Genomic DNA, 111,837 nt, shown 5'->3' with positions numbered 1-111,837 from the left:
GATGTCACCGACGACCATCTCGACGATGTCCTCGTGCGAGGCCAGGCCGTCCGTGCCGCCATACTCGTCGATCACAAGCGCCATCTGCGTGCGGTTGACCTGCATGCGGCGCAGGAGGTCAGAGGCCAGCATGGATGGCGGGACGAACAGGATTTTGCGGATGATGCCGGCCTCGGCCAGCGTCTTCTGCAGATCGACCCGCGACAGATCGAAATTCGGTTTGGCCGAGCGTGGCGCCTTTTCGGCGGCAGTCGCACCCGTCGCCGCGGCGTTAGCTGTCTTGGCACTGCCGGCGCGCCGCTTGTTGCGGGCCTGTTTGGCGACATAGGACAGGAGGTCGCGGATATGCACCATGCCCCGCGGATCGTCCAGCGTTTCGGCATAGACGGGCATACGCGAACGGCCGCTTTCCTCGAACAGGATCATCAGCTCGCCGATGGTGATGTTCTGATCCACCGCCTCGATATCGGCGCGCGGCACCATGACGTCTTCGACGCGAACTTCGCGGAAGCGCAGGATGTTGTGCAGCATCGCCCGCTCATCGGGCGAAAAGGCGTCGTCATCGGCCGCATTGGTCATCAACGCGTCGGCGAGATCCTCACGCAAACGCGCGGCGCCCTGCGCCGGGCGGAGAATGCGCGCTGCACGCGCCCAGAATGAAGATTGAGATCGCTTGCCGTTGCTACTACTGCCTGCCTCATCGGAGGAGGCTGCATCGGCTCCGTCTTTGGCCTCGGGGGCCGGTCTTGTCGTAAAGTCGCTCATTGTTCCTGGTCAGACAGGGTTCAGATCAAATGGGGTCTTGTCCCGCATAGGGATCAGATAGGCCAAGACCAGCCAAAATGCGAGTCTCCAGCCCCTCCATTCTTTCGGCTTCGCTATTATTCATATGGTCGTAGCCGAAGAGATGCAAGAAACCATGCACCATCAAATGGGTCAAATGGTCGTCAAAGCTCTTCTCGAGATCCATGGCTTCGCGCTCCACCGTCTCCCGGGCGATGATGATATCGCCGAGCATCGGACCGGGCTTACCGCCAGGCTCGAGCGGAAAGGCTGGGAAGGAAAGTACGTTCGTCGCCTTGTCCTGCGAGCGCCATTCCGCATTGATCTCGCGGATCGAGGCGTCGTCGGTGAAGACCAGCGACAATTCGGGCGCCATTTTCGGGAAAGGCTGCTTTTCGTGTTTCTTGAGATAAGTGGCAGCCTCACCCAGCACGCGCTCGGCGAGCGACTGCAACTGCTCTTCGGAGGGCCAATCGCCCTCCTCCACGCTGATCTGTATATCGAGTTCTGCCATTGATGTCGCGCCGCGGATCAGATCTGCGGATTGCTTTCCTCGGCCTGGGTCGCATAGGTCGAGTCATAGGCACGGACGATGCGTGCCACCAACGCATGGCGGACGACGTCGGTATCCTTGAAGCGGACGGTGGTAATGCCCTCCACGCCATCAAGCAGCTGCAGCGCCTCGACCAGGCCGGACTTGACGCCGCGCGGCAAGTCGATCTGGCTCGGATCGCCCGTGATGATCATCCGCGAATTCTCGCCGAGACGCGTCAGGAACATCTTCATCTGCATGGATGTCGTGTTCTGTGCCTCGTCGAGGATGACGGCGGCGTTGGCGAGCGTGCGACCGCGCATGAAGGCGAGCGGCGCGATCTCGATGACGCCAGCGGTGATGGCGCGCTCGACCTTGTCGCCCGGCATCATGTCGTATAGTGCGTCATAGAGCGGACGCAGATAGGGATCGACCTTTTCCTTCATGTCACCGGGCAGGAAGCCCAGACGCTCGCCGGCTTCGACGGCCGGGCGCGACAGGATGATCTTTTCCACGGCGCCGCGCTCCAGAAGTTGGGCGGCGTGCGCGACGGCGAGATAGGTCTTGCCGGTGCCGGCAGGACCGACGCCGAAAACCATTTCGGACCGTTCCAGCGCCCGCATATAGGCATCCTGCGTCGGCGTGCGCGCAATGATGGTCTTCTTGCGCGTCGAAATCTGCGCCATCGTCAACTTCGCTTTTCTCTCCATGGTCGGCAGCGTCAATTGATCGTCGGCAGCAACCGCCATGCGGATTGCGCCTTCTACGTCGGAACGCTCTACATTGCCGCCTTTTTGCAGTTTGTCATAGAGATAATCGAGCGTCCGGCGTGCCTGATTGGTGGCCGGCACATCGCCTGTTATGACGACGGAATTGCCGCGCGCCCGGGCATCGATGCCGAGACGCTCCTCAAGCAGCTTCAAGTTCTGATCGAACTGACCGAAGAGCTCACTGGCGAACCGATTGTTCTCGAACGTCAGGATGAAGTGATTGGCGTCGCTCGCGGTGCGGGGCTGGCGCGATGAAGAAGAAACCAATTCCTGTCCGTTCAAGCGGTGTGGCTCCTTGTGCCGTCCGGAACCTAGAGCAAATCAGCAAACAGGCTGTTGGTGCTGGTCCCGGTGATTCGTACGTTAATAATGTCACCGATTTGCGATGCTTTTGCATCAACATTCACAGATTGAAGCCAGGGAGAACGTCCGATTAATTGGCCCGGCATCCGGCCCGGCTTTTCCAGAAGGATATCCACAACCTTACCCACGCAGGTCTCGGCAAACACGTGCTGCTGCTTCAGCAACAAAGCCTGCAACCGCTCCAACCGTTCGGTCTTGACCTCTTCGGGCACCTGGTCCTTCAAGTCGGCGCCGGGCGTTCCCGGCCGGGTGGAATATTTGAACGAGAAGGCCTGTGCATAATTCACCTGCTCGATCAGCCTGAGTGTATCCTCAAAATCCCGATCTGTCTCCCCCGGGAAGCCGACGATAAAATCGCCGGAAAGGGCGATATCCGGCCGTGCGACGCGGATTTTCTCGATCAGCGCGAGGTATTCGGCCGCCGTGTGCCGGCGGTTCATCGCCTTGAGGATACGGTCGGAACCTGCCTGGACCGGCAGGTGCAGATAGGGCATCAGCGTGCGCAGGTCACGGTGCGCGCCGATCAGGCGGTCGTCCATGTCGCGAGGGTGGCTGGTGGTGTAGCGCAGGCGGGCAAGACCCGGGATCTCGGCCAGGCGATAAAGGAGGTCACCCAGGCTCCAGGCTTGGCCCGTGGGGCCGGCGCCGTGCCAGGCGTTGACATTCTGGCCGAGCAGCGTGATTTCGCGCACTCCGCCATCAACAAGTTTTTCAGCCTCTTCGACGATCTGGGCGACCGGGCGGGAGACTTCGGAGCCGCGCGTATAGGGGACGACACAGAAAGTGCAGAACTTGTCGCATCCTTCCTGCACAGTCAGGAAGGCGGTGACGCCGCGCGCGCGGATCTTCGTCTTCTCGGCAATCGGCAGATGCTCGAACTTGTCCTCGATCGCATATTCGGTATCGACGACACGCTGGCCTTCCTTGGCGCGGCGAAGCGCATCCGGCAGGCGATGGTAGGTCTGCGGGCCGATGACGACATCGACGGCAGGCGCGCGACGAAGAATCTCCTCGCCTTCCGCCTGGGCGACGCAGCCGGTAACGCCGATCATCATCTCGCGGCCGTCGGCTGCCTTGCGCTTCTTCATGTCGCGCAGGCGCCCCAGCGCGGAATAAACCTTTTCCGCCGCCTTTTCACGGATATGACAGGTATTCAGCAGGACGAGATCGGCCTCTTCCATATCCTCGGTCGGCTCGTAGCCGTCGCGGGCGAGAGCATCGCTCATCCGCGTCGAGTCATAGACGTTCATCTGACAGCCGTAGGTCTTGATGAAAACCTTGCGGCTGTTGGAGCCATCGCGGGGGCCGAGTTGCAAAGCGTCGGTCGCCGGGGCGTCGAGGGTCAGGCTGTCCTTGGTCATGCGCCGCTATGTAGTGGCTTTTGCCTTCGGAGAAAATGAAAAAGTTGAAACCACCTGGAAATCAGGCGATCTCACGCCCGAGCAGGCGGCTGGCAAGCATGGTGCGAATGCGCCGCGCGACGGTGGCGCTGACTTCCTTGCGGTTTGTGCCGGCGCGATAATCGACTGCCTCGCCGAAACAGACATCGACATCGATAGCGCCGCATTGGACGATACCCTTCAGATGGGGCACCAACTCGATATCGCCGGGCCATGCCGTCAGCGGGCGATAATAGCGGCCCATGGGCGTGCCGTGAACGCGGGTATAGGCGACTGCGACCGGCTGAACGTGAACCACGGCATCCGCAGCCTTCGGCAGGGCCGCCGCAGCCGCGCCGAACAGCGAGGACTTGACCTCCAGAAGCCGGTTGCCATCGGAGGTGGTTCCTTCCGGAAACAGCACCATGATCTCGCCATCGGCCATGCGGTCGGCGATCTCGTTCACCTGCTCGCCCGTCTTGCGCTTCTGCTCGCGCTCGACGAAGACGCTCTTCTGCCATTGCGCGAACTGACCAAAAATCGGCCAATTCCGCACTTCCGACTTGGCGATGAAGGAGACATCGGCCACTGCCGAGAGCACGAGGATATCGAGCCAGGACGAGTGGTTCGAAGCCAGCATCAACGGCCGGCTCGTTTCCATCTTGCCGACGACATGGATGCGCACGCCAAGCCAGTAGCAGACGATGCGATGCCAGTAGCGTGGCAAATAGCGCCGGAGCTTCCAGTCGAACCGCAGGCAGAGGATCTGCAGCGGCAACATCACGGCGCTGACGGCACAAATGACCACGGCAGCACAGCCAATGCGCAGCCAGGTCATCAAATCATTCGCTCCTGCATGAAAGGCTTCACGTTCAAACTTCGTCCTTCTTCAGCGGGATGCCGTAAAGCTCCAGCCGGTGATCGACGAGTTTGAAGCCGTGTTCGCGGGCGATGCGCTCCTGCAGCGCCTCGATCTCCGGTGAGTGAAATTCGATAACTTCGCCACTTTTCAGGTCGATCAAATGATCGTGATGCTCTTCCGGCACGGTTTCGTAACGGGAACGGCCGTCGCGGAAATCATGGCGGGCAAGAAGGCCGGCATCCTCGAACAGCTTGACCGTGCGGTAGACGGTCGAGATCGAAATCTTCGCATCCACCTGCACGGAGCGACGATAAAGCTCCTCGACGTCAGGATGATCCTCGGAACTTTCGATAATGCGCGCAATGATCCGGCGCTGCTCGGTCATGCGCATTCCGCGCTCGGCGCAAAGCTCCTCGAGGGATTTTACGGCGTCATCCATCAATTACTGTCTTCGGTCTATTTCGACTGTGACAACGGATAGAGCGCCGAATTGCCGCTCAATCTATTTGTTTTGCCGCATTTAAGCGACGCCAAGTGATGCCACATGGCTGTAAAATGCTCTAGCGAAGAACACGCCGCATGACAAGCGCCGTCGACTTCGCGCCGTTATCGCTGACATAATAGGCCTTGCGCTCGCCGACCTTCTCGAAACCCAGCTTTCTGTAGAGGCCAAGCGCGGGTTGATTGCCGCCGTCGACCTCCAGGAATATGGCCTCGCCGCCGCGATCGCGAGTCTCGCGAAGGGCTGCCTGCATCAGCCGCCAGCCGAGACCGCAACGGCCGAGCTTGGCATTGACGGCAATCGTCAGGATTTCGCCTTCGCCTGCCACATACCTTGCCAGCACGAAGCCGGGGAGCGCCTTTTTCAGGATGGCATTGGTCTGGCGGGCAACGAAGCCGAACGTCGTCTCCTGCGAGAGAAGATCCTGAAACTCGGACTCGTCCCAAACCCGCGGGAACCGCTCGCCATGCAGGAGCGCCACTTCGGCGCAATCCTTCAGCTCCATCGGGATGATTTCATATTCAGCTTTGAGAGTGAGATAGGATTCGAGCATGTCTATTGCCTGGCAACTGCGTATCCGGCCTGCGGTCTGGCATCGGGTCCGCGAAGATAAAGCGGCTTCGGCTTTTCGCCGGCAGGCTTGCCGGCGCCCAGCCGGGCGACGATGGCAATCGGAAATGCGTCTGGCCGCTCCGCCGGCGGCGCGTCGCTCAACCGGGCGACGGCCGTTCCGGTGACGATGCCGTCGAAAGCAGAGGCAATTGCCCGCGCTTCGTCGATCGTCACGGCCCGAGCCTCGTCCAGCGGGTTGCCATCGGCATCGAAGCTCTGGAGATAAATCTCCTCGCGCTTGGCATCGATGGCAGCCAGAACCGACTTGCCCGGATTCTGTGTGCGTGCCGTTGCCGCCATGACTTCAAGGGTCGTGACGCCAACTGCGGGAACATTGAGGGAGAGTGCGAAACCGCGCGCGGCTGCAACGCCGATGCGGATGCCGGTGAAGGAACCGGGGCCGACGCTCACGACGACACGCTCGATCGCCGAGAGCGCCGTATTGGCCTTCGCCAGCGCCTCGTCGACGACGTGCATCAAATGTTCGGCGTGCCCCCGTCCGATCGTTTCCGTGACCTCCCCCATCACAGAATCACTGCCGCTATCATACACAGCGGCAGCGCAATCCACACCTGCCGTGTCGAGCGCCAGTACGATCATGTCAACTATTCCGAAAAGCCGCGCTTGGAACGCGGATAACTTTATCTTCGAACGCCCTCAGGCTCCAGCGCCAGCCTTGGTATGATCCCATCCAAAACAGCTGGACGCCTCCTGGGATCATGCTCAGACGGCTTCGACTTCCTGCACTTCCGGAACGAAGTGGCGCAGGAGGTTCTGCACGCCATGCTTCAGCGTTGCCGTCGAAGACGGGCAGCCAGCGCAGGATCCCTTCATGTTGAGATAGACCTTGCCGTCGCGGAAGCCGCGGAAGGTAATGTCGCCGCCATCCTGGGCAACGGCAGGACGAACGCGGGTATCGAGCAGTTCCTTGATGGTCAGCACGATCGATTCATCGCCTGCATCGAAGAACTCGCCGCCGGCATCCTGCACTTCGGACAGAACCGAGGCTGAGCCCATGACGGGCTTGCCGGACATGAAGTGCTCCATGATCGAGCCGAGGATGGCGGGCTTCAGGTGCTGCCACTCCTGGCTTTCCTTGGAAACGGAGATGAAGTCGTAGCCGAAATAGACGCCCGTGACGCCCTGGATCTCGAAAAGGCGGGCAGCAAGCGGCGAAGCCTCGGCGTCTTCGGCGTTGCGGAATTCGGCCGTGCCGCTTTCCATCACCACTTTGCCCGGCAGGAACTTCAAGGTCGCGGGGTTCGGTGTCGCTTCGGTCTGAATGAACATCTTGATCTCCATGCGGCGGGCACAAACCCGGTCCCAACTTTAGAATATTTCAAAAGAGATAGGCCTTTTGGCCCCTCAATTCAAGAGAGTGTTTCTCAAGAAATGGTCGCTCTGCACTAGCTGAGCGCGTCGATTTCCTCGTTCGTCAGCGTATCCGGCAGCACCGTGACCGGGATGGGAAACGCAGCCGCGCGGCCGGCGATCGAAGAGACCAGCGGCCCCGGCCCTTCCTTGGCAGAACCGGCAGCGAGAACGAGGAGCGCGATGTCCCGGTCCTCTTCGATGACAGCGTGGATCTGCTCAGCAGACGATCCCTCGCGAATGACGATTTCCGGATCGATGCCGACATTCTCGCGGACGCTCTGGGCTGCCTTGGCGGTTGCCGCCTCGGCCTCTTCGCGCGCTTCCGCCCGCATGATCTCCTCGACGCCGAGCCATTGCTGGAAATCGCCTTCCGGGATCACGTAAAGCAGCACAAGGCCGCCATTGGAATTCTTGGCGCGCCGACCCGCATAATGGACGGCGCGCTGGCATTCAGGTGTGCCATCGATGACGGCCATGAACTTGCGGCGATGGCCTTCGAGCCGTGAAAGTCGTGTGGATACCATGGAGCGACTCTGACACCCGAAAACGGCGTTTTGCAAGCCCCCGCTTTCACGCGGGAGCCATGCATTACGACATCATCAATAGAGAAAGCCGATAATGTCGCGAACCTGCTTCATCGTCACGTCGGCGCGAGCGCGGGCGCGGGCGCTGCCATCGCGCAGCACAGCGTCGATGTGGCCGGGATCGGCCATCAGGCGGCGCATCTCCGTCGTGATCGGCGAGAGCGTATGCACGGCAAGATCGACCAGCGCCGGCTTGAAGACGGAGAATTGCTGGCCGCCGAATTCGGAAAGGACATCGGCCTTCGACTTGTCGGCAAGCGCTGCGTAGATGCCGACCAGATTGTCGGCCTCCGGGCGGCCGGCAAGACCGGCGATTTCGCTCGGCAAGCCATCCGGATCGGTCTTTGCCTTGCGGATCTTCTTGGAAATGTTTTCCTCATCATCGAGCAGGTTGATGCGCGACAGGTCGGAAGCGTCCGATTTCGACATCTTCTTCGTGCCGTCGCGCAGCGACATGACGCGCGGCGCCGGACCATCGATCAGCGGCTCGACCATCGGGAAATAGGCATGCACCGGCTCGTCGCCGACGGTGATGTCAATGCCGTAGCCCGTGCGGCGAATATGCTCCATGTAGTCCAGATTGAACTTCATGGCGATGTCGCGGGTCAGTTCCAGATGCTGCTTCTGGTCGTCGCCGACAGGAACATGCGTGGCGCGATAGAGCAGAATGTCGGCGGCCATCAGGCTCGGATAGGCGTAAAGGCCGAGCGAGGCCTGCTCGCGGTCCTTGCCGGCCTTGTCCTTGAACTGCGTCATGCGGTTCATCCAGCCGATGCGGGCAACGCAGTTGAAAATCCAGGCGAGCTCGGCATGCCCCGGCACGGCCGACTGATTGAAGACGATATGCTTTTCCGGGTCGATGCCGGCGGCAAGAAAAGCTGCGGTGATCGAACGCGTCTGGTTCGGCATGTCCTCATGTACGAGCTGAGCCGTCAGCGCATGCATGTCGACGACGCAATAGATGCAGTCGTTGTTGGCCTGCAGGGCCACGAACTTGCGGATCGCGCCGAGATAGTTGCCGAGATGGAGATTGCCGGTAGGCTGAACGCCGGAGAATACGAGCGGCTTGAATTCGGTCATGTCGTCCTCAAAAGGCTTGTGGAGGGCCCGGGCGAGCGGCGCTCGACCCTTGGTTCGAGCGGCTTATGCACGCGGTATCGATAGCGATCAAGAGGCTATGTGCCAGAGTCTTAGGAAGAATGCTGGATCAGGTCCCAGGTATTGCCATAGGGGTCGGCGAAGACCGCGACGGTGCCGTAGACCTCATGGCGCGGCTCTTCCCGGAATTTCACGCCCTTGGCAAGCATCGCCGCATGATCGCGTACGAAATCGTCAGTCTTGAGGAAAAAACCGACGCGGCCGCCGGTCTGGTTGCCGATCGCGGCGCGCTGGCTATCGCTTGCGGCTTGGGCGAGCAGCAGCGCTGCCCCTTCCCCGCCCTTCGGCCTGATTACGACCCAACGCTTGCCCCCTGGCTGCACCTCGTCCTGCAGGCAATCAAAGCCCAGGACATCGCAATAGAAAGCCTTGGCGCGATCATAATCGTCCACGACCAGTGCGACGAGGAAGACGGATTGAGACATGGGAGACTCCACAGGTGATGAAACCATCTCTATCAGACCGGGTCTAGCGACTTACACAGTTCCGGCGCCGATCCAAAATCCGTCTCGACCATACCAATCGGACGATAGCCGGCGGCCTCATAGAAAAGACGCGCCCTCTCATTTGCGATGACGTGCATCCGAACCGTGCCAAGCGCCGCCGCATGGGCCTCCGCCGCTCTCAGCAGCTGTGCTCCGAAGCCCTTTCGCCAAAACGAGGGAGCAACAAAAAGGTCTTCCAGTTCAGCTTGCTCGGGATCGTCTCCGGGAAGAACCGTCACGAACCCGGCGATGCTTCCGTCCAGCTCGGCGACGGTGATGTGCGGGAGAAGCTCGGGTGAGACATGCCGGGCCTCCGGCAGATTCTGCAGCTCCGCGACAAAATCCCCCCACGCCACGGACGAGCAGAACTTCAGCTCGCCAAGCTCGACCAAATCGGCCTCGCATGCCTTACGCAGATGTATCTGCATTTCCATGTGAAGGCACATTCCACCCTGTTCCAACCCACCTCAAGACGCGCACAGGCCTGCCTACTCGCCATTCGCCGCCTTCGCATCCGGCGCAGCTGCCGCCGCCGGCTTGCGCTTCAATTTGCGGCGTATCATGCCCAAATCCACGCCGCCGATCAGGAAGGCGACAACGAAATACACCACCATCGCAATCAATATGAGCAAGCCCAGGACGCCGGTTTTGGTGAGCAGCGACGAGCTTCCCCCCAGAAGCGGCTCCCAGCGATCAGACAAATATACGATAACGCCGCCCATGACGGCGGAGGAGATGAGCAGCATCACAGTGCGGCGCGCCAGCGACCACTCCCAGGAAAGATGTCCCCGGCGATAAAGCGTGACAAAGAGCTGTACAGCGTTCAGCCAACCGGCAACCGCTTCGGCGAACGCAATGCCTCGTTCGGCCAGCACCGGGAAAAGCAGGATCGACAGCGCCGAATTGACGGCGACAGCGACCGCCGTGTAGCGCATCGGCGATTTCGTATCTTCGCGGGCATAAAAGCCGGGCTGCAGTGCCTTGATCAGCACGAAAGCCGGCAGGCCAAGGCCGAAGATGGCGAGGATGGAGCCAACCAGCTTTGTATTTTCCGCGTTAAAGGCGCCGCGCTCGTAAAGCACGCGGATGATATCGTCAGAGAGAAGCCAGAGGGCAACAGCGGCCGGCAGGGTCAGGAACAGCACGAATTCGATCGAGCGGTTCTGGATATTGGCGGCTTCCTCGATATGGCCTGACTTCAGCGAGCGAGCCAGTTCCGGCAGAAGCACGATTCCAACCGCGACACCGACGACGCCGAGCGGCAGCTGGTAGATGCGGTCTGCATATTGCAGGGCGGCGATCGCGCCTTCCTTGCCCGAGGCGATCGCCTGGCCGATTACCAGGTTGATCTGGGTGACGCCGCCGGTGATGGCTGCCGGGATGGCAAGAAGCAGGAGCCGTTTGACGTTGGGCGTGAAGCGCGGAAAACGCAGGCCGATATTGATGCCGGCATGGCGCACGCCGATATAGACGACGGCCAGCTGCAGCACACCTGCCACCAGCACCGACCAGGACAGGTACCACGCAGTGGTCAGCGGGTCGGCGCCGTAATAGATTGCGTAAAACAGGGCGCTGATCATCACCAGGTTGAGGAAGATCGGAGCCACGGCGGCGGCGAAGAAATGATGCAGCGAATTCAGCATGCCGCTCATCATCGCCGTCAGCGACATCGACATCAGATAGGGGAACATGACGGCAGCCAACCGGACCGTCAGGTCGAATTTCTCGGCATCGTCGGCGAAGCCGGGCGCGATGACCCAACGCACGAGGAGCGGCATGGCCAGTTCCATGACGATGGTGATCAGCAGCAGGACCGAGAAAAGAACGCCGAACACCTCTTCCGAGAAGCGTTTCGCGCCCTCGATACCGTTCGCCTCGATCTCCTTGGCAAAGAGCGGCACGAAGGCTGCATTGAACGCGCCCTCGGCAAACAGGCGGCGGAAGAGGTTGGGAAAGCGGAAGGCGGCGTAGAAAACGTCGGCCATGGGTCCGGTGCCGAGGGCTGCTGCCATCAGCGTTTCGCGGGCAAAGCCGAAGATGCGGCTACCCAGCGTCGCGCCGCCGACCGTGATGAATTTCTTGACTAGGCTCATGCGGCTGAACCGGCTTTCTTTTCGATATCTGGATTTTCGACGGCACTGCCGCGCGTGGCGGCGGGCGCAATGATGCCGGACGGCATGCGTTCCCGCATTTCGTCCTCCTCACCCGCCATCACAGCCTTGAGGCGCGCGGTAATGTTGGCCCGCTTGTTTTCGTTGGCAATCTTCTGTCCGACGAGATCGGTAACGTAGAAGGTATCGATGACCTTCTCACCGAAGGTGGTGATGCGCGCCGACTGAATATCGAGCGACAGATCGGAGAGGACGGCCGTTATTTCCGACAGGAGGCCGGTCCGGTCGAGGCACTCGACCTCGATGACCGTGAACTTGTTTGAGAGGCTGTTGGAGATGATCACCGACGGCGGAATGACGAAAGCCTTGTTCTTGCGGCGGTTCTTCGAACGCGTGGCGATGACCTCAGGCAGTCGCTTGCGGCCGGCGAGCACGTCTTCGATCATCTTGCCTATCGTGCCTGCGCGGCGCAGCTCGTCGGCATCGTCGGCGAATTCGCGGCTGACATGGATGGTATCGAGCGCGCGGCCATCGGCCGTGGTGAAGATCTGCGCATCGGCGATATTGGCTCCCGCTGCCGCACAAGCCCCGGCGATCACGGTCAAGAGACGCGGATGGTCAGGCGAGAGCACGGTGATCTCGGTGATGGCATGGAAACTGTCGGTGCGCACCATGGTGGCGAGCACCTTGCCGGACTTGTCGGTCTGGCGGATGAACTTCGTGTGGCGGATCTGATCTTCGAGCGGCACGGAGAGAAGATAGGGCTGATAGTGCAGCTTGACGTAAGCGTTGCGATCCTTCTGGCTCCAGTCCGAAAGCGCCTCGTCGAGCGCCAGGGCGGCGGCCTCGGCGCGCTCCTTGCGCGACACTTCCGAGAAACCGCCGGCCAGCAACAACTCGGTCTCATAGTAAAGTGTGCGCAGCAACTGGCCCTTCCAGCCGTTCCACACGCCCGGGCCGACGGCACGGATATCGCAGACCGTCAGGATCAGCAGCATCTTCAGCCGGTCCAGCGACTGCACGCGGTCGGCGAAATCGATGATCGTTTTGCGGTCCGTCAGGTCGCGCGTCTGGGCGACCATCGACATTGTGAGATGCTCGGCGATCAGCCAGACCACAAGCTCCGTCTGCTTCGGCGAAAGGCCAAAGCGCGGGCAGAGCTTGCGTGCGACCTTGGCACCGGCTTCCGAGTGATCTTCCTCGCGCCCCTTGGCGATATCGTGCAGAAGCACGGCAACGTAGAGCGCATCGCGATCTTCGATGCCGGGCATCAGCTTGTTGGTCAGCGGATGGATATCCTCGGCCTTGCCCTTATCGATCTCCGACAGTACCTCGACGGCACGGATCAGGTGCTCATCCACCGTATAGTGATGATACATGTTGAACTGCATCATCGAGACGATCTTGCCGAATTCCGGGATGAAGCGGCCGAGCACGCCGGCCTCGTTCATGCGGCGCAGGATCAGGGCCGGATCGCGCTTCGACGTCAGGATGGAGAGGAAAAGCCGGTTCGCCTCCTCGTTCTCGCGCAGATCGTTGTCGATCAGGTTCAGCGAGCGCGTGACGCGCTTCAGCGCATCCGGATGGAATTCCAGCCCGTTGATATCGGCGACGAAAAACAGCCTGATGAGGCTCACAGGATCGCGCTTGAAGACATCGGGATTGGCAAGCGCAATGCGGCCGCGATCTTCGACGAACTCGACGGTGCCGGGGATCTTGCGCGAGCGATTGGCGAAACGGCTGATGACGCCGGTCAGCCCCGGCGTTGCCTTTGCCTGCTGATCCTCGAGCGCCGCACAGAGGATGCGGGTGAGATCGCCGACATCCTTGGCGACAAGGAAGTAGTGTTTCATGAAGCGCTCGACGGCTGATAGCCCTGGGCGCGCATGATAGTCGAGCGCTGCCGCGATATCGCGCTGGATGTCGAAGGAAAGCCGCTCTTCCGCCTTGCCGGTCAGGAAATGCATGTGGCAGCGCACGGCCCAGAGGAAATCCTCTGCCTTCTCGAAGAGGCGGTATTCCTGCTTCGACAGCACGCCAAGCTTTACCAATTCGACAGGATCGCGGACGTGATAATAGTACTTCGAGATCCAGAACAGCGTGTGCAGATCGCGCAGGCCGCCCTTGCCTTCCTTGACGTTCGGCTCGACCAGATAACGGGTATCGCCCGCCTTGCGATGGCGCTCGTCACGCTCGGCAAGCTTGGCGGCGATGAATTCCGGGCCGGTGTTGGTGACGATTTCCTTGTCGAAGCGCGCCTGCAGCTCCCGCGTCAACGGCTCGTTGCCACAGATATAGCGGGTTTCGAGAACAGCGGTTCTCACCGTCATATCGGACTTGGCCTGCCGGATGCATTCCTCGACCGTGCGGGTGGCGTGGCCGACTTTGAAGCCCATGTCCCAGAGCATGTAGAGAATGAACTCGACTGCCTTGTGGGTCTCGCTGTCCGGCTTCGGGTGGAAGAGGAAGAGAAGATCGATATCCGAACCCGGCGCCAGCGTATCGCGGCCATAGCCGCCGACGGCGGTCACGGAGAAGCTTCCAGCCTGCTTCGGGTAGACGTGATGGACGGTAAAATCGTAGAGAGCCGTGATGATCTGGTCCTGCAGCCAGGATATGCGATGCGCGCAATCCAGGCCGCCGCCCTGAGCCGCCAGCAAACGCCGCGCCTCTTCGCGCCCTTCCTGGCTCGCCTTTTTCAGAAGGGCAAGCAGGGCCGACCGTTCGTCGTTCTTGTCCAGATGGCGTTTGGCAAGTGCCTCGCATTCCGCCCTTAGCGCGGAAACGTCGAGAATAGCCGGAAAATCGATGTCATGCATTTCCATGCTCTGCCGACCGGATTCCTGTTCTTTGACGGCGGGCCACCGCCGGCGCGCCTGTCTTGTCGTCTGCATGCGCTATAGCCTCTTTGCCCGGCGAATGACACAGGCAATCTGCGCCCGCATTCATCATCCGGCCTGAAGCAAACCCTGCGGCACCGACGATCTCGGTATTTCTATCGGGTCAAGGTTGACGAAGCGTGACGGCAATCGACGCAGAAATCGGCAGTTTTAGGGCCTGGGCATCTCGAGCGACCGCCTGAGCTCGTTCAGGCTATGCAGTATGTTGCGCGATTGGGCACCGATCTGCGTCACCATTTCGCGCTCGCACTCCCAATAACCGGCCCTGGCGATACTGGAACAGATGTCGGAAATGCGGCTGCACGACAAAGTAATATTGAGAAGGCCACGATCGGATTCGCAATCCGGCGGCTCGCCCTCACCGCAGATCTTACCGCGGGCGGCGATCGGCGAAAAGCGCTCGGCCAGGATGCGGACTTCGGCAAGAAGATTTTCGAGATGCATGCTTTTGTCCTTGGAAGTCGCCTTCGATCAGCCGGCTTTGTTCAGAGTTTTCTTCAGCTCGTAGAGCACATCGAGGGCGGCCCGCGGCGTAAGGTCATCGAGGTCGAGTGTCTTCAACCTCTCTTCGACCTTGGACGGCTCGCGCCGTCCCACGGCCTCCTCGCGGCGAACCGCGACCTGGAAGAGAGGCAGATCATCGATGAGCTGGCTTGCCGGATTCTTGCGGTCCGCATCTTCAAGCCGCGTCAGAACGTCGCGGGCGCGCGCGACCACCGAAGCCGGCAGGCCGGCAAGACGCGCCACCTGGATGCCATAAGAACGGTCGGCAGCCCCCGGCCCGACCTCGTGCAGGAAGATCACATCGCCATCCCATTCCTTGACGCGCATGGTGGCGTTGGAAAGCCGGCCGAGCTTTTCCGACAAGACAGTCAGCTCATGAAAATGCGTGGCGAAGAGACCACGGCATCGATTGGCCTCATGCAGATGCTCGACGGCAGCCCAGGCGATGGAAAGGCCGTCGAAAGTCGCAGTGCCTCGACCGATCTCGTCGAGGATGACGAGAGAGCGTTCGGTCGCCTGATTGAGGATCGCCGCCGTCTCGACCATCTCGACCATGAAGGTCGAACGTCCCCGCGCCAGATCGTCGGACGCGCCGACGCGCGAGAACAGCCGGTCGACGATGCCGATATGAGCGGATGCCGCCGGAACGAAGGCGCCCATCTGCGCGAGAATGGCGATCAGCGCATTCTGGCGCAGGAAGGTCGATTTACCGCCCATGTTCGGGCCGGTCAGAAGCCAGATGGCGCCATCCTTGCCATCGGACTTCGGCGAGAGATCGCAATTGTTGGCAACGAAGGGTCCACCCGCCTGACGGCGCAGGGCCTGTTCCACCACAGGATGACGGCCACCTTCGATGGCGAACATGCGGCTGCCATCGACGACGGGTCGGCAATAGGCCTGCTCTTCGGCCAGCAGCGCAAGCCCCGCCGCGACATCGATCACCGACAACGCGCGGGCGCCGGCCTTGATCGCTTCGGCATCGGCCACGACAGCAGCTACCATACGATCGAAGGCCTCGAGCTCGATCGCGAGCGCCTTGTCGGCGGCGTTGGCGATGCGGCTCTCCAAATCGGCAAGCTCGGTCGTGGTGAAGCGCATGGCATTCGCCATGGTCTGGCGATGGATGAAGCGTGCCTTGGCCTCGCTGGTATCCGTCATCGGACCGGCGTTGCCGGCCGTCACCTCGATGAAGTAACCAAGCACGTTGTTATGCTTGATCTTCAGCGACTTGATGCCGGTTTCATCGGCATATTGCAGCTGCAGCCCGGCGATGACGCGGCGCGACTGGTCGCGGAGTGCCCGCACCTCGTCCAATTCGGCATTCGCCCCTTCCCGCAGGAAACCACCATCCCGCTTCAAGAGGGGCAGCTCATCTGCAAGCGTCGCGGTAAGCAGCGCTTCGAGACCGGCAGGCAAGGCAACGAGGCCGGCCAATGCCGCTTTCAATTCCTCCGGCAGGAGGGCCGTGCCAAGCATGCGCGCGATATCGCCAGCAGCACCAAGCCCCTGACGGATCGCCCAGAGATCACGCGGCCCGCCTCGGTCAAGCGCAAGGCGCGACAAGGCGCGCGGCATATCGGGTACATGCTTCAGCGCAGCGCGCAGGTCACCCGACAGCGAAGGTTCCTCGGCCAGAAATCCGATCGAATCCAGGCGTTCGTTGATGCGCTGGGGATCGGTCAGCGGCGACATCAGCCGTTCTGCGAGAAGACGGGCACCACCGCCGGTCACGGTGCGATCGATCGCCTTCAGCAGCGAGCCGTTGCGATCGCCGGAGAGCGTACGCACCAGTTCGAGATTGGCTCGGGTGGCCGGGTCGATAAAAAGAGTGGAGGCACCGCTTTCGCGCTCCGGCAGGCCCAGCGGCGGACGCTCGGCAAGCTGGGTCTTTTCGACATAGGCGACGGCGGCTGCAGCGGCGGCCAGTTCGGCGCGGCTGAAGGTGCCGAAACCATCGAGCGTCGATACGCCGAAATAGCGGGTAATCCGCCCCTCCGCGCTGGCGCTGTCGAACAACACGGCCGGCTGCGGGACGGCGGTGCGGCCGAGGATGTCGAAAACCGGTTTCAACTCCGGATCATGGAACATCGTGTCCGGCAGGATCAGCTCTCTCGGATCGATGCGCAGGATATCTGCGAGCAGCCGCGAGGCTTCCGTCTCGGCGAGGCGGAAGACGCCGGTGGAAATATCGATCCAGGCGAGCGCAAGCTGCGGCTCGGCGCCGCCGCGAATGCGCGTCAGCGTCATCAGATAGTTGGATTCCGAAGGTGAAAGCAGCTTTTCTTCGGTGATCGTGCCCGGCGTTACCAGGCGCACGACATCGCGGCGCACCACGGACTTGCCGCCGCGCTTCTTCGCTTCGGCGGGATCTTCCACCTGCTCGCAGACGGCAACGCGGAAACCCAGAGAAATCAGCTTTTGCAGATAATCGTCGGCAGCATGAACCGGCACGCCGCACATCGGGATGTCCTGCCCCATGTGCTGGCCGCGCTTGGTCAGCGTGATGCCGAGCGCACGCGAGGCATCGATGGCGTCCTCGAAGAACAACTCATAGAAATCGCCCATGCGATAGAACAGGAGCGAACCGGGATTGTTCGCCTTGATCTCGATATATTGCTCCATCATCGGAGTTGCCGAAGCGCGGCTTTCCTCCGAGGCAAGCTCGGCGGCCGAGAAAGCATCGATATTGGTGGCTATACGTTCGTTCACGGAGGTGCAGTTTTTCCAAAAAATGAGGTGTCACCCTATCCGTGCGCCGGTATAGAAGACAACAGCTATCGGGCAAGAGGGACCGGTCGCCCACAGGAGGTTTGGAGGAACAATGGCTGACAGCAAGAGCAAATCGCGTCCGGGAACGGGGATCACGGATCAGGAAGCACTGGACTTCCACAAGCAAGGCCGCCCCGGCAAGCTTGAGATCAACCCAACCAAGCCCATGGCGACGCAACGCGATCTTTCCCTTGCCTACTCACCCGGCGTTGCCGTTCCGGTGAAGGCGATCGCGGCCGATCCCGCCACGGCTTACGACTACACGTCGCGTGGAAACATGGTCGCTGTCATCTCGAACGGCACGGCCATTCTCGGCCTCGGCAATCTCGGCGCTCTGGCTTCCAAGCCGGTCATGGAAGGCAAGGCCGTTCTCTTCAAGCGCTTTGCCGACGTCGATTCGATCGATCTCGAAATCGACACGGAAAATGTCGACGAATTCATCAACTGCGTGCGCTATCTCGGCCCCTCCTTCGGCGGCATCAATCTTGAGGATATCAAAGCGCCGGACTGTTTCATCATCGAACAGCGGCTGCGCGAGCTCATGGATATCCCGGTCTTCCATGACGACCAGCATGGCACGGCGATCATCGCGGCTGCAGGCCTCATCAACGCGCTCGAACTGACGGGCCGCGACCTCAAGACCACCAAGCTCGTGTGCAACGGTGCGGGTGCCGCGGCCATCGCCTGCGTCGAGCTGATCAAGGCGATGGGCTTCAACCCGGAAAACATCATTCTCTGCGACACCAAGGGCGTGATCTATCAGGGCCGCAGCGAAGGCATGAACCAATGGAAGTCGGCACACGCTGTCAAGACCGACAGGCGCACGCTGGCCGAAGCGATGAAGGGCGCCGATGTCGTGTTCGGCCTGTCGCAGAAGGATGCCTTCTCGGAAGATATGATTCGTTCGATGGCGGACAAGCCGATCATCTTCGCCATGGCCAATCCCGACCCGGAAATCACGCCTGAGGAAGTCGCCCGCATCCGCGACGATGCGATCATGGCGACGGGGCGCTCGGACTATCCGAACCAGGTCAACAACGTCCTTGGCTTCCCCTATATCTTCCGCGGTGCACTCGACGTGCGCGCCACCACCATTAACGACGAGATGAAGATTGCCGCCGTCAACGCACTGGCGAGTCTTGCCCGCGAAGACGTGCCTGATGATGTGGTCGCCGCCTATCAAGGCGCGCGCCCGCGTTTCGGCCCGCAATACATCATCCCCGTGCCATTCGACCCGCGCCTCATCTCGGCCATTCCGGTAGCCGTCGCCAAGGCCGCGATCGAAAGCGGCGTCGCCCAGCGCGAAATGCCTGACATGGACGCCTATGCCCGCGAGCTTTCAGCCCGGCGCGATCCGATCGCCTCGACGCTGTCGCAGCTTTACGAGCGTGTGCGCCGTCATCAGAAGCGCATCGTCTTCGCCGAGGCGGAAGAAGAGCAAGTCATGCGCGCCGCCCTTTCCTATGCCAATCAGGGCCTCGGCACTGCGATCCTGCTCGGCCGCGAGGACTTGATCCATTCCACCGCCGAGCGCGCCGGCATCGATCTCAATCGCCCCGGCCTCGAAATCGTCAACGCCCGCATTTCCAAGCGGGTCGACACCTATATCGACTATCTCTATGCCCGGCTGCAACGCCAGGGCTATCTGCACCGCGACGTCACGCGCCTGATCCACAACGACCGCAATCACTTCGCCGCCTGCATGGTCGCCTTGGGAGACGCCGACGGCATGGTGACGGGCGTGACGCGCAACTATTCGACAGCGCTCGAAGATGTGCGCCGCTGCATCGACGCCAAGCCGGGGCATCGGGTCATCGGCGTATCGATCGTGCTTGCCCGCGGCCGTACAGTCTTTGTCGCGGACACCGCCGTGCATGACATGCCGACGGCCGAGGAGTTGGCGGAGATCGCGGAAGAGGCAGCCGGCTTCGCCCGTCGCATGGGTTACGAGCCGCGCGTCGCCATGCTTGCCTACTCCACCTTCGGCCATCCCTCGGGCGAGCGTTCGGAGCGGGTGCGCGAGGCAGTCGGCATCCTCGACAAGCGCCATGTGAACTTCGAGTTCGACGGCGAAATGTCGGCTGACGTAGCGCTGAACCGCAAGATCATGGAGAGTCTCTATCCATTCTCGCGGCTTTCCGGGCCAGCTAACGTGCTCATCATGCCGGCATTCCACTCGGCGGCGATCTCCACCAAGATGCTACAGGAGCTTGGCGGCTCCACGGTCATCGGGCCGCTTCTCGTCGGCCTCGACAAGCCGGTGCAGATCACGTCGATGGGCGCCAAGGATTCCGATATCGTCAACATGGCTGCCATTGCCGCCTATGGTGCCGGTGCCTAACCCCCGCTGGAGAGCCGGCGGCCGAATAAAGATGATGGCTGCCTTGTGAAATAGGTGTAGGATGGGGGTATGAGTGAAGCTCAGCCCCTGTTCACAGCGCTGCGCCATTCTGCGCAGCCTGAAATAGCCGACGCAATCGAGCGGTTGGTGCTGGAGGCACCGGACCGCAAGCTTAATCGTGTGAATGCGCTCGCCTTTGCCGCCGAGCACGGTTTCGACGAAGAGCAAACCATCAGCGCTTTCCTGCATACCGCACGCCTGGGCTTATTCGAGATGTCCTGGAATGTGTTGTGTCCGGGATGCGGCGGCGTGCTGGATGCCAATACGTCGCTGCGAACCGTCCAGAGCGAGACTTACAATTGTACTTTGTGCGCGGCCGGTTACGAGCCGACGCTCGACGAGATGGTCGAGGTCACCTTCACGATCAGCCCGCGAATACGCCATATCTGCGCCCACAACCCACATGACCTGACGCCTTTGGAATATTTTCGCCAGGTCTACTGGAGTTCGGGCGTCGATCTTCCCGACGAAGGCTATCAGGAAAAAGTCGACCAGTTCATCATAGAAACGCTGGAACTGCCGGCGGGCGAAAAAGCCGTCGTGTCGCTGCAGCTGCCGGCCGAATTCGTCATCATCTTCGAACCGGTGACCCATAGTGCGCAGTTCATCGATGTGAAGGGCGAACCGTCGAAAGAGCGACAGAACCTGTCACTCGTATTCGATCGCCTGCATCGGCTCAGCGATGCGGTGGAGCTCAAACCCGGCCCGTTGCGCATCGTCATAGAAAACCACACCGAAGTTCGCACCCTGCCTTCCGTGTGCATCGCCAATGACGCGCTTCATACGTTGCTCAGTCGCCGCAGGCCATTTCTGACCGCCAAGCGACTGCTCTCCAACCAGACCTTCCGCGACATATATCGAACCGACACGATCGCCATCAATCAAAGGCTTAAGATCGCCAGCCTCACCTTTCTGTTCACCGATCTGCGCGGTTCGACGGAGCTATACGAGAGGGTCGGTGACCTCGCGGCCTTCGACCTCGTCAAAACCCACTTCAGTATCCTGCATGAAATCGTCGGGGCGGAAGCTGGCGCGGTCGTCAAAACCATCGGTGACGCCGTGATGGCCACGTTCCCCACCCCGGACCGGGCGCTGGCCGCAGCGATGCGGATGCGCGATGCCATGTCGACCCTCAACAAGGAGCGCGGCAACGACGATCTCCTTCTGAAAATCGGCATCCACGAAGGACCGTGCATCGCGGTCAGCCTCAACGAGCGACAGGACTATTTCGGGCAAACGGTCAATATCGCCTCGCGCGTCCAGCATCTGGCGACCTCAAGCGAGATATTCGCAACAAGTTCGGTGTTGGAAAATATCCGCGCCGCCGAACTGTTGACGATACGGGGCCTGAAGCCGCAATCGCATCATGTCTCGCTGCGCGGCATCACCAACGCGATCGATATTTTTGCGATTCCCTGAGACGTCGTAACGCCTTAGCGACCTCAGCTTGCGAAGCGACCCGCGTCCGCGCCGTAATAATTGACGTAGCGATCGGAAATGCTGGCGATCGGCAGGACGATCAGGACGTCGGTCGTGTTGAATGCCTGATCGACGACGGCAGTGGAACCGACCATGGCGCCGAGTCGCAGATAGCCCTTGATCAGCGGCGGCAGCGCCATCAACGCCTTCTTCGGGTTGACCGCTTCGACCGGCATCAGATCCATGGTGCGGGCGAGCGACGGCAGAGCGCCGACGGCCCACTCATCCTTGGCGACGACATTGTGATAGAGGAAAGACAAGGCCAGCGCATGCTGTTCCGGTAGAACGCCGGGGAACGAGGCGCAGCCGAACATGGCGCTCATGCCATGCTTCAGCGCATAGGCCCAATTGCCCTGCCACAGCAGCTCGACGGTGCGCTTGTTGCGATAGTCCGGCAGCACGCAGGAGCGGCCGAGCTCCATGAAGCGCTTTTCGGGATGACGCGCCAACAGCGCATCGATGTCGAATTCCGAGGAGGAATAGAAGCCGCCATTTGCCATGGCCACTTCCTGACGCAGCAGGCGATAGGTGCCGACGATCTGGTCTTCCGGATCGCCCTCGAGCGAACGGTCCAAGACCAGAAGGTGATCGCAAATCGCGTCCCAGCTATCGATATCACGCTGCCGACGCATGGCGTCGGCCGGAAGCTGCGCGTTCATCTCTTCGACGAAAACACGATAGCGAACTGCCTGAGCGGCATCGATTTCGCGCGCCGTGCGGGCAAGGCGCGTTTCTAGATTTCCGATGCGTCCAAGCACATCGCTGGCAACCGGTTCGACCGTTGCCTTTGAAGACTGAACCATTTCGCCCTGAGCTTCGCGATTCAAGATTTCGATGGACATGGCGACTCTCCCCCTGCGGGCCGATATAGCGCCATAAACCAAATTCGTGCGACAGGAAAGTGACACGCGGCTTGGCTAAAAGCAAGAAGCGTGCCCGTTGCAAACTTTCGAATGAACGAACCGTCCCCAGTTTAGCGTTGCGATAGCCACTGGTTGAACGTGATGCGGGCTCACCATCAAGCGTTGGTGAGCCCGCATCGCAATCTCGACACGAAAATGGAAGAGCCTCTACACGGCGCGTTCGAAAGCAAGCCGGGACAGGTTCTGGACGGTCGTCATCAACCGCTCGGGATCGACTGGTTTGACGATGACGGCATCGGCTCCCGCAAGCAGTGCCTGCCGGCGGATCGAATCTCGGCTGTCGGCGGTCAACACGATGATCGGCAGCGCCGGTAGTCCCTGTCGGCGTTCCTGTGCACGCAATTGCGCAAGTACGGCAGCGCCGGTGCCGCCTGGCATGTTGAAATCAGTAACGATCACATTCGGCCTGGCTTCTGCATTCTGCGCGCGGGTGCGAAGCCCATCGAAATCCTCGACCAGACGAACCCGGTGACCGGCCTTGGCAAGCATGGCGCGAACCAGCATGCCGTTCACCGGATCGTCCTCGCCCAGCAGGATCTCAAGCACGGGATCGTCTGCCTCGGGCGTCGTAATGCCGATCTCAGAGACGCCGTCGAGCATCATATCGCGCTTTTCCATGCCCCGCATACGACCGCTCAGTACATCGATCAGCGATTGCTCCCGCAGCGGCCGTATGAGCCAGGCATCGAAGAGATCGAGAGGATGCGTATTGCGCTCTTCAGGATTGACGAGGAAAACCTTGCGCAATGTCGATATCGCCAGTTCATGCCCTTCTCGGAAGTAGAGCGGCGCCATGCGATGATCGACGATAAGATCGGTCCACGGTCTAACCGCGCCGTCCTCGGAGGATTGCATCAGGACATGGATGTCGTCGGCACCGATCAGACGGCAATTGCCACCAAGTGTGCCAATGGTCTGGGCGATCGCCGTGCTTGCCGGCCCCTCCGGCGCCAGCAGCAGCACATGCGCACCCTTGAGCATGGTTTCGCGCCGGCTGGCTCCAGCCTCATCGTCAACCAGACCGATAGGAAAGCTGATGGTGAACTCGGTGCCCTTGCCGCGTTCGCTGGCAACCTTGAGCCGGCCACCGAACTCGCGCAATATGCGCGCGGAGATCGCGAGCCCGAGCCCGGTACCCGCACTTCTTTCGACGATGGTGCCGGCCTGCTCGAACTCACCGAAAACGCGAGCCTGCTCCTCTTCCGTCATGCCCGGGCCGGTATCCTGAACGGATATCGACAGGTCGCTTCCCTGTAGGCCGGCGCGAACGAGTACGCCGCCGGTCTGGGTGAACTTCACCGCATTGCCGAGGACATTGAACAGGACCTGGCGCAGCCGCGCAGGATCGAATTCCATCGCTTCGGGCACATCGGCTGCGACGGTCGCGGCAATTTCGATGCCCTTTTCATGGGCGCGATGCGCAAGCATCTCGACGACACCTTCGAGCAGCGGTCGTAACGCTTCCTTGCGCGGATGCAGCTGGAAGCGGCCCACTTCGATCGTGGAAAAATCGAGGAGATCTTCGACCAATTGCACCAGCGCGTGGCCCGATTGGCGGATGCCCGTGAGGTAATTGGCCTGCTCCAGCGTCAATGGCGTCTGGGCAAGCAGGTGATTCATGCCGAGAATGCCCGAGAGAGGCGTGCGGATCTCATGGCTGACGGTCGCCAGCAGCCTGGATTTCGCGGCGCTGTTATATTCGGCCTTCAGCCTGGCATCTTCGCGATTGCGGGCCGTCTGTCGCTCTTCCGTGACGTCGCGAGCGACGCTTTGTATGCACAGCTGGCCGCTCGACGGATCGCGGAATATGACATCGTGCCAGGCAAAGATGCGGCGGCCCTCTGGCGTCTCGATCTCCGCGTCCTGATGCTTGGCATCGGTGACGGCGCGGAAGACGAGGCCGGTCTCTTCCAGCGTCAAACCCTCGGGATTGGATTTTCCCGTCAGCTTGCGGAAGGTGGCATTGGCATCGAGAATCTGTCGATCGATGCTGCGGATGACAGTGATGTCGCCCAGCGCATCATGAATGGTGGCAAGCAGAATATTGCTTTCCCGGCGCTCCCAAAGACGATCGTGATCGCTCTCGCTGAGATCGGTAACAACAGCGTCAGGTTCGGCAGCCGTCTTCCATGCCGCGAGAAAGCCGCCGACTGCCAGTGCAAACGCCACGAGGCCGAGAACTCCAGCCAGCATGAGCGGACCTCCGGCAAATCCTATCGCAAGAAGCACGATACCGGCAATCAGACCGCCGCCATTCAGCCAATGGCGCTCCAACCAGCGCGCCTGCGCCGGGCGCCGTTCGGCCTCATGCGGCGCGCCCGCAAGGGGATGTCCGTTCGCGGTCAGCCCCTCGATCGATGTCGTTTCGCCACCTGTTACGCCAGTGGCAGGCTTTTCCTGCATGTTTGCCAGAGTGCTCATGCAATCTGGCTAGCATGGGCACCGTTCCCGATGCCTTCAGGGATTCGCTAGAATTTTAAGCTTTGGCCTTTTTCGGCATCAGAAGCTCATCGAGAATGACGCAAGCCGCGCCCACGGTGATGAAACTGTCCGCGAGGTTGAACACCGCGAAAGACCAGGTCTGCGTGTGAAAGAGGATGTAGTCGATCACATGACCGTAGAGGAAGCGGTCGATCAGGTTTCCGAGCGCCCCGGCGATGATCAGCGCGAAGCCCAGATGGGCCAGCCACCGATAATTTGGGGTATGCCGCCAGAGCCAAAGCACGAAGGCGACGATGATGAGGCGCATGCCAACGATGAACCATCCATCCATGCCCGACAGCATCGAGAAGGCGACGCCGAGATTGTAGGTGCGATAAAGCGCCAGCATCGGAGCGACCGGCACCATCTCCTGCAACGGCAACCAATGGTCCACCGCGATCTTGACGGCCTGATCGAGAACGACGGCGATGACGATGAAGATCAGGATCGGCAAGGGCCGGGAAAACAGGGCCGCTTTTGCAGGCGGCTGCGGGTTGGTCTGGCTCTCGGTCATCGGCTCTCGCTAAGGGTCAGGATATGGCGGCGGGCTTCGAACAGCATGACTGCCGTCGCAACTGCCAGATTGAGGCTGTCGGCGCGGCCGGCCTGTGGAATGCGGGCAAGCGCATCGGCTTCCTTCGCCAGGACATCAGGCAGGCCGGATTGCTCGTTGCCCATCAGGATGACGACAGGCTTCCTCTTGTAATCGATGGTGCGGTAGTCGACGGCGCCGGCCAGATGCGTGGCGACGACGGAGACATCGGCCTTCTTCTTCCAGGCGAGAAACTCTTCCGGCGTCGCCTTGACGACAGGCATGGCAAATACCGAGCCCATGGTGGCACGCACGGTTTCCAGGGAAAACGGGTCGGTGGTTTCTCCGACGAGGATAACGCCGGAAGCACCTGCCGCATCGGCGGTGCGGATGATCGTGCCGAGATTGCCGGGATCGCGCACGCGGTCGAGCGCCACCCAGGTCTCACCCGTCTTCGGCTTGACGTCTTTAAGCTGCCGCCAGCGCTGTTCGAAGACGCCGACCACCATCTGCGGATTGTCGCGACGGGTGATCGAGCCGATGACCTTTTCGCTGACCTCGAGCACCAGTCCGCCGGCGGCGACCGTCTTAGCGGCGACCTGCTCGACAAGCGGCTTGCCCTTGGCGGCCTTGGCGTAAACCAGCGTGCGGATCGTCCATCCGAGCTCGAGCGCATCGATGACGAGCTTCAGCCCTTCGGCGAGAAAGGCACCGCTTTCCTCGCGGGACTTCTTGACCGTCAGCGCCTTGATATCCTTGACGATCGGATTGGCAAGCGAGGTGACCTCCTTGACCTGTCCGACCTTGCGCGGGCCGTCACTACGGAAATCCTGGTTCATTTCGGCACCCAGCGGCTGAAGAGAGAAGTGGAAAGCGCCCGGCCTGGCGTGCGCCCGTCGAGGCCGGCCTCGCGGATGACCAGTTCGCCGGATTCGACGACGCCGCCGGCCCCGCGCATCGTCTCGCGCATCAGCTCATGGATCGAGTAGAAGCTGGCGCGGATGGAATAGGCGGTCAGCACGAGACCAAGCGCCTTCGGCGACAGGATTTCGCGGCAGATATCGAGCATAAGCGGCAGGTGCTCGAACAGATGCCAGACCTCGCCATTCGGGCCGCGGCCGAATTTCGGTGGGTCGGTGAGGATGATATCGTATTTGTTGCCGCGCCGCTCCTCGCGCAGGATGAACTTCATGGCATCCTCGCAGATCCAGCGGATCGGCAGCTTCTCCATGCGGCCCAGCGCCTGATTTTCGCGCGCCCAGCCGATCGCCTTCTTGGAGGCGTCGACATGCGTCACTTCCGCGCCGGCAGCGGCTGCCACCAGCGAAGCGACGCCGGTGTAACCGAAGAGGTTGAGGACCTTGAGCGGCCTTTTTGCCGTCTCGACCTGTTCCTTCATCCAGGCCCAATGGACGATCTGCTCGGGAAAGACGCCGACATGGCGAAACGCGGTGAAGCGGCCGAGAAAATCGACGCCAAGCAGCTGCAACGGCCAGGTCTCACCCAGCGCTTCGCGGGGGAAGCGCCAGCGGCCCATGCCGTCCTCGTCCGTGTCGCCGGTGAAGATCGCCTCGGCATTGTCCCACACATGCGAGGCAAGCGTCGGCGGCCACAGCGCCTGCGCTTCCGGGCGGACGATCCGATACGGTCCGTATTGCTCAAGCTTCAGGCCATTGCCGCTGTCGATGAGGTGAAAATCTCCGGCGCCGAGCGACTCGAGGATAACCGGCACGCGCTCAGGCGGCCGCTCACCGTTTCTGACGATCAGCGGACGCTCGGGCGCCGCGGCTGCAGGCGCAGCGACGCGCGGCTCGGCTGTTCGCTCGCTATGATCGCGTGAAGGCTTGGCCGGCCTTGAGGCATGCGCGGGCTTCGCCGGCGGCTTGCCGGGCATGTCACGCCGGGGTTTTGCCCCGAGACCGCCCGCGGCTTTCTGGCCGGGCCGGCTTTCCCTATGTTTCACCATGCTTGTCTCGAAATTGATATGTGCGTGCAAATAGCATCTGGCCGCCACTTGGCAAAGCGCTTTCCGATCTGCGATGATCCATGCACAAAATGTCACATTGGGAGGATTGCGCATGGATATGACCGGCGAAGAGCGGATCGCAGCACCCAGGGACGCCGTGTGGGCGGCATTGAACGATCCCGAGATCCTCAAGCAATGCATTCCCGGCTGTCAAAGCCTGGAGAGGGTTTCTCCGACGGAATTGACCGCAACCGTCAAGCTCAAGATCGGCCCGGTATCCGCGTCCTTCAACGGTGAGGTCAAGCTTTCCAACATCAACGCGCCGGAAAGCTACACGATATCGGGCGAGGGAAAGGGCGGCATTGCCGGCTTTGCCAAGGGCGGCGCAGATGTCGTGCTGAGGGAGGATGGCGACGAAACGATCCTGCAATATGAAGCCAAGGCGCAGGTGGGCGGCAAGATCGCGCAGCTCGGTTCGCGGCTGGTCGATTCCAGCGCGAAAAAGCTCGCACAGCAGTTTTTTGCCGATTTCACCGCCGCGATAAACGGCCAGGCCAACGCCTGATTGCCGCAACGGCGTTTCGCGTCCATATTGAGAATCATGACATCGAAATCTGACATCTGGTCCATCCGGCCAGCACGCGAAGAGGATATGCAGCGCCTTGCGGAGATTTATCTCGGCGTTCGGCGCGAAACGTTCTTCTGGGTCGATCCCGACCACTTCACCCTTGAGGATTTCGCCGTTCACAGCAATGGAGAGCGCCTGCTCGTCTGCGAAGATGAGCACGGCGTTATCGCGGGATTTGCGGCAGTCTGGGAGCCGGACGACTTCATTCACATGCTGTATATTCTGCCGGCCTTTCAGGGGCACGGCGCAGGCAAGGCGCTGCTTGCTGCCCTGCCCGATTGGCCGACACGTCGCTACAGGCTGAAATGTCTGGTCAGAAATGCGCGCGCGATATCCTTTTATCAGACGCTCGGCTTCGAGATCATCGGCAACGGCGCTTCGCCGGAGGGCGATTACAAAGAGATGCGGCTCGCCGAATTCAGCTCACTTTGACGGGAGCTGGCCGGCGATCTGTTCGGCGCGGGTTCGGTGCTTGTCGGCCTCCGCCTGCCAGCGCACGGCTTCCTGCGTCTGATTGCGGGCACGCTTGCGATGCTTTCCCTGGTTGAACCAGGTCACAGCCGCTCCGACGACCATGCCGAGGATCAGCGCCACGAACACCAATACGAACAGCGGCGCGTTCAGCGACAGCACCTGATCGTCCGGCTTGAAAGGATTGAGCGCGAGTGTCACTGATTGCCGGTTGGCAACGCAGAATATGATCAGAACGATGCCGAGCGGCAGCAATATCAGCAGATTGACGATCTTCTTGGCCATTGCGCAGCTCCTTATATTCGCGAGCACGCTTGCGCCTGCAAACGTGCCGTCCTCAGCCGCAGAATAGAAAAGAGGCTGATGAATTCAAGTGCCACTGCGTCGCGGCACAATCGTGTCGAAGGGCATGGGCATGTCCGAAGGGGCATGGCTGGAAAATTTGGGCCGCGCCGACCGATCAATTGTCGTCTTCTTCCTCATCGCCGGCGCCTGGATTCAGCCGCTCGCGCAGCTCCTTGCCGGTTTTGAAGAAGGGGACCCATTTTTCCTCGACAAACACCGTGTCGCCCGTACGAGGGTTGCGGCCAGATCGCGAAGGCCGGTTCTTGACGGAGAAGGCACCGAAGCCGCGAAGTTCGACCCGGTTTCCGGCTGCGAGCGCATCGGTGATCTCATCGAGGACAGCGTTGACGATATTTTCGACGTCGCGGTGATAGAGATGCGGGTTGCGGGCGGCAACAATCTGCACCAATTCCGATTTGATCACGGCTACCCCCTTTAAATCATTGATTTATTAATCGGCTGCACCCTGCCAAACAGAAAGCAGGCCGTCAAGAAACAACTTTTCTGTCATGATCTTCTGGAGAGCGTCTCCTTTTATAAAAGGATCATAACCGAGCATGTTTAGCAACCGGGAAGCAGCAGCCGGCCAAAAGAAGGATGAGCTCCTGTCCTCGGGCTTCCAATCGACGATCGGCAGGTCCTTCTTGACCTTGCGCGTTTCGAGGTATGTGCGGATTTCGTCTTCGCCGCCGAGGGTGTCGATCAACTTGTCTTGAAGCGCCTGCCGGCCCGTAAATATGCTGCCATCGGCGAGCTTAAGCACCTGTTCGCGCGGCAGTTTGCGGCGATCCGCGACGAGGTCGACAAACCAGCCATAGCTGTCCATGACCATGTTGCGGATCATGTTCTTGGCGTCTTCGCTGGCCGGATGGAAGGGCGACGGTTCGGCCTTGAGCGGTGCCGACTTGATCTCGTCGAGGGAAACGCCGACCTTGTCGAGCAGATCCTTCACCTGCGGGTACTGAAAGATGACGCCGATCGATCCGGTGATCGACGTATCCCCCGCGACAATATCATCGCCGGCGGCTGCGATCATGTAACCGGCCGAAGCGGCGACCGTACGGATGTCGGAAACGACAGGCTTGTTGGCCGCGACGGCGCGGATCGCCTTGAAGATGCGCTCGCCGCCATACGTCGTGCCGCCGGTCGACGAGATGGAAACGATCAGCGCCTTAACCTGGTCGTTGTCGCGGATCTTCTTCAGCCGCTCGAGAAGTTCGGGGTCGTCCTGGATGAGCCCGGAAATCGTAACGCGGGCGATTTGCGGCCCGCGCGTATCCGGCAGGTCGCTCGCAAAGAACCGATAGAGCGCAAAACCAAGCCCCACGAGCAGCAAAACTGCAATAATGCGCCAGAAACCCAGCTTGCGGCGTAATTGTCGCCGATCCGCGATTGCAGAACTGTCCATCACGCCTTATTTCTCCCTGAAACAAACTGAATGCGATACCAACAGGACCATAACACCTTGAAACCGGCACAATCCTTAGACAAAAGCTGTCCCCGTCTTCGATGTCGCCGAAGGGACGTCGCTCTGTTGGTTCATCAGATAGGGTATCGCCCCGTCGGATGAAACCGATTTATGGCATATTTTCCTGCCAAATTTCCCGGGTTGCTGAAAAAAATCCATATTGGCAAGCCAGCGCAATAATGCGAAACGATCCGATGGGCTTTTGACACAGCCTCGAATGGCGTGAATGCGGTTCTCCGGATCAGATAAAGACGGACCTTGTTGCATGCTCAATACGATCGAGACCCCCGGCGAGGCCATTCGCTCATTGCCGGAGCGCAACGCATATAGAGACGCGACCTTCCACTCCTCGCGCGTGAGAAGGCTCAGGGTATTATTGCCGTTGGCCGCCGTGATCGTCACGCTCATCTTCGTTGCCGTATCCGTCATCCGCGCCTATCTGCCCGCAGAGATCCAGATCGAGGGCGCCAAGATCGAGGATGGCAAGGTGGTCATGGAACGTCCCGCCATCGCCGGCCGCAACAAGGATGGCATCAATTATTCCATGCTGGCGGAAAAGGCGCTGCAGGATATCAAGAACCCGAATATGATCACGCTGAAGACCATCAAGGCTTCGATGCCTGTCAATACCGATGTGATCGCCCATGTGACCGCTCAAAGTGCGGACTTCGACCGCCAGGCCGACACGCTGAAACTGACCGAACCTTTCACCATCGTGATGGACAACGGCTTGCGCGCCGAGTTCAAGACCGCGTTCCTGGATGTCAAGAAAGGCGACCTGTCCAGCCAGGATCAAGTTGCTATCTCCAGAGACGGCATGTCGGTTGTTGCGCGTTCGCTCAAGATGACGGATAAGGGAAGCGTAATCCTATTCGACGGACAGGTTCAAATGCATATCGAACCGTCCGCTCTCCACAATTCATCTAGCGAACAGAAGCCGGGCGGTTCATGATAAATCATTGGCAAAATTCAATTTTCCATTCCAGCTTTCGCAAGGCCAGCCTTCTCTGTGCCTTCGGCGCGCTTACGTTCTTCGCCGCAGCCGAAGCAGGAGCACAGACAACGACAAGCACGATGCCGGGCCTTGCCCTTTCCAAGGACCAGCCGATCCAGATCGAAAGCGACAAGCTGGAGATCCACGATCAGGAAAGCCAGGCCGTCTTCACCGGCAACGTCAAGGTCGTTCAGGGCACCACGACGATGCAGTCCGGCAAGATGACTGTCTTCTACAAGAAGAAGCAGCCTACCGACGCCAACAAGCAGCCTGACAATCCGGTCGCCAAGGCCGCCAAGGAGCAGAATGAATCCCTGGTGTCGGGCAATGCGAACATCGACCACATTCTGGTCACCGATAAAGTCTACCTCGTTTCCGGAACGCAGACGGCAACCGCCGAAGACGGCTCCTTCGACATGACCAACCAGCTTGCCATTCTCAAAGGCAAGAAGGTTGTGCTGACGGACGGACCGAACGTCTTCACCGGTTGCCAGCTCACCGTGCACATGGCGACAGGCGAAGCTCAGCTGGATTCCTGTGGGGGCCGTGTCCAGATCCAGCTCGATCCGAAGTCGCAGCAAGTGCAGCAGCAACAAAAGAAAAACTGATACTGGCGCCCTCGTGACCACATCCACAACCTCCACCCTACCCGGCATGCCCGGACCGTCTTCTGCGACATCCGGCACGCCGGCCGCGGATAAAGCACGCTATCAGGGCACCCTGATCGCGCGCGGCCTCACCAAGACCTACCGCACACGGCGCGTCGTCAACGGCGTTTCGCTGGTGGTGCGGCGCGGCGAGGCGGTTGGCCTACTCGGACCGAACGGTGCGGGCAAGACCACCTGCTTCTATATGATAACCGGGCTGGTGCCGGTGGATGAAGGTACGATCGAGATCGACGGCAACAACGTCACCTCGATGCCGATGTATCGGCGCGCGCGTCTCGGCGTCGGCTATCTGCCGCAGGAAGCGTCGATCTTTCGCGGACTGACGGTGGAGGAGAACATCCGCGCCGTGCTTGAAGTTCACGAGAAGGACAAGACGAAGCGCGAGCGCAAGATCGACGAGCTGCTGGAAGAATTCCATATTCGCAATCTGCGCACGGTGCCGGCAATCGCCCTCTCGGGCGGCGAACGGCGACGTCTTGAAATCGCCCGTGCGCTCGCGACCGATCCGACCTTCATGCTGCTCGACGAACCATTCGCCGGCGTCGATCCGATTTCGGTCGCCGACATCCAGAACCTTGTTCATCATCTGACGGCACGCGGCATCGGGGTGCTGATCACCGACCACAACGTTCGCGAAACGCTTGGCCTGATCGACCGCGCCTACATCATCCATGCGGGCGAAGTGCTGACCCATGGCAGGGCCAACGATATCGTCAGCAACCCTGAAGTTCGCAAACTCTATCTCGGCGACAATTTCAGCCTTTGATTGGCCGATATTAGACCGGTTCGCCCGCTAATATTACCGAGATCCGCCATGGTGCCGAAATCTATTTTCGGCTGCATAGTTCCGCTTGACCAAAACTTATAAAAAAGCAATTTTTGGGCCAGTTGGAATTTCGCAAAGATCTTGGAGACGAAGACCGCGAATTCCCTACAGCATCGGCCCGAAAATCTGACACGATTTTCGGAAAGCCTGATGTGCAGAGTAAAGAGATAGAGCGGCCTTTGTGCTTCCATAAGGAAGCACGGCGCCCTAGGAATTCAAGGGAGTCCTGCGTCCGCCATGGCATTATCGGCCAATCTTTTCCTGCGCCAAAGCCAAAGCCTGGTGATGACACCGCAACTGATGCAATCCATCCAGTTGCTGCAGATGACTCACGTTGAGCTGACCCAATTCATCGCACAGGAAGTCGAAAAAAATCCGCTGCTGGAATTTGCGTCAAATGACGAGGATTTGGGCGGCCATGGCGAGCGCGAGGCAAAGGACGACCACTTCGAGACGGCGGGCGAAACGGGCAATGACGACTTCGGCGCCAGCACGGACAACCTCGCCAGCGACTGGTACGAGAGCGACAATACCGGCCATGCCGACAGGCTGAGCAACGAGCTCGACAGCAATTTCGGCAACGTCTTTTCCGACGATGCAAGTCCGCAGCGCGCGGATGCGCCTGAGCTTTTGAGCCAATGGAAATCCATGCCCGGCGGCGAGGCAGGCGAAAGCTACGATCTGGACGACTTCGTTGCCGGTCAGATATCGCTGCGCGATCATCTAAACCAACAGATCCCTTTCACGCTTCCCGCCATCGGCGACCGGTTGATCGCCCAGCATCTCGTCGACCAACTGGACGAGAGCGGCTATCTCCGCGCCGATCTCGACGAAACTGCCGAGCGCCTCGGCTCGACCGTCGGAGAGGTGGAGCGTGTGCTGAGCGTCTTGCAGCTGCTGGATCCTCCGGGCGTTTTTGCCCGTTCCCTCAGCGAGTGTCTGGCAATCCAGCTTCGGCAGAAGGATCGCTTCGATCCCGCCATGGAGCGGCTGATCGAGAATCTGGAGCTGCTTGCCCGGCGCGATTTCGCGACGCTGAAGCGGCTCTGCGGCGTCGACGAGGAAGATCTTCTCGACATGATGGCCGAAATCCGCCAGCTCAATCCGAAGCCCGGCAGCGGCTTCGAAACCGGCATATCCGAGTCCATTATGCCCGATATCGTGGTGCGCCCGTCTGCGGACGGCAGCTGGCTGGTGGAGCTCAATCCCGATGCCCTGCCGCGCGTATTGGTCAGCCAGTCCTATTTCGCCTCGGTATCGAAGACCAGTCAAGATCACGCCTTCCTCTCGGAATGCCTGCAGAACGCCAACTGGCTGACCCGCAGCCTCGACCAGCGCGCTAAAACGATCATGAAGGTCGCCAGCGAGATCGTTCGGCAACAGGACGCCTTTCTGATCCACGGCGTCGATCATCTGCGCCCGCTCAATCTGAAGACCGTGGCGGATGCCATCAAGATGCATGAGTCGACCGTCAGCCGCGTAACCTCGAACAAATACATGTTGACGCCGCGCGGGCTGTTTGAGCTCAAATATTTCTTCACGGTTTCGATCAACGCCGTCGAGGGCGGCGATGGCCATTCCGCCGAAGCCGTGCGCCACAAGATCCGCCTGCTAATATCGAATGAGAGCCCCGATGCGGTGCTTTCCGACGACGATATCGTCGATACGCTGAAAAAGGGCGGCATCGAGCTTGCTCGCCGCACGGTTGCAAAATACCGCGAAGCCATGAACATCCCCTCGTCCGTGCAGCGACGTCGAGAGAAGCGAGCGCTGGCAAAAGTCGGCAGTTTCTGACGATTGACGATGTTCAATCGTAGATTGTCCATCTCCTAACAGTCCGTTAAGATGCAGTTGACTTTCCAATGCGGCAGGGCTAGAAGCCCGCCGCAATCGCTGCAAGACAGCATGACCATGAAACTTATCCCCATCATCCCGAAGGCGGCCGATATACGCAATTTGTCTTTGACCGCGTGAAGTGCTTGGATGAGCTTGAGGCTTGGCGTAAACTGGTACGCGCAATAACCACTACAAGAAGGGAAACTCCATGAGTGTGCGTGTCTCCGGTAAACATATGGAAATTGGTGACTCCTTCCGTCAGCGGATCGAGGACCAGATCGGTATGGCCGTGACGAAATACTTCGACGGGGGGTATTCGGGTCAGGTAACTGTGCACAAGTCCAGCTCGCGCTTTGCGGCCGATTGCAAGCTTCACCTCGACAGCGGTGTCGTATTGCATGCAGCCGGCGAAGCCATGGACCCGCAGCTTGCCTTTGACGCAGCGTCCGAGCGTATCGAAAAGCGTCTGCGACGCTACAAGCGCAAACTCAAGGACCACCAGGCCGGCAATCATTCGAACGGTCAGGCAGAAGTTGCCTACACCGTCATGGACGGCGTCCCGGATGACGACGATGAGGTTCCCGCCGATTTCGCTCCGGCGATCGTCGCCGAAAGCACGAAGAAATTGATGACAATGTCGGTCGCGACCGCCGTGATGGCGCTCGACATGACCGACGAACCGTTGCTGCTCTTCCGCAGCCCCGGCAAGGAACACCTCAACATCGTCTACCGTCGACAGGACGGTAACATTGGCTGGATAGACGCGGCCAATATCAAAGGCTGAGAATAGAAGATGAGCGGCGACTGAGCGTAAAGTCAGCCGGCCGCCGCTCCCCCGTTTACCGGTTCTCGGCGACACGAAGGATAAAGAGAATGGCATTGGCAGATTTGCTACACCAAGATGCGATCATCCCCGCCTTGAAGGCAAATTCCAAAAAACAACTGCTTCAGGAGCTGGCAGCCAAGGCCTCCAAACTGACCGGACTGCCCGAGCGCGAGATATTCGACGTCGTGCTGCAGCGCGAGCGCCTCGGATCTACCGGTGTCGGCAACGGCATCGCCATTCCGCACGGCAAGCTTGCCAGCATCAAGTCCATCGCAGGGATCTTCGCGCGCCTGGAAGCACCGGTCGATTTCGAAGCGCTGGACGACCAGCCCGTCGATCTCGTCTTCCTGCTGCTCGCGCCTGAAGGCGCAGGTGCAGACCACCTCAAGGCACTCTCCCGCATTGCCCGCGTTTTGCGAGACCAGGATCTGGTCGCAAAGCTGCGCGCCACCGATTCCGCTTCGGCGATCTATGCTTTCCTCAACGAGGAACAGGCCTCCAACGCTGCTTAACGGCTGGATCGCATCGGACCAAGGCAAAAATAAGAGCCGGGTGATCTGAAATCATCCGGCTCTTATTTTTTGATGCCCATGGCGGCACTGCGCTTCCTGGAAGCTGCGAGCCGCACTTGTGCTTTTAGGCGGCGGTGCAAGGCAGGCGTCTTGCGCCCTCCGTGATTGCTTCGCCCAAAGGATCAGGCGTCTTTTTCATCGAGCGGGCTATTGCCGCCCTGCTCGGCATTCTCGACGATCTTCGGACCACCCTTGGCGACACCGACCATGGCCGGGCGCAGGACGCGGTCGCCGATGACGAAGCCGGCCTGCACGACCTGTACGACCGTGTTGTTCGGCACTTCCGGATTCGGTACTTCGAACATCGCCTGATGGAAATTAGGATCGAACTTCTGGCCGATCGGCTCAAGCTGGCGCACGCCATGGCGCTCCAGGGCCGAGAGCATCGAACGCTCGGTCATCTCGACGCCTTCGATCAAGGTCGTCAAGCCGGCATCGCCGCCAGCGCGCGCTTCAGCCGGAATGGCGTCCAGCGTGCGGCGCAGGTTATCCGCCACCGCCAGCATGTCGCGGGCGAAGCTTGCCACGGAGTAGGACTTTGCGTCCTTCACCTCGCGCTCGGTGCGCCGGCGTAGATTGTCCATCTCGGCGGCGAGGCGAAGGTAGCGATCACGCAGTTCGCCGTTCTCGGCCTTCAGCAGCTCAACCGGATCAGGCTGAGACGGTTCCACCGCATCAACGGTTTCCACAGTGTCCTGCGCGAAATCCGCTGAAGTATCGGCCACCGTGGCGTCAGGTCCGGTTTTCGTTGTTTCGTCGGTCATGACGGTCTCCGAATTGCTTTGTCTTTTAGATGTGCCCGATATCGAGGTTTAGCCGGAAAAAATCAAGGCTTTGTCGAGAAGATCGGGCAAATCTCGGCTTTGCGCGGACCGCGGACGGTTGCGAGCGACAATGTCCTGACTTTACATGCCCGGCCGTGACAGCCTCGAAATCAGCTGTGCGGTATAATCGACCATGGGCACGATCCGGGCATAGTTGAGCCGTGTCGGGCCAATGACGCCGACCGCACCGACGATCCGGTCATCATCGTCGCGATATGGCGCGACGATGAGCGAGGAGCCGGACAACGAGAAAAGCTTGTTTTCCGAGCCGATAAAGATGCGCACGCCCGGTCCGCTTTCGGCAAGGTTGAGGATCTCGATGAGACTGTCCTTCTTTTCGAGGTCGTCGAAGAGCAGACGCAGGCGATCCAGATCCTCGGCGCCGCCGACTTCTGCCAGCAAATTGGCGTGGCCTCGCACGATGAGCTGCGTCGGCTTGCTTTCGTCATCATCGCCCGACAGCACGGCGATGCCGCGCTCGACCAGCTCATGCGAGAGACTGTCCAGCTCGCGTCGGACGCTGTCTTTCAGATTTTGCAGCTGGCGGCGCAACTCCGGGAGGGTCTGGCCCGTCATATGGGCATTGAGGAAATTGGCGGCTTCCGTAAGCTGCGACGAGGTGACGCCAGCCGGCAGTTCGATAATGCGGTTTTCGACCTGATCGTGATCGCCGACGAGTACGGCGAGCGCCTTGGTCGCCTCCAGGCGAATGAACTCGACATGCTTCAACACGGGATCGTTCTTGGAGGTGATCACAAGGCCGGCGCCGCGCGAGATGCCCGAGAGCATGCGGCTGGCTTCCGTCATGACCGATTCCATCGGTTGATCGCGATTGCCGCCGCGCACCTGGCGATCGATGCTGGCGCGGTCCTCGGCGGAGAGATCGCCGACCTGCATGAAGGCGTCGACGAAGAAGCGCAAGCCGATCTGGGTGGGGAGGCGACCGGCGCTGATATGGGGCGAATAGATCAGGCCCAGCTCTTCCAGGTCGCTCATGACATTGCGCACGGATGCCGGCGAAAGCGACATCGGCAGCAGCCTCGAGAGATTGCGCGAACCGAGCGGCTCGCCATTCTCCAGGTAGCCTTCGACGATACGGCGGAATATTTCCTTGGAGCGTTCGTCAAGCGCAGCAATGACATCCGAAACCGACGATGTCGTGAATACCATTTCGCTGCCAAATCCGTTCCGTTGAGCCTTAGCGAAAATATAATCATTCGGTTAGCAATCGCAAAAGGGAAAAATGCGGCGCCTGCCGAACCAAGGCTTTTCCACCTGCTTTTCCTTTGCAAAACCCGCCTGTGGGTCGTAGAAGCGGTCAACGAACTTTCAGGAGAGTGGAATGAGACCTTCAGGCAGAAAAACCGACCAGATGCGCAAGGTGTCGTTCGAGCGTAATTTTTCCAAGCATGCGGAAGGCTCCTGCCTGGTGAAATTCGGCGACACGCATGTGCTCTGCACGGCCAGCCTGGAAGACAAGACGCCGCCATGGCTGCGCAACAGCGGCAAGGGTTGGGTCACCGCCGAATACGGCATGCTGCCGCGCGCCACCGGCGAGCGCATGAAGCGTGAAGCTGCAACCGGCAAGCAGGGCGGCCGCACGCAGGAAATCCAGCGCCTTATCGGCCGGTCGCTCCGCGCGGTCGTCGACCTGAAGGAATTGGGCGAACGGCAGATCACCGTCGACTGCGACGTCATCCAGGCGGACGGCGGTACGCGCACGGCTTCCATCACCGGTGGCTGGATCGCGCTTTACGACTGCCTGAAGTGGATGGAGAGCCGCAACATGATCAAGGTCGATCGCGTGTTGAAGGATCACATCGCCGCCATATCCTGCGGCATCTTCGCGAACCAGCCGGTGATCGATCTCGATTATCTCGAGGATTCCTCGGCTGAAACCGACGCCAACTTCGTCATGACGGGCAAGGGCGGCATCGTGGAGATCCAGGGAACGGCCGAAGGCGCACCCTTCAGCGAAGAGGAATTCGCCACGCTCATGGGTCTTGCCAAGAACGGCATTGCCGAACTGGTGGAACTGCAGAAGCAGGCAATCGCCTAAGGACCTCTCGCCATGACGGACGCGGCTATCGGAAGCATCCTGGAAACAGCCCTGTATGCCGACGATCTCGATGCCGCCGAAGCCTTCTATGGCGGCATTCTGGGGCTGGAGAAAATCTCGCGCGGCGGCGACCGTCACGTCTTCTATCGTTGCGGACCGGGCGTGCTTTTGATCTTCAATGGCGAGGAAACCGTAAAGCCGCACGAACCGGGTGCCCTGCCCGTACCCCCGCATGGCACGAAGGGACCAGGCCATGTCTGTTTCCGTGTCGGCGGCGACGAAATCGAGGCCATGGCGCAGAGACTGAAAACTGCCGGCATTGCCATCGAAGCCGATTTTCACTGGCCGAATGGCGGCCGTTCGATTTATTTCCGCGATCCGGCCGGCAACAGCCTGGAATGCGCCGAACCCCGCATCTGGGGCCTATGACGGGACAAGACATGCGCAAGCTCGATACCAAAACCATCGTTGTCGCCAGCCACAACGCCGGCAAGATCCGCGAGATACAGGATCTGATCGGCCCCTTCGGCTTTACCGCCAAATCGGCTGCCGAGCTCAACTTCATCGAGCCGGACGAAACCGGCACGACATTCGAGGAAAACGCCACCATCAAGGCGCTTGCCTCGGCCCAGTCCTCCGGCCTGCCGGCCCTGTCGGACGATTCTGGGCTGGTGATTGACGCACTGGGCGGCGACCCCGGCGTCTACACCGCCAATTGGGCTGAAACGGCCGACGGAACCCGCGATTTCGCGATGGCGATGCAGAAGGTCGAAACCGCACTTGAGAAGGCTGGAGCAACCTCGGCGGAAAGTCGGACTGCCCGCTTCGTCAGCGTGCTTTGCCTTGCATGGCCTGATGGCCATACCGAGCTTTTCCGGGGCGAAGTCGAAGGCACTGTCGTGTGGCCGCCGCGCGGCTCGCAGGGCTTCGGCTACGATCCGGTTTTCCAGCCGGAGGGCTATCAGACCACTTTCGGCGAAATGAGCGCCGAACAGAAGCATGGCTGGAAGCCGGGCGATCCGCAGGCGCTGTCGCATCGTGCCCGCGCTTTCAAACTTTTTGTCGAAACATGCCTGGAGGCATAAGCTTACTTCGTGGAAATCGTAGATACGCAGGACTTGATGCGCGGGGCGCAATTGCTACCTGATACCGGTGAACCCGGTTTCGGCGTCTATGTGCATTGGCCATTTTGCGCGGCCAAGTGTCCCTATTGCGATTTCAATAGCCATGTCCGCCACCAGCCGGTCGATCAAGAGCGCTTCGCTGCCGCCTTTCTGAAGGAGATGGCGACGATGCGGATGCTTAGCGGCGCGAAGACTGTGACCAGCGTCTTCCTCGGCGGCGGCACACCCTCCCTGATGAAACCGGAAACCGTCGGCGCGATCCTCGATGGCATTGCCAAGACCTGGCATATGCCTGATGGCATCGAAATCACCATGGAAGCCAATCCCTCGAGCGTCGAGGCAGAGCGCTTCCGCGGCTATCGTGCGGCTGGCGTCAACCGCGTGTCGATGGGCGTGCAGGCGCTGAACGACCGCGACCTGAAATTCCTCGGGCGTCTGCACAATGTCGAGGATGCGCTGAAGGCGATCAAGCTGGCGCGCGAGATCTTCCCGCGCATGTCCTTCGACCTCATCTATGCCCGCCCCAACCAGACCGTCGAGGAATGGGAGCGCGAGCTCAGGCAAGCAATCTCCTATGCGGTCGATCACCTCTCGCTCTATCAGCTGACGATCGAGGAGGGTACGCCCTTCTACGGCCTCCACAAGGCGGGTAAATTGATCGTGCCCGACGGCGATCAATCGGCACTGCTCTATGAGGCAACGCAGGAGATCACCGAGCGCGAGGGTATGCCGGCCTACGAGGTTTCCAACCATGCGCGTCCTGGCGCCGAGAGCCGGCACAATCTCACCTATTGGCGCTACGGCGATTATGCCGGTATTGGCCCAGGCGCCCACGGTCGCTTGACCCACGGCCCGCAGAAGCTGGCAACCGCAACAGAGCGCAAGCCGGAAAGCTGGCTCGAGATGGTCGAGCGCGACGGCCATGGCATGCTCGACCAGGAAATGCTTGGCTTCGACGAACAGGCTGACGAATTGCTGCTGATGGGGCTGCGGCTCCGCGAGGGGGTCGATCTCGCCCGCTGGCAGCAACTTTCGGGCCGCGACCCCGATCCGCAGCGCGAGGCGTTTTTACTGGAACACGGTTTCATAGAGCGCATCGGCAATTCCCGCCTGCGCTGCACGCCAGCGGGAATGCTGGTTCTCGACTCCGTCGTCGCCGATCTCGCCTGTTAAGCACCCCTCTTACGGGGATAGTCGCCGCACGGCGGTGGGGGTGTGATCTCCGAAAGCACAATCGAGACTTCGGTTCCAGACAACATCGCGCCGCCCCGGCACTATGTGCCGACCCTTCCCCTTGAGTGAAGGGTGAGCAATCTTCCGTCGATGGCCGCAAGGCCGAGTGCGATCATCGCCATGCCAATGAAATGTTTTGGCTGCAGGCTCTCGCCAAGGACAAGCGCACCTAGAAGAATGGCGCTGACGGGAATGAGGAAGGTTACCAGCATCAGGTTCGTGGCGCCCGCCGTCGCCAGGATGCGGAAGAACAGCACGTAGGCGACGGCTGTCGAAAGGATCGCCAGGCCGGCAAGCGCAAGCCATGTCTCCGCCGACGGCGTTGTGAGCGTCCAAGGGTGATCGACAAGGAGCGCGATCGGCAGAAGCAATAAGGCCGAACCCGTGACCTGACCGGCGGCCGGAATGATGGGGGCGAGCCCCATGCGGCTGAAGCGACGGCCGAATATGCCGGCCAGCGAGTAGCTGAAGGCCGCACCCAGAACCGCCACTTGCGCAAGCAGATTAGAGCCGAGGCTGGCGAGTACCGACGGTCCGATCATCAACGCTACGCCAGCGAAACCGACAATAACGCCGATCAGGCGATTTCCGGTCATCTTTTCGTCCGTCGTCAGGAAATGAGCAACGACCACCGCAAAGAGCGGCGTGGTGGCGTTAAGGATAGAAGCAAGACCGCTGGCGATGTGGGTCTGCCCCCAAACGATGAGCAGAAAGGGAATGACGTTGTTGAGGAAGCCCATCCCGAAAAAGGCAAGCCAGGCCTGACGATCCCTTGGCATGGAATGGCCGGTCAGCCGCACGATGATGTGCAAGGCGACTGCCGCCAGCCCCACGCGGGCAGTGACGATGGTGAAGGGTGGAAGTTCACGCACAAGAATGCCGTTGAAGAGGAAGGAGCCACCCCAAAGAATGGACAGGCCCACCAACATGCTCCACTCGACTGCACCCATTGATTTTTGCGGCATGACGAAACTCCGATATCATTCGATTGAGTTCAACTTATCGACGGACTGGCTGCGTTCACTTGTCATCGAGAGAAATCATGCTGATAATCATGCGATATCTACCGACTGACAAACGAGTCTTTCTCTGTTTTCGATTTAGGAAAACTCAATCGTAATGGATCAATTGCCCTCTCTTTCGGCGCTGCGCGCCTTTGAGGCTTCCGCCCGGCACCTCAGCATGACGCTGGCGGCGAGCGAGTTGCATGTGACGCCTGGCGCCATCAGCCTGCAGATCCGCGATCTCGAAAGCTCGCTTGGCGTGCGGCTCTTCGAGCGGAGGCCACGCAGCCTGGCCTTGACGGTGGATGGCGCCGAATATTTCGCGACGATGCGGACAGCCTTCCGCCTCATTCGCGAGGCGACCGCAGCGCTTGCGATGCGGGCGAAGGACACGGTCGTGACCATCACCTGCACCGCTGGCTTTGCCACGCATTGGCTGGTGCCGCGACTGAGGCGCTTCGAGGAGGCCCATCCCGACATCGATCTTCGCATCAGCGCTTCGCATCGGATGATGGACTTCCAGCGGGACGGAATAGACATCGCCATTCGCCATGGCCTTGGCGGCTATGAGGGGTTGGCGAGCGAAAGGCTGCTCGATGACGAATATGTGCCGATGTGCACGCCTGAGATGGCTGCGACGCTCGGCACCTCGCCTGCCGTTGACGCTCTCGCAAATCTCACGCTGATCCATGACGTCTATCGGCGAGATTGGGAGCTTTGGCTACAGGCGGCCGGCGCGACCCGCGTGGATGCCACACATGGACCGGTCTTCACAGACGGTATGGGCGCCTATCACGCGATGAAGGCGGGGCTCGGGGTTGCACTGATGCGCCGCTCCTTCGTGGAGCAGGATTTGGCTGAAGGAGCACTCGTCGCCCCCTTCCCGATCGGGCTTGCAAGCGCCTTCGCTTATCATCTCGTCTATCCCCCCGGCGCATTGGAGAGACCAGCAATTGCGACCCTGCGTGCCTGGCTGCTTTCCGAGGTTTCGCGCGCGGCACCGCCAGCTTGAGCGCCAAGCGCTCCAAGTGCGACAACGCATCGGGCGAGCGGCCGCGCCCAATAGCCGGCTAACGGCACTCAAAAAGAAACGGCCGGCTTTTGGGCCGACCGTCGAGCATCATAGAATATCGATCGCGAGCCTTATTCGTTGATGAGGCGCTTCAGCAGCTCGATCTCATGCGAAAGCTTGCTATCGCCGGAGATCAGTTCCTCGATCTTGCGCACGGCATGCAAAACCGTGGTGTGATCACGACCGCCGAAACGACGGCCGATTTCCGGGAAAGAACGCGGCGTCAGGGTCTTCGACAGATACATGGCGATCTGGCGCGGCTTGACGATGACGCGCGTGCGGCGGTTCGAGACCAGTTCCTGACGCGAGACGTTGTAGTGACGTGCGACGATACGCTGGATGTCTTCGATGCGCACGCGGCGCGGCTCACCGGAGCCAACCAGATGAGCGAGAAGCTCGTCGACACGCTCGACCGTCAGGTTCGGCTCGAAAGAGCGACGGAAGATGAGCTGGTTGAAGGCGCCTTCTAGTTCGCGGCCGCTTGCCGTGACATTGCGGGCAACGTGCGACAGAAGCTCGGCCGGGATTTCCAGCGACGGATCGTCCTGACGGGCAGCATCGAGGCGGCGCTTGAGGATTTCAAGGCGCATTTCATAGTCAGGCGCCTCGACCTCGATCGCCACACCGCCTTGAAGGCGCGAACGAACGCGCGGATCGAGCGATTCCAGCTCCCAAGGGGCGCGGTCGGCGGCAACGACAACCTGCTTGGCGCTGTCGAGCAGCATGTTGAGCAGATGGCAGAACTCGTGCTGGATCATCTTGCCCTGCAGGAACTGCATGTCGTCGATGATGAGCAGATCGATGTTGCGCAGCGAATCCTTCAGCGTCAGCGCGTCATTGTCGCGGATCGCGGTTGCAAAGCGCCACATGAAGTATTCAGCTGTCAGATAGACCACGCGCAGGCCGCGCGGGTTCTGGACGGCCGCATTGGCGATCGCCTGCAGCAGGTGCGTCTTGCCGAGGCCGACCGTCGCGTGGACGAAGAGCGGATTGAAGCGCACGGCGCCGGAACCTGCCTCTGCGATGGTCTTTGCGGCGGCAAGGCTCACGCGGTTCGAGCCGCCCTCGACGAAGGTGTCGAAGGTAAAGCGAGAATCGAGCGGCGAGCCGAACAGCGGCGAACCCGATGTCGACGGCCGGGCAGCAGCGGCCGCACTGACGGCTTGAGCGGCTGCATGACCGGCCGGCTGGGCGACGGCGCGACGGATCGGCGCAACGGCAGCCTGATCCGGCACGACGGCCTGCTCTTCAGCAGATGGCTTTGTGCTCTGCCGCGCTGCGGTGCGCACCAGAATTTCGACTTTCAGGACCTCTGCATCTTCAGCCTGGAAAAGGCTGGTGATCAGGTCGAGATAACGATTGTTGATCCACGACTTCAAAAAGGTCGTCGGAACGGTGAGACGAACGACGCTCTTGGATACCGAGTGGAGCTTGAGCCGCGCAAACCAGCTGGCATAAACATCGGGACCAACCTGAGCCTTCAAGCGCGCGCTGACGCGCTCGAACAAAACATTCTGCGCCACGTCGCCCTTATCCCCCGCCGCTTCTAAGCAAACCGCGCCGAACGCCTGTGCATTGTCCCCTTTTTCCAACGCACCCGCCGTCCTCGTATGTATCTGCATGTAGTGCCGCCTTCCACAGTCTCTTGCAGGGCGAGGCAGCATAGCGCCGTCGCCCCTGGATCTTCGCCAAGGCATGGTGGTCGCGCTCGTTGTCCAAGCAGCGCCGCATACCGGTTCATCAGCCGAGCCCAGCCAATGGGCTTTACAGACGCACTGTGGCGAAAACCGTTCTTCAAAACGGCCGCCGTCCTGGCGTCTGTAGTTGGAACATCAGTCGGCCCTCGTATTCCGACCGGCTGCCCCAACGGCTGTCAACTTTTCTCCCCTCCCCGCAGCCGTGTCATCGACCAGGGCCACAAAGGACAGACAAGCTACCTCGTTCCGCAAGCGTTGCCGCTTCCGGCTTTAACTCGTCAACTGTTTGAAAAAACGGAACTGAACCGCTCCGTCACAAGAGACAAAATCACCCACGCCGCCGTTAGTGACGGTGTTCGCAAAAGCCGTTTAAGGTGAGATCCGCGCCCCTTGTTGAAAAGCATTTAGGCAGGATCGTGGGCAGATATCAACGATGAATTTTACACAAAATTAAGAGGCAGCCATTGACTCCGGAGGTCAATTTTGACTGTCACAAGCCCTTCAAAAAAGAATCGCTGTTGAATCAAAGAGATTCCCGTTCGGCGCGATTCTCATGGCTTTCAAAACAAAAAAAATAAAAAATCCCTTGACTCACTTGTGAGCCGGCAACGCGTCACGCAGATCACGCAGCGCTGAGATATCCTGCCACAACCCTTTGTTTTCAAAGGTATATTTCTGTCACGCCATTGACATGATCAGCCAGTCGATTTTGGTATTGCGGCAATTTTTTGGCCGAATCCAAAAAGCCCGGCGCAAAGGCCGGGCTTAAGTGTAACGACGAAATCGTTAATAGAATGTTAGGCGGTCGGAGCCGAAAGGGCCTTAACACGCTTGGCAAGACGCGAAACCTTGCGGGAAGCGGTGTTGGCGTGAAGCACGCCCTTCGTCGCTGCACGGGCCAGTTCCGGCTGAGCAGCGATGAAAGCTGCCTTGGCGAGAGCCGCGTCACCCGATGCGATGGCTTCTTCGACCTGGCGGACGAAAGTGCGAACGCGCGAGCGACGAGCCTTGTTGACTTCGGTGCGGCGGGCGATCTTGCGGGTCGCTTTTTTCGCCGAGGTAGTATTGGCCATGTATGCCTCTCTTAGAATTCGAACATAACTCCATCGTTGCAGCGCGGGCCCTGCGGCCACTTCATCCAGCAATGCGGGAGCAATTGCGGAAAACCAGAGCGGCTTTCCAAACTGTGGCGGGCATATAACCGGAATGAGCCCCGGCGTCAACGCGGATTCTTGCCGAAGGCTCGTAATTCCGGATTCTCGCCCTACCGGTTCTTGAAGGCTGGCTTGCGCTTTTCGACGAAGGCAGCCATCCCTTCCTTCTGATCTTCGGTCGAGAACAGGCTATGGAACAGACGGCGCTCGAAACGCAACCCTTCCTCGAGCGTGGTCTCCTGGGCGCGATTGACCGCTTCCTTGGCCATGAGCACGGAAGGACGGGAATAGGATGCAATCTTGGCGGCCGCCGCCAGAGCTTCGTCCAGCAGCTTGTCCGCGGGCACGACGCGCGCCACCAGGCCCGCACGCTCGGCCTCCGCCGCATCCATCATCCGCCCCGTCAATATCAGATCCATCGCCTTCGCACCGCCGACGGCGCGCGTCAGGCGCTGCGAGCCACCCATGCCGGGAATGACGCCAAGCGTGATTTCCGGCTGGCCGAACTTCGCCGTCTCCGAGGCAATGATGAAATCGCACATCATGGCAAGCTCGCAGCCGCCGCCAAGCGCAAAACCGCTGACCGCAGCGATGACAGGCTTGCGCGCCTTGGCGATGTCGTCCCAGCCGCTGAAGAAATCGTTCTTGTACGCGTCGACGAAATCGAGCGTCTGCATTTCCTTGATATCGGCGCCGGCGGCAAAGGCTCTTTCCGAGCCCGTGAGAACAATCGCGCCGATTGCATCGTCGGCGTGAAAGGCCGCATAGGCCTGCTTCAGCTCGGTGAGCACGGTAGAATTCAGCGCATTCAACGCCTGCGGCCGGTTGAGCCGGATGAGGCCAACCGCGCCGTGCGTCTCGACGATGAGGGTTTCGTAAGCCATTTCTCTCTCCCTTCAATCAGCTCAATCAATTTTGGCAGGCGGCACAATAGAAAGAAGAGCGCCCTGCCTGGACGATGCGACCGACCGTACCGCCGCAACCCGGCGTACTGCAAGGCTGCGCCTCGCGATCGTAGACCGAAAACGAATGCTGGAAGTAGCCGAGCGAGCCATCCGTCTGGATGTGATCGCGCAGGGACGAGCCGCCCGCGGCGATTGCATCGGCAATGACTTCGCGGATGGCAACGACCAGGCTCCGCAGCGCCTCGGTGGGTTTGCCGCTATCGGCGACCAGCGTGCCGGCGGCGCGCAGCGGCGACAGGTGCGAGCGCCACAATGCCTCGCAAACATATATATTGCCGAGACCGGCGATGTTCTTCTGATCCAGCAGCGCGCTCTTCAACGGCTGCGCCTTACCGGCGAAACGCTCGGCGAGGTAATCGGCGCCCAGCTCGTTTCCCGTAGGCTCCGGACCGAGATCCCGAAAGAAGGGGTGGTTCGCGATCTCGGATCGCCTGACGATATCCATGAAACCGAAGCGACGCGGATCGTTGTAAATGACACGCGCGCTGCCATTCCCGCCCGCCAGATGGAAGACAACGTGGTCGTGCTTCTCGTCCTTGGAGCGCGGATGGTGAAAGTCTCCCGGCATCTCTGCCGATGCACCCGCTTCGACCCGGAACGAGCCGGACATTCCAAGATGCGAGACGATCGTCATGCCGTCATCGAGGTCGATCAGCAGATATTTGGCGCGGCGGGACAGCGACGTGATGCCGCGCCCTGAAACGATCCCAGCGAAATCTGCAGGGAACGGAAAGCGCAAATCCTTGCGGCGCAGCTCCAGCTCCTTCAGAACGGCGCCCTCCATGGAGGGAGCGAGGCCCCGTCTGACGGTTTCGACCTCTGGTAATTCCGGCATGGCTATCCATCTTTGTGTTTCAACCGCTTATGATCTGGGCTATAGCCCACAGGCATTGCGGCTGGTGATCTGGCTGATGAGATAGCGTGGCAAACGCGATTTCGCTATGGTCCGCCGCTGAATACTGCGTAATTCCTGAGATCGGAATCGATTTAGGGATAAATTATGCAGCAAATTTAAAGTGCTACAGCGACCTTGCGTATCACATAAGACGCTGGCCGCTGTTGTGTAACGGAGTTGAGCCGATGGCAGACAGCCGCACCTCCGCCGATGGCGGCATGGAAACATCCTATGGCTTCCGCGAAGTGGCCAATGGCGAAAAGCAGGGCCTCGTCAACGAGGTGTTCCACAAGGTCGCCAAGCGCTACGACGTCATGAACGACGTCATGTCCATGGGCATGCACCGCGCCTGGAAAGACGCGATGATATCCGCGCTCAACCCGCGCAAGGAAGCAGGTTACAAAGTTCTGGACGTTGCCGGCGGGACCGGCGATATCGCCTTCCGCATCGTCGAATCCTCAAACCGGCTGGCACATGCAACCGTGCTCGACATCAATGGCTCGATGCTTGCCGTCGGTGCCGAGCGTGCAGAGAAAAAGAAGCTCTCGGATAACCTCACCTTCGTCGAGGCGAATGCCGAGGAGCTGCCCTTCGAGCCGAACTCCTTCGACGCCTACACGATCGCCTTCGGCATCCGTAACGTGCCGCGTATCGATGTCGCTTTGAAGGAAGCCTATCGCGTGCTGAAGCGCGGTGGTCGCCTGCTGGTGCTGGAATTCTCCGAAGTCGATCTGCCGCTGCTCGATCGTGTCTACGACGCATGGTCCTTCAATGCCATTCCGAAGTTCGGCAAGGCGATCACAGGCGATGCGGAGCCCTATCAGTATCTGGTGGAATCGATCCGCAAGTTCCCGAACCAGCAGGACTTCGCGACGATGATCCGCGAGGCCGGCTTCTCGCGCGTGAGCTTCACCAATTACACCGGCGGCATCGCCGCGCTGCACTCCGGCTGGAAGCTCTGAAGCATGATGTCCAGTCACCCGATGCGGCTTTTGGCCTCCACTTTCCGAGACCTTGAGACGCTATGAGTGCTTTCAGCGCATATTTCGGCCTCATCCGGGTCGGCTGGGTACTCGTGCGCGAAGGCGTGGTGATTGCCCTCCCCTCCGAGGGCTTGCCGCCTTCCGTCAGCTTCGCGAAATCCTTCGTCAGCATCTTCGCCCGCAGAAAGGCGAAGAGCCAGGCGCGTAGCGACCGGCTTGCCAAGGCGGTCGAAAGGCTCGGGCCTTCCTATGTGAAGATCGGCCAGTTTCTGGCAACGCGGCCCGACGTCGTCGGCGTAGACATGGCCAACGACCTGTCGCAGCTGCAGGACCGGATGGCCTTCTTTCCGCATGCGACCGCAACCGCGGCGATCGAGGCTTCGCTGGGGCGGCGGATCGACGATCTCTATGTAAGTTTCGGCGAACCCATCGCGGCGGCGTCGATCGCTCAGGTCCATCCTGCAGAAATCGAAACGCCCGAGGGACGCAAGCGCGTTGCCGTCAAGGTGGTTCGCCCGGGTGTACGGCAGCGCTTCGTCAACGACATCAAGGCGATGTATCTCGTTGCCGGCCTGCAGGAGCGCTTCATGCCCTCCAGCCGGCGCCTTCGCCCGGTGGAAGTGACCAAGACGCTCGAGCAGACGACCAAGGTCGAGATGGACCTGCGGCTGGAAGCAGCCGCTCTTTCGGAAATCGCCGAGAACACCGAAAAGGATCCGGGTTTCCGCGTTCCGAAGGTCGATTGGGAACGCACCGGCCGCGACGTCATCACCATGGAGTGGATCGACGGCGTGAAGATGTCCGACGTTGAGGGACTGAAGGCTGCCGGTCACGATCTCAATGCGCTCGCCGATACGCTGATCCAGTCCTTCCTTCGCCATACGCTGCGCGACGGCTTCTTTCATGCCGACATGCACCCCGGCAACCTCTTCGTCGACGCAGCCGGCATGGTCGTCGCCGTCGACATGGGCATTGTCGGGCGGCTCGGCCGGAAGGAGCGCCGTTTCCTTGCCGAAATCCTCTATGGCTTCATCACGCGCGATTATCTTCGCGTCGCGGAAGTGCATTTCGAAGCCGGCTACGTACCGTCTCACCACAACATGGAAAGTTTCGCCCAGGCGATCCGCGCCATCGGCGAGCCGATCCATGGCCAACCGGCCGAGACCATCTCGATGGGCAAGCTGCTGACGCTGCTCTTCGAAGTGACCGAGCTCTTCGACATGGAGACGCGTCCAGAACTGGTCATGCTGCAGAAGACCATGGTCGTGGTCGAGGGCGTGTCGCGCATGCTCAATCCACGCTTCAACATGTGGAAGGCTTCGGAACCGGTTGTCGGCGACTGGATTCGCACCAATCTCGGTCCGAAGCGTATCATGACCGATCTGAAGGATGGTCTGAAAGCGGCCGTGAAGCTCGCCGAAGCGGCCCCCGAAATCGCTGCCAAGACCGAGAAATTCCATCACGAACTGCTCCATATGAGCGAGAACGGCCTGCGCTTCGACCCGCAGACCGCCGAGGCGATCGGCAAGGCCGAAGCCAAGCACAGCCGTTCCGGCCGTTTCGCATTGTGGGTGATCGCGCTGACGCTTCTCTACATCGCCTGGCATCTCAGCTGATCGATACCGCTCTTCCCATTATCAGCCGAGGTGATACCGGCTGATAATGGGGCAACGTCGACATTGCCGGATTTTAGTCTCTCCGAAGCTGTATACCCGAGCAAACACAGAGTTGCGCGGCAACTCGACTGGTCTCAAACTTCGAAATCAAGCCAGCTGGAGCATGATGCCGAAAGGCGTGAGCGATTTTCGAACGACATCACACTCTACTGTTTGAATCCAGGTCTACCGAGGTGTTCGCCATTTGGGATATCCCATTGGCGATAAGGCTCGCATAGCCTTGCAAAAAAGGAGAACAAAAGACATGGAGCGTCAGAGAGCCGGCATCGAACTCACCGGGCAACCCTTGGGGTTCAGCGACCTGGTTCGGATCGGCGCAGGCGTCGCCCTGCCTTCGGCATCCGAAAGCGGCATGGCACGCGTTCGGCTGGCGCGCAACGTTCTCGAAAATGCCATTCACTCCGGCATGCCGGTCTACGGCTCGACAACCGGCGTCGGCGCCATGAAGGACGTCGAATGGTCGTCCGACGATCTCGATGCCTTCAATCTCGGCCTCGTGCGCGCCCATCATTTCGGCACCGGCTCGCCCTTCTCCATGTCGGTCGTGCGCAACGCCATGGCGATCCGCGTCAATACCGCCCTGACGGGGCAAGTCGGCTGCTCTCAGGAGCTGATCGACGCCTATCTGCAACTGCTCAGCGCCGATGTCATCCCTGTGGTGCGCCGAACCGGCTCCATCGGCTGCGCCGATATCGGCCTGATGGGCCAGATCGGCGCGGTTCTGACCGGCGTCGGTGAGGCCGTCTATCGTGGCCGCCGCATGCAGGCGGCCGATGCCTTCAGCGCTGCCGGCATCGACGCCGTGAAGATGCTGCCGCGCGACAGCTTGGCTTCGCTCAGCGTCAATGCCGTGAGCTTCGCAGCCGCCGCCGAAACCACTCGCAATGCCGCCGCCTCGATCCGCGTCCTGCTTGCAACCGGCATGATGGCGGCCGGCGCGCTCGGCACCTCGCGCGATCCATGGATTTCGGTGCGCCATGTCGGCACGCCGCGCGAAGCGTTGATCGGCGCCTGGCTCTGCAACGCCTCGGACGAATGGCCCTGGCCGGTGGCGACCCATGTGCAGGACCCGCTGAGCCTGCGCATGATCGCCCAGGTCTTCGGCGCCGTCATCGAAAACCTGCTGACGGCCGGTCACAAGATCCTTGCCGCGACCGGTCGCTCCGATGACAACCCGGTCATAGTTGACGGACGTGTCATGACATCGGGCGGTTCTCTTCCACTCGATGTCACCATTCTGCTTGAGGGCGCGCTCATCTGCATGGCGCATGCCGCCCGCAACTCCTTCAACCGTTGCGTCCTGCTCGGCAACGGCCAACGGCGCGGCCTGCCGGTCAATCTCGTGCCGGAGGGCAAGATTGCCACGGGTTTCGGCCCGATCATCAAGCTCGCTGGCGAAATCTTCTCGCGCGTTCTCTCCATGTCCAACCCGGTTTCGGCGCAGTCGCTGGTGGTTGCGGCCGGCATGGAAGACGAAGCCGCCTTCCTGCCGCTGGTCATTGAGCGTTTCGAACGACAGATGCGGGCGCTCAAGCGTCTGGCCGCACTGGAAGCGCTGTTGTCGGCGCAGGCGATGGACATTCTCGGCGACAAGCCGGAGGGCGTGGCGCGCATGCTCTATGAAGTCGTGCGCAAGCATGCGGATTTCTATGTCGTCGACCGCCCTCTTTCGGCCGAGGTCGAGGCGATTGAAGAGGAACTCGCTTCCGAGGCCTTCATTTCGGAAATGATCGCGCACAAGCCGATCCTTGCCTATGATGACTTCTTCGCGCTCGGCTCGCTGGAGCGGGTCGAAGAGCGTCTTTATCGCGACACAGTCGCCATTTGAACCAACCGACTTGAACCAACCGACCGGCGGAGAGAATGCACATGGCCGATTTCGATCTTGTCCTGCAAGGCACCGTGGTTTTGCCCGAGCGCATCGTGGAAGCCGGCTATGTCGCCGTGCGCGACGGCAAGATCGCCGAAATCGGCATCGGTGTACCCCCAGCGGCCCGCGAGCGGCATCTGCTCGGCAAGGCGCTGATCCTGCCCGGCGCGGTCGACGCGCAGGTGCATTCGCTGTCGCAGAAGGATCAGGAAGACTTCATCTGGTCGACGCGCTCGGCGGCGGCCGGTGGCGTCACCACCATCGTCGATATGCCCTATGACGAAGGCAATCTCGTCTGCTCGGCTGAATCGCTCAAGAAGAAGATCGACCATGCCTCTCCACAGGCGCGCGTCGATTTCGCCCTCTACGGCACTATCGACCCGGAAGAAGGTCCGGCGCGCATCGCCGAGATGGTCGAGGCCGGCGTTGCCGCCTTCAAATTCTCGACCTTCGGCACCGACCCGAAGCGTTTCCCGCGCATCCCGCCTGCCCTGCTCGATGCCTGCTTTGCCGCCATCGCGCCGACCGGCCTCACCGCCGGCGTCCATAACGAGGACGACGAAGCGGTGCGCACCTATATGGAGCAGGTGAAGGCAAGCGGCGTGACCGACTATCGCGCCCATGGCCTTTCCCGTCCGCCAATCACCGAGCTGCTTGCCATGCACACGATCTTCGAGACGGGTGCGGATACCGGTTGCCCGGCCCATGTCGTGCATTGCTCGCTCGGCCGAGGCTACGACATTGCCCGCGCCTATCGCCGCGACGGCTTCGAGGCGACCGTGGAATGCTGCATCCACTACCTGACGCTCGACGAGGAAAACGATGTGCGGCGTCTTGGCGGCAAGGCGAAAATTAATCCGCCGATCCGCCCGCGCGCCGAAGTGGAAACCTTGTGGCGCAAAGTGGCGGAAGGCAATGTCTGGCTGGTCTCGACCGACCACGTCAGCTGGTCGGAAAATCGCAAAACCAATCCGGACATGCTGGCGAATGCTTCCGGCGTGCCGGGACTGGAGGTCATGGTGCCGCTCTTCGTCAAGGGTGCTCTGGAACGCGGCGTGCCGCTCACCTGGGCCGCGAAGCTGATGGCGGAAAACCCGGCCAAGCATTTCCGCCTCGATCACATCAAGGGCGCGCTGACGCCCGGCAAGGATGCGGATATCGTCGTGCTGGAGCCGCGCGAAATGGTCTACGACGCAGCCGCGAGCGGCAACAATGTCGTCGGCTGGAGCCCCTACAATGGCATTCGCCTGCCCTGGACTGTGTCGGCCGCCTATCTTAGAGGCAAGCAGATCACCGAGGGACAGAAGGTGCTGGCCGAGCCCGGCTCAGGCAATTTCGTGCGCCCCTTGCCTTGCCAAATCATTGCCGGAGATGCTGCCTGATGACCGCCCCCAAGCGCCACAACCTGCCCGTCAACGCCGACCGTATCGCCGAAGACATCGATGCGCTGGCCGGCATTACCGAACCCGGCCATCCCTGGACACGCCGCGCCTTTTCACCGCTCTTTCTTGAGGGCCGTGCCTACATCGAAGCCCGCATGAAGGCCGCTGGTCTCACGACGCGCATGGATGCCGCCGGCAATCTGATCGGCCGCCGTGAAGGTGCCAAGCCGGGCCTCGGCACCATCCTTGTCGGATCGCATTCCGATACGGTTCCCGATGGCGGCCGCTTCGACGGCATTGCCGGCACGATTGCGGCACTTGAAGTTGCGCGCTCCTTGAAGGATCGCGGCATCGAACTCGACCATGATCTCGAGATTGTCGATTTCCTCGCCGAGGAAGTCAGCATCTTCGGCGTCTCCTGCATCGGCAGCCGCGGCATGACCGGGCAGATCCCCGAGGCGTGGCTCTCCCGCATGAGCGGCGACCGCACCCTTTCGCAGGGCATTGCCGAGGTAGGCGGCGATCCCTCCGTGCTGCTTGCCCAGAAACGCCCGGATCTTGCCGGCTTCCTTGAGCTGCATATCGAGCAGGGTCCGGTGCTGGAAGCGGAGAACAAGGATATCGGCATCGTCACCGCGATTGCCGGCATCACCCGCATTGAAATCACCGTGGAAGGCCGCGCCGACCATGCCGGCACGACGCCGATGGATCGCCGCGCCGACGCGCTGGTAGCCGCTTCGCAGCTCGTGCTGGATATTCGTCAACGCGCCGCCGAGCAGGCAAAGACGCCGGGCCATTTCGCCGCAACCGTCGGCGAATTCCGCATCGAGCCGAATGCCGCCAACGTCGTGCCGTCCAAAGTGGTGCTACTCATCGACGGCCGCGCGGAAATCCGTAGCGACATGGAAGATTTCCTCGCCTGGATCGACGGTGAGGTGAAGACCATCGCCGCCGATTATGGCGTGACGATCAACACGCCGGTGCGCGTCTCCGACAATATGCCGACGCCGGGCGCTCCCGTGCTGCTCGAAACGCTCGAGCGCGCCTGCGAGAGCGTCGGTGCCAAGCATCGCCGCATGGCCTCCGGCGCCGGTCACGACACGGCCTGGATCGCCAAGGTCGCGCCGGCTGCCATGATCTTCGTGCCCTGCAAGGAAGGCCGCAGCCATTGCGCCGAGGAATGGGCCGAGAATGACGATATCGCCATGGGTGCCGCCGTGCTTTTCGAAGCGGTGCGCGACATGGACAAGAACCTCAAACAGAACCGGGAGTAGTCAATGGGACGCGTACTCGTTGCCAAGGATGTGGAAGCGGCCGTCAAGGGCGGCTCGGTTTACGCCGCAGGTGGCGGCGGTTGGGCCGATCACGGCCGCATGCTGGGCTATGCGGCTGTCAATGTCGGCAAGCCGGAGCTGGTGTCGATCGACGAACTCAACGACAACGACTGGATCGCGACGGCAGCCGCTATCGGCGCTCCGGCCTCCACGACTCCCTGGGAAATGCAGGGCATCGATTACGTCAAAGCCGCGCAGCTGCTGCAGGATGAGCTTGGCGAGAAGCTTTCCGGCCTGATCATCGGCCAGAACGGCAAGTCCTCGACACTGAACGGCTGGCTGCCATCCGCCATCCTCGGAACGAAGGTCGTGGACGCCGTTGGCGACATCCGCGCCCATCCGACGGGTGACATGGGTTCGATCGGCATGGCCGGTTCGCCTGAACAGATGATCCAGACCGCCGTCGGCGGCAACCGCGCCGAGAACCGCTATATCGAGCTGGTCGTGAAAGGTGCGACGGCGAAGATTTCGCCGATCCTGCGCGCGGCATCGGACCAGTCCGGCGGCTTCATCGCCTCCTGCCGCAACCCTTTGCGCGCTTCCTACGTCCGCACCCACGCAGCGCTCGGCGGCATCTCCATGGCGCTTTCGCTCGGCGAAGCGATCATCGAGGCGGAAAAGAAGGGCGGCAGCGCCGTCATCGACGCCATCTGCAAGACCACCGGCGGCCATATCCTGGCTGAAGGCACGATCACCAAGAAGGATGTCGTCTACACGAAGGAAGCCTTCGACATCGGCACCGTCACGGTCGGCAGCGGCGACAAGGCCGTGGTCATGCATGTGATGAACGAGTACATGGCGGTCGAAGACACCGGTGGCAAGCGTCTCGCGACCTTCCCTTCCGTCATATCAACGCTGTCGCCGGAAGGCGAGCCCTTGAGCGTCGGCCAGCTACATGAGGGCATGACGGTTTTCATCCTGCATGTGCCGATGGACATTATCCCGCTGTCCGCCAGCGTGCTCGACCCCACAGTCTATCCCTCGGTCGAGAAGGCCATGGGTATCGAGATCGCCAAATACGCACTGGCTGGCAAAAAGGGCTGAAAAGTACGGGAGGCTTGAATGGCCCGCGACGCCGGTCTCGAAGAATTGCTGAGAGAAGAGCTCGGGGAACGCCCCGGGCTCAGCGAGAAGGCAATGTTCGGCGGCTGGGCCTTTCTGCTCAATGGACATCTGCTTTGCGGCGCCCGTGACGACGGGATGCTGATCCGCCTTGGCAAAGGCAACGATGCCTGGGCGCTGGAACAGCATGACGTCAAACCCATGCTGTCTCGCGGCCGGGAAATGCAAGGATGGGTGCGCGCCGGGCCGGAAGCCTATGGCAACGACATGCTGCGCAAGCGGCTGCTTCTGGCCGCGCTGGACTTCGTCGAAGGCCTGCCGCCGAAGTAGCTGGCAGCCGACACAAAAGATCATATCAGGGAAGGGAATTCCATGCCGAAAGCCAATCCACGTCATCCGAAATTCCCGATTCCGGGCGGCCCGGAGCTGCGCGCCAAGGGCTGGCGGCAGGAGGCATTGCTGCGCCTGCTCGAAAATGTTCTGTCGGTCGGCGAAGACCCGGACAACCTCGTCGTCTACGCAGCGCTCGGCAAGGCGGCGCGCAACTGGGCGGCGCATAAGGGTATCGTCAAGGCGCTCACCGAAATGGATGAGAACCAGACCCTGCTCATTCAATCCGGCAAGCCGATCGGCCTCATCCGCACGCATGACAAGGCGCCGCTCGTCATCATGGCGAACTGCAATATCGTCGGGCAATGGGCGAAGGCCGAGGTGTTCTACGAGCTGCAGCGCAAGGGCCTGATCTGCTGGGGCGGACTGACGGCAGGCGCCTGGCAATATATCGGCAGTCAGGGCGTCATCCAGGGCACCTACGAAATCTTCATGCGCATCGCCGAGCGTCGCTTCGGCGGCGATCTCTTCGGCCGTTTCGTTCTGACCGCCGGCCTCGGTGGCATGGGCGGTGCGCAGCCGCTCGCCGGCCGCATGGCGGGGGCTGCCATCCTCTGCGTCGATATCGATGCGGAGCGCGCCAGGAAGCGCCAGGAAATCGGCTATCTGCAGGAGATTGCGCCTGATCTCGATTCCGCGCTGGCGATGATCGACGCCGCCGTCAAGGAGAAGCGGGCGCTTTCCGTCGGCCTTGTCGGCAATGCGGCCGAAATCTATCCGGAAATCGCACGCCGCGGCATCGTGCCCGATATCGTCACCGACCAGACCTCGGCGCACGATCTCGTCTATGGCTACGTGCCGAAGGGCATGAGCCTTTCCCAAGTCAAGGATCTCCGCGACGATGGTCAGGGCCAGCTGATGGCGGCAAGCCGCGCCTCGATCGTCGAGCATGTGAAGGCCATGCTGGACTTCCAGAAAAAGGGCTCCGAAGTCTTCGACAACGGCAACCTCATCCGCACCCAGGCGAAGGAAGGCGGCGTCGCCAACGCCTTCGATATCCCGATCTTCACCGAGGCCTATCTGCGGCCGCTCTTCTGCCGCGCCATCGGCCCCTTCCGCTGGATGGCGCTCTCCGGCGAGGAAAGCGATATCGCCCGCATCGACGATCTGCTGTTGGAAATGTTCCCGGACAACAAGATCGTCACCAACTGGATCCGCCTTGCCCGCGAGCATGTCCCCTTCGAAGGGCTGCCGGCGCGTATCGCCTGGCTCGGCCATGGCGAGCGCACCGAGCTTGCCCGCCGGGTCAATGAGCTTGTGGCAAGCGGTGAGCTAAAGGGCCCGATCGCCTTCTCGCGCGATCATCTCGACGCCGGCGCCATGGCGCATCCGAACATCATGACCGAAGGCATGAAGGATGGTTCCGACGCGATTGCAGACTGGCCGCTGATCGACGCCATGATGCTCTGCTCGTCGATGGCCGATCTCGTCGTCGTCCATTCCGGCGGCGGCGGCTATGCCGGCTACATGACGAGCTGCGGCGTCACCGTGGTTGCCGACGGCACGCAAGCCGCCGACGAACGGCTCGACCATGCGCTTACCAACGACACCGCGCTCGGCGTCATGCGTTATGCCGATGCCGGCTATGAGGAGGCGCTGGACGAAGTTGCGAAAAAGGATGTGCCCTATATCCGTTTGGGATAAGCGCGTCTGTTCTTGGCAGCATCGAGAGACTATGTTCCCGGGCAACTTAACATGAATTGAGAGTTGCCCGTGATCCCTTGGACCTTGCTCGACACTGCGAAAATCCCTGGCGGCGGCGAGCTGCGCTTGAAGCAGCGCGGCCAGGAATTTTCCATCATGCTCGGCACCAATGAGCTGATGAACAGCCGCCTCAGCGGCTCCGAGCGGGCTCTTGCCACGCTTTCCTGCGAGAAGATCAAGGGCCGGAAGGCGCAACACATTCTGATCGGCGGCCTCGGCATGGGCTTTACCTTGCGCGCGGCCCTCGGCGAACTCGATGCGGATGCCAAGGTAACAGTTGCGGAGCTGGTTCCGGCGGTAATTTCATGGGCGCGCGGGCCGATGACAACGGTCTTCGACGGCTGCCTCGACGATCCGCGCGTGACCATTCACGAAGGCGACGTACGTCCGCTGATCCGCGCCCGCAAGGCCACTTACGACGCCATTCTGCTCGATGTCGATAACGGCCCCGACGGCATCACCTCGGAGGCCAATGACGGTCTTTATGACTATCAGGGCCTGAAGGCGGCCCGCGATGCATTGCGCCCGGGAGGCGTGCTCGCGGTCTGGTCCTCGGGACCTGATGAGCGTTTTACAAAACGCCTGCGTGACAGCGGCTTTGCCGCCGAGGTGGTCAATACGCGCGCCAATGGCAAGACAGGCGCGCGTCATGTGATCTGGCTCGCCACCAAGAGCTAAGCCTCGCGCTAAAGATAACGCGTCTCTTCCGGCGCCCGATCGAAGCGATCGTCGCGACCATCGAAATATCCCACGGGAAGCGAGGCCAGTTCCTCATCGGTGGCATCGTCCAGGCAACTGATGCTGATCGCATAGAACTTGCCGCCGAGGGCGGGATTCTCGCCGTGATTGAAGGAGCTGATGCCGCAGGACTTGCAGAAGAGATGATGCAAGGTACGTGAGCCGAACTGATATTCCCCGATGTTGCCTTCGCCCGAGGTCAGGCGGAAATCGGCAGGCGTGGCCACAGTCAGCCAATTGCGCTTCTTCTTGCAGATCGAGCAATTGCATTTGAAGGTGCCGCCCTGCAGGTCGAGATCGGCTTCATAAGCGACGGCGCCACAATGGCAGCTTCCGTGATAGGTCTTCTTCATCACTCTCATCCTTCCTTTGAGGTGGCTTCCGCATAGGCGGCATATTTGTCGAGGGCTTGCGCCCAACCGCCGGTCTGCAGCTTCAGTTCGGTATCGTCTGGTAGTTCGACCTTGCGGAAGACGAGGTGCGTCTTCGCGCCACGCTCGTGAAATTCCACGGTGACCTGCATCGGATGCTCGGCGTTGCCCTCCTGGTTCTCCCAGGCGAAGGAAAAGACGAGGCGCTCTGGCGGGGCAACCTCCAGATAGCGTCCGTGGCTCCAATATTCCTTGCCCTCCTGCGTCAGAATGCAGTGGCGCCAGGCGCCGCCTTCCCGCAGGTCGACGGAAGCAGATGGCGCCGTCATGTTTTGCGGCCCCCACCAGCGCATCAGATGCTCAGGTTCCGTCCAAAGGCGAAACAGCAATGCACGCGGCGCTGCAATCTCGCGAGTCAGCACGATTTCGCGCGGTTGGCGCATGTTGCGATCGTCATTTGCTTGGCTCATCCACCTCTCCTTGTTGCAATAGCGCCGCATAGGCTTCCAAGCGATCGAGATTGTCGTTCCAGAACTGCCGATAGCTCTCCAGCCAGTCGTCCACCTGCCGGAGCGGCTTGGGTTCCAGCCGGCAGGGCCGCCACTGCGCCTCCCTGCCCTTTGAAATCAAACCGGCCTTCTCCAGCACCTTGAGATGTTTGGATACGGCCACCAGCGACATGTCGAAAGGTTCGGCCAGCTCGGAGACGGATGCCTCGCCACTCGCCAGCCGCGCCAGGATCGCCCGGCGGGTTGGATCGGCAAGGGCCGAAAGGGTCACGCTCAATGTGTCCATGCGATTTGATAAACCATAAAGTTAATTAACTTATCGGTTTAATATAGGCCGAGATTTCGGAAGTCAAGCGGCCACATTCGGAGACCGGTCCGCGAGGAAACGCCTGACGATGTGTTTATGTGATCTCAGGATAGGTTGTTGGACACTTCGACCAGATTGTTGTCGGGATCGCGGAAGTAAACCGAGAGAATGGGGCCGGTGGCGCCGGTGCGGCGAACGGGGCCTTCCGTGATCGCGACGCCCTCTGCCTCGAGATGAGCGACGACGTCATCCAGCGGCGTGTGGCTGATGAAGCAGAGATCGGCAGAACCCGGCGTCGGCCGATCGGCCTTGGGCTCGAACTCATGGCCGGCACGGTGCAGATTGATCTTCTGATTGCCGAAGGTGAGAGCTTTGCGGCCTTCTCCAAAGGTTTCGACACCCATGCCGAGAACGCGGGCGTAGAAATCGCAGCTTGCATCGATGCTCTCCACCGTGAGCACCAGATGATCGAGATGGTCGATGTGGATCATAGCGGCTCCGGTCTCAACGACGCGCCAGTCTGGCGACTGCAAGGGCACTGATGAGACATAGTGCCAGCATGAAGAGGATGAAGGCAACCACGGCATTCCAGCCATCGGCAAGCCAGAAATAGCCGCCGACCGAACCGGCGATGCTGGAGCCCAGATAATAGGCGAGCAGATAGAGCGAGGAGGCATGCCCCTTGAAGCTGCGGGCCAGCCGCCCCACCAATGCGCTGGCGACGGAATGGGTCACAAAGAAGCCGATCGTCACCAGAACGATGCCGAGAATGATCAGCGGCAGGGAGCTGGATAGCGTAACCGCTGCACCGAGTGCCGCAATCAGCACGCCAATCGGCAGCACGACGAAATGGCCGATGCGGTCTCCGAGCAGACCCGCGGCCCAGGAAGCGACGATGCCGAAGAGATAGGCCGTGAAGATCAGGCCGAGTTCGGTCTGGCTGAGATGATAGGGCGCAGCGACGAGGCGGAAACCGATATAGTTGTAGACCGTGACGAAAGACCCCATCACCAGAAAGCCGATGGCGAACAGCAGCGGCAACGCCGCATTGCCGAAATGTCCGCCCCAGGCCTTCACGTGGAAGGCAACATCGAATCCCTTGCGCGGGGTGAAATTGCGCGACGGCGGCAGCAGATAGAGGAAGCCAACGGCAGCGATCAGGCCGAGAATGCCGACGGCGGCAAGCGCCGGTCGCCAACTCATAAACTCTGCGATCGTACCCGTCACGACGCGTCCGGCCATGCCACCGAAGGCATTACCTGCGATATAAAGGCCCATGGCGCCGCCAAGGCCGCGCGGCTCGATCTCTTCAGCGAGATAGGTCATGGCAACCGCGGGCACCCCACCCAGCAGGAAGCCTTCGAGAGCACGGACGACAAGCAGCATGTGCCAGCTCGGCGATACAGCACAAACGATCGTGCAGATAGCCGCGCCGAGCAGCGATATGAACATCAGGCTGCGGCGACCGAGGCTTTCGGAAACGGCAGCGGCACCGAAGATCGCGAAGGCCAGAAAGCCTGTCGAAAGCGAGAGTGATAGCGAGCTTGCGGCGGGCGTGACGCCGAAATCTTGCGAGAAGATCGGCATCAGCGGCTGCACGCAATAAAGCAGCGAGAAGGTGGCAAAGCCGGAGAGGAACAACGCAATGGTCGCGCGGCGGAAGGCGGGCGTGCCGCGCGTCAGAAACTGCCTGGTTTCGGACGGCTGCTCGTTCCTGACGAGCGTCAGTTCGGGACGGGACGGAACTTCGGAAGCTGTGGTTTGCTGCTTGCTTGCGGCGCGGAACATGACGGGCACCTGATCTTTCTTGCCCACAAATCTAGTCAGGTCGGCTCCATTAGTCCAATATATGGGACAGGCGATCTCAATAGCTTTTGGAGATAGTGTTGGAGCTGCGTCATATTCGCTATTTCCTGGCGCTCGCGGAGGCCGGGAATTTCACCCGCGCCGCCGCCACGCTCGGCATCGGGCAACCGCCGCTCAGCCAGCAGATCAGGGATCTGGAAAACGAGGTCGGCGCGCAGCTGTTCCACCGCGTGCCCCATGGTGCGGAGTTGACGGCGGCGGGCGAAGCCTTTCTGGTTGAAGCACGAATGGCAGTCGATGCCGCGGAAAAGGCAAAGCTTGCCGCCCAGCGTGCCAATCGTGGCGAGATCGGCCGCCTCTCGCTCGGCTTCACGGCCTCTTCCGCCTTCAACACCATCGTCACGGCGACCATCCGCGAGTTTCGAGGCCATTGGCCGGAAGTGCGGCTGTCTCTCACCGAGATGAACACCAATGCGCTGATGGAGCGGCTGATGCGCGGCGAAATCGATGCCGCTTTCATCCGGCCCGGCCTTGAGGACCCGAGAGACGTTCGCCTGAAACGCTTTGCAGACGAGCCAATGCTGATCGCCCTGCCGGCACGTCATCCGCTTGCAAAGAAAGACCGCGTGCCGATCGCGGCCTTGGCCGGCGAACCCTTCATTCTCTTTCCGCGCATGGTGGGCCTGAGCCTCTATGACGATATCGTTGCGGCATGCCGGAATGCAGGCTTCGAACTCTTGGTGACACAGGAGGCACCGCAGATCCCCTCCGTCGTCAATCTCGTCGCCGCCAATCTCGGCGTTTCCATCGTTCCGGCGTCTATCGGACAGATCAAGCTCGACGGCGTTGTCTATCGACAAATCGACGGGCCACCCATCGTGGCGCGGCTCGGCCTTGCCAGCCTCAAAGCGCAGCGATCACCGATCGTTGCCAATCTCATGAGCCTCATTGCCTAGATCGCGCTACGATAGTTCCGGTTCGCGCATCTTTTCGCGACATGCGTTCGTCACGCGCTCCGCTCCCAATAGGGCGGATCGCCGAACGCCTTCCTCAGATGATCGGCGATAGCTCTGAGCTTTGCCGAGGGATTGCGCCCCTCCGGATGGGCCATGAAGATGAATTCCGGCTCCGGCCGATAACCGACGTCGATTTCGACGAGCTGCCCATCTCTGACCGAAGGCCCTGCAATGAAGGCCGGCAACAGCGCAATGCCAAGCCCGGCAATGGCTGCATCGTGGAGGACATCGCCATTGTTGACGCCCAATGCAAGCTTTCCCCGGATGACGACCGCGCCGTCCGGCCCCTGAAAACGCCAGTCGGCGACACCGCGATTGGTGTAAAAGATGCCGCGATGATCTTCGAGATCCGATAAGGACATGGGCCGGCCGTGGCGGCCGAGATAATCCGGCGACGCCACGAGAAGGCGGCGACTGCGGGCAAGCTTCCATGCAACGAGGCGCGAGTCGGCAATCAGGCCATGACGAATGATCGCGTCATAGCCATCCGATGCGGCATCGACCCGACGGTCGTCGAGATCGAGCGTCAACTCGATTTCCGGATGCTCTGCCAGAAACGGATAGAGAGCCGGGCCAAGATGCAGGCGGCCGAAGGTGACGGGGGCGGCGATGCGCAGCGGCCCCACCAGCGTTCCGCGCCGCTCGGCAAGATCGGCTGCTGCCTCGCGCACCTCCTGGGCAATGCGGGTCGCGCGCTCCAGAAAGGCTGTGCCATCCTCTGTGAGGGTCAATTTGCGTGTGGTGCGATGAAGCAGGATCGCGCCCAATGTCCGCTCCATCTCCGACAAGCGCTCGCTGACGACCGATTTCGACAGGCGCAAACGTCGCGCCGCTTCGCTGATCGACCCTGCTTCCGCAACGGCCACGAATGTCACGATCCCCTCGATCTTCAGCATCGTTCGGAAACTCCGAATTCGAATTCCATTATTTGCAGACTAATCCGAACGATGATTTCAGGCCATATCTTTCTCAACGGAAACAACGGAGGCGCCGCCCTCCACCAACCCTGAAGGAAAAGATCATGTCACGCCTGCAAAACAAGACGGCACTCATCACCGGCGGCACCACCGGTATCGGCCTCGAAACGGCACGCCAGTTCATTGCGGAAGGCGCCCGCGTCATCGTCACCGGCAGCAACCCCGCCAATATCGAAGCCGCCCGCGGCGAGCTTGGCGACAAGGCCCTCGTCATCCAGGCCGATGCCGGCAATACCGAAGGCCAAAAAGCCGTGTCGGAAGCCGTCAGAAAGGCCTTTGGCCATCTGGACATTCTCTTCGTCAATGCCGGCATTGCGGAGTTCGGCCCGCTTGAACAATGGAGCGAAGCCGCCTTCGACAAATCTCTCGCCGTCAACGTGAAGGGCCCGTTCTTCCTCATTCAGGCCTTGCTGCCGATCCTCTCCAACCCGGCCTCGATCGTTCTGAATACCTCGATCAATGCCCATATCGGCATGCCGAATTCCAGTGTCTATGCACTGACCAAGGGTGCCTTGCTGACGCTGGCCAAGACGCTTTCCGGCGAACTGATCGGTCGCGGCATCCGCGTCAATGCCGTCAGCCCCGGCCCCGTCGCAACGCCGCTGCACAGCAAGTTCGGCCTCTCGGACGCCGATGCGAAGGCGATGGGCGCCCAGATCCAGAGCCAGATCCCGGCCGGCCGCTTTGGCAATTCCAGCGAAATCGCCAAAGCGATCGTTTTCCTGGCTTCCGATGAGTCGGCCTTTACCGTCGGCGCCGAACTGGTCATCGACGGCGGCATGAGCACCCTCTGAATGCCAGCATCGCCCCGCAAGCCTGAGGCGCGTTGCGAGGCGATGCCACAGGGAGGAAGCCCCCATTCCTCCCTGAAGCGATAGCCGATCAGAACATCGTGTTGTTGTTCTTCGACGTCTCCGGGATCGGCTGCACCGAATCCCAATGCTCCTGGATCTTGTTGTCTTCAACGCGGAAGATATCGACGATGGCGCTGCCGCGGTCGCCCGGCTGGCGAACGGCGTGGACGCGCAGGATCACATAATCGCCGTCGACCATCACGCGCTTGATCTCGCTCTTGGACTGCGGATAGCTCTTCTTCAAATAATCGATGAAGCCGCGTAGCCCCTCCGGACCATCGGCCGCCATCGGATTGTGCTGGATGTATTTGCCGAGATACTTGGAAGCGCCGTCGAAGTCCTTGTCGTTCAGTGCCTTCTGATAGAAATCCAGAACGATTTCCTTGTTCTTCTGCTCCTGCGGCGAATAGGCACGCTCGGCAAAGGCCGGCATAGCGGCGGCCATGATTGGCAAGGCGATCATGGCGGCTTTCATCAGTTTCAAGGCGAGACTCCTTTGGTCGTTAACCTGTTCAATGTTGTCGAGCGAAGCGACTCTCGCAAATGACAAGTAGTTGATGCCGATGTGATCGCGTGACTTGCCGTTCCAAGGCGCCCGCTCGGCCATGCTTTGTCCCAGGGGCTATCGATACCGTCAGGACACGCAGCGATTGCCTATTATCCGCCAAAGGCTTAGGCTTACGGCCAAAAGAACAGGCGACGGGTTCAGGCATGGTTCTCGCAGGAAAGCGCATCCTTCTCATCATCTCCGGCGGCATCGCGGCCTATAAGAGTCTCGATCTCATCCGCCGGCTGCGCGAGCGCGGCGCGAGCGTGCGACCGGTCATGACCGCTGGCGCGCAGCAATTCATAACGCCGCTTGCCGTCGGTGCGCTTGCGGCCGATCATGTCTTCACGGACCTGTTCTCCCGGCAGGACGAGCAGGATGTCGGCCACATCAGGCTGGCGCGCGACTGCGATCTCGTGCTGATCGCACCGGCAACGGCCGATCTGCTCGCCAAGATGGCAAACGGCCTGGCGGACGATCTTGCCTCGACCATCCTGCTCGCTTCCGACCGGCCGGTTCTGGCGGCACCCGCCATGAACCCGAAAATGTGGACGCATCCGGCGACCAGGAGAAATGTCGAGACGTTGCGTGGCGACGGCATCGCCTTCATCGGACCGATGACGGGGGAAATGGCCGAAAGCGGCGAGGCCGGCGCCGGCCGGATGGCAGAACCGCTCGACATCGTCGCTGCCGTCGAGAAGCGGCTGGACAACGGCGTCAAACCGCTTGCAGGCAAGAAGGTGATCGTCACTTCCGGGCCGACGCATGAGCCGATCGACCCCGTGCGCTACATCGCCAACCGCTCCTCGGGGCGGCAGGGTCATGCCATTGCGGCAGCCCTTGCGGCCCTCGGTGCGGACGTGACCCTCGTTTCCGGTCCCGTCACCATACCCGATCCGGCCGGCCTCAACGTCATCCATGTCGAGCGGGCTGACGAGATGCGAGACGCGGTGCTGGCAGCCCTTCCCGCCGACATCGCAGTGATGGTCGCTGCCGTCGCGGACTGGCGCGTCGCCTCCGCCTCGGACCAGAAGATCAAGAAGCATCCAGGCGAGTCGATCCCGACGCTGGCGCTCACCGAGAACCCTGACATATTGAAGACGGTCGGCCATCACACCCAGCGGCCGAAACTCGTCATCGGCTTTGCTGCCGAAACGCAGGATGTCGAGAGCAACGCCCGCGCAAAGCTGGAGCGCAAGGGCGCAGACCTCATCGTCGCCAACGACGTGTCACCGGCAACCGGCATCATGGGCGGCACGCGAAACCGCGTGAAGATCATCAGCCATAATGGCGTCGAGCAATGGCCAGATCTGGACAAGGATGACGTGGCGACACGGCTTGCAGCCCTCATCGCCGAACAATTCAGGCAGGGATAGCGACTGCCGGCTGACCTTCGTCGCGTTCCCGCGCTTGTGGCTGGAATGGCATGACATGAACGCCGCTGTCGTCGACCATGACGGCGCTGCCATCGGGGATTTCACGCCAGGCGTCGACATCGTCGTTCAAGGGCTCCGACACGAGGCAATTGCCTGACCCGACCGGCGATGCATAAAGCGTCGGCGCCTTGCGATCGGTCGCGTAGCGGATAGCATAGAGCGACTTGCCGTCGGAAAAGGCAGCGGTGAAGCGCACCAGCACCGAGCCCGTCAGATGCAGCGACAAACCTTCGACGAAGCCGATGGCTTCGGCCATCGCCGCGATCGGGTTGGCGGCCATGCCGAATTGCATCGCCAGCAGGAAGAGAAGCTCGGAATCGGTCGTGCCGCTGCGGGCATGGAACAGCCGGTCGTCGAGCATGGCTTCCATCGGCCGGCGCAGACGGTCGAAATTGGAAATCTGGCCATTGTGCTGGAACGACCAGTTCTCGAAAACAAAGGGATGGCAGTTGTCGCGCCGCGTACCGCCGCCAGTCGCCGCGCGGACGTGAGCCAGGAAGAGCGGCGAGCTGATTTGCCGGGCGAGGCTCTTCAGATTGCAATCGGACCAGGCCGGCAGGATATCGCGGTAGCGGCCCGGTTCGGGCCGATCACCATACCAGGCAATGCCGAAACCATCGCCATTGGTCGCTGTCTTGGCGCGTGTGGCGCAATGGGATTGTTCGATCAGGGAGTGGGCAGGCGAAGACACCAGCTCCTCCAGATAGAGGGGGTCTCCACGATAGGCTGCCCAACGACACATGCGTCTCTTACTCCGATTCCCGCTGTCTTCCTGTCCCGCGGGAGAATGGCAAATCTTGGACGATTGTTTATTCGGAATGGGTAATAAAGCCTTAATTTTCCATGCCGCCTGGCGCAAGATGACAGATATTTGACGCTTCGTCCGATCACGTTTGTCATTGCAGTGTGTTCTTCGTGAACGCGCTGTCGCCGAGGTTTCGTTTGAGATCCGTCGAGGCAAGTTATTTCAATGCGACAATAAGTTTGAAGCTCTCTGAGGTGGTGCCTCTTGCATCGGCTCGAATTTGAGCTACCTTTACGGTGTCTGAAACGTAACGAAAGGAAGGTGATCCAATGTCTAGTGGGATTTCGGTCTTGGTATATGGCATGGAAATGGTCGTGAACGTTGCGAGGCAGCCCTCGCTCTGATCAACGCCTTCCCGAAGCGTTCGCCGCTTCAGGCCAGTTACGGGCCAAAGCTCATGGGGGGTCGCTTAAGGCGGCCCCTTTTGATTTTCAGCTTGTCGTTTTTTGCCTTGCCAAATGGGAATAGCGCCTTAGCTAACCCTGCATGTCTTTTCAGGAACAGCCCAACGAGGGCGAAGCCGAACCGAGGCCGCTGAAAGAGCCGGCTCTTACCGCACTCTCATTGTATCCGCAGGATTGGGCCCTGTTCCTCGATATCGACGGAACCTTGCTCGACCTCGCCGAAAGGCCGGAGGCGATCGTCGTTCCGGACTATCTGCCCGGCATGCTCCACGCACTATCGCGTCAACTTGGCGGCGCGCTGGCATTGGTGACCGGTCGCGCCATCGAATTCGTCGATCCCCTCTTTGGTCCTTTCCGCTTCCCCGTCGCCGGTCTTCACGGCGCGGAACGGCGTGATGCCGCCGGAAGGCTGCGGCGCGCGCATATCCCGCATGCCTTCCAGCAAATGAAACAACGCATCCAGCAGGAAGCCGCCGCCTGGCCGGGTGCCATCGTCGAGGACAAGGGAGCTGCCGTCGCCGTCCATTTCCGGCATGCTCCGGCCCACGAGGCCGAGATCGACGAAACCATGCTGCGCCATCTGGAGGAAGCCGGCTCCGACTGGAACCTGCAGCGCGGCAAGATGGTGATCGAAATCTGCCCCGCTCACGCGAGCAAGGGCCATGCCGTCGAGGCCTTTCTTGCCGAAGCCCCCTTCGAGGGCCGCCGGCCGATTACCATCGGCGACGACGTGACCGACGAGACGATGTTTGCAGCTGCAAACCGTGTCGGCGGCCAATCCGTGCGCATTGGCGACACCAACGGAAAAACGCTCGCGCGTGCATCCATTGCCTCGCCTGCGCGTTTAAGGGACGTGCTGGGAACGCTCGTCAAGTAACCCGTCAATCGTGGTTGCGCCCTCTCAGCCTTCTCGAAAGGAAGAATTCGTGAGTCGTCTCATCATCGTTTCGAATCGTGTTTCCGTGCCCGATCACAAGGGTGCGGCAGCAGCCGGCGGCCTTGCCGTGGCGCTGCAGGCCGCCCTTGCCGAGCGCGGCGGCATCTGGATGGGCTGGTCCGGTCAATCCAGCGGCGAAACCGAACCTGAACCGCTGCAAATGACCAAGGACGGCAATATCACCTATGCCCTGACCGACCTGACGCAGAAAGATGTCGAGGAATATTATCAGGGCTTTGCCAATCGCGTGCTCTGGCCGATCTGCCACTACCGGCTCGATCTGGCCGAATATGCCCGCAAGGAAATGACCGGCTATTTCCGCGTCAATCGTTTCTTCGCCCATCGGCTTGCGCCGCTGATCGAACCGGACGACATCATCTGGGTCCATGACTACCACCTGATCCCGCTGGCGGCAGAACTGCGGCAGATGGGATTGAAGAACCGCATCGGCTTCTTCCTTCACATTCCCTGGCCGCCGGCTGACGTTGTGCTCGCCATGCCGGTGCATGAAGAAATCATGCGCGGCCTCTCTTCATACGACCTCCTCGGCTTTCAGACCGATCACGACCTTGAGAATTTTGCAGGCTGCCTGAAGCGCGAGGGCATGGGCATCGAGAAAAGCCCTGGTCACTTCAGCGCCCATGGCCATGATTTCCGCGGCGGCGCTTATTCCATAGGCATCGAAACGGCGGCCTTCGCCGCTTTCGCTCGCAAGGCCGCGTCCCACAGCATGGTACAGAAGGTGCGCAAGAGCGTCGAAGGCCGCGATCTGATCCTCGGCGTCGACCGGCTCGATTATTCCAAGGGCATTACCCAGCGCATTGACGCATTCGAGCGCTTCATCACCAACAATCCCGCTCACCAGCGCAGCATCACCTATCTGCAGATCACCCCGAAATCGCGCTCGGAGGTGCCGGAATACGAGGCGATGCAGAACGCCGTCGCCGAGCAGGCGGGCCGGGTCAACGGCGCGATCGGCACGGTCGACTGGGTGCCGATCCGCTATATCAACCGCTCGATCAGCCGCCCCATACTGGCCGGTCTTTACAGGCTCGCCAAGGTCGGGCTGGTGACGCCGCTACGCGACGGCATGAACCTTGTCGCCAAGGAGTATGTCGCCGCGCAGGATCCTGAAGATCCCGGCGTGCTGGTGCTCTCGCGCTTTGCTGGCGCGGCGCGCAAGCTTGACGGCGCCCTGCTGGTCAATCCCTACGATGTCGATGGCACGGCCAATGCACTGGCGCGCGCCGTCAACATGCCGCTGCAGGAACGGCAGGAACGCTGGCGCGGCATGATGGACTATCTGCTGGAGCACGACGTATCGCACTGGTGCGATACGTTTCTTAACGACCTCACGACCGAATAAATCACCTTTGCCCGGCAGCAGCCTCCGCAAGCAACCATTCCGCCAAACGCTCGGCATGGGGGCTTGGTGCGGCCGGAGGCAACAGCCAGTAGCCGCGCGCCGGCGCCTCGAGCGTCGGACCGGCCGTTACCAAAGTCCGCGCGGCAAGCAGGGAGTCGACCAGCCCCAGCCATCCGATCGCAACACCCTGCTCGCTAAGCGCGGCCTGTACGACCAGCGAGTAGGTATTGAAGCGCAGATCGCCACGGCCGGCATAGACCTCCCGGGTTATGGCGAAGGCGGAAAGATAACTCTCCCAATCGAACCAGGGCGATGGCATCTCGGAATCGAGGTGAACGAGCGTGGTGCCGGCCAGTTGCGAGGGATCGGTGAACGGGCCGTGGCGCTCCGCGAACCCTTTAGTACAGATCGGCACGACCCTCTCCGGCAAGAGCAGTTTAGATCCGGGTCCGAACTCATCGCGCGTACCGAAGAAGACAGCGATATCGCCGCTCTCCGGAGCACCGCGATCAAGCCGCTGCGTCGCGACGATCTGGATATCGACTTCCGGATGGAGAAGCCGGAATGCATGCATGCGCGGGATCAGCCAGAGAGCGGAGAAGGCGTAGTCCGTCCGCAGACGAACGGACGGCCGCTCCGCCTCGACACGGAAACTGCGCACCAGACCGTCGACGCCGCCGACTGCCTTGTCGACGATCTCGAACAGGCGCTGCCCTTCCGGCGAGAGCTCGACACCGCGATGCTGGCGGCGAAACAGGGAGACACCCATCTGCTCTTCGATGCGGCGGATCTGATAGCTCACGGCGGGCTGCGTCAGGCCGAGCGCCGCCGCAGCAGCGGAAAGGCTGCCGGAGCGGCCCACCTCCAGGAATATCCGCAGCCAGCCAAGATCGACCAAACGTTCAGCCATAAAATTTCCTTTTGGCATCCATCGAAAAATGCCTGCTTCACAGTGGGAACTCTAGTGATGTTCAATAAAATAATCCAATAACAAGAGGGAACCATCGTCATGCGCATGTCTGCAATCGGCCGGCTCGCCGCCGGCGCTCTTCTTTCCGTCCTTTCCTTCGCCGGCGCCGCCCGAGCCGATGGCGACAGCTGCAAGACGATCCATCTGTCTGATCCCGGCTGGACCGACATCACCTCCACCAACGGCGTGACCGGCGTCTTGTTGACCGCACTCGGCTACGAGCCTGACATCAAGACCCTCTCCGTGCCCATCGGCTATCAAGCGATGAAAACGGGCGAGATTGACGTCTTCCTCGGCAACTGGATGCCGGCGCAGAAGGCTTTCGTCGACGACCTCAACAAGGCGAAGGCCGTCGAGGTGCTGAACCGTAACCTTCAGGGCGCGAAGTTCACGCTCGCTGTCCCGACCTACGTTGCCGACAAGGGCATCAAGGACTTTGCAGATCTGCAAAAACATGCCGAGGATTTCAGCCGCAAGATCTACGGCATCGAGCCGGGTGCGCCTGCCAATGCCAATATCCAGAAGATGATCGATGCCAACGACTTCGGCCTCAAGGGCTGGGAGCTGGTGGAATCGAGCGAGCAGGCCATGCTCTCACAGGTCGAGCGCGCCTCCAAGGACAAGCAGGCGATCGTCTTCCTCGCCTGGGCGCCGCATCCGATGAACGAACGCTTCAAGATCGCCTACCTCTCCGGCGGGGATGCCTATTTCGGCGCGAATTTCGGTGGCGCAGAGGTCTATACGCTCGCGCGCACCGGCTGGACCGCGCAATGCCCCAACGCCGCCAAGCTCTTCCATAACCTGACCTTCGACATCGGCATGGAGAATACGCTGATGGGATCCATCCTCGGTGGCGACAGCGCCAAGGACGCGGCGACCGCCTGGCTGAAGGCGCATCCGGATGCCTTGACGCCCTGGCTTGCGGGCGTCACCACTATTGATGGCAAGTCCGGCCTCGACGCCGTCAAAGCCGCCGTCGGCCTCTGATCCCGAGGAACAGTCTCACATGTCGCGCCCGAATATCCTCATCCTCATGGTCGATCAGTTCAACGGGACATTCTTTCCCGACGGCCCGGCCGACTTCCTGCATGCACCGGTTCTGAAAGCCCTGGCGAAGCGCTCCGTGCGCTTTGCCAACAGCTATACGGCAAGCCCGCTCTGCGCGCCGGCGCGGGCTTCCTTCATGTCCGGGCAACTGCCGAGCCGCACACGCGTCTATGACAACGCCGCAGAATTCTGCTCGGACATCCCCACCTTCGCCCATCACCTGCGCGCCGCCGGCTATCAGACGGCGCTGTCGGGCAAGATGCATTTCGTCGGCCCGGACCAGATGCATGGCTTCGAGGAGCGGCTGACAACAGACATCTACCCTGCCGATTTCGGTTGGACGCCTGACTACACCAAACCCGGCGAGCGCATCGATTGGTGGTATCACAATCTCGGCTCGGTGACCGGGGCCGGCGTTGCCGAAATCACCAACCAGATGGAGTATGACGACGAGGTTGCCTATCACGCCAACCGCAAGCTCTACGATCTCTCGCGCCGCCACGACGAGCGCCCCTGGTGCCTGACGGTCAGCTTCACGCATCCGCATGATCCTTACGTCGCGCGCCGCCGTTTCTGGGACCTCTATGAGGATTGCCCGGCGCTCGACCCTGAAGTCGGCGAAATCCCCTTCGACCAGCAGGATCAGCACTCGCAGCGGCTGATGAAAGCGTGCGATCATACCGCCTTTGACATTACGCCCGAGCAGATCCGCCGGGCGCGGCGCGGCTATTTCGCCAATATTTCCTATGTCGACGAGAAGATCGGCGAGATATTGGAAACGCTCGAGCGCGGCCGCATGGCGGACAATACCATCATCCTCTTTGTCTCCGACCATGGCGACATGCTCGGCGAGCGCGGCCTCTGGTTCAAGATGAACTTCTTCGAAGGCTCCGCCCGCGTGCCGCTGATGATCGCAGCCCCGGGCTGGCAGCCGAAGCGGATCGACCAGCCCGTTTCGACGCTCGATGTGACGCCGACCTTAGCGGCTCTTGCTGGCATCGATATCGCCTCGCTGCGCCGCTGGACCGATGGCGAGGACCTGACACCGCTGGCACTTGGCACCGGAGGCCGCAGCCCCGTGCCGATGGAATATGCCGCGGAAGGCTCCATAGCGCCGCTCGTGGCCTTGCGCGACGGTCGCTACAAGCTGACCCTTTGCGAAAAGGATCCCCCAATGCTCTTCGACATTGAGGCGGACCCGAAGGAGTCGACCAATCTGGCTGGCGACCTCGCCTATGCCGAAACGCTGAAAAGACTGGCGGCACAGGCCACCGAACGCTGGAACCTGGCCAGTTTCGACGCCGCGGTGCGCGAGAGCCAGGCACGGCGATGGGTTGTTTATGCAGCGCTTCGCAACGGCGCCTACTACCCCTGGGACTATCAGCCGCTGCAGAAGGCGTCGGAACGCTACATGCGCAACCACATGGACCTCAACGTACTTGAGGAAAACCAAAGGTATCCGCGAGGCGAATAGGATTTCGATAGCCCATTGCCGGTCGAGCCGGTATTGTCGCGCCGGTTAGAGCGGTTCAGTTTTTCACGGAAACTCTGAACCGCTCTATCTCTTTGCTTTCACGCAATTCCGGACGGAAAACCGCTTCGCACTTTTCCTGAAAGTGCTCTAAAAAAGGGAGAAATATCCATGAAAATCAGCGCCAGAAACCGCCTCAAGGGCAAGGTCGTCGAAATCACCAAGGGTGCAACGACGGCGCATGTCCGCATCGATATCGGCAATGGCTCGATCGTCACCTCCTCGATCACCAACGAGGCGGTGGACGAACTCGGCCTGACGGTGGGCTCCTCGGCCTATGCCGTCATCAAGGCATCCGACGTGATGGTCGCCGTCGACTAAAGCGCGTCGCGATCTTTCAGGTCCGCTTCACGCGCTTTAGCTCTTTGATTTCACGCATGTCGTAGCCGCAAAAACCGCTGCACACTTTTGCGCGACATGCTCGAGAGCCGGATGATTTTTGGTCTGCTCGACCTAGAATCTGATTTCGCTCTGGAATCAAAAAAGTAGAGCATGATGTCGCCCGAAAACCGCGCACGCTTTTCCGCATCATGCTCTAAATCTTCTTGCAGTAATGCGCCGTCTCGCCGTCCCCGGTCTGGAAATCTCCGGGTTGCGGCGGCGCGATCGGCTTGAACAGAGTGCGATCCGGCTTGAGATCGAGCAAGGGCGTACCGTCAAGGCAATCAAGGCCGCGCACCAGCAGCACGTTCCCCTCGACGGCCTCCAGCTTGACGATGGATGTGCCGATCGGGTTTGGCCGCACCGGCGAGCGCAGCGAGAAGGTGCCGTGCACCTTGCCGCTATTGGCCGGGCTCTGCAGCACGAGATCCCGGCGGGAGCGATCCAGCCAATAGAGAATTTCCAGACGCTCAAAGACTTCAACGCCGTGTAGCGCCGCCACCCAGGGTTCGAAAATCTCGATCCGGCAGAGCGGGCCGTCATGCCGGCCTTGGCGGGGCGTTTCCATGCGCGATGTCCAGGGCGTCAAGATACGTCCGATAAAGATAAGCCCGGCATCCGACGCTGCAGGCGGCTCGACCGCTACTTCGTTTTCGCGAATTTCGTTTTCACGAACCATCAATGCCTCCCTGACGCCTGCGGTTACTTCACGCCCTTCAGCAGCGTCGCCACCTGATCGTCCGTCAGGTCGACCTGATAGAACAGCTTGTAGAATTCCTTCACATCGCCGGCAAAATCGCTGCGGAACAGCTTTGGATAAAGTAGCTTCTCCATCCAGCGCACGCCGAGCAGACGGTTGACCCCGGGCGGGGAATCGAACCAACCGAAGGGCAAGGACGGCGGCACGAAGATCCTGCCGTCCCTCACCGCCTTGATGCCAGCCCATTGCGGATCGCTCTTCGCCAATGCGGCGAAATTTGCATCGTCGGCGATGATGATATCCGGATTCCAGCCGACCACCTGTTGCGGCGTGACCTTGGTCAAGCCGCCCTTGCCGGCGGCCGCGGCAACATTCATCGTGCCGACCGCATCAAGAATTTCCAGATTGATCGAACCGGAAAGCCCCGTTTCCAGACCATCGGCACCGCGGCCGTAATAGACGCGCGGACGCGGGTCGTTCGGCAGCTTCGCCAGCTTGTCGTTCAAGTCCTTGATTTCGGCATCGGCATAATCCGCCAGCTTGTTCGCGCGGTCTTCGACGCCGATCAGGGCACCGACATCGCGAAGCGTATCGGCCGTGCGGGCAAAGCTGCCGTCGATGAGGACATAGGGAACGCCGGTCTCTGACTGCACCTTGTCGGCCAGCGCCTTGTAGGTGGGATCGACCGTGCCGGCGTCGAGGATAATGTCCGGCTTGGCATCGGTGACCGCCTGCGCGCTGATCGTGCCGCCCTTGCCGGTCAGCCGCCCGACGGTCGGAAGCGCCTGCACCGAGGGAATAAGATAGGCCTTCGCGGCCGCGTCAGGCGCATGAACCCAGCCCGCCAACTTCTCCGGCGCCAGGACATAGACGAGCACGGCGGCCGGCGGCCCGGCCACTACGATACGGTTGATCTTGTCCGGGACCGATACTGTCCGCCCCGCCGCATCGGTGATGATGCGCGCCCCGGCTGCAACAGGCAAAAGCCCGACAAATGCCAAGGCGAGAACCGCAAGAAACTTCATCATGAAAACCGCCCGCTTCGATCGAATAGATCCTCGGGGCGGCACTATGGCATAGCGCTATATCGGATGGAACATCGCGAAGGCACTATTCCAAAATGAAACGCATCCGAAAAGATCACGCCGCCTTGACGGCGTGATATTCCTTGATGGCAACCATCTTGATAGCCGGGTAACGTTCTGCCTCGTAGCGCAACGAGAAGCCGTCCTGGGCGAGGAAAACCGGATCACCATCGAGGTCGCGGGCAATGTCGCCACGGCGCTGGGTAACGAACTTTTCAAGGTCGGCCGTTTGATCGGCAGAAATCCAGCGGCAGACGGAGAAGCGCGACATTTCGAAGGAAACCGGAAGGCCGTATTCGGCCATCAACCGCTCCTTCAAGACGTCGAGCTGCAGGGCGCCGACAACGCCGACGATGGCGGGCGAGCCGTCTTCCGGCGAGAAGAGCTGCACGACGCCTTCTTCGGCCATCTGCTGCAGCGCTTCCTTAAGCTTCTTCGCCTTCATCGCGTCTTCGAGACGCACGCGGCGGAGGATTTCCGGCGAGAAGTTCGGCACGCCCTGGAAAACGAGCGATTCGCCTTCCGTCAGCGTATCGCCAATGCGCAGCGTTCCGTGGTTCGGAATGCCGACGACATCGCCGGCATAGGCGGTATCGGCGAGCTGACGCTGCGAGGCGAAGAAGAATTGCGGCGCCGTGAGGCCAAGCTGTTTGCCGGTACGCGACAACCGCGCCTTCATGCCACGCTCCAGCTTGCCGGAGCAGATGCGGGCAAAGGCGATGCGGTCACGATGGTTCGGGTCCATGTTGGCCTGGATCTTGAAGACGAAGGCCGTCATCTTGTCGTCGGTCGCGTGCACCGTCCTGATATCGGCGACCTGATCGCGCGGCGGCGGCGCGAATTCGCCGAGCGCGTTGATGAGATCGCGAACGCCGAAGTTGCGCAGGGCCGAGCCGAAAAAGACCGGCGTCATATGGCCTTCGAGGAATGATTCCCGGTCGAATGGGCGGCAGGCTTCGATCGCCAGCTCCGTCTCATCGATAAAGGCTTGGCGTTCGTTTTCCGGCAGTCTGTCGGCGACGGCCTGTGGGCCGTTTACCTTGGTCGCCTCGACTTCGGTATCGGAACCGCGCACGGTATTGTCGGCAATATGATAGGAGCCGCAGAAGGTCTTGGAGCGGCCGATCGGCCAGGTGATCGGCGCCGTGTCGAGCGCCAGCTTCTCTTCTACCTCATCGAGGATTTCGAAGGGGTCGCGGCTTTCGCGGTCCATCTTGTTGATGAAGGTGATGATCGGGATGTCGCGCATGCGGCAGACTTCGAACAGCTTCAGCGTCCGCGGCTCGATACCCTTGGCGGCGTCGATGACCATGACGGCGGCATCGACGGCGGTCAGCGTCCGATAGGTGTCGTCGGCGAAGTCTTCGTGGCCGGGCGTGTCCAGAATATTGAAGACGTTGCCTTCATATTCGAAGGTCATCACCGAGGTGACGACCGAGATGCCGCGTTCGCGCTCGATCTTCATCCAGTCGGAGCGCGTCTGCATGCGATCCTTCTTCGCCTTGACCTCGCCGGCGAGCTGAATGGCGCCGCCGAACAGCAGCAGCTTTTCGGTGAGCGTCGTCTTGCCCGCGTCCGGGTGGGCGATAATAGCGAATGTGCGGCGGCGGGAGACCGCCTCGGCGAGACTTTCGGCCATGCGTGTAAATCCTGTGAATTGCGGCCGTATCTAGCGACTCAAAGCCCTAAATGCAATTGACCTCGGCCGCTGCAGCGCAAACTAATGCCGCATGACCATACACACCGACATCAGCCCGACCTTAAATCTCATTCGCCTGCCGCATGGCGATGGCCTCGATCTGCCCGCCTATGAGACCAGAGGTGCTGCGGGCATGGACCTGCGCGCAGCCGTCGACGATGGCGCAACGCTGACGATCCTTCCCGGCAAGCGGGCGCTCGTTCCCACCGGCTTCATCTTCGAAGTGCCTGACGGCTTCGAGGCGCAGATCCGCCCACGCTCCGGCCTTGCCTTCAAGAACGGCATCACCTGCCTGAATTCACCGGGCACGATCGACAGCGACTATCGCGGCGAAGTGAAGGTGCTGCTGATCAACCTCGGCGAAGAGCCGTTCGAGATCACCCGCGGCATGCGCATCGCACAGATGATCATCGCCCCGGCGATCCAGGCGCGCATCGTCGAGACGACGGAAGCAAGCGAGACGAAGCGTGGCGCCGGCGGCTTCGGCTCCACCGGCGTGTGATGAGCGAGCTTGCCCGAGCTGATGGACTGACCCTGCGTCAGGATTATTTCGATGATCCCTCCGCATGGAAGGGCCTCGTCGATCTGTTGCAGGACACGTTCTCGATCGATATCGGCATTCAGGACCAATTCGGCGGCCCCGACCGCAGCAGCATGCCGTTCGGCTACTTCGATCAAGAGGGGCGTTGCGTCGCCAACTTCAGCGCCTTCTCCATGCCGATGATGGTCAATGGCCGCGCCGTCAAGGCGGCGGGCTATCAATCCGGTGCGGTGCGGCCGGAATGGCGCGAACGAGGCCTCTATCGCGACCTCATGCAGCGCGCCTTTGATCGCACGGCGGCCGAGGGCTACGAACTCGATCTTCTGCTCACCGACAAGCCGGCGCTCTACGAGCGTTACGGATTTCGCACCGTGCCGCAGCATGTCTTCGTTGCCCAGATACCGAAGCTGCAGAAATCAGACAGCAGCGTACGGCAGCTTTCTTTGGAAACGCCTGACGACATCAGTCTAATCAAGTCCTTCCTGCAAAGCCGCAAGCCGGTTTCCTCCTGCTTTGCCGTTGTCAGGCAGATGGAAATGTTTCTGTTGAATGCCTGCTTCAATTCCGCGATCCGGCTGACGGCACTTGGGGAGGATGCGGTCATTGCCTGGACGTTCGACGGCGCGACCTTCTGGCTTCTCGACGTGGCCGGAATAACCATTCCGTCCCTGGCCACTATCCTGTCCGCGCTTGATATCGAGCCCGATCGCATCGAGATCTGCTTCCCGCCGGATAGGCTGGATTGCCAGGCGTCGCCGGAGCCCTATGAGGGGTACACGGTCCTGATGGCGCGCGGCAAAGCAGCTGGCGAAATCACCGGGCCGCTCATCCTTTCGCCCATGGCGGAGTTTTAGCGCGATAACGGCGGTAGGCGGCGCTTGACCGGCGTTGCCTTGATCATCGACGTGTTCGTTTCAGCCCGCTCGGTGATCTTGTCCAATATGCCGTCGAGTTCACCCATGGAGCGCACCACCAGCCGCCCGATAAAACAATCGTCGCCGGTGACCTTGTCGCATTCGATGAACTCGGGCGTCTCCTGAATGATCCGCTCGACGACATGCAATTGGCCGGGCAATGGCCGGATGCGAACGATCGCCTGCAAGGGATAGCCGATCGTCTCGGGCGCGATATCGACGGTGAAAGCCGAGATAACGCCGCGCTCTTCCAACCGCCGAAGCCGCTCCGCCGCACTCGGCGAGGACAAGCCGGCCGCTTCCGCCAGCTCCTTCAGCGATATGCGGGCATTGCGCGCGAGCGCCTCCAGCATTCGTTGATCGATCTCATCGAGACCAAGAGGCGCATTAGGGAGACCCATATTCCTACCTCATATATTTAGGCCAAATGGCAAATTCTCCTGATTAAATCTATATCAACGGCACTCAGGCCGCAATATGATTGGTGCCGAAAGACGGGAGGCAAGGGCAATGAACGAGATTAAACGCGGCACCGCGGAGATGACGGCGGCAATGCTGATTTCAGGCACGATCGGCTGGTTCGTGCTGATGTCGGGCCAGGCGGTGACCGATGTCGTCTTCTGGCGCTGCTTATTCGGTGCGCTGACGCTGCTCGTCATTTGCGCGGTCATGGGCCTACTGCGCCCGGGCATTCTGAACTTGAAGAGCTTTGCGATCGCAGTCGGCGGCGGGATTGCCATCGTCCTCAACTGGTTGCTGCTGTTCGCTGCCTATTCTCACGCTTCCATTTCCATCGCCACGACCGTCTACAATACGCAGCCCTTCATGCTTTTGGGGCTCGGAGCATTGTTCCTGGGCGAGCGGATCACCTTCACCAAGCTATTCTGGCTCGCCCTCGCCTTTGCCGGCATGGCCGTCATCGTGGAAGGCAAACCAGCCGAGACGGCGGGTATGGGAAGCTATGCGACCGGCATCCTGCTTTCGCTGGGTGCAGCCTTCTGCTACGCGCTGGCGGCGATCGCCGCGAAATGGCTGAAAGGCACGCCACCGCATCTGATCGCACTTATTCAGGTCTCGACGGGCATATTGATGCTCGCGCCCTTTGCCAACTTTTCTGCCGCTCCGCAGGATATGGGCGGATGGTCGATCCTCGTCACCATGGGTATCGTCCACACCGGCGTGATGTATGTGCTGCTCTATGGTGCAATTCAGAAGCTGCCGACGCATCTGACCGGCGCACTGTCCTTCATCTATCCGATCGCGGCCATCGTGGTCGATCGCCTCGCCTTCGGCCATGTGCTCGGGGTCGCTCAAATCGCCGGCGCGATCATTATCCTCGGCGCTGCGGCAGGCATGAATCTGGGCTGGACGATCCCCCTGCCCCGACATAAGAACGATCATCTTTCCAAAGGGACCATCGAATGATCACCTGCTACCTCCGCTACGTCATCGACCCATACAAGCTCGCCGAATTCGAGCACTACGCCAAGCTTTGGATCCCGCTAGTCAACCGGCTGGGCGGCACGCATCACGGCTATTTCCTGCCCCATGAAGGTGCGAACAATATCGCGTTGGCGCTCTTCAGCTTTCCAAGTCTTGCCGCCTATGAGGATTATCGCAAGCAGATGGCCGAAGATGCGGAATGCCGCGCGGCATTCGCCTATGGCGATGAGACGCGCTGCATCGTCAGCTACGAACGCAGCTTCATGCGACCGGTCTTCTAAGACTTACTTAGCCGGAGTCGGGCAGGTTTCGGGTCGAGCGTCGAGACCTTCCGTCATCTTTTCGAAGCTCGCGCCCAGCCCGGCCTTGCCGCCTCCGATGCGCAGCACATAGAGGCTGTCAAAATCCTCGCCATGCCATTTCGGCACGGCATCGTCATCCCCGCCATTGTCGCTCAACAGCTGTCGGGCAAGCTTGACGATCTGCTTGTGCTCCCAGGCGACGAAGACCAGCTTGCCGGCATAGGCAGGCTTTTCCAGCTCGGTTTTCAGATCATCGATATCGTCATAGCCGAAACGGGTGTCGACCGGCATGCCGAGCGCGATTGCCGTCGGCTCGATGGTCGCGAGCGGCCGAATGTAATCGTAGGAAATTCCGGAATCCTTCTTCCGCTTGGAAGGATTCGGCGCAAAGATCACCGCAGGCTTGCCAAAGAGCTTTGCGAGCACCGATGGCAGCGCCAGCGCCCGGTTGAGGCCCTGACAGCTCAACTGGCCGAGCCCAGCTTCCGGTTTTTCGCCATGCCGCATGAAAACGATCGTCTGTGCGCCGCTCTCCGCCGCCGAGACCGTTGATACCGAGCCGCCCAGCGATGAAAGTGACAGAAGACCCGCAGCGATTAGCTTTGAAAGGTTCCACATCAGCGTTGCGCCTCGAAAGCCATGCGAACGGCAAGCCCGGCCAGCACCGTGCCCATCAGCCAGCGCTGTACCAGCGCGAAGGATGGGCGGCGCACAAAGAACAGCGCAACGGACCCGGCCGTCAGAGCGAAGATCGCATTGAAGGTCAGGCTGACGGCGATATGGACGAAGCCGAAGATGACGGATTGCGTGAAGACGCTGCCGGCGGCAGGGTCGATGAACTGCGGCAGCAACGAAAGATAGAGAACCGCGACCTTCGGATTGAGCAGGCTGGTGACCAGCCCCATTGAGAAGAGCCGACGCGTGCTATCCTTCGGCAGTTCGCGCACCTGAAATGCGGACCGGCCGCCGGGCTTCAGCGCATTCCAGGCTAGCCAGCCAAGATAGGCAGCACCCGCCAGCCGCAACGCGTCATAAGCGAAAGGCACCGCGAGAACGAAGGCGGTGATGCCGAGGGCCGCCGACAGCATGTAGAACACGAATCCACAGGCGACGCCGCCGAGCGAGATCAGCCCCGCCGCGGGCCCCTGCGAGATCGACCGCGAGACCAGATAGATCATGTTCGGCCCGGGTGTCAGCACCATGCCGAGAGCGATCAGGGCAAAAGCAATCATGCTGGTCAAATGCGGCATAGAGCCTCCGGCGGCGGAATGGGCGTCAGAAATGGATCTCGGCGGATGCGGTCAGCTTGATTTCATGCGACCCGGCGTCGAAACCGTCAAGTAGCATATTGTGGTGCTCAATGATCTCTTCGAATGCCAGCTTCCCCATATCGGCTGTCGTATGGCCGTCGGAAATCAGCGAGACATCGAAACCGAGCGAGACGGCGCGGCGGGCCGTCGTGTCGACGCAGAATTGCGTCATGCAGCCGCCGATGAAAAGGCGGGTAATGCCGCGGGCGCGGAGCTTCGCCTCAAGATCGGTTTCGAAGAAGGAATCGCTGCTCGTCTTGTGCACGACGACATCGCCAGCCTCAGGCGCGATTTCCCGGCGCAATTGCCAGCCTTCGCTGCGCTTGACCAGGCGATGACCCGGATTGCCGTCATGTTGGACGATGAAGGTCGGAACACCCGCCGCTCTCGCCCTGTGCTTCAGCGTTGCGAGCTTGGCGACCACCACTTCCAGAGCGGCATCGATGGCCGGTTGCCGGGCCGGAGCGCCGAGGCCTGTCAGAATGGCATTCTGTAGATCGATCAGGAGCAATGCAGAAGACATGATATCCTTGGGCAAAGCGGTTTCGACGCGCATTAACCCCTTGGTAATATGTTCGCAGCGCCGGCGCAATCGCTTGAAAACCTAAAGGTGGTGCGATAGAGCGAATACCATCTGAGGAGGAAATTGCCATGACGCTTGCAGCCCTGCTCGCCTATTGCGGCGCGCTCTTCGTCGCCGCGGCAATTCCAGGCCCCGGCATCACCGCGATCGTGGCGCGCGCGCTCGGCTCCGGCTTCCGCGAAACCTTCTTCATGGGCCTCGGCCTAGTGCTTGGCGACACCATCTACCTGACGGCGGTCATCCTCGGCCTTGCCGTCGTGGCGCAGGCTTTTGCCGAGGTCTTCATCGTCATCAAGATCGCCGGTGCCCTCTATCTCGGCTATATCGCCTGGAAGCTGTGGACTGCGGGCCTGCTGGCAGCCGATATCGCCGCGAGAAAGCCCAACGGTGCCGGCATGTCCTTCCTCTCGGGCCTACTGGTCACGCTCGGCAATCCGAAAGCCATGCTTTTCTATATCGCGCTCGTGCCCACGCTGATCGATATCGACCATATCGGCCTGCGCGAATACGGCGTGCTGCTGGCAGCGACCGTCATGGTGCCGCTGATCGCTCTGATACCTTATATGTTGCTTGCCTCGCGGGCTCGGGCCTTTCTCAAGAGGCCGAAAGCCCTGCGGATATTGAACAGGGTCGCCGCCAGCATTCTCGCCAGCACGGCCGCTTTCATTGCGGCCCGCGCAACCTGAAAAAACATTCTCCAAACGGGCCGATGAAGAGATTCTTTTCTCACGCCTGATGAGCGGGTAGAGTGCGCGCACTCTGGTCTCCGCACGCGTTTGATCCTATTGTCGCTCCACAATTCACATGTAGGGAGAAACCCATGTCCGACACCCGCAAACCAGGCCGCGGCCGCGTTTATGCCTCGATCACCGAGACCATCGGCGATACGCCGATTATCCGTCTCGACAAGCTGGCAAAGGAAAAGGGCGTCAAGGCCAACCTCCTGGCAAAGCTCGAATTCTTCAATCCGATCGCCTCCGTGAAGGACCGTATCGGCGTCGCCATGATCGAGAGCCTGGAAGCACAGGGCAAGATCGCTCCCGGCCGGACCGTGCTGATCGAGCCGACCTCGGGCAATACCGGCATCGCGCTTGCCTTTGCCGCCGCCGCCAAGGGTTACAAGCTGATCCTTACCATGCCTGAGACCATGTCGATCGAGCGCCGCAAGATGCTGGCGCTGCTCGGCGCCGAACTGGTGCTGACCGAAGGGCCGAAAGGCATGAAGGGCGCGATCGCCAAGGCGGAAGAGCTGGCCTCGACGCTGCCGGATGCGATTATTCCGCAGCAGTTCGAAAACCCGGCCAATCCGGAAATCCATCGTAAGACGACCGCCGAAGAAATCTGGAACGACACCGAAGGCAAGGTCGATATCTTCGTTTCCGGTATCGGCACCGGCGGCACGATTACCGGCGTCGGCCAGGTGCTGAAGGCACGCAAGCCCGACGTCAAGGTCATTGCCGTCGAGCCGACGGATTCACCGGTCCTCTCCGGCGGCAATCCCGGCCCGCACAAGATCCAGGGCATCGGCGCCGGCTTCGCACCGAAGATCCTCGACACCCATGTCTATGACGAGGTGATCACCGTCAGCAATGACGAGGCCTTCCAGCAGGCTCGCCTCGTGGCAAAGCTCGAAGGCGTACCCGTCGGCATCTCCTCGGGCGCAGCCCTGACAGCGGCAATCAAGGTCGGCCAGCGTCCTGAAAACGAAGGCAAGACCATCGTCGTCATCATCCCCTCCTTCGCCGAGCGTTATCTTTCGACAGCGCTTTTCGAAGGGCTTGGCGGCTGAGGTAGCAGGTCGTCGGTTTGATTTGAAAGGGGTGCTGTTGCGCCCCTTTTTTATTCAGGCGGGTCGGGGACGATCGGACACTCCCTGAGCTCAGAATTTCAGGCATGCGCTGTCAGCCGCTCACCGGCAATGCGATAGGAAATGGCTTCCGCCAGATGGATCCGCCCGACCGTCGGTTTGTCGTCGAGATCGGCAAGCGTGCGTGCGACCTTGAGGATGCGATGATAGCCGCGGGCCGAGAATTTCATCTTCTCGGCAGCATCGCGCAGCAATTGCAAGCCGGCGGCATCCGGTTCTGCAATGGTTTCTATCATCGATGTCGAGCAGCGGGCGTTGGTGCTGACATCCTTCACACCAGCCCTTTCGAAACGTTCGCGCTGCCGTTCGCGAGCGCGGGCGACGCGGAGTGCGACATCAGCACTGCTTTCGGAGGTCGTTGGCCGGATGAGGTCGGCGGCTGAGACCGCCGGCACGTCGATGCGGATGTCGATACGATCCAGCAGCGGACCGGAAATGCGGCCTTGATAATCCGAGGCGCAGCGCGGACCGCGGGCACAGGTATGCCCCGGTTCGCCGGCCATGCCGCAGCGGCACGGGTTCATCGCCGCCACGAGCTGGATGCCGGCCGGATAGGCAACGCGGTGGTTTGCTCTCGCAATGACGCACTCGCCGGTTTCCAGCGGCTGGCGCAGTGCATCGAGCGCCTGCGGCGAAAATTCCGGCAGTTCATCGAGGAACAGAATGCCGTGATGGGCGAGCGAGACCTCGCCGGGCCGGGCGCGAAGGCCGCCACCCACAAGCGCGGCCATGGTGGCGGAGTGATGTGGCGCGCGATAGGGCCGCCGATCGGAAAGCTTGCCGCCGGAAAGCTGCCCGGCGATCGAATGGATCATCGACACCTCCAGCAGCTCGTTGGTCGACAAGGGCGGCAGGATCGACGGCAAGCGCGAGGCGAGCATGGATTTGCCGGAACCGGGCGGCCCGACGAACAATAGATTATGGCCGCCGGCGGCTGCCACTTCCAGCGCACGCTTGGCGCTTTCCTGCCCCTTGATATCGGCAAGATCAGGCAGATTGGCGGCGCTTGCGCGGATTGACGGTTCCGGCCGCGACAGGACCTGCGTGCCGCGGAAGTGATTGGCGAGCGCGATCAGGCTGCGCGGCGCCAGAATATCGATCTCCTTGCCGGCCCAGGCGGCTTCCGGCCCGCTTTCGGCCGGGCAGATCAACCCCTTGCCCATTGCATTGGCGGCGATTGCCGCAGGAAGCGCGCCGGCAACGGGTGCAATCGTGCCGTCGAGATTGAGTTCGCCGATGACAGTATAGGAGGACAGAGCATCGGCCGGGATCGCGCCGAGCGCCGCCATCAGGCCGAGCGCGATCGCCAGATCGAAGTGACTGCCCTCCTTGGGCAGATCAGCCGGCGCGAGATTGACCGTGACCTTCTTCGGCGGCAGCGCAAGGCCGGATGCGTGCAGCGCTGCCTGAACCCGCTCCCGGCTTTCGGCCACGGCTTTGTCTGGCAGGCCGACGATGTGCATCAGCACCTTGCCGGGTGCGATCATTACCTGCACCTCGACGGGCACGCCCTCAATGCCTTGAAACGCCACCGTGCTGACGCGCGCTACCATCCCCTGCCCCCTGTCGCCGGCCTCACTTGCCGCTACCTGCCCCGATCAGCAAACTATGGGTTGCAATCTGGCACAGGACAAGGAATGAAACAAGAACAATAAATGAACGAATGCATCATAAAATCGGCCGGCGACTACGCGCCGGCTGCTCAGGTCATGGGCTGAAATCAGTGGACGGATATGGCGCTCAGGCCCGCTTGGATTCGATTGCATCCCAAAGCAGGCTAGCGATATCGGCGCCGCCGAAGCGCTTGACTTCGCGGATGCCGGTGGGCGACGTCACGTTGATCTCGGTCATGTAGTCACCGATGACGTCGATGCCAACAAGCAGGAAGCCGCGTTCCTTTAGCGCCGGGCCGATGCGGGCGCAGATTTCCTGTTCGCGCGCCGTAAGCTCCGTGGCTTCGGCACGGCCGCCGACATGCATGTTGGAGCGGGCATCGTGTTCTGCCGGCACGCGGTTGATCGCGCCGACCGGCTCGCCGTCGACGAGGATGATGCGCTTGTCGCCCTTGCGCACGTCAGGCAGATATTGCTGGGCGATGAAGGGCTCGCGGAAGAGCTGGCCAAACATTTCGAGCAGAGACGAGAGATTGCGGTCGTCGCGCGTCGAGTGGAAAACGCCGGCGCCGCCGTTGCCATAGAGCGGCTTCAGGATGATGTCGCCCATCTCCTCGCGGAAGCGGCGGATTTCGCCGGCATCCCGGGTGATCAGCGTCTTCGGCATGAGATCGGCAAATTCGGTGACGAAGATCTTTTCCGGCGAATTGCGCACCCAGGCCGGATCATTGACGACGAGGGTCTTCGGGTGGATGCGCTCAAGCAGATGCGTCGAGGTGATATAGGCCATGTCGAAGGGCGGGTCCTGGCGCAGCAGCACCACGTCCATGGTGGAGAGATCGACACGCTCCGGCTCACCGAGCTCGAAGTGATCGCCCTTGACGTCGCGCAGGATCATCGGCTCGACTGATGCATAGACCTTGCCGTCGCGCATGCTGAGGCGCTCGGGCGTGTAATGGAAGAGCTTGTAGCCGCGGTTCTGCGCCTCGAGGCTCATGGCGAAGGTCGAATCGCCCGCAATATTGATGCTCCGGACATGGTCCATCTGGACCGCAACATTCTTGATACCAGCCATAGTCAGCCCTCGCTCGAATTTGCGGACAGATGTAGGCCGGCCCGTCCGCAAACGCAACGGCTATTCAAGGACTTCGATCAAGGCACTTTTTGCCTCAAGGTCGGCCGCCGTCAGGCGGCAAGGCCCTGGCTCTGCGCGCCGCCCTGCCGGACGAGGTTGCGCAGGCGATAAGCCACGGTCAAAGGCTTCGGGAACGGCTTGCGGCAGAAAGCCACCTTGCGCAGGTAGCGGTCGATACGCCACGTCGCCCAAGTGCCACCGGCGAAATAAGCGACGTCACCGGCGCTCAGCGTGCGCTCGACACCATCTTCCGTGGTGATATGCACCTCGCCTTCGAGGATCATCACCGTTTCGTCCCAGCCGAAAAACCAGCGGAACTCGCCCGCCGTGCAATCCCAAAGGGCGGTGACAGCGGCGTCATCCCGCCCGCGCGAATGCTCGGCGATGCGGGCGACCGGGTTGCCCGACAGGACCCAGGACCGCTCGATCGGCGATGGTTTCATTTCCATTTCGCCGCTCGCACCAGCCACGAAGCTCTTCGTTTGCGGCATCGTGACAACGACCGGCACGGCACGCGCAGCAAAGGCCGCCATGCTCGCCAACATCAGTTTCAAGACCATACAATCCCCCAAAGATTCCATGCGCGTCCAAGATGTCATCGCATGGAAGGGGTAACGGCACGGTTCATGAAATATGGCGCATTTTAACGATTGTAACAATCAGGCAGAGAAACCCTCGATTGTGCAGACGACGACGTCGTGATCGGACAATGGCTTGCCCTCGTCGTTGAGAGAGGAAACAAGATGGCTCTCGCCGATCTTCAGGCCGCGGGTGATGAACCAGTCGAGCTTCATGGCGCGGTCCGGAAAGCGCGTGATCAGGCTCGGGCGCGTACTCGTCTGATCAAGCGGGCCGCCGTGGCATTGGAAGCCGCGGCCCTCGGCCATGGCAAACAGCGTATCGGTCGAATAATCGCCGCCGGTGTGGTTGCCTGTGTTGAGGTCGCCGCCGATCAGGATCGGCAGGCCGGGCGCGAAACTTTCGACCGCATCCATCAACGCCGCCATCTGCCGCTCGCGATAGGCAGCGGTCGCGACGCTCTCCAGATGAACCGAAACAGCAACGAGGGGACCGGCCTCGGTCTCGACGATGGCGCCGACGGCGCAGCGATCGCCGATGCGCGGCTGTTCATTGCTGTCGTTGAACCAGACGGCTTCGCCCGGCAGACGGATCATGAACGCATTCTTCAGGGCCACGGAGGCCATCAGTGCATTGCCGTGAAAGCCCTTCTCGTTGAAATCGTCACGGCAGTAGGAACGCTCGATTTCCGAACCGAGGCTGAGTTCGAGAAATTCGACGCCATACGCATAGTTCATGCCGAGTTCGCTGGCGATGACGGCTGTCGGGTCACGCTGCTCGGTGCGGGCCATGCCTTCGTCCATTTCCGACAACAGCACCAGCGGCGCGCCCGTGGCCCGCAGCTTGACGGCGCTTTCCTCGGGAAACAGGCAACGCTCGAGATTCCAGGCAGCGACCGCAAAAGGAAAGGACAAGGCTCCCACCTTGGCTTCCTGCCCACCGATACGCACCGTATTCAAGCAGGCAAGCGATGCGAGCTTTTCGGCGTGAACGGCCGGGGTCTTTTCGAGCGAAACGAAACTCTCGCGCTCCTCCTGCGAGGGAGCGGTGAAGGCGGAAACGGTGTTGCGGATCATGATGGGGCCTGTCGAAATGAAATGAGGAGCGCAGAGGGAGAAATCACTGGCGCTGGTCGCCCGGCAATAGGCTGATTTTGTGACGGTCCTGTTACGCCTCGCTCAAAACGCATCCGGAAAATGCTGCGGCCAGCGGCCGGGCAACATCGCAACGATGTCATAGCGTTGCGAAAGACGGGCAAAGTCCGGCTGGCGCGCAAGCCAGAGATCGCTCGCAGCGCGGATGCGCCTTTGCGAGGAGAAGGAAACGGCGTCGATCGCCTCCTGTGCGCTGCGCCGCGACTTGACCTCGACGAAGACGGCAAGATCGCCCTTGCGAGCGATGATATCGATTTCACCAAGCTTGGTGCGGTGCCGGATCGCCAGGATGCGATAACCCTTGAGCATCAGGAAGGCTGCGGCGAGATATTCCGCGACATGGCCGCGTCGCCACGCCTTTTGTCGTTTCAGTCTTTCGCCTGCCTCGGGCTTCGTATCAGCCATGGCGCTCCTTCATGTCGAGCAGGCGCTGGTAAAGCTCCTTGCGCGGCAGACCGGTGAGGCGCGCGGCTTCGGCGGCGGCCTTTGCCGTCGGCATCGTCCCCGAGAGGTCGGTAAGGATGGCGTCGATATCGGCTTCAGCCGGGGCGCTTTCCGCCGGTGGGCCGACGAGCCAGACGATTTCGCCCTTCACATTGTCGACTGTTTCATAGAATGCGGCGAGCTCGGATAGCGTGCCGCGCCGGAATTCCTCGAACGTCTTCGTCAACTCGCGGCAGACGGCGCCTGCGCGCTCTGCACCCAGCACATCGGCAGCGGCGGCAAGGGTTGCGGCGATACGATGCGGTGATTCAAAGAAGATGAGCGTTGCAGGCACGCCGGCAAGTTCGGCCAACCGATCACGCCGACCCTTATCCTTGGCGGGCAGGAAGCCGGCGAAGAAGAAGGCATCGTTGGGCAGGCCGGAGCCGACGAGGGCTGCGAGCGGTGCCGAGGCGCCGGGAATGGGAACGACCTTGTATCCCGCCTCGATCGCCTGCACCGCCAACCGATAGCCGGGATCGGAGACCAGCGGCGTGCCGGCATCCGACACCAGCGCCACCGAACGGCCAGCCTCCAGCGCCTGAAGCAGCCGCGGACCCGCCTCATCGGCATTGTGCTCGTGATAGGCATAGGGCTTGTTCTGGATGCCGTAACGATCGAGCAGGACACGAGTGACGCGCGTATCCTCGCAGGCGAGAACGTCGGCACCGGCCAGCGTCTCAAGTGCTCTTAGCGTGATATCGCCGAGATTGCCGATCGGCGTGGCTACGAGATAGAGCGCCGGCTCAAGCGGACGGGCCGGAATCTGGTTGTTGTGCAGGCGGAAACTGCGCGTTCCGCCGCTGGGTTGCTCTTCGTTCATGCCGATCCTGAATTCGCTTGGGATAAGCAGCCTTTATGGGCGAGCCGCGCACGGACGGCAAGAGCGGTGCAATTCCTGTGGAGCATTGTCGACGAAATGTCGAATTGGCCCTTGGCAATTGATCCATGCCTCTTGCATTCGCATGGAGAAGTCTGCCAAGTTGCCTGTCCAATCTTTCGGGCCTCGTCCGAAAACATGTCGCTCGGGCGCCTCGGGCTGCCCGGCAAGTCACGGTCGAAAGCGGTAGCATCCATGCGTATTACAATTGAGCGGTCAAACCTCCTGAAGTCGCTGAACCACGTGCATCGCGTGGTCGAGCGTCGCAATACGATCCCGATCCTGTCCAACGTCCTGCTGAAAGCCGAAGGCGCGAGCCTCGACATGAAGGCAACCGACCTCGATCTGGAAATCACCGAGGCGACGCCGGCCAACGTTGAGCAGGCCGGTGCCACCACGGTTCCCGCACATCTGCTCTACGACATCGTGCGCAAGCTGTCCGACGGCTCGGAAGTGCTGCTTGCCACCAATGCAGACGGCAGCTCGATGACGGTTGCCTCGGGCCGCTCCAAGTTTTCGCTGCAATGCCTGCCGGAATCCGATTTCCCGGATCTGACCGCCGGCAGCTTCAGCCATTCCTTCAAACTGAAGGCGGCTGATCTGAAGATGCTGATCGACCGCACGCAGTTTGCGATCTCCACCGAAGAAACCCGCTACTACCTGAACGGCATCTTCTTCCACACGATCGAAAGCGATGGCGATCTGAAGCTTCGCGCCGTTGCCACCGACGGCCATCGCCTCGCCCGCGCCGATGTCAGCGCTCCCTCGGGCTCGGAAGGCATGCCCGGCATCATCATTCCGCGCAAGACGGTCGGTGAGTTGCAGAAGCTGGTGGACTCTCCGGATGCGATCGTTACCGTCGAGGTTTCAGACGCCAAGATCCGCCTGACGATCGGTTCCATCGTCATGACCTCGAAGCTGATCGACGGCACCTTCCCCGATTACCAGCGCGTCATACCCACAAATAACGACAAGGAAATGCGCGTCGATTGCCAGAGCTTCGCCCAGGCCGTCGACCGCGTCTCGACGATCTCGTCCGAGCGTGGCCGCGCCGTCAAGCTGGCGCTCTCCGACGGCCAGTTGCTGCTCACCGTCAACAACCCGGATTCGGGAAGTGCGACGGAAGAAGTTGCGGTCGGCTACGAGATGGATGCGATGGAAATCGGCTTCAATGCCAAGTACCTGCTCGACATCACCGCTCAACTTTCGGGTGATTCAGCCGTGTTCCTGCTGGCGGACGCCGGCTCTCCGACGCTCATTCGCGACACGGCTGGCGACGATGCGCTCTATGTCCTGATGCCGATGCGCGTATAAAACGAAACCAAAGCGCCCTTTCATGCGTTTCTTCAACGCGAGGGCGCTTTTATTTGGTCCTTTTCGGATTGCGACATTTTCTCTTGTTATTGCGTCATCGCATTGCAAGATTTTAGATAAGCGGTATGTAAGTCGCGACCGTAACATCTAGTGGGGGGAGAGCATGGCGCTGCGTCTCAAGGAACGGCTTGGCAAGAAATTCGACGAGGAAATCCGTTTCTTCAAGGGCATGATGCAAGGGCCGAAAACCGTCGGTTCGATTGCGCCGACGTCGTCGATCACTGCCCGCAAGATGGCGAGCGTCATCAACACCCAGTCCGGCCTGCCGGTGCTGGAACTCGGACCGGGCACAGGAGCGATCACCAAGGCGATCCTCGGACGCGGCGTCGAGCCGAAGAACCTGGTCGCCATCGAATATTCGACCGACTTCTACAATCATCTCGTCAAACTCTATCCCGGTGTCCATTTCATCAATGGCGATGCCTTCGATCTCGACAAGACGCTTGGCGTGCTGCGCGGCCAGACCTTCGATTCCGTCGTCTCGGGCATTCCACTCCTCAATTTCCCGATGAAGGCGCGTGTGGCGCTGCTCGAAAGCCTGCTGGATCGCATGCCCGCGGGCCGTCCCTTCGTGCAGATTTCCTATGGGCCGGTGTCGCCGATCATCGCCAAACCCGATCGCTACCACATCCGCCATTTCGACTTCATCGTGCGAAACATTCCTCCGGCCCAGCTCTGGGTCTATAGCCGCGGCTGAGACAGTCCATGCACGCTCTTTATATTACGCACCCGCAGGTGCGCATCGATCCCGACGTTCCTGTGCCGGAATGGGGACTTTCCGAGATCGGAGCGGCAAGGGCGAGAGCGGCGGCAATTCATCCCTGGGCCTATAAACTTGGGCTGATCGTCTCCAGCGCCGAACGCAAGGCGATAGAAACTGCCGAAATTCTGGCAGCGACGAGCGGTGCGCCCGTCGAGATCATCGAGGCGATGCACGAGAACAACCGCAACGCCACCGGGTTCCTGGCACCTCCCGAATTCGAGAGGGCGGCAGACTGGTTCTTTGCCCATCCGCATGAGAGCTTCAAGGGTTGGGAGCGCGCCATCGATGCGCAAGCGAGGATCGTTTCCAATGTGGACGCCGTTCTGGCACGGCACGATCCTAAAGTGCCGATCGCCTTTGTCGGTCACGGCGGCGTCGGTACGCTGCTGAAATGCCATCTCGAGGGAAAGCCGATCGCGCGACAGGGCGACCAGCCGCCGGGTGGCGGCAATCTTTTCTGTTTCGATCTTGCGAAGCGCGCCGTCTCATGCGACTGGACACCCATTGAAGACTGGATTGGATGGGCTTGATATGACCGCACGCGACCGCTTGATCGTTGGACTGGATGTTCCAAACCTTCAGGAGGCCGAGAAAGTGGTCGGCGCCCTCGGCGACGATATCCTCTACTACAAGATCGGCTATCAGCTCGCCTTTGCCGGCGGCCTGGAATTCGCCCGCGATCTTGCCGCTGACGGCAAGAAGATCTTTCTCGACATGAAGCTGCTCGACATCGACAACACGGTCGCCTCCGGCGTCGAGAACATCGTCAAGATGGGGATGTCGATGCTGACGCTGCACGCCTATCCGAAGGCGATGAAGGCGGCCGTCGAGGCGGCCAAGGGTTCGGACCTCTGCCTGCTCGGCGTCACGGTGCTCACCTCGATGGACGAACAGGATCTGATCTCCGCCGGTTATGAATATGATCCGCATACGCTGGTGCTGCGCCGTGCCGAGCAGGCCCATCTCGCCGGTATGGGCGGTATCGTCTGTTCGGCGGAAGAATCTGCCGCGGTCCGCAAGATCATCGGCCCCGACATGGCGCTCGTGACACCCGGCATTCGGCCTGATGGCAGCGACAAGGGCGACCAGAAGCGTGTCATGACGCCGGCTGCGGCCATCAAGGCAGGCTCGAGCCATCTCGTTGTCGCCCGGCCGATCGTCAAGGCTGCCGATCCGAAGGAGGCCGCTCGCGCGATCCTCGCCGAGATCGGCGCCGCAATCTGAAAATACGCCAGCAAGCAGGGAGGAACATATGCCAAAAGGATATTGGATCGCACGCGTGGATGTGCGCGACCCCGAGCACTACAAGGATTACGTCGCCGCCGCGAAGCCCGCCTTCGAAAAATACGGCGCAAACTTCCTGGCGCGCGGCGGCGCTTTCACGCCGCTTGAGGGACCTGCACGCGGCCGCAACGTCGTAATCGAATTTCCATCGCTCCAGCATGCCGTCGATTGCTACAACTCGCCGGAATACCAGATTGCCGCCAAAATCCGCCAGCAGGTGGCCGATGCGGAAATGGTGGTCGTCGAAGGGGTTTAACCCCTTCGAAACGCGACGCTGCAACGCAGCGCGATTGCACTTCACCTCGGCGCTCGGATCGGCTAAGACGAAACCATATAAGCCCACTCAAAGCCTTTCGAGGAGCCTGCCATGACCCTGTCCAACCTCCCGCCGCTCGTTACCGTGTTCGGAGGATCAGGCTTCATCGGACGGCACGTCGTGCGTGCGCTTGCCAAGCGCGGGTATCGCATCCGTGTTGCCGTGCGCCGTCCCGATCTTGCGGGTTTCCTGGTGCCGCTCGGCAATCTCGGCCAGATTTCGATCGTTCAGGCCAATGTGCGCTACCGCAACTCCATCGACCGTGCCGTCGAAGGCGCGCAGCATGTCGTCAACTGCGTCGGCATCCTGGCTGAAAGCGGCCGCAACACCTTTGACGCCGTACAGGAATTCGGTGCCAAGGCCATCGCCGAGGCTGCTCGCGGCGTCGGCGCTTCGCTGACGCATATTTCGGCGCTCGGCGCGGATGCCAAGTCACCGTCCGCCTACGCCCGCACCAAGGCTCGCGCAGAAACGGCCATCCTGTCGATCAAGCCTGACGTCGTGATCCTGCGCCCATCGATCGTTTTCGGACCGGAAGACGAGTTCTTCAACAAGTTTGCCGACATGTCGCGCACGGCCCCCTTCCTGCCGTTGATCGGCGGCGGCAAGACGAAGTTCCAGCCCGTCTACGTCGAAGATATCGCTGAAGCCGTTGCCCGCAGCGTCGACGGCAAGCTGAAGGCCGGCACGACCTACGAACTTGGCGGCCCGGAAGTCCTGTCCTTCCGCGAATGTCTCGAGACCACGCTTTCGGTGATCAGCCGGAAGAAGGCGCTCGTTTCCATCCCCTTCGGCCTCGCCTCGCTGATCGGCTCGATCGCGTCGCTGATCCCGCTGGTCAAGCCGCCGATCACTTCCGACCAGGTCACGCTGCTGAAGAGCGACAATGTCGTTTCCAAGCAGGCGGAAGCCGAGGGACGGACGCTGAAGGGCATCGGCCTGCTGCCGACGCTGCTCGTCTCCGTGCTGCCGTCCTATCTCGTGCGCTATCGCCCGCAGGGTCAGTTCACCGGCTCGGGCAAAGCAGCCTAACGATTCGCAATTTCCGTCGCATCCAAGCGCCGCCCGGCTTTGCCGTGCGGCGTTTTTTATTGTCGAAAACGGCCGAACTGGGTGCCTTAGGTCTCGTTGAAGCCTCGCGATACACAGCTTAGCGTTGCCTAAAAGACGCACTGCGGAAATAGTGGCATTAACGTCAAATTTAATATGAACATTTATTGCTATTGCTCACTTCACTGACTAACAAGGCCGCGCGTCGCGAGCTTGCATAACGAACCGATCGTGGCGCGCTTCACACTTCTGCGGAAAGGCATTTTTCGATGGGCAAGTCTATCGCGCTTCTGTTTGCGTGCGCGGCACTGGTGATTCTCGCAGGCTCTTTCGTCGCCCGCGGCAGTATCGCCTCGGTGAAGGGCGAATGCGCGCCGACCTACGGCGTCGACCCCTGCACCACGGGCTCTATCAACGCCTCCTCAAATTAATAGGCATGAAAAAGGCCGGTTCTCACCGGCCTTAATTGTTTCCACGATCGCCATGACGGACCGTTTGCTTCAGCCGAAGTAAAGTCCGATCAAGCCGACGGTGCCGACGGCAATACGCCACCATGCGAAGGGAGCGTAGCCGCGACGGGAAACGAAATCGAGCAAGGCTCGCACGACGAACAGCGCCGAGATAAAGGCGGTGACGAAGCCGATGACGATCAGCAGGCCCTGGTCCATGCTCAGATCATGCCGGCTCTTCCACAGATCCAGTGCAAAGGCGCCTGCCATTGTGGGCATGGCGAGGAAGAATGAGAATTCTGCGGCCGAACGCTTGTCGGCGCCGAGCAACAGCGCACCGACGATGGTGGAGCCGGAGCGCGATGTCCCCGGAATCATCGCCAGGCACTGGAAGAAGCCGATCTTGACCGCCATCGGCCAGGAAAACTCGTAGGCGCTGGTGTATTTCGGCTTGAACTTGATCCTGTCGACGCCAAGCAGAACGAAGCCGCCAAGGATCAGCGAAATACAGACGACCTTCGGCGAATCGAACAGCACGGTCTTGATGAAATCATGGGCGAGAGCGCCGATCACCGCCGCCGGCAGGAAGCCGAACAGGACGGCCAGAACGAAATGGCGGGCCTTGACGCTGACGGGGAGCGCCTTGGCGATCTGAACGAGCCGGTTGAAATAGACGAGCAGGATGGCGAGAATCGCACCGAGCTGGATGAGAACGTCGAAAGTGGCAGCTTCTTCGAAGCCGAGAAAATGTCCGAGCAATATCAAATGTCCGGTGGAGGAGACCGGAATGAACTCCGTAAGTCCCTCCACAAGACCCAAAACCAACGCGATAATAATTTGTTCAGCCATATCGTGTCCTTTGTCAAACGGCAGGGCGGCCCGATTCGCTTGTGCAAACTAGGCCAAGCTCCTATAGCTTCAACCCATGACACATGACTAGGGCCGCGAGATCGCGACCCGAAAAACTCCGTAGCACCAATCAGAAACACCCGAGTAGCAATGCCGACGCTTTATCATCACCCAATGTCATCTTCATCTCGGTTCGTCCGGCTGATCCTGACCGAATATGGTTATCAGACGGAGCTGATCGACGAGCAGATTTGGGAAAAGCGCCGCGACTTCCTGGCGCTCAACCCTGCGGGAACGTTGCCCGTCTACGTCGATGACAGCATGAGAGCGCTCTGTGGCGCCTCCGTCATTTCGGAGTATCTGGACGAGACGCATGGCGTGCTGAAGCGCGACCGCCGCCTTCTGGCCGAAGATCCCTTCCAGCGCGCCGAGATTCGCCGGCTGACGGAATGGTTCATGCAGAAGATGGAGCAGGACGTCACGCGGCCGCTGACGCGCGAACGCGTCTTCAAGCTGCAGATGACCGCCGAACAGGGCGGCGGCGCGCCCGATTCCAAGGTTATGCGGATGGCGCGCGGCAATATCCGCCAGCATATGAAATATCTGTCCTGGCTCGCCGGCTCCCGGCAGTGGCTCGCTGGTGATCGGCTGAGTTATGCCGATCTTGCGGCCGCCGCCTCGATTTCCGTGCTGGATTATCTCGGAGAGATCGACTGGACGGAATCACCGATCGCCAAGGAATGGTATCAGCGGCTGAAGTCGCGCCCGTCCTTCCGGCCGATCCTGGCGGAACGCGTGCGTGGCGTCACTCCGGTTTCTCATTACGCCGATCTGGATTTCTAGAGCCTTTTCGTTTTGAGCGGAGTCGCGAAAATGCTCTGTCTCTTGGTTTTCACGCAATTCCGGATGCAAAACCGCCGCGAGCTTTTGCTGGAATTGCTCTAGCGAGGGCTTGTCATGCCCGTGGATCGTGAAGCGGAAAAAGCCGGAAAGCGGCGAAGCGCGCTGACCGCCTTCCTGCGCGAGGAAGCGCGGGCGCAAGGTTTCGATCTTTGCCGCATCACGCGACCGGATGCCATTCCCGAGGCGGCGGTCAGGCTCGGAGAGTTTCTGGACAAAGGCCATCACGGGACGATGGGCTGGATGGAGGAAACGCGTGACCGGCGGGCCGATCCTCGTGTCCTCTGGAGCGAGACACGCTCCATCGCAGTCTTTGGCCTCAACTATGGTCCCGACGAAGATCCACGCGGCATTCTGGAGAAGCCCGACAAGGCCGCCATTTCCGTTTACGCCCGCAATCGCGATTATCACGATGTCATCAAAGGACGGCTGAAGGAAATCGCGACCCGCTTTGCCGCGAAGTCGAAAGAAGATGTCAAAGTCTTCGTCGATACGGCACCCGTGATGGAAAAGCCGCTCGCCGGTGCTGCCGGCCTCGGCTGGCAGGGCAAGCATACCAATCTCGTCAGCCGCGCTTTCGGATCATGGTTGTTCCTCGGCTCGATGTTCACCACGGCCGATCTCGAGCCGGACCAGCCTGAAGTCGATCATTGCGGCTCCTGTCGCGCCTGTCTCGACGCCTGTCCGACTGCGGCCTTTCCTGCCCCCTACCAGCTCGATGCGCGCCGCTGCATCTCCTATCTCACCATAGAACATAAAGGACCGATCGATCCGGCGCTTCGGCCGATGATCGGCAACCGCATCTACGGCTGCGACGACTGTCTTGCCGCCTGCCCATGGAACAAGTTTGCAAGTTCTGCCTCGGAGATGAAGCTGGTCGCGCGCGAGGACCTGAAGGAGCCATCGATCGCCTTTCTGCTTGATCTGGACGACCCGACCTTCCGTACATTCTTCAGCGGCTCGCCGGTCAAGCGTATCGGCCGGGACCGGTTTATCCGCAATGTCCTCATCGCCGCCGGCAATTCCGGTGAACGGTCCCTCATAGAGAAATGCCGCGAACTGGCTGGCGATGCCTCGCCTGTCGTGCGGGGAATGGCAGTCTGGGCATTGTCGAGGTTGATGACGACTGGCGAGTTTCAGGTATTTGCGGCACAAAGGCATGACGAAGCGGACGAAGAGGTTCGCGCGGAGTGGAAACTGGCAGGGGTAGTATAATGCATGTGATTATTTTCGGCTGCGGCTATTCCGGGACCGCCATCGCCAAAGCTTTCGCCGGACACGGCGTTCGCATCACCGGCACGACCCGCTCCGCCGAGAAGGCCGCATTGCTGGCCAAGCAAGGCATCGAAGCCTTCGTCTTCGATGGCGAGACGCTCGACCCCGCTCTGGCCGAGGCGATGCAATCGGCAACGCATCTGGTGCAATCGATCGCGCCGGGGAAATCGGGCGATCCGCTGCTGCGGTTGGCGCAATTGAATCTCAAGGCGCTGATGCCGAAGCTGGAATGGGTCTGCTATCTCTCGACGGTCGGCGTCTATGGCGACCACAAGGGCGCCTGGATCAGCGAGCAAACCTCGTTACATCCGATCGCCGATCGCTCCGTCGAGCGTGTCGAGGCAGAAGACGGCTGGCTACGCGTCGGCGTCAGGCTTGATCTGCCCGTCTCCGTTCTCAGGCTTTCCGGTATCTATGGCCCGGGCCGCAACGCCTTCTGCAATCTGGAAAGAGGCACGGCCCGGCGGCTGATCAAGGCGAACCAGGTTTTCAATCGCATCCGCGTCGAGGATATCGGCGCCTGCGCCCGCTTCCTGTCCGATCGCAAGCTCGGCGGCATATATAATGTCACCGACGACGAACCGGCGCCGCCACAGGACGTGGTTGCCGAAGCTGCCCGTCTAATGGGCATCGAACCGCCGCCGGAGCAGCCCTTCGAAACGGCTGAACTGAGCCCGATGGCACGCTCCTTCTACGGTGAGAACAAGCGTGTTTCGAATGCGAAATTGCGCGCGCTGGGCTTTGCATTTCGCTACCCAGAGTATCACATGTCCCTTGCGGAACTGTGGTCTTCCGGACGCTGGCAGGGTTGAAAAACCGTCTTCACGCATCAGTGAATTCGCATGAAAATTCCTACTTGGCCGGCTACCCTAGTTCAATTTTCCCCGCATTTGTGGTTAACGACCTCTAAATTGGCACAAGTGCGGCAGCAATTGTGGCGAAGCCGCAAAATTATTTTTCCGAAATTTGTGATCCCGTGCATTGCGGCATGCCCGTCGGAAAAATCATTCCAATTTTAACTGATTCCATTAGGTTTTTTCCATAACCGAGCAAATCCGCTGAATAGTCACAATATTTGCTGTGATTCACAAATGTTACAGTCTGTAATATTCCGTGATCACTGGCGGCACTTTTTCGCCATTTTTGGCCGGATTTAAGCCCCACCGCCTACCCAGGGCGCAAGTTCAATAGCTTGAGGGAAAAAACGGTTTGAAGAAAATCGCACGTTCTTTGGCAATCGCCGCAACTATATCCGCCTCCTTTGCTGTCGTTTCGACTCCGGCATTTGCATCCGCTGGCTGCGGGGGCGCTTCATGGTACGGAGGAAGCTCCAAGACTGCTTCCGGGGAACGTATGAGTTCCAGAAATCTTACTGCCGCCCACCGTTCGCTTGCCTTCGGCACGCGCCTCAGGGTCACCAACAAGCATAACGGCCGCAGCGTCGTCGTTCGCATCAACGACCGCGGGCCTTTCATTCGCGGACGTGTTCTCGATCTCTCCCGCGCCGCCGCTCAGGACATCGGCATGGTCTCTTCCGGCACCGCCAAGGTCTGCTACGAGGTTGTCGCCTCGAAGTAATCGTCGATCAGGGTTGGAAGCGTAAGGCATTTCGGCACGACGCTTGCTCTCTCCGCCAATCGCGGCTACCACGCGGTTGCGACGTTTCAATAATCTGCCGCCATGTACGGCATTCGTGCGGATTGATGAGACGTCAGCGATATTTTGGCGGCGCATTCCGTTTCCCGATAAGCTCCGCTGAGTTTCGGGATCATGCGCAAGCAGGAGAAGAGTGAATGCGTCTGGGCGGCCGATTGCAGGGGGCCATCGAAGTTCTTGCCGATATAGAAGCGCGCAAGCGACCGGTGGCCGACGCCCTGAAGGATTGGGGCCTTGCCCATCGCTTCGCCGGCTCCGGCGACAGGGCCGCGATCGGCAACATCGTTTACGACGCCTTGCGCATGCGGTTATCCCATGCCTGGCTGATGGGAGACGACAGCCCTTCGGCGCTTGCCCATGCCGTGCTCTTTCGCCAGTGGGGCCTGACGCCGGACGCGCTTGCCGCAGAACTCGATGGCGACAAGTTCGCTCCCGAGGCGCCAGGCGCCGAGGCTCTGGCCGGCTTTGTCACTCGCAAGCTCGAGGACGCGCCCCGGCACATCCAGGGCGACATCCCCGAATGGGTCGAAGCCTCATTCCAGCGCGCTTTCGGCGACAGCTGGCTTTCCGAGGCACAGGCTCTTTCAGAGCGCCCCACGCTCGACCTTCGCGCCAACGCGCTGAAGGCGGACCGCACCAAGGTGGTGAAGGCGCTGGAGCGCGCAGGCGCACAAGCATCCAAAATCGCTCGTTTCGGCATCCGCATTCCAGCCGGCGAAGGCGCATCCCGTCTTCCTAACGTGACAGCCGAGCTTTCGTTCCAGAAAGGCTGGTTCGAGGTGCAGGACGAAGGCTCTCAGATCGTGGCCGATCTCGTTCTGCCCGAAGAGGGCGACCAGGTGCTCGACTATTGCGCCGGCGGCGGCGGCAAGACGTTGGCCATGTCGGCTGCCATGCACAACAAAGGTCAGGTGCACGCCTATGACAGCGATCGCCGGCGGCTGGCACCGATCATCGAGCGGCTGAAGCGTGCCGGAACCCGCAACGTCCAGGTCCATGACGAGCGCAATGGCCTGCTGGCGCTGCGCTGCAGGTTCGACAAGGTTCTCGTCGACGCACCTTGCACCGGCACCGGCACCTGGCGCCGGCGGCCGGATACGAAATGGCGGCTGACGCAGAAAAATCTCGACGAGCGGACCAGCCAGCAGCAAGAGGCTCTCGCACAGGCTGGCGAATTCGTCCGCCCCGGCGGCTCACTTCTTTACGTCACCTGCTCGGTATTGCCGGAGGAGAACGAGGCTCAAGTCACTCGCTTCGCCAGCCAGAACCCCGATTTTGAAATCGTGGAAACCCTGAGCGCCTGGGAAAAGCTGTTCGGCAAGGATACGCCAAGGCCGCTTTCTTCGGACGGCAAGACCATTACGCTGACGCCCGCCTCCACCGACACGGACGGCTTCTTTTTCTGCCGGTTGCAGCGGAAGGCCTGAGCCGCCCTGATCCGGGCCAGCAGCCATGCGGCCGTTTTGCAAGGATCGCCAGGAAACATTCCGGACCGTCAAACGGCGGCTCCGGCAGCGACAGATTGAAGATGCATTACCGGTAATTTCTCAGCTCGATGCGAGCGAGAATGGCGTTTCGCATTCCAGGGCGCGTGGCGATCTCTCAGACTCAGCTCCTGTGCTTCCGCTCTTTGATTTTACGCAGGTCGAGCCGCAAGACCGGGCACCCTTTTGCGCAGGGTGATCTTTACGGCTCAACGGAAATGCAATTGCCGGCTTTTTCAACGTTCCCCATACAATCTTCCGGGAAAAATCCGCCGCGTTTACAACGCCGGAGCCGATGAATTATTGCCTTAAAACAATTCTAAACTAGAGCGTTTGACACAAGTTTATTTTTCATACATGACACAAAATGCCAAGTTTCGACGGTGCCCCCGCCGTCACAGGAGAGGAACATGAAGGTGAAAATCAATTTTGGCGCCGCGCTTGCGGTCGCTGTTGCCATGACTGCCGCATCCGGCCTTCCCGCCCGCGCCGCCACTCCCGAGCCGGCGGCCGTTCTCAAGCATTATACGGACCTGGCACACGCCAAGTATCAAGACTCGCTGACGACGGCGCAGGCGCTCGACAAGGCGATCGACGCCCTGCTTGCCAATCCTAGCGACAAGACGCTGAAGGCGGCGCGTGCGGCCTGGGTCAAGGCTCGCGTTCCCTACGCTCAGACAGAAGTCTACCGCTTCGGCAATCCGATCGTCGACGATTGGGAAGGCAAGGTGAACTCCTGGCCGCTCGATGAAGGCCTGATCGACTATGTCGACGCCTCCTACGGCACCGAAAGCGACGAGAATGCGCTCTACGTCGCCAACGTCATCGCCAACAAGACAATCAAGATCAACGGCAAGGATGTCGACGCTTCGCATCTGACGCCGGAATTCCTGTCGGGCACGCTGCATCAGGCCGGCGGTGTCGAAGCCAACGTCGCGACGGGCTATCACGCCATCGAATTCCTGCTCTGGGGCCAGGATCTGCACGGCACCGGACCGGGCGCCGGCGAGCGCCCCGCCACCGACTACGATTTGAAGAATTGCACGCACGGCAATTGCGACCGCCGCGCCGAATATCTGCGCTCCGCGTCGACGCTGCTCGTTGCCGATCTCAAGGATATGGCGGAGAAATGGGCGCCTGATGGTGAAGCCACCAAGCATGTCCAAGCCGATCCGAAGGCCGGCCTGACCACCATCCTGACCGGCATGGGCTCGCTCTCCTACGGCGAACTTGCCGGCGAGCGCATGAAGCTCGGCCTGCTGCTCCACGATCCGGAAGAAGAGCAGGATTGCTTCTCCGACAACACCTACAACGAGCACAATGGCGACGCCATCGGCATCGCGTCTGCCTATAACGGCAATTACACGCGCGTCGACGGCACCAAGATGAAGGGTCCTTCGCTGCACGACCTCGTCAAGGCCAAGGATCCGGCGCTCGACAAGGAGATGGAAGGCAAGCTCAACGCCACGCTCGATGCCATGAAGGCGCTGGTTCATCGCGGCGAGACGGTCGAGAAGTACGACCAGATGATCGGCGAAGGCAATAAGGAAGGCAACGCCACCGTACAGAAGGCGATCGACGGCCTGCTCGACCAGACGAAGAGCATCCAGCGCGTTATCGCCGCTCTCGACCTCGGCGCGATCAAGCTCGAAGGCTCGGCCAGCCTGGACGATCCGAACGCTGTCTTCAAAAAGAAGTAATGAGGGAGGTGGCAGCGCGACAAGGCGCTGCCACCCTCGACACCCATGATGAATATCCAGGCCAATCGCGCCCTCCTGCCCGCCTTTGCTGCGGGTTTTTTGGTTTTTTCCATCACTCTGGCCGCAGCGGGCATCCTCGACTTCCCGGCGACGCGAACCGACCTTTCTCCTGACCAATTGGAGCGGGTGCGCGACGTGACCCGCGCGACCACGGATTTTTCCAAGGCCGAGCAGTATGAGGCGATGCAAGGCGGCGCACTGACGTCGATCGATCCCGTCACCCGCGATATCTTCTCGCAGCCTTCTGCCAATCTCAGCCTGGAACAGGGCCAGGATTTCCATCTCGGCAATTCCCTCTTTCGCAAGCTCTGGGTCTCCGCTCCATCCTCCACGCAGGCGTCCGACGGGCTCGGGCCTCTGTTCAACGCGCGCTCGTGCCAGAGCTGCCATCTTCGCGACGGGCGAGGACATGGGCTCGAAAAGACGGGAACGGATGCCACATCCCTGGTGTTGAGGCTGGCGCGACCGGCGGCAACTCCCGAGGAAGAACAGGCGACAAAAGATTTCCGGGCGCTCAATTTTCCGGATTCCACCTATGGCGCTCAATTGCAGGATCTCGCCGTGCCCGGCCTTTCAGCCGAAGGCAAGCTGACGGTCGCCTATAGCGAAGAAACCGTGACGCTTGCCGGCGGCGAGACAGTAACGCTGCGCAAACCGCACTACGGCGTATCCGATCTTGCCTATGGGCCGATGGATCCGACGACGACACTCTCGCCCCGCATCGCGCAGCCGATGATTGGTCTCGGTCTGATAGAGGCCATTCCAGATGCAGACATCCTCGCCAATGCCGACCCGGACGACAAGAACGGTGACGGCATTCATGGCAAGGCCGCCATCGTTCGCGATCATCGCACGGGTGCGATCGCACTCGGCCGCTTCGGCTGGAAGGCACAGAATGCTTCGGTGCGCGACCAGGCGGCCGACGCCTTTTCCGTCGATATCGGCATTTCGACGCCGGACCGCCCGAACCCCTATGGCGATTGCACGGCCAAGGAGCCGCGATGCCTTGCCATGCCGAACGGCGTGCAGAAGCGCCTGGGCGATACGGAGGCGCCGGATCCGGTTCTGCCTCTCGTGACCTTCTACTCCGAAAATCTCGCTGTGCCCGCTCGCCGCAAGGCAAGCTTTCCGGATGTCCTGCACGGCAAGGAGATGTTTTATCGCTCCGGCTGCGCTTCCTGCCACATGCCGAAATTCGTGACCCGCGACGGTATTAAGGGCAGTGACGGCAAGGATTCCCCGCAGGCCTTCCAGCTGATCTGGCCCTATTCCGATTTCCTGCTGCACGACATGGGCGAAGGCCTCTCCGATGGGCAGCCGGTGGGCGTGGCATCCGGTCGCGATTGGCGCACCCCGCCGCTCTGGGGTATAGGCCTGACCCAAACGGTAAGCGGACGGCAGGCCTATCTGCATGACGGCCGCGCCCACACATTGACCGAAGCCATCCTCTGGCACGGAGGAGAGGCGGAAAAAGCCCGCAACGCATTCGCCGGTCTTTCGAAGGACGATCGGCAAGCCCTCATCAACTTTCTGGAGTCTCTCTGATGCGCCACTGGAAACGTCTTGCCGCCAGCCTTCTCCTCACCGTTGCCGCCTTGCCTGCCCATGCCGAGGACGCGACGACCACGGGTGCCGGCCTGAACGAGGCGGCGGTGCCAGCAACCCTGCAGAAGGCGGTCGACGACGTCATTCGTCCCGGCTACCGCGCCATGCATGACTCTGCCTCGAAACTGACCTTGGCTATGAAGGCGCTTTGCACCGACCCCAGCGCCACGACGCTTTCAAGCGCCAAGTCGGCCTTCGGCGATACGGTGAAGAGCTGGTCGCGTATCGAGATCGTCGACACCGGCCCGATCATCGAAAAGAACCGCTTCGAGCACATCCTGTTCTATCCCGACCGAAAAGGCGTCGGCCTCAAGCAGGTGCAGGCGTTGATCGCCAAGGCGGACGAACAGGACACGACGGTCGAGGCCGTCGCAGGCAAGAGCGTGGCGCTAATGAGCATGACGGCGCTGGAATATGTGCTCGATGGCAATGGCTCGGATGTGCTTTCCACCGAAAAACAGAATTTCCGTTGCCGCTATGGTGCCGCCGTTGCCGGCAACATCGAAAAGACAGCCAAGGAGATCGCCGACGAATGGGATGCGCCTGATGGCGTGCAGAAATCCTGGAAGTTTCCCGGCAAATCCAGCAATGACTTCATGGACAACAAGGAGGCTGTTACGGCGCTGCTCGGCATTCTCGTGCATGGTGCTGCCAGTGTTCGCGACCAGCGCCTGGAAACCTTCTACAAGGGCGATGCTGCCGCAGCGCGCCCGAAAATGGCGATCTACTGGCGCTCGGCCAACACCTGGACCTCGTTTGCCGGCAATATCGAAGGCTTGAGGACGCTCTGGGAAAAAGCCGACATGGCGAGCCTGCTGCCGGCGGACAAGCGTGATGTCGCCGGCAAGATCGACAATCTGCTGAACGAACTGGCGAAAACGGCAACCACGATCAATCCGGATATCGAAGCAGCCATCGGCAACGACGGCGAACGCGCCAAGATCGACAAGCTGCTTGCCGTCAGCCGCGATCTCGCGACCAGCTTCAGCGACGAGTATGGCGGCGCGATCGGACTTTCGGCGGGCTTCTCCTTCGCAGATGGAGACTAAGCGCCATGCGCAGCGGCCTCATCGACCGCAGAGCCTTCGTTAGAGGCGCAGGCCTAACCTTCCTTGCCGCGCTCAAGCCCAGTGCCTTGATGGCGCTGGAGCGGGCCGACGCGGTCTACGCCTCGGGTATCCGGGCCGCCGACGGCTCCTTTGCCGTGGCGACAGTAACCGAGCAAGGCCGCATCGTCGATCAGGTCGCCCTTCCCGCTCGCGCGCACGGCATGGCCTTCTCAAAGGCGACAGGCAAGGCGGTCGCTTTCGCCCGTCGGCCGGGCACCTATGCCATGATCTTCGATCCATGGAACAAGGCCGAGCCCATCGTCATCTCAGCCAAAGAGGGTCGGCATTTCTACGGGCACGGCACGTTTTCGCCCGACGGCAGGCTGCTCTATGCCAGCGAGAACGACTTTGACAACAATCGCGGCATTATCGGGCTCTACGACAGCAGCAACCGCTTCGCCCGCATCGGTGAATATGAAACCTATGGCGTCGGCCCGCACGACATGACCGTCTCGGACGACGGCCGATTCCTGATCGTCGCCAATGGTGGCATCGAGACGCATCCCGATTTCGGCCGTACCAAGCTCAACCGCGACCGTATGCAACCGTCGCTGACGCTGATCGACGCCGTCAGTGGCCATCTGATCGAAAAACACACGCTGCCGCCGCAATATGCCCAGGTCTCGACCCGCCACGTCGATATCGATGCCAGCGGCCGGGTCTGGTTTGCGTGCCAGTATGAAGGCCACCGCAACGACTTGCCGCCGCTTGTCGGCCATTTCGCCAGAGGCGAGGATCTGACCTTCGTCACACTGCCCGACGACACGACCCGGGCGCTTGGCAACTATGTTGGCGCCATCGCCGTCAATCGGGCCGAAGACCTCGTCGGCGTGACATCGCCGGTCGAGGGAACCGCTGTGACGCTCGATGCGATAACAGGCAAGGTGCTGAAGGTGGAAAGCGTGCGTGATGCGGCGGGCATAGCGCCGGCACAGCATGGCTTTGCCATCTCCTCCTATGATGGGGACTTCCTGCGGGAACACAGCGATGTCGCCTGGGATCAGCATATCGTGCGGATCAAGCGGCGAGCCTAGACGAGATCGTCGTTGCTGCATTCCTTAAATCGGAATCGATTTGAGGAATTATGCAGCAGACTTGAAATGCTATAGCGACCTTTGCGCGTCATATATGGCGCACGGCGCTGTGGTGCTGGATGAGACGCAGCAGCGGCGCTCAAAAGGTTTTCCTTTCGCGATAGATGTCCCTTGTCCAAACGGCTGCTCCATGCCAATTTCGCACCCGCGAAAGGGGACGGCATGACAGGGGCAGACAGCAGCGACTTTCGGACGCGCATCCGGACGAGCTTCGACCGGCAGGCGGCGATGGCAACGATCGGCGCGGAACTCACGCGCGTCGAGCACGGTACGGTCGAGATCGAGTTGCCGTTCGATGTGAAGCTGACGCAGCAGCACGGAATACTGCACGCGGGCATCATCGCCGCCGCGCTGGATTCGGCCTGTGGCTTTGCCGCCTATAGCGTTATCGATCCCTCCGCATCGATCCTGACGATCGAATTCAAGATCAATCTCATGTCTCCAGGGCGCGGCGAGCGCTTCCTGTTTCGAGGCGATGTCACCAAGCCCGGCACAACGATCATCGTTGCCGACGGCCGAGGTTATGCAATCGGCGACGGGCCGGCCAAGCTGATTGCCTCGATGACGGGAACGATGATGGTCATCCGGGGCAGAGAGGGTATCAACGGATGAAATTCGAATTGAAGCGCGTCTCGGGCAAATCGATCCTGTTCGTGATGGCGGCCGAGGCGGAATACGGGCCTTTCCTGCGCTCGCGCATCGATCCGCTGATGACGGGCGTCGGCCCGGTCGAAGCGGCGATCGCGCTCACCCGCACCTTCGCCCAGCTTGAGGCCCAGGACGACCTTCCCGATCTGGTGGTTTCGCTCGGCTCGGCCGGCTCCGCCCGGTTGGAGCAGACGGAAGTCTATCAGGTCACCTCGGTTTCCTATCGCGACATGGATGCTTCGCCGCTCGGTTTCGAAAAGGGTCGCACGCCCTTCCTCGACCTGCCGGCGACGATCGAATTGTCGCTGCGTATCCCCGCCATCGCCGAGGGCAGCCTGTCGACGGGCGCCAACATCGTCTCGGGCACGGACGCCTATGAGCGCATCGGCACCGACATGGTGGATATGGAAACCTTCGCGGTACTGCGTGCCTGCCAGGCTTACGACCGGCCACTGATCGGGCTGCGCGGCATTTCCGACGGCCAGGTCGAACTGCAGCGTATTTCCGACTGGACCGAATATCTGCACGTGATCGACCGCAAACTGTCCTACGCGGTCGACGGTCTGTTTACCGCGCTGGAAGACGGCGTATTCTGGTTCTGATAGACTGAAAACCATCAGCGCAATTCCAGGAAAAGTGTGGAGCGGTTTTCCGTCTGGAATTGCGTAAAAAGACACGGAATGTAGGACAATCGGGACAATAAAATCGGCTCCGGCTCGATTTGCCCGATTGCCAGGGAAAGCGCTTTTCATTAAAGGCTCGCCATGACCCAGACAGCACATCCAGACACCGTTCTCATCGTCGATTTTGGCAGCCAGGTTACGCAGCTCATCGCACGACGCGTGCGCGAAGCCGGCGTCTACTGCGAAATCGTCCCCTTCCAATCCGCCGAAGCCGGCTTCAAGCGGCTGCAGCCCAAGGCCGTGATCCTTTCCGGCAGCCCGGCCTCGACCGTGGACGAAGGCTCGCCGCGAGCGCCGCAGATCATCTTCGACAGCGGCATCCCGGTCTTCGGCATCTGCTACGGCCAGCAGACCATGTGCATGCAGCTCGGCGGCAAGGTCGAGAGCGGCCATCACCGCGAATTCGGCCGCGCCTTCCTCGAAGTCGACAAGGATTGCGCTCTTTTCGAAGGTCTGTGGTCGAACGGCTCGCGCCACCAGGTTTGGATGAGCCACGGCGACCGCGTCACCGCGCTGCCCGAGGGCTTTGAAGTGGTCGCCACCTCGTCGAATGCGCCTTACGCCTTCATCGCCGACGAGAAGCGTAGATATTACGGCGTGCAGTTCCATCCGGAAGTCGTCCATACGCCCGATGGCGCCAAGCTGATCGGCAACTTCATCCATAACATTGCCGGCATCAAGGGCGACTGGTCGATGTCGGCCTATCGCGCCAAGGCGGTGCAGGCGATCCGCGATCAGGTGGGCGACAAGCGCGTGATTTGCGCGCTCTCAGGCGGCGTCGATTCCTCCGTTGCTGCGTTGCTGATCCACGAAGCGGTCGGCGACCAGCTGACCTGCATCCTCGTCGACCACGGCCTGATGCGCAAGGACGAGGCGGCAAACGTCGTCGCCATGTTCCGCGAGCACTACAATCTGCATCTGCTGCATGTCGATGCTTCCGAGCGCTTCATCGGCGAGCTTGAGGGTGTTTCCGACCCCGAGACAAAGCGCAAGATCATCGGCCGGCTCTTCATCGAGACCTTCGAGGAAGAGGCCAAGAAGCTCGGCGGCGCCGATTTCCTCGGTCAGGGCACGCTCTATCCCGATGTCATCGAAAGCGTTTCCTTCACCGGCGGCCCCTCGGTCACCATCAAGTCGCACCACAATGTCGGCGGCCTGCCCGAACGCATGAAGATGCAGCTCGTCGAGCCGTTGCGCGAACTCTTCAAGGATGAAGTGCGCGCACTCGGCAAGGAGCTCGGCCTGCCCGACAGCTTCATCGGCCGCCATCCCTTCCCAGGCCCTGGCCTCGCCATCCGCTGCCCGGGCGGCATCACCCGCGAGAAGCTGGAAATCCTGCGCGAAGCCGATGCCATCTATCTCGACGAAATCCGCAAGGCCGGTCTCTACGATGCCATCTGGCAGGCCTTCGCCGTGCTGCTTCCGGTTCAGACCGTCGGCGTCATGGGCGATGGCCGCACCTACGAATTCGTCTGCGCACTGCGCGCCGTGACCTCTGTCGACGGCATGACCGCGGATTTCTATCATTACGACATGGAATTCCTCGGCCGCGCCGCGACCCGCATCATCAACGAAGTCCGCGGCATCAACCGCGTGGTCTACGACGTCACGTCGAAGCCACCCGGCACGATCGAGTGGGAATGATTCGGGGCTACCCAAACGCCGCCGATAACCGCCGACTTCTCTCTGTAACGCACTGAAAATAAAGCATTTTCCTTCCGTCATCTTTCGCCGTCAATCGCTGGGAAAGCCTCATGATCGACGGCGGAGCTGACGGTATGGGGCGTCTTGTGACATCGCAGATTTGCATATACCGTCATGGCTTAGAGAGCTTCTGACGGTATTTTTTTGACCTTATTCTGTTGAGAATAAAGGATAATTCGCCATCAGGATTGGTTGATTTTGCCTGACGGTATTTTTAGTGGCTCTCTGGCGTTTTTGAACGATTTAGGAGGGTCCGATGCTCACCGATGCGGCAATCAAGGCACTGAAACCAAAGGATAAATTATACAAGGTCTCCGACCGTGACGGTATGTATGTCGTCGTAAACCCGTCGGGCGCCGTCGTGTTCCGCTATGACTACCGTATGCACGGTCGACGCGAGACGTTGACCCTCGGCCGATACGGGCCGGCGGGCCTCTCTCTGGCCCGTGCGCGGGAGAAGCTGATCGACGCGCAGCGTTCGATTCAGGCAGGGCGGTCGCCCGCCCAGGAGAAGCAGCGCGAGAAGCGCCGCATCAAGGAGGCAAAGAGCTTCGGCGAGTTTGGCGAACGCTGGCTGCAAGAACACCGGATGGCTGAAAGCACCCGCGCGATGCGCCGCTCGATCTACGAGCGTGACATCCTGCCGACGTTCCGCAATCGGCTGCTGACGGAAATCAGGCCGGAAGATCTCCGGGCGATGTGCGACAAGGTGAAGAAGCGGGGAGCGCCTGCCACGGCGGTCCATGTCCGTGACATCGTGAAGCTGGTCTTCGTGCGTAGCGGCAAATTAGGTGAGATTCAGCGTCAATCAGGATGAGACTCGCGCCGGGGTGTGACGGAGTGAGGGCGTAGCCCGATCGTAGTCATATCCCGGCGCGGCGCAGATTTTCGGCGTCTCATGATCGCGGTCGGTCCGATACATTTGCGGTTTTCTGGATTGGAGAACCAGTTTGTGCCGGGTCGCCATGTAACCGATCATCAGATGAGACTCTTCATGAAGTACCGACAAACG

Annotated in this window: 112 protein-coding genes and 4 pseudogenes (1 of these 116 only partly in view); 58 read left to right on the top strand and 58 right to left on the bottom strand. The window is 60.8% G+C overall.

Annotated features, from left to right (window positions below; genetic code table 11):
• From ACIQJ2_RS23325 to mutS, 17 genes are all read right to left on the bottom strand, one after another.
• Positions 1-765 carry the 5' portion of a hemolysin family protein gene (locus ACIQJ2_RS23325; RefSeq protein WP_400673245.1) on the bottom strand. Its footprint begins 411 nt before the window's first position, so 765 of the gene's 1,176 nt are visible here — the first part of the coding sequence; its start codon is at positions 763-765; its stop codon lies beyond the left edge, outside the window.
• A 25-nt stretch (positions 766-790) separates the two neighbouring features.
• A complete protein-coding gene (ybeY, locus tag ACIQJ2_RS23320; RefSeq protein ID WP_400673247.1) occupies positions 791-1,297 on the bottom strand; it encodes an rRNA maturation RNase YbeY in 507 nt (168 codons plus the stop codon).
• 17 nt (positions 1,298-1,314) lie between these two features.
• Entirely contained in the window at positions 1,315-2,367 is a 1,053-nt protein-coding gene (locus tag ACIQJ2_RS23315) for a PhoH family protein (RefSeq protein WP_199144633.1), read from the bottom strand.
• Positions 2,368-2,396: 29 nt separating this feature from the next.
• On the bottom strand, positions 2,397-3,809 hold the full coding sequence (gene miaB / locus ACIQJ2_RS23310) for a tRNA (N6-isopentenyl adenosine(37)-C2)-methylthiotransferase MiaB (protein ID WP_400673250.1): 1,413 nt from the start codon (positions 3,807-3,809) through the stop codon (positions 2,397-2,399).
• 61 nt (positions 3,810-3,870) lie between these two features.
• Positions 3,871-4,668: a lysophospholipid acyltransferase family protein gene (locus ACIQJ2_RS23305; RefSeq protein WP_400673252.1), complete on the bottom strand. Its 798-nt coding sequence runs from the start codon at positions 4,666-4,668 to the stop codon at positions 3,871-3,873.
• Positions 4,669-4,699: 31 nt separating this feature from the next.
• Entirely contained in the window at positions 4,700-5,128 is a 429-nt protein-coding gene (locus ACIQJ2_RS23300; protein WP_199092426.1) for a Fur family transcriptional regulator, read from the bottom strand.
• Positions 5,129-5,249: 121 nt separating this feature from the next.
• A complete protein-coding gene (locus ACIQJ2_RS23295) occupies positions 5,250-5,744 on the bottom strand; it encodes a GNAT family N-acetyltransferase (RefSeq protein ID WP_400673254.1) in 495 nt (164 codons plus the stop codon).
• A gap of 2 nt (positions 5,745-5,746) precedes the next feature.
• Entirely contained in the window at positions 5,747-6,403 is a 657-nt protein-coding gene (tsaB, locus tag ACIQJ2_RS23290) for a tRNA (adenosine(37)-N6)-threonylcarbamoyltransferase complex dimerization subunit type 1 TsaB (RefSeq protein WP_400673256.1), read from the bottom strand.
• Positions 6,404-6,526: 123 nt separating this feature from the next.
• A complete protein-coding gene (locus ACIQJ2_RS23285; protein ID WP_400673258.1) occupies positions 6,527-7,093 on the bottom strand; it encodes a NifU family protein in 567 nt (188 codons plus the stop codon).
• A gap of 116 nt (positions 7,094-7,209) precedes the next feature.
• Complete coding sequence (locus ACIQJ2_RS23280) at positions 7,210-7,701, bottom strand: universal stress protein (protein WP_199092420.1); 492 nt, start codon at positions 7,699-7,701, stop codon at positions 7,210-7,212.
• A gap of 75 nt (positions 7,702-7,776) precedes the next feature.
• Entirely contained in the window at positions 7,777-8,841 is a 1,065-nt protein-coding gene (gene trpS / locus ACIQJ2_RS23275) for a tryptophan--tRNA ligase (protein WP_168811537.1), read from the bottom strand.
• 110 nt (positions 8,842-8,951) lie between these two features.
• Entirely contained in the window at positions 8,952-9,344 is a 393-nt protein-coding gene (locus ACIQJ2_RS23270) for a VOC family protein (RefSeq protein WP_400673261.1), read from the bottom strand.
• Between the two features lie 32 nt (positions 9,345-9,376).
• Positions 9,377-9,796: a GNAT family N-acetyltransferase gene (locus ACIQJ2_RS23265; protein WP_400673263.1), complete on the bottom strand. Its 420-nt coding sequence runs from the start codon at positions 9,794-9,796 to the stop codon at positions 9,377-9,379.
• A gap of 96 nt (positions 9,797-9,892) precedes the next feature.
• Positions 9,893-11,497: a murein biosynthesis integral membrane protein MurJ gene (gene murJ / locus ACIQJ2_RS23260; RefSeq protein ID WP_400673265.1), complete on the bottom strand. Its 1,605-nt coding sequence runs from the start codon at positions 11,495-11,497 to the stop codon at positions 9,893-9,895.
• Positions 11,494-14,409 (bottom strand): [protein-PII] uridylyltransferase, encoded by a 2,916-nt coding sequence (locus tag ACIQJ2_RS23255; RefSeq protein WP_400673267.1) that lies wholly within the window; start codon positions 14,407-14,409, stop codon positions 11,494-11,496. The genes murJ and ACIQJ2_RS23255 overlap by 4 nt, the downstream gene beginning before the upstream one ends.
• A 156-nt stretch (positions 14,410-14,565) precedes the next feature.
• Complete coding sequence (locus ACIQJ2_RS23250) at positions 14,566-14,859, bottom strand: hypothetical protein (protein ID WP_199092407.1); 294 nt, start codon at positions 14,857-14,859, stop codon at positions 14,566-14,568.
• A 27-nt stretch (positions 14,860-14,886) separates the two neighbouring features.
• Complete coding sequence (gene mutS / locus ACIQJ2_RS23245) at positions 14,887-17,628, bottom strand: DNA mismatch repair protein MutS (protein ID WP_400673269.1); 2,742 nt, start codon at positions 17,626-17,628, stop codon at positions 14,887-14,889.
• A 112-nt stretch (positions 17,629-17,740) separates the two neighbouring features.
• On the opposite strand from mutS, the gene ACIQJ2_RS23240 reads away from it, so the two are divergent.
• Together ACIQJ2_RS23240 and ACIQJ2_RS23235 are read left to right on the top strand one after the other, a co-directional pair.
• Positions 17,741-20,029: an NADP-dependent malic enzyme gene (locus tag ACIQJ2_RS23240; RefSeq protein WP_400673271.1), complete on the top strand. Its 2,289-nt coding sequence runs from the start codon at positions 17,741-17,743 to the stop codon at positions 20,027-20,029.
• Between the two features lie 69 nt (positions 20,030-20,098).
• The gene (locus tag ACIQJ2_RS23235) at positions 20,099-21,508 is read left to right on the top strand and encodes an adenylate/guanylate cyclase domain-containing protein (protein ID WP_400673273.1); all 1,410 of its coding nucleotides are present in this window, start codon (positions 20,099-20,101) and stop codon (positions 21,506-21,508) included.
• Positions 21,509-21,531: 23 nt separating this feature from the next.
• On the opposite strand, the gene ACIQJ2_RS23230 is transcribed toward ACIQJ2_RS23235, so the two are convergent.
• The 5 genes from ACIQJ2_RS23230 to ACIQJ2_RS23210 all read right to left on the bottom strand — a co-directional run bounded on the left by ACIQJ2_RS23230 (position 21,532) and on the right by ACIQJ2_RS23210 (position 27,467).
• Entirely contained in the window at positions 21,532-22,410 is an 879-nt protein-coding gene (locus tag ACIQJ2_RS23230) for a GNAT family N-acetyltransferase (RefSeq protein WP_199144606.1), read from the bottom strand.
• 228 nt (positions 22,411-22,638) lie between these two features.
• Positions 22,639-24,912 (bottom strand): hybrid sensor histidine kinase/response regulator, encoded by a 2,274-nt coding sequence (locus tag ACIQJ2_RS23225; RefSeq protein ID WP_400673275.1) that lies wholly within the window; start codon positions 24,910-24,912, stop codon positions 22,639-22,641.
• A 55-nt stretch (positions 24,913-24,967) separates the two neighbouring features.
• The gene (gene lspA, locus ACIQJ2_RS23220; protein WP_400673277.1) at positions 24,968-25,486 is read right to left on the bottom strand and encodes a signal peptidase II; all 519 of its coding nucleotides are present in this window, start codon (positions 25,484-25,486) and stop codon (positions 24,968-24,970) included.
• The gene (locus tag ACIQJ2_RS23215) at positions 25,483-26,343 is read right to left on the bottom strand and encodes a TrmH family RNA methyltransferase (protein ID WP_400673279.1); all 861 of its coding nucleotides are present in this window, start codon (positions 26,341-26,343) and stop codon (positions 25,483-25,485) included. Before ACIQJ2_RS23215 ends, lspA begins: the two co-directional genes overlap by 4 nt.
• Positions 26,340-27,467, bottom strand: coding sequence for a class I SAM-dependent methyltransferase (locus ACIQJ2_RS23210; RefSeq protein ID WP_400673427.1), 1,128 nt, complete (start codon positions 27,465-27,467; stop codon positions 26,340-26,342). The genes ACIQJ2_RS23215 and ACIQJ2_RS23210 overlap by 4 nt, the downstream gene beginning before the upstream one ends.
• Before the next feature lie 115 nt (positions 27,468-27,582).
• Here ACIQJ2_RS23210 and ACIQJ2_RS23205 point away from each other — a divergent pair, with 115 nt between their 5' ends.
• Positions 27,583-28,035: a carbon monoxide dehydrogenase subunit G gene (locus ACIQJ2_RS23205; RefSeq protein ID WP_400673281.1), complete on the top strand. Its 453-nt coding sequence runs from the start codon at positions 27,583-27,585 to the stop codon at positions 28,033-28,035.
• 36 nt (positions 28,036-28,071) lie between these two features.
• The gene (locus ACIQJ2_RS23200) at positions 28,072-28,530 is read left to right on the top strand and encodes a GNAT family N-acetyltransferase (protein WP_400673284.1); all 459 of its coding nucleotides are present in this window, start codon (positions 28,072-28,074) and stop codon (positions 28,528-28,530) included.
• Here ACIQJ2_RS23200 and ACIQJ2_RS23195 read toward each other — a convergent pair.
• The 4 genes from ACIQJ2_RS23195 to ACIQJ2_RS23180 all read right to left on the bottom strand — a co-directional run bounded on the left by ACIQJ2_RS23195 (position 28,522) and on the right by ACIQJ2_RS23180 (position 30,790).
• Positions 28,522-28,854, bottom strand: a complete 333-nt coding sequence (locus ACIQJ2_RS23195; protein WP_400673286.1) for a LapA family protein — start codon at positions 28,852-28,854, stop codon at positions 28,522-28,524. The genes ACIQJ2_RS23200 and ACIQJ2_RS23195 overlap by 9 nt on opposite strands.
• A gap of 175 nt (positions 28,855-29,029) precedes the next feature.
• Positions 29,030-29,338 (bottom strand): integration host factor subunit beta, encoded by a 309-nt coding sequence (locus ACIQJ2_RS23190; protein ID WP_092843188.1) that lies wholly within the window; start codon positions 29,336-29,338, stop codon positions 29,030-29,032.
• A gap of 27 nt (positions 29,339-29,365) precedes the next feature.
• On the bottom strand, positions 29,366-30,322 hold the full coding sequence (gene sppA, locus ACIQJ2_RS23185) for a signal peptide peptidase SppA (RefSeq protein WP_400673429.1): 957 nt from the start codon (positions 30,320-30,322) through the stop codon (positions 29,366-29,368).
• A 75-nt stretch (positions 30,323-30,397) separates the two neighbouring features.
• Positions 30,398-30,790, bottom strand: coding sequence for a hypothetical protein (locus ACIQJ2_RS23180; protein ID WP_246761725.1), 393 nt, complete (start codon positions 30,788-30,790; stop codon positions 30,398-30,400).
• Between ACIQJ2_RS23180 and lptC the strand changes: the two genes are divergently transcribed.
• Together lptC and ACIQJ2_RS23170 are read left to right on the top strand one after the other, a co-directional pair.
• Positions 30,681-31,334 carry an LPS export ABC transporter periplasmic protein LptC gene (lptC, locus tag ACIQJ2_RS23175; RefSeq protein WP_400673432.1) on the top strand — a complete coding sequence of 218 codons (654 nt, stop codon included), beginning with the start codon at positions 30,681-30,683 and terminating at the stop codon, positions 31,332-31,334. The two genes, ACIQJ2_RS23180 and lptC, sit on opposite strands and share 110 nt — an antisense overlap.
• Positions 31,331-31,882 (top strand): annotated as a pseudogene (locus ACIQJ2_RS23170) (LptA/OstA family protein); the annotation flags it as partial. The gene lptC and the pseudogene ACIQJ2_RS23170, both read left to right, overlap by 4 nt.
• Here the strand turns inward: ACIQJ2_RS23170 and ACIQJ2_RS23165 are convergent.
• Positions 31,872-31,988, bottom strand: a pseudogene (locus ACIQJ2_RS23165) (hypothetical protein); the annotation flags it as partial. The pseudogenes ACIQJ2_RS23170 and ACIQJ2_RS23165 sit on opposite strands and share 11 nt — an antisense overlap.
• Positions 31,989-32,066: 78 nt before the next feature.
• Between ACIQJ2_RS23165 and lptB the strand changes: the two are divergent.
• The 4 genes and pseudogenes from lptB to ptsN all read left to right on the top strand — a co-directional run.
• A pseudogene (lptB, locus tag ACIQJ2_RS23160) lies at positions 32,067-32,810 on the top strand (LPS export ABC transporter ATP-binding protein); the annotation flags it as partial.
• Positions 32,811-33,107: 297 nt separating this feature from the next.
• Positions 33,108-34,664 carry an RNA polymerase factor sigma-54 gene (rpoN, locus tag ACIQJ2_RS23155; protein ID WP_199144588.1) on the top strand — a complete coding sequence of 519 codons (1,557 nt, stop codon included), beginning with the start codon at positions 33,108-33,110 and terminating at the stop codon, positions 34,662-34,664.
• Between the two features lie 250 nt (positions 34,665-34,914).
• Positions 34,915-35,490, top strand: coding sequence for a ribosome hibernation-promoting factor, HPF/YfiA family (hpf, locus tag ACIQJ2_RS23150; protein WP_199144586.1), 576 nt, complete (start codon positions 34,915-34,917; stop codon positions 35,488-35,490).
• Positions 35,491-35,579: 89 nt separating this feature from the next.
• The gene (ptsN, locus tag ACIQJ2_RS23145) at positions 35,580-36,044 is read left to right on the top strand and encodes a PTS IIA-like nitrogen regulatory protein PtsN (RefSeq protein WP_184706447.1); all 465 of its coding nucleotides are present in this window, start codon (positions 35,580-35,582) and stop codon (positions 36,042-36,044) included.
• Between the two features lie 182 nt (positions 36,045-36,226).
• Here the strand turns inward: ptsN and grpE are convergent, their stop codons facing one another.
• Positions 36,227-36,868, bottom strand: a complete 642-nt coding sequence (gene grpE, locus ACIQJ2_RS23140; RefSeq protein WP_400673290.1) for a nucleotide exchange factor GrpE — start codon at positions 36,866-36,868, stop codon at positions 36,227-36,229.
• Between the two features lie 141 nt (positions 36,869-37,009).
• Complete coding sequence (gene hrcA / locus ACIQJ2_RS23135; RefSeq protein ID WP_199144582.1) at positions 37,010-38,098, bottom strand: heat-inducible transcriptional repressor HrcA; 1,089 nt, start codon at positions 38,096-38,098, stop codon at positions 37,010-37,012.
• Positions 38,099-38,270: 172 nt separating this feature from the next.
• Here hrcA and rph point away from each other — a divergent pair, with 172 nt between their 5' ends.
• Genes rph through hemW form a run of 4 tightly spaced genes read left to right on the top strand, consistent with a single transcriptional unit; the run spans position 38,271 to position 41,284 of the window.
• Positions 38,271-38,987, top strand: coding sequence for a ribonuclease PH (gene rph, locus ACIQJ2_RS23130; protein WP_199144581.1), 717 nt, complete (start codon positions 38,271-38,273; stop codon positions 38,985-38,987).
• A gap of 12 nt (positions 38,988-38,999) precedes the next feature.
• Positions 39,000-39,416: a VOC family protein gene (locus tag ACIQJ2_RS23125; RefSeq protein WP_400673294.1), complete on the top strand. Its 417-nt coding sequence runs from the start codon at positions 39,000-39,002 to the stop codon at positions 39,414-39,416.
• Positions 39,417-39,427: 11 nt separating this feature from the next.
• On the top strand, positions 39,428-40,072 hold the full coding sequence (gene rdgB / locus ACIQJ2_RS23120) for an RdgB/HAM1 family non-canonical purine NTP pyrophosphatase (protein WP_400673297.1): 645 nt from the start codon (positions 39,428-39,430) through the stop codon (positions 40,070-40,072).
• Positions 40,073-40,108: 36 nt separating this feature from the next.
• Positions 40,109-41,284, top strand: a complete 1,176-nt coding sequence (hemW, locus tag ACIQJ2_RS23115) for a radical SAM family heme chaperone HemW (protein ID WP_400673437.1) — start codon at positions 40,109-40,111, stop codon at positions 41,282-41,284.
• Positions 41,285-41,385: 101 nt separating this feature from the next.
• Here the strand turns inward: hemW and ACIQJ2_RS23110 are convergent, their stop codons facing one another.
• A complete protein-coding gene (locus tag ACIQJ2_RS23110) occupies positions 41,386-42,309 on the bottom strand; it encodes a DMT family transporter (protein WP_400673300.1) in 924 nt (307 codons plus the stop codon).
• 154 nt (positions 42,310-42,463) lie between these two features.
• Here ACIQJ2_RS23110 and gcvA point away from each other — a divergent pair, with 154 nt between their 5' ends.
• Positions 42,464-43,360, top strand: coding sequence for a transcriptional regulator GcvA (gcvA, locus tag ACIQJ2_RS23105; protein ID WP_400673302.1), 897 nt, complete (start codon positions 42,464-42,466; stop codon positions 43,358-43,360).
• Positions 43,361-43,491: 131 nt separating this feature from the next.
• Here the strand turns inward: gcvA and dnaA are convergent, their stop codons facing one another.
• From dnaA to mutM, 4 genes are all read right to left on the bottom strand, one after another.
• A complete protein-coding gene (gene dnaA / locus ACIQJ2_RS23100) occupies positions 43,492-45,042 on the bottom strand; it encodes a chromosomal replication initiator protein DnaA (protein WP_199144571.1) in 1,551 nt (516 codons plus the stop codon).
• An 872-nt stretch (positions 45,043-45,914) separates the two neighbouring features.
• Positions 45,915-46,190: a 30S ribosomal protein S20 gene (rpsT, locus tag ACIQJ2_RS23095; protein WP_199144569.1), complete on the bottom strand. Its 276-nt coding sequence runs from the start codon at positions 46,188-46,190 to the stop codon at positions 45,915-45,917.
• A gap of 191 nt (positions 46,191-46,381) precedes the next feature.
• Positions 46,382-47,155: an enoyl-CoA hydratase gene (locus ACIQJ2_RS23090; protein WP_199144567.1), complete on the bottom strand. Its 774-nt coding sequence runs from the start codon at positions 47,153-47,155 to the stop codon at positions 46,382-46,384.
• Positions 47,156-47,180: 25 nt separating this feature from the next.
• Positions 47,181-48,071 carry a bifunctional DNA-formamidopyrimidine glycosylase/DNA-(apurinic or apyrimidinic site) lyase gene (gene mutM / locus ACIQJ2_RS23085; RefSeq protein WP_400673307.1) on the bottom strand — a complete coding sequence of 297 codons (891 nt, stop codon included), beginning with the start codon at positions 48,069-48,071 and terminating at the stop codon, positions 47,181-47,183.
• A 245-nt stretch (positions 48,072-48,316) separates the two neighbouring features.
• On the opposite strand from mutM, the gene ubiE reads away from it, so the two are divergent.
• From ubiE to ACIQJ2_RS23040, 9 genes are all read left to right on the top strand, one after another.
• Positions 48,317-49,093, top strand: a complete 777-nt coding sequence (gene ubiE / locus ACIQJ2_RS23080; RefSeq protein ID WP_199144563.1) for a bifunctional demethylmenaquinone methyltransferase/2-methoxy-6-polyprenyl-1,4-benzoquinol methylase UbiE — start codon at positions 48,317-48,319, stop codon at positions 49,091-49,093.
• A 62-nt stretch (positions 49,094-49,155) separates the two neighbouring features.
• A complete protein-coding gene (gene ubiB, locus ACIQJ2_RS23075; RefSeq protein ID WP_199144561.1) occupies positions 49,156-50,730 on the top strand; it encodes a 2-polyprenylphenol 6-hydroxylase in 1,575 nt (524 codons plus the stop codon).
• Positions 50,731-51,034: 304 nt separating this feature from the next.
• Positions 51,035-52,618, top strand: a complete 1,584-nt coding sequence (locus ACIQJ2_RS23070; RefSeq protein ID WP_400673312.1) for an aromatic amino acid lyase — start codon at positions 51,035-51,037, stop codon at positions 52,616-52,618.
• 41 nt (positions 52,619-52,659) lie between these two features.
• The gene (locus ACIQJ2_RS23065) at positions 52,660-54,042 is read left to right on the top strand and encodes a dihydroorotase family protein (RefSeq protein ID WP_400673314.1); all 1,383 of its coding nucleotides are present in this window, start codon (positions 52,660-52,662) and stop codon (positions 54,040-54,042) included.
• Positions 54,042-55,316 (top strand): Zn-dependent hydrolase, encoded by a 1,275-nt coding sequence (locus ACIQJ2_RS23060; protein ID WP_400673316.1) that lies wholly within the window; start codon positions 54,042-54,044, stop codon positions 55,314-55,316. Before ACIQJ2_RS23065 ends, ACIQJ2_RS23060 begins: the two co-directional genes overlap by 1 nt.
• Positions 55,317-55,319: 3 nt before the next feature.
• Positions 55,320-56,420 (top strand): DUF917 domain-containing protein, encoded by a 1,101-nt coding sequence (locus ACIQJ2_RS23055; RefSeq protein ID WP_199144547.1) that lies wholly within the window; start codon positions 55,320-55,322, stop codon positions 56,418-56,420.
• An 18-nt stretch (positions 56,421-56,438) separates the two neighbouring features.
• Positions 56,439-56,768, top strand: coding sequence for a TfoX/Sxy family protein (locus ACIQJ2_RS23050; RefSeq protein ID WP_047628390.1), 330 nt, complete (start codon positions 56,439-56,441; stop codon positions 56,766-56,768).
• Between the two features lie 42 nt (positions 56,769-56,810).
• A complete protein-coding gene (locus ACIQJ2_RS23045; protein WP_400673319.1) occupies positions 56,811-58,472 on the top strand; it encodes a urocanate hydratase in 1,662 nt (553 codons plus the stop codon).
• 69 nt (positions 58,473-58,541) lie between these two features.
• Complete coding sequence (locus ACIQJ2_RS23040; protein ID WP_199144541.1) at positions 58,542-59,210, top strand: hypothetical protein; 669 nt, start codon at positions 58,542-58,544, stop codon at positions 59,208-59,210.
• Positions 59,211-59,218: 8 nt separating this feature from the next.
• Here the strand turns inward: ACIQJ2_RS23040 and ACIQJ2_RS23035 are convergent, their stop codons facing one another.
• The 5 genes from ACIQJ2_RS23035 to ACIQJ2_RS23015 all read right to left on the bottom strand — a co-directional run bounded on the left by ACIQJ2_RS23035 (position 59,219) and on the right by ACIQJ2_RS23015 (position 62,245).
• Complete coding sequence (locus ACIQJ2_RS23035; protein ID WP_400673321.1) at positions 59,219-59,623, bottom strand: GFA family protein; 405 nt, start codon at positions 59,621-59,623, stop codon at positions 59,219-59,221.
• Between the two features lie 5 nt (positions 59,624-59,628).
• A complete protein-coding gene (locus ACIQJ2_RS23030) occupies positions 59,629-60,111 on the bottom strand; it encodes an SRPBCC domain-containing protein (protein WP_400673323.1) in 483 nt (160 codons plus the stop codon).
• Positions 60,095-60,436 carry an ArsR/SmtB family transcription factor gene (locus ACIQJ2_RS23025; RefSeq protein WP_400673326.1) on the bottom strand — a complete coding sequence of 114 codons (342 nt, stop codon included), beginning with the start codon at positions 60,434-60,436 and terminating at the stop codon, positions 60,095-60,097. The genes ACIQJ2_RS23030 and ACIQJ2_RS23025 overlap by 17 nt, the downstream gene beginning before the upstream one ends.
• Positions 60,437-60,561: 125 nt before the next feature.
• Complete coding sequence (locus tag ACIQJ2_RS23020) at positions 60,562-60,948, bottom strand: VOC family protein (RefSeq protein WP_400673328.1); 387 nt, start codon at positions 60,946-60,948, stop codon at positions 60,562-60,564.
• 13 nt (positions 60,949-60,961) lie between these two features.
• Positions 60,962-62,245, bottom strand: a complete 1,284-nt coding sequence (locus ACIQJ2_RS23015) for an MFS transporter (RefSeq protein WP_199144669.1) — start codon at positions 62,243-62,245, stop codon at positions 60,962-60,964.
• 98 nt (positions 62,246-62,343) lie between these two features.
• Between ACIQJ2_RS23015 and ACIQJ2_RS23010 the strand changes: the two genes are divergently transcribed.
• Positions 62,344-63,219 carry a LysR family transcriptional regulator gene (locus tag ACIQJ2_RS23010; protein ID WP_400673330.1) on the top strand — a complete coding sequence of 292 codons (876 nt, stop codon included), beginning with the start codon at positions 62,344-62,346 and terminating at the stop codon, positions 63,217-63,219.
• 50 nt (positions 63,220-63,269) lie between these two features.
• Here the strand turns inward: ACIQJ2_RS23010 and ACIQJ2_RS23005 are convergent, their stop codons facing one another.
• A complete protein-coding gene (locus tag ACIQJ2_RS23005) occupies positions 63,270-64,175 on the bottom strand; it encodes a LysR family transcriptional regulator (RefSeq protein ID WP_400673332.1) in 906 nt (301 codons plus the stop codon).
• Positions 64,176-64,300: 125 nt separating this feature from the next.
• On the opposite strand from ACIQJ2_RS23005, the gene ACIQJ2_RS23000 reads away from it, so the two are divergent.
• Positions 64,301-65,050, top strand: coding sequence for an SDR family oxidoreductase (locus ACIQJ2_RS23000; RefSeq protein WP_199144528.1), 750 nt, complete (start codon positions 64,301-64,303; stop codon positions 65,048-65,050).
• An 88-nt stretch (positions 65,051-65,138) separates the two neighbouring features.
• Here ACIQJ2_RS23000 and ACIQJ2_RS22995 read toward each other — a convergent pair whose 3' ends face one another.
• Entirely contained in the window at positions 65,139-65,585 is a 447-nt protein-coding gene (locus ACIQJ2_RS22995) for an ester cyclase (RefSeq protein WP_400673439.1), read from the bottom strand.
• A gap of 236 nt (positions 65,586-65,821) precedes the next feature.
• On the opposite strand from ACIQJ2_RS22995, the gene coaBC reads away from it, so the two are divergent.
• Positions 65,822-67,033: a bifunctional phosphopantothenoylcysteine decarboxylase/phosphopantothenate--cysteine ligase CoaBC gene (coaBC, locus tag ACIQJ2_RS22990; protein WP_400673336.1), complete on the top strand. Its 1,212-nt coding sequence runs from the start codon at positions 65,822-65,824 to the stop codon at positions 67,031-67,033.
• On the opposite strand, the gene ACIQJ2_RS22985 is transcribed toward coaBC, so the two are convergent.
• Positions 67,020-67,835, bottom strand: coding sequence for a class II glutamine amidotransferase (locus tag ACIQJ2_RS22985; protein WP_400673339.1), 816 nt, complete (start codon positions 67,833-67,835; stop codon positions 67,020-67,022). The two genes, coaBC and ACIQJ2_RS22985, sit on opposite strands and share 14 nt — an antisense overlap.
• A gap of 549 nt (positions 67,836-68,384) precedes the next feature.
• Here ACIQJ2_RS22985 and otsB point away from each other — a divergent pair.
• Positions 68,385-69,179, top strand: a complete 795-nt coding sequence (gene otsB / locus ACIQJ2_RS22980; protein ID WP_400673342.1) for a trehalose-phosphatase — start codon at positions 68,385-68,387, stop codon at positions 69,177-69,179.
• A 49-nt stretch (positions 69,180-69,228) separates the two neighbouring features.
• Complete coding sequence (otsA, locus tag ACIQJ2_RS22975; protein ID WP_400673344.1) at positions 69,229-70,605, top strand: alpha,alpha-trehalose-phosphate synthase (UDP-forming); 1,377 nt, start codon at positions 69,229-69,231, stop codon at positions 70,603-70,605.
• 1 nt (position 70,606) lies between these two features.
• Here the strand turns inward: otsA and ACIQJ2_RS22970 are convergent, their stop codons facing one another.
• Positions 70,607-71,515: a choline sulfate utilization transcriptional regulator gene (locus ACIQJ2_RS22970; RefSeq protein WP_400673347.1), complete on the bottom strand. Its 909-nt coding sequence runs from the start codon at positions 71,513-71,515 to the stop codon at positions 70,607-70,609.
• Between the two features lie 99 nt (positions 71,516-71,614).
• Between ACIQJ2_RS22970 and ACIQJ2_RS22965 the strand changes: the two genes are divergently transcribed.
• The 3 genes from ACIQJ2_RS22965 (at position 71,615) to ACIQJ2_RS22955 (ending at position 74,474) form a co-directional block, all read left to right on the top strand.
• Positions 71,615-72,562 (top strand): choline ABC transporter substrate-binding protein, encoded by a 948-nt coding sequence (locus ACIQJ2_RS22965; protein WP_400673349.1) that lies wholly within the window; start codon positions 71,615-71,617, stop codon positions 72,560-72,562.
• Between the two features lie 19 nt (positions 72,563-72,581).
• On the top strand, positions 72,582-74,096 hold the full coding sequence (betC, locus tag ACIQJ2_RS22960; protein ID WP_400673351.1) for a choline-sulfatase: 1,515 nt from the start codon (positions 72,582-72,584) through the stop codon (positions 74,094-74,096).
• A gap of 168 nt (positions 74,097-74,264) precedes the next feature.
• The gene (locus ACIQJ2_RS22955) at positions 74,265-74,474 is read left to right on the top strand and encodes a molybdopterin-binding protein (protein WP_047628419.1); all 210 of its coding nucleotides are present in this window, start codon (positions 74,265-74,267) and stop codon (positions 74,472-74,474) included.
• A 214-nt stretch (positions 74,475-74,688) separates the two neighbouring features.
• Here the strand turns inward: ACIQJ2_RS22955 and tsaA are convergent, their stop codons facing one another.
• From tsaA to ACIQJ2_RS22940, 3 genes are all read right to left on the bottom strand, one after another.
• Positions 74,689-75,213 carry a tRNA (N6-threonylcarbamoyladenosine(37)-N6)-methyltransferase TrmO gene (gene tsaA, locus ACIQJ2_RS22950; RefSeq protein ID WP_400673354.1) on the bottom strand — a complete coding sequence of 175 codons (525 nt, stop codon included), beginning with the start codon at positions 75,211-75,213 and terminating at the stop codon, positions 74,689-74,691.
• A 23-nt stretch (positions 75,214-75,236) separates the two neighbouring features.
• Positions 75,237-76,262 (bottom strand): iron ABC transporter substrate-binding protein, encoded by a 1,026-nt coding sequence (locus ACIQJ2_RS22945; protein WP_400673356.1) that lies wholly within the window; start codon positions 76,260-76,262, stop codon positions 75,237-75,239.
• 112 nt (positions 76,263-76,374) lie between these two features.
• Entirely contained in the window at positions 76,375-77,958 is a 1,584-nt protein-coding gene (locus ACIQJ2_RS22940; protein ID WP_199144503.1) for a peptide chain release factor 3, read from the bottom strand.
• Positions 77,959-78,049: 91 nt separating this feature from the next.
• On the opposite strand from ACIQJ2_RS22940, the gene dut reads away from it, so the two are divergent.
• Entirely contained in the window at positions 78,050-78,520 is a 471-nt protein-coding gene (gene dut, locus ACIQJ2_RS22935; RefSeq protein WP_400673359.1) for a dUTP diphosphatase, read from the top strand.
• Positions 78,520-79,413: a GNAT family N-acetyltransferase gene (locus ACIQJ2_RS22930; protein WP_400673361.1), complete on the top strand. Its 894-nt coding sequence runs from the start codon at positions 78,520-78,522 to the stop codon at positions 79,411-79,413. Before dut ends, ACIQJ2_RS22930 begins: the two co-directional genes overlap by 1 nt.
• Here ACIQJ2_RS22930 and ACIQJ2_RS22925 read toward each other — a convergent pair.
• Positions 79,410-79,874 carry an Lrp/AsnC family transcriptional regulator gene (locus tag ACIQJ2_RS22925; protein WP_199144497.1) on the bottom strand — a complete coding sequence of 155 codons (465 nt, stop codon included), beginning with the start codon at positions 79,872-79,874 and terminating at the stop codon, positions 79,410-79,412. The genes ACIQJ2_RS22930 and ACIQJ2_RS22925 overlap by 4 nt on opposite strands.
• Positions 79,875-79,983: 109 nt before the next feature.
• Here ACIQJ2_RS22925 and ACIQJ2_RS22920 point away from each other — a divergent pair, with 109 nt between their 5' ends.
• Together ACIQJ2_RS22920 and ACIQJ2_RS22915 are read left to right on the top strand one after the other, a co-directional pair.
• Positions 79,984-80,898, top strand: coding sequence for a DMT family transporter (locus tag ACIQJ2_RS22920; protein WP_400673364.1), 915 nt, complete (start codon positions 79,984-79,986; stop codon positions 80,896-80,898).
• The gene (locus tag ACIQJ2_RS22915; RefSeq protein WP_199144493.1) at positions 80,895-81,197 is read left to right on the top strand and encodes an NIPSNAP family protein; all 303 of its coding nucleotides are present in this window, start codon (positions 80,895-80,897) and stop codon (positions 81,195-81,197) included. The genes ACIQJ2_RS22920 and ACIQJ2_RS22915 overlap by 4 nt, the downstream gene beginning before the upstream one ends.
• A 3-nt stretch (positions 81,198-81,200) precedes the next feature.
• On the opposite strand, the gene ACIQJ2_RS22910 is transcribed toward ACIQJ2_RS22915, so the two are convergent.
• Genes ACIQJ2_RS22910 through ACIQJ2_RS22900 form a run of 3 tightly spaced genes read right to left on the bottom strand, consistent with a single transcriptional unit; the run spans position 81,201 to position 83,051 of the window.
• Positions 81,201-81,836: a hypothetical protein gene (locus tag ACIQJ2_RS22910; RefSeq protein WP_400673367.1), complete on the bottom strand. Its 636-nt coding sequence runs from the start codon at positions 81,834-81,836 to the stop codon at positions 81,201-81,203.
• Positions 81,836-82,468, bottom strand: a complete 633-nt coding sequence (locus ACIQJ2_RS22905) for a LysE family translocator (protein WP_068397810.1) — start codon at positions 82,466-82,468, stop codon at positions 81,836-81,838. The genes ACIQJ2_RS22910 and ACIQJ2_RS22905 overlap by 1 nt, the downstream gene beginning before the upstream one ends.
• 25 nt (positions 82,469-82,493) lie before the next feature.
• Positions 82,494-83,051, bottom strand: a complete 558-nt coding sequence (locus ACIQJ2_RS22900) for a cysteine hydrolase family protein (RefSeq protein WP_199148789.1) — start codon at positions 83,049-83,051, stop codon at positions 82,494-82,496.
• Positions 83,052-83,179: 128 nt separating this feature from the next.
• Between ACIQJ2_RS22900 and ACIQJ2_RS22895 the strand changes: the two genes are divergently transcribed.
• On the top strand, positions 83,180-83,797 hold the full coding sequence (locus tag ACIQJ2_RS22895; RefSeq protein WP_400673371.1) for a LysE family translocator: 618 nt from the start codon (positions 83,180-83,182) through the stop codon (positions 83,795-83,797).
• Between the two features lie 134 nt (positions 83,798-83,931).
• Positions 83,932-84,900, top strand: a complete 969-nt coding sequence (gene cysK / locus ACIQJ2_RS22890; protein ID WP_199148787.1) for a cysteine synthase A — start codon at positions 83,932-83,934, stop codon at positions 84,898-84,900.
• A gap of 98 nt (positions 84,901-84,998) precedes the next feature.
• On the opposite strand, the gene ACIQJ2_RS22885 is transcribed toward cysK, so the two are convergent.
• The 6 genes from ACIQJ2_RS22885 to rsmI form a co-directional block, all read right to left on the bottom strand.
• Positions 84,999-86,531, bottom strand: a complete 1,533-nt coding sequence (locus ACIQJ2_RS22885) for a YifB family Mg chelatase-like AAA ATPase (RefSeq protein WP_400673374.1) — start codon at positions 86,529-86,531, stop codon at positions 84,999-85,001.
• Between the two features lie 187 nt (positions 86,532-86,718).
• On the bottom strand, positions 86,719-87,666 hold the full coding sequence (gene gshB / locus ACIQJ2_RS22880; protein ID WP_400673376.1) for a glutathione synthase: 948 nt from the start codon (positions 87,664-87,666) through the stop codon (positions 86,719-86,721).
• Positions 87,667-87,776: 110 nt separating this feature from the next.
• On the bottom strand, positions 87,777-88,286 hold the full coding sequence (locus ACIQJ2_RS22875; RefSeq protein WP_400673378.1) for a cupin domain-containing protein: 510 nt from the start codon (positions 88,284-88,286) through the stop codon (positions 87,777-87,779).
• Between the two features lie 99 nt (positions 88,287-88,385).
• Entirely contained in the window at positions 88,386-89,381 is a 996-nt protein-coding gene (locus ACIQJ2_RS22870; RefSeq protein WP_400673380.1) for an endonuclease/exonuclease/phosphatase family protein, read from the bottom strand.
• Between the two features lie 102 nt (positions 89,382-89,483).
• Complete coding sequence (locus tag ACIQJ2_RS22865) at positions 89,484-89,864, bottom strand: YraN family protein (RefSeq protein ID WP_400673382.1); 381 nt, start codon at positions 89,862-89,864, stop codon at positions 89,484-89,486.
• Positions 89,857-90,765 carry a 16S rRNA (cytidine(1402)-2'-O)-methyltransferase gene (rsmI, locus tag ACIQJ2_RS22860; protein WP_400673385.1) on the bottom strand — a complete coding sequence of 303 codons (909 nt, stop codon included), beginning with the start codon at positions 90,763-90,765 and terminating at the stop codon, positions 89,857-89,859. The genes ACIQJ2_RS22865 and rsmI overlap by 8 nt, the downstream gene beginning before the upstream one ends.
• A 195-nt stretch (positions 90,766-90,960) precedes the next feature.
• On the opposite strand from rsmI, the gene dnaN reads away from it, so the two are divergent.
• The 7 genes from dnaN to ACIQJ2_RS22825 all read left to right on the top strand — a co-directional run bounded on the left by dnaN (position 90,961) and on the right by ACIQJ2_RS22825 (position 96,040).
• The gene (dnaN, locus tag ACIQJ2_RS22855; protein WP_400673388.1) at positions 90,961-92,136 is read left to right on the top strand and encodes a DNA polymerase III subunit beta; all 1,176 of its coding nucleotides are present in this window, start codon (positions 90,961-90,963) and stop codon (positions 92,134-92,136) included.
• 163 nt (positions 92,137-92,299) lie between these two features.
• Positions 92,300-92,893 (top strand): phospholipid N-methyltransferase PmtA, encoded by a 594-nt coding sequence (gene pmtA / locus ACIQJ2_RS22850; protein ID WP_184706331.1) that lies wholly within the window; start codon positions 92,300-92,302, stop codon positions 92,891-92,893.
• Between the two features lie 8 nt (positions 92,894-92,901).
• Entirely contained in the window at positions 92,902-93,489 is a 588-nt protein-coding gene (locus ACIQJ2_RS22845) for a histidine phosphatase family protein (RefSeq protein WP_400673392.1), read from the top strand.
• 1 nt (position 93,490) lies between these two features.
• Positions 93,491-94,183 (top strand): orotidine-5'-phosphate decarboxylase, encoded by a 693-nt coding sequence (gene pyrF, locus ACIQJ2_RS22840; protein ID WP_400673395.1) that lies wholly within the window; start codon positions 93,491-93,493, stop codon positions 94,181-94,183.
• Positions 94,184-94,211: 28 nt separating this feature from the next.
• A complete protein-coding gene (locus ACIQJ2_RS22835; protein WP_199148776.1) occupies positions 94,212-94,499 on the top strand; it encodes a DUF1330 domain-containing protein in 288 nt (95 codons plus the stop codon).
• A gap of 111 nt (positions 94,500-94,610) precedes the next feature.
• A complete protein-coding gene (locus ACIQJ2_RS22830; RefSeq protein ID WP_400673399.1) occupies positions 94,611-95,591 on the top strand; it encodes a complex I NDUFA9 subunit family protein in 981 nt (326 codons plus the stop codon).
• A gap of 287 nt (positions 95,592-95,878) precedes the next feature.
• Complete coding sequence (locus tag ACIQJ2_RS22825) at positions 95,879-96,040, top strand: hypothetical protein (protein ID WP_199148774.1); 162 nt, start codon at positions 95,879-95,881, stop codon at positions 96,038-96,040.
• A 69-nt stretch (positions 96,041-96,109) separates the two neighbouring features.
• On the opposite strand, the gene ACIQJ2_RS22820 is transcribed toward ACIQJ2_RS22825, so the two are convergent.
• Positions 96,110-96,907: an undecaprenyl-diphosphate phosphatase gene (locus ACIQJ2_RS22820; RefSeq protein ID WP_400673402.1), complete on the bottom strand. Its 798-nt coding sequence runs from the start codon at positions 96,905-96,907 to the stop codon at positions 96,110-96,112.
• Between the two features lie 150 nt (positions 96,908-97,057).
• Here ACIQJ2_RS22820 and ACIQJ2_RS22815 point away from each other — a divergent pair, with 150 nt between their 5' ends.
• The 13 genes and pseudogenes from ACIQJ2_RS22815 to ACIQJ2_RS22755 form a co-directional block, all read left to right on the top strand.
• Entirely contained in the window at positions 97,058-97,750 is a 693-nt protein-coding gene (locus ACIQJ2_RS22815; protein ID WP_199096493.1) for a glutathione S-transferase family protein, read from the top strand.
• A 114-nt stretch (positions 97,751-97,864) separates the two neighbouring features.
• Positions 97,865-99,022, top strand: coding sequence for a tRNA epoxyqueuosine(34) reductase QueG (gene queG / locus ACIQJ2_RS22810; protein WP_400673404.1), 1,158 nt, complete (start codon positions 97,865-97,867; stop codon positions 99,020-99,022).
• Entirely contained in the window at positions 99,022-99,894 is an 873-nt protein-coding gene (locus tag ACIQJ2_RS22805; RefSeq protein ID WP_400673406.1) for an SDR family oxidoreductase, read from the top strand. Before queG ends, ACIQJ2_RS22805 begins: the two co-directional genes overlap by 1 nt.
• Positions 99,895-100,291: 397 nt before the next feature.
• Complete coding sequence (locus tag ACIQJ2_RS22800; protein WP_199148770.1) at positions 100,292-100,660, top strand: septal ring lytic transglycosylase RlpA family protein; 369 nt, start codon at positions 100,292-100,294, stop codon at positions 100,658-100,660.
• Positions 100,661-100,875: 215 nt separating this feature from the next.
• Positions 100,876-102,165, top strand: coding sequence for an RsmB/NOP family class I SAM-dependent RNA methyltransferase (locus tag ACIQJ2_RS22795; RefSeq protein WP_400673409.1), 1,290 nt, complete (start codon positions 100,876-100,878; stop codon positions 102,163-102,165).
• A 467-nt stretch (positions 102,166-102,632) separates the two neighbouring features.
• The gene (locus ACIQJ2_RS22790; protein ID WP_199148768.1) at positions 102,633-103,922 is read left to right on the top strand and encodes an imelysin family protein; all 1,290 of its coding nucleotides are present in this window, start codon (positions 102,633-102,635) and stop codon (positions 103,920-103,922) included.
• A gap of 45 nt (positions 103,923-103,967) precedes the next feature.
• Positions 103,968-105,527 (top strand): di-heme oxidoredictase family protein, encoded by a 1,560-nt coding sequence (locus ACIQJ2_RS22785; protein WP_400673411.1) that lies wholly within the window; start codon positions 103,968-103,970, stop codon positions 105,525-105,527.
• Positions 105,527-106,636 carry an imelysin family protein gene (locus tag ACIQJ2_RS22780; RefSeq protein ID WP_400673414.1) on the top strand — a complete coding sequence of 370 codons (1,110 nt, stop codon included), beginning with the start codon at positions 105,527-105,529 and terminating at the stop codon, positions 106,634-106,636. The genes ACIQJ2_RS22785 and ACIQJ2_RS22780 overlap by 1 nt, the downstream gene beginning before the upstream one ends.
• Before the next feature lie 5 nt (positions 106,637-106,641).
• A complete protein-coding gene (locus ACIQJ2_RS22775; protein WP_400673417.1) occupies positions 106,642-107,730 on the top strand; it encodes a DUF1513 domain-containing protein in 1,089 nt (362 codons plus the stop codon).
• A gap of 222 nt (positions 107,731-107,952) precedes the next feature.
• The gene (locus ACIQJ2_RS22770; protein WP_199096303.1) at positions 107,953-108,402 is read left to right on the top strand and encodes a PaaI family thioesterase; all 450 of its coding nucleotides are present in this window, start codon (positions 107,953-107,955) and stop codon (positions 108,400-108,402) included.
• On the top strand, positions 108,399-109,040 hold the full coding sequence (locus ACIQJ2_RS22765) for a 5'-methylthioadenosine/S-adenosylhomocysteine nucleosidase (protein WP_400673420.1): 642 nt from the start codon (positions 108,399-108,401) through the stop codon (positions 109,038-109,040). Before ACIQJ2_RS22770 ends, ACIQJ2_RS22765 begins: the two co-directional genes overlap by 4 nt.
• Positions 109,041-109,202: 162 nt before the next feature.
• Positions 109,203-110,765, top strand: coding sequence for a glutamine-hydrolyzing GMP synthase (gene guaA, locus ACIQJ2_RS22760; RefSeq protein WP_400673423.1), 1,563 nt, complete (start codon positions 109,203-109,205; stop codon positions 110,763-110,765).
• Between the two features lie 316 nt (positions 110,766-111,081).
• Positions 111,082-111,597 (top strand): annotated as a pseudogene (locus ACIQJ2_RS22755) (tyrosine-type recombinase/integrase); the annotation flags it as partial.
• Positions 111,598-111,633: 36 nt separating this feature from the next.
• Here the strand turns inward: ACIQJ2_RS22755 and ACIQJ2_RS22750 are convergent.
• The coding region (locus ACIQJ2_RS22750) for a hypothetical protein (RefSeq protein WP_400746603.1) at positions 111,634-111,837 on the bottom strand (204 nt) is incomplete at its 5' end.

It is taken from the genome of Rhizobium sp. NPDC092011, from assembly GCF_044756305.1.
Taxonomy (GTDB): domain Bacteria; phylum Pseudomonadota; class Alphaproteobacteria; order Rhizobiales; family Rhizobiaceae; genus Rhizobium.
The sequence above is the reverse complement of the archived record's forward strand: the minus strand, read 5'-3'. Positions and strand labels throughout refer to the sequence as shown.

Excerpts from the sequence above, each read along its gene's own strand:
- ybeY (WP_400673247.1), bottom strand. The coding sequence starts at position 1,297 with ATGGCAGAACTCGATATACAGATCAGCGTGGAGGAGGGCGATTGGCCC.
- miaB (WP_400673250.1), bottom strand. The coding sequence starts at position 3,809 with ATGACCAAGGACAGCCTGACCCTCGACGCCCCGGCGACCGACGCTTTG.
- ACIQJ2_RS23300 (WP_199092426.1), bottom strand. The coding sequence starts at position 5,128 with ATGGATGACGCCGTAAAATCCCTCGAGGAGCTTTGCGCCGAGCGCGGA.
- ACIQJ2_RS23295 (WP_400673254.1), bottom strand. The coding sequence starts at position 5,744 with ATGCTCGAATCCTATCTCACTCTCAAAGCTGAATATGAAATCATCCCG.
- tsaB (WP_400673256.1), bottom strand. The coding sequence starts at position 6,403 with ATGATCGTACTGGCGCTCGACACGGCAGGTGTGGATTGCGCTGCCGCT.
- ACIQJ2_RS23285 (WP_400673258.1), bottom strand. The coding sequence starts at position 7,093 with ATGTTCATTCAGACCGAAGCGACACCGAACCCCGCGACCTTGAAGTTC.
- ACIQJ2_RS23280 (WP_199092420.1), bottom strand. The coding sequence starts at position 7,701 with ATGGTATCCACACGACTTTCACGGCTCGAAGGCCATCGCCGCAAGTTC.
- trpS (WP_168811537.1), bottom strand. The coding sequence starts at position 8,841 with ATGACCGAATTCAAGCCGCTCGTATTCTCCGGCGTTCAGCCTACCGGC.
- ACIQJ2_RS23270 (WP_400673261.1), bottom strand. The coding sequence starts at position 9,344 with ATGTCTCAATCCGTCTTCCTCGTCGCACTGGTCGTGGACGATTATGAT.
- murJ (WP_400673265.1), bottom strand. The coding sequence starts at position 11,497 with ATGAGCCTAGTCAAGAAATTCATCACGGTCGGCGGCGCGACGCTGGGT.
- ACIQJ2_RS23255 (WP_400673267.1), bottom strand. The coding sequence starts at position 14,409 with ATGCAGACGACAAGACAGGCGCGCCGGCGGTGGCCCGCCGTCAAAGAA.
- ACIQJ2_RS23250 (WP_199092407.1), bottom strand. The coding sequence starts at position 14,859 with ATGCATCTCGAAAATCTTCTTGCCGAAGTCCGCATCCTGGCCGAGCGC.
- ACIQJ2_RS23240 (WP_400673271.1), top strand. The coding sequence starts at position 17,741 with ATGGCTGACAGCAAGAGCAAATCGCGTCCGGGAACGGGGATCACGGAT.
- ACIQJ2_RS23235 (WP_400673273.1), top strand. The coding sequence starts at position 20,099 with ATGAGTGAAGCTCAGCCCCTGTTCACAGCGCTGCGCCATTCTGCGCAG.
- ACIQJ2_RS23230 (WP_199144606.1), bottom strand. The coding sequence starts at position 22,410 with ATGTCCATCGAAATCTTGAATCGCGAAGCTCAGGGCGAAATGGTTCAG.
- ACIQJ2_RS23225 (WP_400673275.1), bottom strand. The coding sequence starts at position 24,912 with ATGAGCACTCTGGCAAACATGCAGGAAAAGCCTGCCACTGGCGTAACA.
- lspA (WP_400673277.1), bottom strand. The coding sequence starts at position 25,486 with ATGACCGAGAGCCAGACCAACCCGCAGCCGCCTGCAAAAGCGGCCCTG.
- ACIQJ2_RS23215 (WP_400673279.1), bottom strand. The coding sequence starts at position 26,343 with ATGAACCAGGATTTCCGTAGTGACGGCCCGCGCAAGGTCGGACAGGTC.
- ACIQJ2_RS23205 (WP_400673281.1), top strand. The coding sequence starts at position 27,583 with ATGGATATGACCGGCGAAGAGCGGATCGCAGCACCCAGGGACGCCGTG.
- ACIQJ2_RS23200 (WP_400673284.1), top strand. The coding sequence starts at position 28,072 with ATGACATCGAAATCTGACATCTGGTCCATCCGGCCAGCACGCGAAGAG.
- ACIQJ2_RS23195 (WP_400673286.1), bottom strand. The coding sequence starts at position 28,854 with ATGGCCAAGAAGATCGTCAATCTGCTGATATTGCTGCCGCTCGGCATC.
- sppA (WP_400673429.1), bottom strand. The coding sequence starts at position 30,322 with ATGGACAGTTCTGCAATCGCGGATCGGCGACAATTACGCCGCAAGCTG.
- ACIQJ2_RS23180 (WP_246761725.1), bottom strand. The coding sequence starts at position 30,790 with ATGAGCGTGACGATCACGGCGGCCAACGGCAATAATACCCTGAGCCTT.
- rpoN (WP_199144588.1), top strand. The coding sequence starts at position 33,108 with ATGGCATTATCGGCCAATCTTTTCCTGCGCCAAAGCCAAAGCCTGGTG.
- hpf (WP_199144586.1), top strand. The coding sequence starts at position 34,915 with ATGAGTGTGCGTGTCTCCGGTAAACATATGGAAATTGGTGACTCCTTC.
- ptsN (WP_184706447.1), top strand. The coding sequence starts at position 35,580 with ATGGCATTGGCAGATTTGCTACACCAAGATGCGATCATCCCCGCCTTG.
- grpE (WP_400673290.1), bottom strand. The coding sequence starts at position 36,868 with ATGACCGACGAAACAACGAAAACCGGACCTGACGCCACGGTGGCCGAT.
- hrcA (WP_199144582.1), bottom strand. The coding sequence starts at position 38,098 with ATGGTATTCACGACATCGTCGGTTTCGGATGTCATTGCTGCGCTTGAC.
- rph (WP_199144581.1), top strand. The coding sequence starts at position 38,271 with ATGAGACCTTCAGGCAGAAAAACCGACCAGATGCGCAAGGTGTCGTTC.
- ACIQJ2_RS23125 (WP_400673294.1), top strand. The coding sequence starts at position 39,000 with ATGACGGACGCGGCTATCGGAAGCATCCTGGAAACAGCCCTGTATGCC.
- rdgB (WP_400673297.1), top strand. The coding sequence starts at position 39,428 with ATGCGCAAGCTCGATACCAAAACCATCGTTGTCGCCAGCCACAACGCC.
- hemW (WP_400673437.1), top strand. The coding sequence starts at position 40,109 with ATGCGCGGGGCGCAATTGCTACCTGATACCGGTGAACCCGGTTTCGGC.
- ACIQJ2_RS23110 (WP_400673300.1), bottom strand. The coding sequence starts at position 42,309 with ATGCCGCAAAAATCAATGGGTGCAGTCGAGTGGAGCATGTTGGTGGGC.
- gcvA (WP_400673302.1), top strand. The coding sequence starts at position 42,464 with ATGGATCAATTGCCCTCTCTTTCGGCGCTGCGCGCCTTTGAGGCTTCC.
- dnaA (WP_199144571.1), bottom strand. The coding sequence starts at position 45,042 with ATGCAGATACATACGAGGACGGCGGGTGCGTTGGAAAAAGGGGACAAT.
- rpsT (WP_199144569.1), bottom strand. The coding sequence starts at position 46,190 with ATGGCCAATACTACCTCGGCGAAAAAAGCGACCCGCAAGATCGCCCGC.
- ACIQJ2_RS23090 (WP_199144567.1), bottom strand. The coding sequence starts at position 47,155 with ATGGCTTACGAAACCCTCATCGTCGAGACGCACGGCGCGGTTGGCCTC.
- mutM (WP_400673307.1), bottom strand. The coding sequence starts at position 48,071 with ATGCCGGAATTACCAGAGGTCGAAACCGTCAGACGGGGCCTCGCTCCC.
- ubiE (WP_199144563.1), top strand. The coding sequence starts at position 48,317 with ATGGCAGACAGCCGCACCTCCGCCGATGGCGGCATGGAAACATCCTAT.
- ubiB (WP_199144561.1), top strand. The coding sequence starts at position 49,156 with ATGAGTGCTTTCAGCGCATATTTCGGCCTCATCCGGGTCGGCTGGGTA.
- ACIQJ2_RS23070 (WP_400673312.1), top strand. The coding sequence starts at position 51,035 with ATGGAGCGTCAGAGAGCCGGCATCGAACTCACCGGGCAACCCTTGGGG.
- ACIQJ2_RS23065 (WP_400673314.1), top strand. The coding sequence starts at position 52,660 with ATGGCCGATTTCGATCTTGTCCTGCAAGGCACCGTGGTTTTGCCCGAG.
- ACIQJ2_RS23060 (WP_400673316.1), top strand. The coding sequence starts at position 54,042 with ATGACCGCCCCCAAGCGCCACAACCTGCCCGTCAACGCCGACCGTATC.
- ACIQJ2_RS23055 (WP_199144547.1), top strand. The coding sequence starts at position 55,320 with ATGGGACGCGTACTCGTTGCCAAGGATGTGGAAGCGGCCGTCAAGGGC.
- ACIQJ2_RS23050 (WP_047628390.1), top strand. The coding sequence starts at position 56,439 with ATGGCCCGCGACGCCGGTCTCGAAGAATTGCTGAGAGAAGAGCTCGGG.
- ACIQJ2_RS23045 (WP_400673319.1), top strand. The coding sequence starts at position 56,811 with ATGCCGAAAGCCAATCCACGTCATCCGAAATTCCCGATTCCGGGCGGC.
- ACIQJ2_RS23035 (WP_400673321.1), bottom strand. The coding sequence starts at position 59,623 with ATGAAGAAGACCTATCACGGAAGCTGCCATTGTGGCGCCGTCGCTTAT.
- ACIQJ2_RS23030 (WP_400673323.1), bottom strand. The coding sequence starts at position 60,111 with ATGAGCCAAGCAAATGACGATCGCAACATGCGCCAACCGCGCGAAATC.
- ACIQJ2_RS23025 (WP_400673326.1), bottom strand. The coding sequence starts at position 60,436 with ATGGACACATTGAGCGTGACCCTTTCGGCCCTTGCCGATCCAACCCGC.
- ACIQJ2_RS23020 (WP_400673328.1), bottom strand. The coding sequence starts at position 60,948 with ATGATCCACATCGACCATCTCGATCATCTGGTGCTCACGGTGGAGAGC.
- ACIQJ2_RS23015 (WP_199144669.1), bottom strand. The coding sequence starts at position 62,245 with ATGTTCCGCGCCGCAAGCAAGCAGCAAACCACAGCTTCCGAAGTTCCG.
- ACIQJ2_RS23005 (WP_400673332.1), bottom strand. The coding sequence starts at position 64,175 with ATGCTGAAGATCGAGGGGATCGTGACATTCGTGGCCGTTGCGGAAGCA.
- ACIQJ2_RS23000 (WP_199144528.1), top strand. The coding sequence starts at position 64,301 with ATGTCACGCCTGCAAAACAAGACGGCACTCATCACCGGCGGCACCACC.
- ACIQJ2_RS22995 (WP_400673439.1), bottom strand. The coding sequence starts at position 65,585 with ATGAAAGCCGCCATGATCGCCTTGCCAATCATGGCCGCCGCTATGCCG.
- coaBC (WP_400673336.1), top strand. The coding sequence starts at position 65,822 with ATGGTTCTCGCAGGAAAGCGCATCCTTCTCATCATCTCCGGCGGCATC.
- ACIQJ2_RS22985 (WP_400673339.1), bottom strand. The coding sequence starts at position 67,835 with ATGTGTCGTTGGGCAGCCTATCGTGGAGACCCCCTCTATCTGGAGGAG.
- otsB (WP_400673342.1), top strand. The coding sequence starts at position 68,385 with ATGTCTTTTCAGGAACAGCCCAACGAGGGCGAAGCCGAACCGAGGCCG.
- ACIQJ2_RS22970 (WP_400673347.1), bottom strand. The coding sequence starts at position 71,515 with ATGGCTGAACGTTTGGTCGATCTTGGCTGGCTGCGGATATTCCTGGAG.
- ACIQJ2_RS22965 (WP_400673349.1), top strand. The coding sequence starts at position 71,615 with ATGCGCATGTCTGCAATCGGCCGGCTCGCCGCCGGCGCTCTTCTTTCC.
- betC (WP_400673351.1), top strand. The coding sequence starts at position 72,582 with ATGTCGCGCCCGAATATCCTCATCCTCATGGTCGATCAGTTCAACGGG.
- ACIQJ2_RS22955 (WP_047628419.1), top strand. The coding sequence starts at position 74,265 with ATGAAAATCAGCGCCAGAAACCGCCTCAAGGGCAAGGTCGTCGAAATC.
- tsaA (WP_400673354.1), bottom strand. The coding sequence starts at position 75,213 with ATGGTTCGTGAAAACGAAATTCGCGAAAACGAAGTAGCGGTCGAGCCG.
- ACIQJ2_RS22945 (WP_400673356.1), bottom strand. The coding sequence starts at position 76,262 with ATGATGAAGTTTCTTGCGGTTCTCGCCTTGGCATTTGTCGGGCTTTTG.
- ACIQJ2_RS22940 (WP_199144503.1), bottom strand. The coding sequence starts at position 77,958 with ATGGCCGAAAGTCTCGCCGAGGCGGTCTCCCGCCGCCGCACATTCGCT.
- dut (WP_400673359.1), top strand. The coding sequence starts at position 78,050 with ATGACCATACACACCGACATCAGCCCGACCTTAAATCTCATTCGCCTG.
- ACIQJ2_RS22930 (WP_400673361.1), top strand. The coding sequence starts at position 78,520 with ATGAGCGAGCTTGCCCGAGCTGATGGACTGACCCTGCGTCAGGATTAT.
- ACIQJ2_RS22925 (WP_199144497.1), bottom strand. The coding sequence starts at position 79,874 with ATGGGTCTCCCTAATGCGCCTCTTGGTCTCGATGAGATCGATCAACGA.
- ACIQJ2_RS22920 (WP_400673364.1), top strand. The coding sequence starts at position 79,984 with ATGAACGAGATTAAACGCGGCACCGCGGAGATGACGGCGGCAATGCTG.
- ACIQJ2_RS22915 (WP_199144493.1), top strand. The coding sequence starts at position 80,895 with ATGATCACCTGCTACCTCCGCTACGTCATCGACCCATACAAGCTCGCC.
- ACIQJ2_RS22910 (WP_400673367.1), bottom strand. The coding sequence starts at position 81,836 with ATGTGGAACCTTTCAAAGCTAATCGCTGCGGGTCTTCTGTCACTTTCA.
- ACIQJ2_RS22905 (WP_068397810.1), bottom strand. The coding sequence starts at position 82,468 with ATGCCGCATTTGACCAGCATGATTGCTTTTGCCCTGATCGCTCTCGGC.
- ACIQJ2_RS22900 (WP_199148789.1), bottom strand. The coding sequence starts at position 83,051 with ATGTCTTCTGCATTGCTCCTGATCGATCTACAGAATGCCATTCTGACA.
- ACIQJ2_RS22895 (WP_400673371.1), top strand. The coding sequence starts at position 83,180 with ATGACGCTTGCAGCCCTGCTCGCCTATTGCGGCGCGCTCTTCGTCGCC.
- cysK (WP_199148787.1), top strand. The coding sequence starts at position 83,932 with ATGTCCGACACCCGCAAACCAGGCCGCGGCCGCGTTTATGCCTCGATC.
- ACIQJ2_RS22885 (WP_400673374.1), bottom strand. The coding sequence starts at position 86,531 with ATGGTAGCGCGCGTCAGCACGGTGGCGTTTCAAGGCATTGAGGGCGTG.
- gshB (WP_400673376.1), bottom strand. The coding sequence starts at position 87,666 with ATGGCTGGTATCAAGAATGTTGCGGTCCAGATGGACCATGTCCGGAGC.
- ACIQJ2_RS22875 (WP_400673378.1), bottom strand. The coding sequence starts at position 88,286 with ATGGTCTTGAAACTGATGTTGGCGAGCATGGCGGCCTTTGCTGCGCGT.
- ACIQJ2_RS22870 (WP_400673380.1), bottom strand. The coding sequence starts at position 89,381 with ATGATCCGCAACACCGTTTCCGCCTTCACCGCTCCCTCGCAGGAGGAG.
- ACIQJ2_RS22865 (WP_400673382.1), bottom strand. The coding sequence starts at position 89,864 with ATGGCTGATACGAAGCCCGAGGCAGGCGAAAGACTGAAACGACAAAAG.
- rsmI (WP_400673385.1), bottom strand. The coding sequence starts at position 90,765 with ATGAACGAAGAGCAACCCAGCGGCGGAACGCGCAGTTTCCGCCTGCAC.
- dnaN (WP_400673388.1), top strand. The coding sequence starts at position 90,961 with ATGTCGCTCGGGCGCCTCGGGCTGCCCGGCAAGTCACGGTCGAAAGCG.
- pmtA (WP_184706331.1), top strand. The coding sequence starts at position 92,300 with ATGGCGCTGCGTCTCAAGGAACGGCTTGGCAAGAAATTCGACGAGGAA.
- ACIQJ2_RS22845 (WP_400673392.1), top strand. The coding sequence starts at position 92,902 with ATGCACGCTCTTTATATTACGCACCCGCAGGTGCGCATCGATCCCGAC.
- pyrF (WP_400673395.1), top strand. The coding sequence starts at position 93,491 with ATGACCGCACGCGACCGCTTGATCGTTGGACTGGATGTTCCAAACCTT.
- ACIQJ2_RS22835 (WP_199148776.1), top strand. The coding sequence starts at position 94,212 with ATGCCAAAAGGATATTGGATCGCACGCGTGGATGTGCGCGACCCCGAG.
- ACIQJ2_RS22830 (WP_400673399.1), top strand. The coding sequence starts at position 94,611 with ATGACCCTGTCCAACCTCCCGCCGCTCGTTACCGTGTTCGGAGGATCA.
- ACIQJ2_RS22825 (WP_199148774.1), top strand. The coding sequence starts at position 95,879 with ATGGGCAAGTCTATCGCGCTTCTGTTTGCGTGCGCGGCACTGGTGATT.
- ACIQJ2_RS22820 (WP_400673402.1), bottom strand. The coding sequence starts at position 96,907 with ATGGCTGAACAAATTATTATCGCGTTGGTTTTGGGTCTTGTGGAGGGA.
- ACIQJ2_RS22815 (WP_199096493.1), top strand. The coding sequence starts at position 97,058 with ATGCCGACGCTTTATCATCACCCAATGTCATCTTCATCTCGGTTCGTC.
- queG (WP_400673404.1), top strand. The coding sequence starts at position 97,865 with ATGCCCGTGGATCGTGAAGCGGAAAAAGCCGGAAAGCGGCGAAGCGCG.
- ACIQJ2_RS22805 (WP_400673406.1), top strand. The coding sequence starts at position 99,022 with ATGCATGTGATTATTTTCGGCTGCGGCTATTCCGGGACCGCCATCGCC.
- ACIQJ2_RS22795 (WP_400673409.1), top strand. The coding sequence starts at position 100,876 with ATGCGTCTGGGCGGCCGATTGCAGGGGGCCATCGAAGTTCTTGCCGAT.
- ACIQJ2_RS22790 (WP_199148768.1), top strand. The coding sequence starts at position 102,633 with ATGAAGGTGAAAATCAATTTTGGCGCCGCGCTTGCGGTCGCTGTTGCC.
- ACIQJ2_RS22785 (WP_400673411.1), top strand. The coding sequence starts at position 103,968 with ATGATGAATATCCAGGCCAATCGCGCCCTCCTGCCCGCCTTTGCTGCG.
- ACIQJ2_RS22780 (WP_400673414.1), top strand. The coding sequence starts at position 105,527 with ATGCGCCACTGGAAACGTCTTGCCGCCAGCCTTCTCCTCACCGTTGCC.
- ACIQJ2_RS22775 (WP_400673417.1), top strand. The coding sequence starts at position 106,642 with ATGCGCAGCGGCCTCATCGACCGCAGAGCCTTCGTTAGAGGCGCAGGC.
- ACIQJ2_RS22770 (WP_199096303.1), top strand. The coding sequence starts at position 107,953 with ATGACAGGGGCAGACAGCAGCGACTTTCGGACGCGCATCCGGACGAGC.
- ACIQJ2_RS22765 (WP_400673420.1), top strand. The coding sequence starts at position 108,399 with ATGAAATTCGAATTGAAGCGCGTCTCGGGCAAATCGATCCTGTTCGTG.
- guaA (WP_400673423.1), top strand. The coding sequence starts at position 109,203 with ATGACCCAGACAGCACATCCAGACACCGTTCTCATCGTCGATTTTGGC.